The sequence below is a fragment of the Brevibacillus aydinogluensis genome, from assembly GCF_961514395.1.
Taxonomy (GTDB): domain Bacteria; phylum Bacillota; class Bacilli; order Brevibacillales; family Brevibacillaceae; genus Brevibacillus; species Brevibacillus aydinogluensis.
In genome coordinates, this window is sequence record NZ_OY569118.1 from 3700001 (window position 1) to 3813229 (window position 113229).

Here is a 113229-nt window from a genome sequence, read left to right on the forward strand (position 1 = left end):
AAAAATCGTTCCAGACGCCGATCAAATGGACGATGCCCACTGTTGCCAGCGGCGGCTTCATCAGCGGCAGAATGATCTTCCAGTACACCTGAAAACCATTGCAGCCGTCCAGCCGTGCCGACTGGTCCAATTCCGTCGGGAGCGTCTTGAAAAACCCGTAAAAGACAAACACGGCAAAGGGGATTCCGCCGGCCACGTACAGAATCACCAGGGACGTCAGCGTATCCAACAGCTTCAACTGCAGCATGATCATATACAGCGGCAGAATCGCCAGCTTCATCGGCAGCATCAAGCCCAGCATGAAGAAAAACAACACGTACGGATTCCAGCGAAACGGATAGCGGGACAGGTAGAAAGCGGCAAGTGACGAGAGAAACAGGATCAACAAGACAGACAGCCCGCTCACGTAGACGCTGTTCCACACATACGCGCCAAAGTTCACCTTCTCCCACACCAGCTTGTAGTTTTCCAATGACAGCGAAGCGGGCAGACCGAGCGGCGACGTGAGGATCTCCAGATTGGATTTAAACGACGACGCGATCATCAGAAAAACGGGATACAGCATCAAAACGGAAAAAACCAGCAGCACCAGATACTTTGCAAACTGTCCGAGCCTTGCTGTCATGGTCGAACCTCCTACAGTTCGTATTCCTTGCGTTTAAAGAAAAAGAGCAGCACCGCCGTCGCGCTGGAAATCATCAGGAACAGCACGACTGCCAACGCCGAGCCCAGCCCGATGGACTCGCCCCCCTCCACTGACCCGAAGGCCAACCGGTAGAAGTACGTGGCCAGTACATCCGTGGAATAGTAAGGGCCCCCTTGCGACCCCTGCATGGCAAAAATCAGTTCAAACGTTTCAAACGAGCCAATGAACGTCAAAATCGTCATCACCATGATCGACGGCATCGCCAGCGGCAGGGTTATGCGCAGCAGCATGGTCAGTCCGGAGGCCCCGTCAATCTTGGCGGCATCGTATATTTCCGCCGGGATGGCCTGCAGCCCGGCCAGGAAGATCAGCACGGCAAAGCCGAGGCCGTACCAACTGTTGACGAGGATGATTGCGTAGAGGGCCGTATCCGGGTCGCCCAGCCAGGGGCGGGCCCACTCTTCCAGTCCGACATGCTTCAGCAGGGTGTTCAGCGCCCCGTACGTCGGGTTCAAAATCAGGCTGAACAGGAAGCCGACGACGATCACTGACAGCAGCTTGGGCAGAAACAAGACCGTTTTAAAAAACTCCTTGCCGCGAATCCTGCTGTTGATGATCAGGGCGAGCAGGAACGCAACCACCAGCTTGGCGACGATCGTCCCCACGAAAAAGATGACGTTGTGACCGAACCCGCGGAAAAACATCTCTTTAAACGGCGATTCGGTAAACAGGCGCACGAAATTCTCCAGACCAATAAACGCGCCCCGCTTCAATCCGTTCCACTCGTAAAAGCTGTTCAAAAACGCACTAAAGATGGGATAGACCTGAAACCACACGTAAATGACCAAGGCCGGCAGCAGGAACAGGTGAACCAAATGCTTGCTCAGGTTCAGCCCCCGACGCGGAGCGGCCTGCCGCTTTACTTCGGTCGATTTTTCCAACACGGCCATGGGTGAACCCCTCCCGAAAAACAGGGTACAGCCAAGCGCCCCGGCCTGACTGTACCTCTGCTTGAATTTTTTCCGGCGCGCCGCTACTTGTTCGGCTTGAACCACTTGTCGGCGGACGCCTGGGTCGCTTCCGCCACCTGCTCGACGGTGAGCTTGTTGATGTACATGCCCTGCAACGAATCCTCAAACGTGGTTTTCGTGGTCGGCGTTCCCTCCCCAAAATGAACGAGCATCAGGTACGGGACCATGCTTGCTTCGCTCAGCTGCGTCATTTTTTGCACCAGCGGATGCTTGGGGGTCACGCCGGGAATGGGGCTGACGCGGTTTAGTTCGTCGCTGAACAGTTGGCCAAACTCCTTTGAGGCGAGGAACTCCATGAACAGCTTCGCCTCTTCCGGATGCTTGGACGCCTTCACTATACCGTAGGAGCCGTCCACCCAGTTGACGATCGGCGTGTCGCCGCCTTTCTCTTTGGCCAGCGACGGGATCACGTCAAGAGGCATGTCGGGGTTGTGCTTTTCAAACGTTTCCAGCCGGTAGCTGCCGTTGATGTACATGGCAGCCTTGCCGGTATAGAACAGCGCCTGCGCGTCATTGTCGTCGATTCCCACAAAATCGGGCGGGAAAAATGGTGCCAACTCCTGCATCTTTTTGATCGAATCGAGAAACGCCGGATCGTTGAAGGTGGCCTCGCCCTTCATCAATTTGTCCACGAAGTCGTTGCCGCCGTATGCACTGATGCCAATGACGCTGTGCGTGAGGGAGAGCAGATAGGCCGCTTTGCCGGACTGCGCGATGGGAATGATTCCCTTTTGCTGGAGTGCACGGCACACCTGGAGAAATTCGTCCCAGGTTTGCGGAGGCTGCAGGCCGTTGTCGGCAAACAGCTTTTTGTTGTAAAAGATCACGGCGGAGTTGATCGACAACGGGACGCCGTACACCTTGTGGTCACTGCCCCTGGCTGCGTCCAAATACGACTGCGGAATCTCCTGGAGCCCTTTGAGATCGTCCAGCGGCAGCAGATACCCGGCGTCGGCCATCGCACGGGTGCCCGCATACGGACGAAGCTGCACGATGTCCGGCCCGGTTCCGGAGGTGAGGGAGTTGGTCAGAATGGTGTTGTACTCAGTCGATTTGAACGGTTTGAACTTCACCTTGATCCCGGGATGCTGCCTTTCAAACTCGGCAATAAACACAGCGTACGCATCCTTGTCTTCCGGCCGCCAACTGTACATGACCAGTTCCACCGGCTCCCCTTTGGCCGGTTCACCCCCGCCCGGCTGATCACCCGCAGACGACGACGGACTGCTGCTGCAAGCAGCCAGGACGAACACCAGACATGCACATAACAGCCAGACCCCTGCTCGTTTCATTGTGAATCGCCTCCTTACCCTTTTTTCGCTTGGCTCGCTGTCAACATATCTCTGAAGTATTATTTTACATTTTATTTATAAAATACGAAACATTTTTTCGGTAAACATTTGTACTATTCAGAAAAATAACCAGAAAACGCAAGCACCTCAGGCTTGCCTTCCAAATACAAATAAAAAAAGAGAGACAGACTGCTGTCTGCCTCTCGTGTTGAATCGGTATCCCGATTCATTACATCATGCCCATGCCGCCCATGTCCGGCATGCCGTTGCCTGCTTTGGTCTCTTCCGGTTTGTCAGCCACAACGGCTTCCGTGGTCAGGAACATAGCTGCCACGGATGCAGCGTTGGACAGTGCGGAACGGGTAACTTTTGCAGCGTCTACGATACCTGCATCGATCATGTTTACCCATTCTTCGGTAGCAGCGTTGAAGCCGATGCCAACCGGTTCGTTTTTCAGGCGCTCCACGATGACGGAGCCTTCCAGACCTGCGTTCGCAGCGATTTGACGAACCGGCTCTTCCAGTGCGCGCAGCACGATTTGCACACCCACTGCTTCTTCGCCCTCGGCAACCACTTTCTCAACAGCTTTGATCGCGTTGACGAGCGTGGTACCACCGCCAGGCACGATACCCTCTTCCACTGCAGCGCGAGTGGAGTTGAGTGCGTCCTCGATGCGCAGTTTTTTCTCTTTCAGTTCGGTTTCGGTAGCTGCACCGACTTTGATCACTGCTACGCCGCCAGCCAGTTTTGCCAGGCGTTCTTGCAGTTTTTCACGGTCGAAGTCGGAGGTGGTGTCTTCGATTTGTTGACGGATTTGAGCAACGCGGCTTTCGATTGCAGCCTTGTCGCCTGCACCTTCCACGATCGTGGTGGTTTCTTTGGTAACAACAACTTTACCAGCGCGGCCCAGTTGTTGCAGTTTGGTGGATTTCAGTTCCAGACCCAGTTCTTCGGTGATCACTTCACCGCCGGTCAGGATTGCGATGTCTTGCAGCATAGCTTTGCGGCGGTCGCCGAAGCCAGGCGCCTTAACGGCTACTGCAGTGAAGGTACCGCGCAGTTTGTTTACTACCAGGGTAGCCAGCGCTTCGCCTTCTACATCTTCTGCGATGATCAGGAGCGGTTTGCCGCTTTGTACCACTTGCTCCAGCACCGGCAGGATCTCTTGGATGTTGGAGATCTTCTTGTCGGTGATCAGGATGTACGGATCTTTCAGAACCGCTTCCATTTTGTCGGTGTCGGTGATCATGTACGGGGAAGCGTAGCCGCGGTCAAATTGCATACCTTCTACAACTTCCAGCTCAGTCGTGAAGCCTTTGGACTCTTCAACGGTGATAACGCCGTCTTTGCCCACTTTTTCCATAGCTTCAGCGATCAGTTCGCCCACTTCAGTGCTGTCAGCGGAAATGGACGCAACTTGCGCGATAGCCTCTTTGCTTTCCACCGGTTTCGCGATGGACTTGATTTCTTCAACGGCAGCGCGTACCGCTTTTTCCATACCGCGACGAACAACCATCGGGTTGGCGCCGGCGGTTACGTTTTTCAGACCTTCGCGAATCATCGCATAAGCCAGAACAGTAGCGGTGGTCGTACCGTCACCAGCGATGTCGTTGGTTTTGGTCGCAACTTCTTTCACGAGCTGCGCACCCATATTTTCATAAGCGTCTTCCAGCTCGATCTCTTTCGCGATGGTCACACCGTCGTTGGTGATCAGCGGAGAGCCGAATTTTTTCTCCAGAACCACGTTGCGGCCTTTCGGACCGAGGGTTACTTTCACGGCGTTAGCCAGTGTTTCCACCCCGCGAAGCATCGCGCGGCGTGCGTCTTCAGAGAACTTGATTTGTTTTGCCATCTCAAACTCAACCTCCTGCGTTATGTGTTTTCCGTACGTTCCTTATGTGAAAAGCCTTAGCCGATGATCGCGAGGATATCGGATTCGCGGAGCACGAGGTATTCTTTGTTGTCCACTTTTACTTCGGTGCCGGCGTATTTGGAGAAGATTACCTTGTCGCCTTCTTTCACTTCCAGCGCGATGCGCTCGCCGTTGTCGGCAACGCGGCCGGAACCGACTGCGATTACGCGTCCTTCTTGCGGTTTCTCCTTCGCAGTGTCAGGCAGAACGATACCGCTTGCAGTCGTTTCTTCTTTGGAGATTGGTTCGATTACCACACGGTCACCCAATGGCTTCAGCACAAAAAACACCCTCCTTAAAGTCTAGGTTCATGAAGATGATTGTTGTTAGCACTCGATCGAGGGGAGTGCTAACACCCATTACCTATAATAATGAATCCCTATGTACTTTGCAAGTAGTTTCCCTCACTTTTTTCCATCCGGCCTGTTCTCGTTCCCTCTCATTTTGACAGTCTTTTCTTTGGCATTTGCTAGATTTTCGGTTCTACCAGACCAGCTTGTTCATATAGATAAACCATGAAATCAGACAAGCCATCCAAGGAGGGAACCTGCATGCGCAAATGGATCTGGATCGGCGTGTTCGCCCTCTTGGTCGCGGGCATCGGCCATTTCCTCATCGCGGGCAATTCGTCCGCCATCCTCGCCAACGTCCAGCCGACCACGCTGTATTGGGACGGCAAAGCCGTAACCGGCGTTGATTCGTCCGGGTATTTTCACGACGGTACCCGTTACCTTCCCGCCGCACTTGAATACAAGGGGGTCACGTATGTTCCCCTGTCTTTGATCGGCCGCCATCTGAACAAACCGACAGGCAGGGACGAGGCCAGCCATTCCGCCTGGCTGGGACAAGCACCGGGGGCGGCAAAACGCCCTTCGCCCCAGCAGACAGGCCCTGCCGCAGTCAAACTTCCGCCTGCTCAGTCAGCGACCGCGCCTACCGAGACCAAACGTCCCGCTCCGAACACTTCCGCCAGCCTGTTCGGCATTTCTCTCGGCATGCCGGCCGAGCAGGTGGTCAAAGTGCTCGGCAAGCCGGCTCGCCAGGAGCCGAGCGGTCTGGGGTACCAGTGGTGGATCTACAACTGCGATCCGGCCCGTTACCTCCAGGTGGGCATCAGTGACGGCAAGGTGGTGGACATCTACTCCAACGCGCCCCAAGCCAAGACCGGCAATGCCTCCATCGGTACCAGCCTGCCGGCTCTTGTCCGCCACTACGACATCGCCCATACCGTCTCGTTTTCCTACATGAACGCCCACGTGGAGATCACCAACCAAAAATACCAGCGGCCGCTGGTCATCGTCGACGGTATCCCCCACATCTTTTACCTGGACAAGCAGAACGGCGACAAGGTGACCGCCATCCGCCTGATTGACACGCTGATGCTCTTGCGCGGCAGCTTTTACGAAACGAAGTGGACGTATCAGGGCGAGGCTCCCAATTTCGATCCCCCTCCGCTGAGCGTAAAGGAGCGGGAGCAGGTGAACACCGCGATGGAACGTCAACTGCTCGACCTGGTCAACGTCGTCCGCTACCGCTACAAACTGCCCCTGCTTACCTGGAGCGACCAGGCCGCCCGCGTCGCCCGCCAGCACAGCCGGGACATGGAGTCCCACGGCTTTTTCGACCACGTCTCCGCCACCACCGGCTTAAATCCATTCCAGCGGCTGCAAAAAGCAGGGATCGCCTACAGCATGGCGGGAGAAAACATCGCCGCCGGCTACCCGGATGCCATCGAAGCCCACGAGAGCTGGATGAACAGCCCCGGTCACCGCAAAAACGTGCTGGAAAAAGGATTCGCCCAACTGGGGGCGGGCGTGGCGACCGACTACTACACCCAGACGTTTCTCACGCTCAAGCAATAAGGACGGGAGTTCTCCCGTCCCGTTTGCCCTTTTTTAAGCCCAGTCCTGCCGCTGCGGGTACGCCGCACCTTCAATCCTGCAGGCGGACGAGCTTTTTTAATCCGTCCACCTCGCCGGCAAACTCGACGACCAGGGTCTCGTACTGCTTGGTGTGCAAAATCATCCAGGGGCGACGGCTGCCCGCCTTGGGCATGACGACAAACATTTCGGCAATGGCGGCGTCGATCTTTGCTGGCCGGTGAACCAACTGCCTTGGCGGCACCAGCGGGATTTTGACGATCAGCGCATGTGAAAGCGGCGGATTCAGCTCCTGCACCCGCCCGCTGACACTGTTCAGGAGAACCTGGGCTTCCGTCTGAAATGCCTCTGTGTTGTCAAAGGTATTCACCACCCGCTCTTCGTCCGTGTCAAACAGTTCTACTTGTTCGGCCGCTTCTGCTTTGACCGCTCCCGTCTGCAGTGGAGAGGCCAGCAGTGCCAGACAGAGAATCAGCCACATGGATGTACACACCTCCTGTTTTCCCGTAGTAGTATGCCCGGCCGCCTGCAAAAGTAGAAAGGACGGCATATGCCGCCGACGTCATCTGCATTCCGCCTCACAACGGGCCGGCGTACCTCGTGCTTACGGTTGGTACCGCCGCTCCCTGGTCGGGACCTTTACCGACAGACTGCCCATGCCGGACGCACCAAAAAAAAGCCCCCGCCGCATTTGGTCAAGACCCCATTTTGTAGACACTTAAAAAACCCCCGGCCGTTAGGCCGCATGCTGACGCCTGTACTCGACTGGCGTCAGCTTATTTAATTTGATTTGCAAACGCTCTTCATTGTAAAAACGAATGTACTCCTCAATTCGTCTTTGCGCTTCATCCAGACTTCGAATATCATAAGGATAGAGAGCTTCTGCCTTTAAGTGCGAGAAGAAACTCTCCATAGGGGAATTGTCTAAACAATTGCCCCTTCGCGACATGCTGATTCGGGCGTCAACCTTTTGCAGCATGTCGTGGTATGCGTGGGACGTGTACTGGGAGCCTTGATCGCTGTGTACGATCAGTCCAGTCACGTCCTTATGCTTTTCAAATGCTTTCCGAAACGTCTCCAGGACAAGGGCATTGTCATTGTGTAAGCTCACATGGTGCGCCACGATTTCGTTGTGAAACAAGTCTTTAATCGCTGATAAGAAGATACGTTGATCTCCTACACGAAACTGGGTAACATCGGTGACCCACTTCTGGTTTGGTTTCTCGGCTGTGAAGTCACGCTTCAACAGATTTTCGGCAACACGACCATCAGATTCAGCCGCTCGATACGTGCTCCGATACGCTCGCTTGCCACGAATAATGGCTTTCAGCCCAAGAATTTGCATGAGTCGTAACACCTTCTTATGATTCACAACCTTGCCGTATTGACGAAAGAGTTCCGCTTGAATTCTTCGATACCCATATATTCCTTTTCGTTCATCATAGATGGTTTGAATCTGCTGTTTCAGTTCTCCGTCTCTATCCCACTCCTTCTGTGCAAGATACCGATAATACCCACTCCTCGATACACCAAGAAGTTTGGAGAGTTCGGTAATCGGGTACAACGCTGCGACATTCTCCATCACACGATACTTTTTTCTTACACCTCCCGCATCCAGATTTCCAAACACTTTTTTAGAATTTCGTTCTCCCGTTTCAATTTTTTCACATGTCGATCTTGATCGATGTACGCTGTACGTCGTCCACGCTGATCCAAAAGACCGAACTCCCCAAGTTGTTTGTATTTCCGCATCCACTTTTTTACTCGATCCTTATCCTGGATTTCTAAATGCTCAGTGATCTGTCTGTATGTCCACTTCTCCTCTACATGCAATCGTATTGCCTCCATTTTCAACGACAAAGGATAATGTTTGAACTTTTGACCTTTGATAGCCATAAAAAATTCACCCCTTAAAGTAACATCGGTTTTCCCAAGGGGTTTTTCCAATGTCTACTTTAAGGGGTGCACTCTAATTTCGGCAGGGGCCTTTGCACGCATCAGCGAACTGCTTCGTCCGCTTCCCATCCGTATTCTTTTTCCCAGGTCTCATCCTCTTTCAGCTGTTTGCGGTAGACGATCCGCGACAGCCAGACGCTCAACTCGTAGAGGAGCAGCAACGGGATAATCACCAGGATGTCGCTGACAATATCCGGCGGCGTCAGCGTAACTCCCACCACCGCCAGACCGAAGTAGGCAATGCGGCGAACCTTCGCCAGCCGCACCGGGTTGAGGATGCGCAGCCGGGTCAGAAACATGACGACAATGGGCAGTTCAAACAAAAACCCGAACGGAATCACCATGTTCATCAGAAACCCGAAGTACTCGGCGATCCCGTAGTTCGGCTTGATGTCCATCCCCAGCGAGATGCCGCTCACGAACTGCATCACCATCGGGAACACCACATAGTAGCCAAACAGGAGGCCGACGACGAACAGCACGCACGCAGCCGGGATGAACATCAGCGTCACGCGCCGCTCGTTGTCGCGAAGACCCGGCGAGACAAACAGCCAGGTCTGATACAGGGCAAACGGCAGCGTCACCACCACCCCGATCAAAAAGGCAAACTGCATGTACACCCTAAGCGCGTCAGACGGGTGCAGGGAGATGAGCGGAACTCCCTCGGTGATCGGCTTTTCCTTCAGATATTCGACAATTGGGCCGGCAGCAAAAAAACCAACAATCAATGCAGCAACAAATACAACCAGCACCCAGATAATCCGTCTGCGCAGCTCAGTCAGGTGCTCCACAACGGTCATTTCACGATCGTCCGACATGTCCACCACCCGGTTACGCCTTGGGCTGTCCGCTTTCGGCCTGCAGCCGCTCCTGTTCCAGCTTTTCCCGAATCTCCTTTTCCAGGCGTTCGCGTTCCAGCCGTTCGCGAATTTCCCGCTCCAGCTTCTCGCGGTCAAGCGCGTCCTTTTCGGTAATCACAGCCTTGGCGGGCTGTTCCTTCACCTTGGATTCGGCTTCGTCATCGTCGTCCTTGGTCAGGCCGCGGGTGGCGTTCTTAAACTCCTTCAACGTGTGACCCACCGCGCGCCCCAGTTCCGGCAGTTTCTTGGGGCCAAACAGCACCAGAGCAAGCACAAGAATCAAGATCAACCCTGGAATCCCAATCGTAGAACCCATTCACATTCACTCCTTTTCTCCATCAGCCAACAGTGTTGCCAGCTAGCATGTGCGCAATCCGCCGTATCCCAACCGGGTCATGTCCGACTCGACGATTCGCTCGCCGGCCAGGATCCGGGGCAAAAACACGTCAAACGAGGTAAACGGCTCGTGCATCACCGCTCCGGGCAGACCCAGTATCGGCACGTCGCCCTTGTAGGCTACCATCAGCATGGAACCGGGCAGCATCGGCGTGCCGTAACGGACCACTTCCGCTCCAACACCGGCAATCGCTCCCGGCGTGCGGTCGTCGGGGTCAACCGACATCCCGCCGGTCACCAGCACCAGATCGACGCCCTCCTCCAGAAAGCGGATAATCTCCCGTTCGATCGCTTCCTTGTCGTCGGGAGCAAAGCGCTGCTCCGTCACACGGGAACCGAGCGCCTCCACCTTGGCCCGGATCACGGGGCCGAACTTGTCGGCAATCCGGCCTGAATACACTTCACCGCCAGTGGTGACCACTCCCACTTTCTTTTCGTAAAACGGCTTCACCTGTACGATCGGACCGCTGAAGCCCCGCGCCAGCTCTTCCAGGCGGACGATTCGTGCTTCCTCCATGATCAACGGAATGATCCGCGCGGCGGCCACCGTCTGGCCGGGCTGCACCACCTGGTCGCTGTAGATGGTGGACAGGGCGATGCCTTCCAGCGCGTTGATCGCGTGGACGGCTTCTTCGTTAATCTTCGCCAGCCCCAGCCGGGTCGCCTTCATTGACACCTTTCCCTCGTAAGGCTCGGTCAGCGTCAGCCCGTCCCCGGACACCGCCCGGGCAATCCGCGTGCCCGCGTCATCCTCATGAATGTACCCCTCCGGCATCTCCAGCACGTAGATGTGCTCCTTGCCGATGGAGAGCAGCGGTTCGATGTCCGCTTCCGTGATGACATGCCCTTTTTTGAACAGGCGTCCTTTAAATTCGCCGGGCAAAATCTGTGTCATATCGTGGGGAAGCATCATGCCTACCGCTTCCCTCACAGGCACTTCCTTCAGCTTTGGTTTTTCTACCAACCCAATCCTCCCCAATCTTCATTGGCCTCTCCCGTTCCCTGCAAAATGTGCAAGGCATCGGACAGCATGTCTCCGATGGCGTTGAAGCAGATTTCCACGCCGCTGGGATTGCCGGGGAGGTTGATGATCAAGGCGTTACCGCGCGTACCTGCGACAGCGCGAGTCAGCATCGCGCGGCGGGACTGCTGCAATCCGGCCCGACGCATTTCCTCGGCCAGACCCGGAACGGGCCTGTCCATGACCCACGTTGTCACTTCCGGGGTGACGTCGCGCGGACTCAACCCGGTACCGCCGGTGACAATCAACAAATCGCACTTCTCCCGGTCCACCAGCTCGATCATGTTCTCTTTCAGTTCCTCCATGTCGTCCGAGACGGCGCGGTAAATGGCCACATCCACCTGCAGCCACTCACGGGTCAGCTTGCGGATGATCGGGATTCGATCGTCCACCCGGTCTCCTCTTGCAATGGAATCACTTGCCGAAATGACGCCAATTTTCCAGTTGCCCACAGTCCATTCCTCCAATTGTCCTTGCAGTTGTATTGTACACCGTTTTGATCCCGCTGTAGATAGTGCAGTTGGAAAATATGCAAACCTGACACAAAATTGCCGCAGACCGGCATCCACTCAGCGCGGATCGGCTGCCCTGGTCTCAAGCACGCCCGCTTCCGTCACGAGGTAATCGAGACGGACGTCATGCGGCTCTACCGGCACGGATGGCACCACCTGAAAATGGTAGCCGCAGCCGATCAGCATCGGCTTTTGGTCCAGCGAAGCGAGAAACCGGTCGTAGAATCCGCCGCCATAGCCCATCCGACCCCCCTGCCGGTCAAATGCCACACCCGGCACCAGCACCGCGTCCAGCGCAGCCAGATCGGCCTCCTCCGCTTTTTCCGGGTCCGGCTCCATGATCCCGTATGCCCCGGGCCGCAGCATGTCCGGTCCGGTATAGCGGTAGGGTATCAGCCGGCGCTCCGCCACGAGGGTCAGCGGAAGCCATACCTCCTGTCCCCTTTGACGAGCGCTGTCCAGAAACGGGACGATGTCCAGCTCCTCTCGTATCGGATGAAAGGCCATCACGGTCCGGCACGCTGCCAGTTTGGCAAAGGACAGCAAATGACGGCACGCCTCCCGGGAGCGATTGGCCCTTTCCCCGGCAGGCAGCGCTGCCCGCTCGGCCAGCATCTGCCTGCGCAACGCCTGCTTCAACTTGGCCCGTTCCATTCCCAACGATCCCCTCCCTGTTTTCGGTGCCTGCGACGGGAGGCGCAAGGGTTGTCCCCGGCGCGCTCTCTACGCTACACTTGTCTGATAGGATAAATTGCGACGGCGACCGCAAGCACAAAAAAGCGCCGCCCGCCCGCTTGCGGTGCAGGTATGTATTAAAGAGGTGACATGCAATGATATTGCTTCAGGCTGAACATATACACAAAACGTACGGGGTTGAGACTATTTTACAGGACATCTCCCTGCAAATACAAACCGGAGAACGGATCGGACTGGTCGGCGTAAACGGCGCCGGCAAGTCGACATTGATGAAAATCCTCGCCGGTCAGCTCAGCTATGACAGCGGAACCGTCCGGATTCCAAAGGATGTCACTGTCGGCTACCTGGCTCAGGACAGCGGATTGGAATCGGAGCGAACCATCTGGGACGAGATGCTCACCGTGTTCAGTGATCTGCAGGAGGAAGAGCGTGAGCTGCGAAAACTGGAAGCGCTGATGGGCAACCCTGACGTGCTGGCTGACGAGAAACGCTATCAGCAGATTCTCGAGGATTACGCCCGTCGTTCCGAGGCGTTCAAGGAGCGGGGCGGTTACGCCTACGAAGCGGCCATTCGCGGCGTCCTGCACGGGCTGCGGTTTGCCGACATGGACAGCCAGACCCCGATCAAGACGCTGAGCGGCGGGCAGAAAACCCGCCTGGCGCTGGCCAAGCTGCTGCTTCAGGCCCCCAGCGTCCTGCTTTTGGACGAGCCGACCAACTACCTGGATATCGAGACGCTCACCTGGCTGGAAACCTACCTGCAAAACTACCAGGGAGCCATCCTCGTCGTCTCCCACGACCGCTATTTTCTGGACAAGCTGGTGACCGTCGTCTACGAAATCGAGCGAACCCGCGCCACCCGGTACGTGGGCAACTACAGCCGTTTCCTGGAACAAAAGGCGGCGCGGCTGGAGCAGGAATTGAAACGCTACGAAAAGCAGCAGGAGGAGATTGCCCGGCTGGAGGACTTCATCGCCCGCAACATCGCCCGGGCGACCACGACCAAACGGGCCCAGAGCCGGCGCAAGATGCTGGAAAAGATGGAGCGGCTGGAGAAGCCCATCATGCAGAACAAATCGGTACATTTTTCTTTTGATATCGCCAAGATGAGCGGCAACATCGTGATCAAAGCGGCCGACCTGAGCATCGGCTATCCGAATGCCGCCCTCTCCCGCAACCTGACGTTTGAGATCGAGCGGGAAGAACGCGTCGCCCTGGTCGGCCCCAACGGCATCGGCAAATCGACGCTGCTGAAGACGATCGTGCAAAAACTCCCTGCGCTCTCTGGCAGCATCCAGTTGGGCAGCAACGTGACGATCGGCTACTACGACCAGGAGCATCGCGATCTCAACGAGCAAAATACCGTGTTGAACGAGATCTGGGACGAGTACCCGCAGATGCTGGAAAAGGATGTCCGCACCCTCCTGGGCAACTTTCTGTTCAGCGGTGACGACGTGCAGAAGCGCATCTGTGAGCTGTCCGGCGGCGAACGGGCGCGGGTTTCGCTGGCCAAGCTGATGCTGAAGCAGGCCAACTTCCTGATTTTCGACGAGCCGACCAACCACCTGGACATCTACAGCAAGGAAGTGCTGGAAAACGCGCTGTACGATTACCCGGGCACGATCCTGTTCGTCTCTCACGACCGCTACTTCCTGAACAAGATCGCCACCCGCGTGCTGGAGCTCACCCCTGATGGAGTGACCAGCTACCTCGGCAACTACGACTATTACGTGGAGAAAAAACAGGAGTTGGCCCAGCTGGCAGCCGAACAACAGGCACCCTTCGGCAAGAAGCAGGGAACAGCCTCATCCCCCCAGACGGAAAAATCCTCGTACGAGCTGGACAAAGAGGCAAAACGGCGCGAACGTCAGCGTCAGCGCCGGCTGGAGGAGATCGAGGCAATCATTCAGCAGCGGGAAGCCGATATCCGCAAATGGGAGGAAGAGCTGTGCCTGCCCGAGGTGTACAGCGACCACGTGCAAGCCAAAGAGCGAAACGACTTGATCGAGCAGGCGAAAGCGGAGCTGGAGCGGCTCTACGAGGAATGGAGCGAACTCTCCGAAGGGTGATGCCCCGCCGATGTTTCCCTTGGCAGACTTCCTTCGGGCGGTAAACAGGCGGCACCGGTGCAAGGCGACAGTAAATGGACTTTAAGCCCGTCTGTGCCGCCAGGGCCAACCGTCCGGCTGCGATGACGCCAGCAAGGTCACGACGTGGAGCAGCGATGCTCCTCCGTCTTTCCCAACGCTGCGTACAAGGCAGGCACAACAAGAAACACGATGCAGGTCGCAGCGGTGATGATCCCGGAATCGTTGAGCAAAAGACCGGCCAGTGCCCCGGCGATCACGCCTGAAAACCCCCTGACCAAAAACGGATAATCGCGGGCCAGATGGCGCAGGTAGCGATCGTTGCAGAGAGCCAGCAGGCCGAGGACGACCAGCGAGACGGCAAACACCTTGCTCCACACTGACACGCGGATCAGCCGCAGGTTCATCTCCAGTTTGCGCTGCACGATCTGAGCCACGTCCGTCCACTCCCCTGAGGCGATCTGCTGCGCCACCCGGCCAATGTGAGTGGGCGGCTGACCGGACAGCAGACTGGCCACCGTCAACGCGACCATCCCTGCCAGGACACCTCCTGCCAACAGCAGGAGGCCTTTTTTTCCCATTCGCCACCCCTGCATCCGCACAAACGCCACGGAGAACCCGACCAGACCGGCGAGAAACCCGCCGGCGTCAGCCCCCAGCCCGGGAGACGCCATGTAATACAGGATGAAGCCAAACAGACCGCTGCCGACGACCACGGACAGCGGATCGGTCCCTCCCTCCGCGTCCTCCCGCCTGTCCCGCCGCCACTGAGCGAGCGCTGCAGCAAACAGGATGGCGCTGCCGATCAGCACCCCTTCGTATTCGTTGCCCAACCCGTAAAAACGGGCGCCAATCACCGGATCGTACCCCAGATAGGAACGGCGCATCGCCGGATTGCCGAACATGCCGTCCGACAGCAGCGCCAGCGTGGTCAATCCCGCCACGGCAGACAATCCGGCCGGAAGCGAACGCGCCTGTTCCAGCAGCATGCCCCCCGCCAGCGCAGCTGTGATGACCACCGACAGGACAACCGCTGACGGCACCTTCCAGCCGACCAGCCCCTCCACCAGAAACAGCAGGGGAAACCAGAGCATCGACAGCAGCGCCAGACGGACAACGCGCCGCGCCAGGTTCAGCCTCCCGCCGTCTGTTCGCCTTCCCCACAGCCAGAGGAACGAAGCCGCTCCCAGGATCGCGATCTGCAGCATGACGTACGTGTACAACACGGAAGAACGGTTGGCGTAAATGTGGTGAATCCGCTCCACTTCACGCAGCAGATCGGACACGTTCATTTCCTTCGACAGACGCAGCAGGTGGCCGGTCAGCCGCTCCGGCGGCGGCACGCGCAGCCATGACAGGACGGTAGGCAGTACATCCAGACCGCTGACCACCCCCGTCTGTCTGGTCGTCGCCGAAGTGAGCACCCCCGCCGCTCCTCCCCGCCACAACAGGAGCGGCGTCAGCAGCGCTTTCTCCTTTTGGGCCTGAACATGCGGCGCAGGCGACAGCAGCATCACCAACTGGTCCGGCCTGCGTTCCCTCAGCACCCGGTCCAAAAATGCACCAAGGTCGGACAGTACCTGATCGTACTGACGGGCGAACCGGTCCGGGGCCATGTCGTCCGCCGCTTGATAGAGGCGAGCCAGGTCAGACAGCTGCACGGTAATCAACCCGGAAGTGCGGTCTTCGCGAATCCGGTCGGCAAGGTAGTCGTAGCGGGTCCGCACGCCGTACGGGTAGTCGTCCCGCCGCTCCAGGACAGCAGCGGAGAGATCTCCCCGGGGAACGCGCCCCTGCTCATCCATGGCAAAAAGTACGGCGTGCCGCTGTCGCACGTCGTCGTAATCACCGTTGCCGTAACTGGCAGCGGGAATGCCATGACGGGCAAGCGTTTCGCCCAGCAAACCGATCCGGGTGGAGTACGGCTTGGACCGGTTTTCCGCGTGCAGGCGATAGATGCCGGGAAACACGACCCGGAAACGAGCCGCGTCTGCCCCGTCGGCTGGACTTAGCTGCCGGGCACGCTCACCTGCCGTCACCCCGGAAGAGAGCAGCTCCTCCGGGTGATACGCCGTACCGCTGCGCTCCGTGTACACGGCCGGTCCGCCGCTGCCGAGCAGCAGGTAGCCATTGGCAGCCGTACGCGCCCCCGGTGTACGGATGGAGAGCGCGCCCGCTTCCGCCTGCTCCAGCCATGTATCCACATGTGGATAGCTGCGCAGGCGGTCCAGCTCCCGAAACGACATCCCTTCCACGAACAACGCCACCACCTGCCTGCCTGCCGAATGGTCTGCTCCGGTTGCATGCACCGGTTTTTCCGCTGTCACAGCAGCACCAACAGCGACTGCGGCAGCCGACGCTTCCGGATTTGCAACAGCCGCCAACAGCAGGCATAGAGCCAGTACCTGCAGCCCTTTTGTTCTCACCAGGCACCCTCCTCTGTTGATAACACCGATACTTTTATCCACAAATTCCACAAAAAAATCCACAGGAAAATGTCGATTTTCCCGGCAATTCTTCGTGTTATCACCAGTATTCACAGGAGCAGGTGAACGCATCCGCCGAAAATTATCCAGAGCCTGTGGATAAAGATGTGACGTGTCAGCTCGCTCTCTTCCGCTCAGCCGGCTGCCGAAAAAAATCGCGGCATTTTCAGCAATTTGTGCGAAAAAAAGAGACCCATACCTGGGTCACGATTGAGGAGATGGAGAGAGAATGGAGAGAAGAAGATGAATGTTATGTAATGAATTCTAACATGAAAATTCATGAAGTCAACCATTTTACGGAAAAATCCGCAAATAAATGTTAGAAAATATGACATAGGAGATGGTCCAAGCGAGCTCCTTTGACGACCGGCTCAGCGGAAAAACGAAGACGCGGGGACCAACAGGGGACACAAGTCTCACTTCATCGAAACACCCAGATGTTTGTCCCCTGCCCGCGTCTCGTTTTGGAGCGGACTTCATCTGCTTCTGTGCCGGGCGTCAAGCGAGCGAGCGGGCCCGATCTCCCATGCGCCGCGAACTTTGTCTACACGCTGATATAATTTTCTTCCCCACACCGAGATGAAGCCCCTATGAAAAAAAGAGTGCCTGCGGAGTCACTTCCGCAAGCCCTCTTTTATCACGATAGGGAAAGACCGGGCACGCCGTTCAAGTCAAGGTCGGCAAACTGGCCTTTCTGGTACTGGATGTACCCGGCGGCTGCGATCATCGCGGCATTGTCGGTACAGAGCGACAGCGGCGGGATGACCAGGGCAATGCCCTCCGCCTCACAGCGCCGCTGCAGCCGTTCACGCAGCCCGCGGTTTGCGGCCACGCCACCGGCCAGCAGCACCTGCCGGGCCTTGTATTCCTTCGCCGCCCGGATCGTTTTTTCCACCAGCACCTCGGTCACCGAATCCTGAAAACTGGCCGCCAGGTCGGCGGGATCGATCGTCTCTCCCCGCTGCGAAGCGTTGTGCAGCGTATTGAGCACCGCCGACTTCAGCCCGCTGAAGCTAAAATCATAGGAGTCGGGTTCCAGCCAGGCGCGCGGCAGCGGCACACGCGGCTCTCCTTCACGGGCCAGCCGGTCGATGTGCGGTCCGCCCGGATAAGGCAGTTTCAGCGCCCGGGCCACTTTGTCGTACGCTTCACCGGCGGCGTCGTCCCGGGTTTCTCCCAGAATCTCGTACTCGCCGTGCGCTCTCATCAGCACCAGCTCGGTGTGGCCGCCCGAGACAACCAGCGCCACCAGTGGAAACTGCATCTCTTCCACCAGCCGGTTGGCGTAGATGTGACCGGCGATGTGATGAACACCGATCAAGGGGATGCCGCGGGCAAAGGATATGGCCTTGGCCGCCGCCACACCCACCAGCAGCGCGCCTACCAGACCGGGGCCGTACGTGACCGCGATGGCATGGATGTCATCCAGTGACCGGCCTGCCTGGCTCAAGGCCTCCTCGATCGTCAGCGTGATGTTTTCCACATGACGACGGGAGGCCACCTCCGGGACCACCCCGCCGAAGCGTTTGTGTATGTCCGCCTGTGAGGCGATCACGTTGGACAGCACGATGCGGCCGTCCTGCACCACCGCAGCCGACGTCTCGTCGCAGCTCGTCTCGATCCCCAAAATGTACGTTGGTTCCCCCGAGTCCTTGTGCGCCTGGTATGCCTGCCGCACGCGTTCCTCGTAGCGGGAAGGTTCTCTTCTGTTCATTGCAGTGTCACCCACATTATGATCGCGTCTTCGTTATTGTCCGAATAGTAGTGTTTGCGCAGCCCCCGCTCCTCAAAGCCCAGTTTGGCGTACAAGCGTCGGGCCACGGTGTTGGACGGGCGCACTTCCAGCGTCATGCTCCTTGCTCCATACGCCACGGCCACTTCCATCATTTTACGCATCAGCCGCTCCCCGATCTTTTTCCCCCGCCAGGCGGGGTGCACGGCCACGTTGGTAATGTGCGCCTCGTCCAGCACAACCCACATCCCGCAGTAGGCAATTACCTTGTTTTCCCGGTTCACGACAACGACGTAGCGTGCGTTGGGGTTTCTTGTCAGTTCGTTGACAAACGCATCGGGCGGCCAGGGTGTGGTAAACGACAGCCGCTCCAGTTCCGCAACCGCTTGTACGTCGGCCAGTGTCATAAAGCGAAATCCTACCGGTTCTTGTTGCTCCATGCCTCTACTCCTTTTGGGAACCCTCCTGATTTTGGGCCAGCCACTTTGCTTCTGCTTCTGCCAGTTGCAGATACTCGGGCACCAGGGCATGCGCCGATCCGGCGTGCTCGATCTCGCCCAGTGCCAAAAGGCCGATATGGGCCGCCCGCGGATGGTTGTGCGAAGCCGGAGCAAACCGGGCTTGATCTCCCAGCGCCGCCGCAATCGTCTCCCGATGCAATCGGACGTCTTCGCCCAGGAACAGGATCGGTTCTCCTGCGGCTTCTTTGCACAGCAGCGGCAGCCAGTCGGAGAGCAGGATGATGCGTTCGGCCAACTGGACCTCGACCGCCTCCATTCCTGCTGTCCGGTACGCTCCGCTGTAAACTTGTCCCCGCCGCGCGTCGAACAAGGGAACGATCAGTCCCGGAAAGCCCAGCGCGTTTTGCGCCACCGCCTGCAGGCTGGAGACGCCGACGACGGGCAGGTTCAGCGCCCAAGCGATGCTTTTGGCCGTGGCGACGCCGATGCGGACACCTGTATACGATCCGGGTCCTTTTGCCACGCCGATGCCGGCAAGCTGTTCCGGCCGCGTGTCCGTCTCGTCCAACAGCCGGGAGACGCAGTCCATCAGGCGAACGGAGTGGTTTTTTTGCTGGTTGGTGGTCACTTCCGCCAGCACACGTCCCTCCTCCACCACGGCTACGCTCAATACCAGGTTGGACGTGTCAATCGCCAGTACGCGCATCACTATCAAACTCCTCGCACAAAGTCACATACCGCTCTCCCTGCGGCACGAATTCGATGCGGCGGGTGTCCGCCCCCTCGTTTCGCAAGATGATCGTCAGCCGCTCCTGCGGCAGCACATCCTCGATCAGGGAAGCCCATTCGACCACGCAGACTCCATCACCGAAAAAATACTCGTCCAGGCCGAGCGACTCCACATCGTCCCCCACCCGGTAGACGTCCATGTGATAAAGCGGCAGCCGTCCCTGATACTCTTTTATGATGGTAAACGTCGGACTGTTCACCACCTGCTTCACGCCCAGACCGCGGGCCAGTCCCTGGGTGAAAGTCGTCTTGCCGGCGCCCAGGTCACCCTCCAGCGCCAGAAAGTCGCCTGGCCGCAACCGTTCCGCCAGACGTTCGGCAAACTGCTGGGTCTCCGCGACTCCGGACAGCGTCCACCTGTATGTCATCCCTGTCATCCTCTCTTGTCAGTCGGCTTGTGCAAAATGATTGTAGCCCGCTTTTGCCATCGGACCGCATACGCCGTCGCGGCACAGCGTGACGGACGGTCCGCCCTTTTCCACGCGGCCGATAATGCGAAAGGATATGCCCGATTGGGCACATTGCCGCGCAAGCGTCTCCGCGCCCGCCGGGTCCACCGTGCCTGCCAACTGATAGTCTTCGCCTCCGTACAGCGCCCAGTCCAGCGGGTCCCTGCCCGCCTGTGCGGCGTACGCACGGGTCGCTTCGTGCATCGGCACCTGCGCGGCGTCCACCACCAGGCTCACGCCGCTCGCTTCTGCGATCTCCCACAGCTCGGAGGCAAGCCCGTCGCTGATGTCGTTCAGCGCCCCCGCCGCTCCGGACGCAAGCAGCAGGCGTCCTGCCTCAATCTGCGCCGCGGGCCGCTGGTGGCAGGCGACAAGCTCCGACCACTCAGACGGCACGCGCGCTCCCGCGTCTCTGGTCTGCAGCAGCAGATGAAGTCCTGCGGCCGATCCTCCCAGGTGACCGGTCACAAACACGAGTTGCCCCGGCCGTGCACCCGAGCGGCGAAGCGCCCGCCCCTTTTCCACTTCCCCCAATACAGTCACGGACAGGTGCAGGGCGTCGGGCGCCGCCACCGTATCCCCGCCGATCACCCGGACGCCATACGCAGCGCACGCCTCGTAAATCCCGTCGTAGATTTCCCGGCATTCCGCCGCTGTCCAGTGCGGGGGTACGGCGATGCTGACCAGGGCAAAGCGGGCGATCCCGCCCATTGCCGCCACGTCGCTGATGTTGCTGATAACCGCCTTGTAACCGATATCGCTCGGCTTCATCGTCTCCCGCAGAAAATGGACGGTTTCCGCCATGGCGTCACAGCAAGCGACTACCTCCATGCCCGGGGAGGGGGAAAAGACGGCGGCATCGTCGCCAATTCCCACGGAAAGCCCGTTTCCTTCCTGGCCGGCCGAACGGCTCGTCCACTGGCGGATGAGCGAAAATTCGTCGTGCGCCACCGCGAACGCTCCTTTTTCCACATAGTGCATTCATTATACCGTTGTCGTCCAAAAGCACGCAAGGAAGAGGGCTTTCCCTGACAAGCCCTGTTGTCTCCCGCGCGCTCCCCGCCGACAGTCAGCTGCCGTCCGCCCGCGCCAGCTCCCTGAGCGACAGCTTGCCCCGGCAGCGGCCGCAGCGGTACCGAGCCGGATTCATCTTTCGCTTGCGCTTGTAGCGCATGCCGCACTCCCGGCAGACCAGTTCGTACCGGTAGGGCAGCCGCGTCCGTCCGCCGCTTACCTGCTGGCAGTACCGGCTGCCGCCCACCTGTTTCAACAGCTCGCGAAACTCCCGGTCGCGGTGCCGATACCCCCGTTTTTCCAGGTGCAGGTGGTAGTGGCACAGCTCGTGTTTGATGATGCCGATCAGTTCCGCTTCTCCGTGCTCTTGCAGATGGCGGGGATTTAATTCGATATCGTGTGAATGAAGCAAGTACCGCCCGCCTGTCGTGCGCAACCGCCGGTTAAAGCGGGCGCGATGGCGAAACGACTTGCCAAAAAACGCCTCCGAGATGGTTTCCACCAGCGTCTGCAATTCCTGATCCGTCATGGGTTCCTCCCCGTCCTCCGCCTGTCCCCTCGACCTCTCCCGCACGTATTGAAAAGTAACGGATGAATGAGCTACACTTGTTGGGAAAGACACGTAGAATGGTGGAGGACTTATGCGTTATCTGATCTTGCAGGAACAGACCGGGCTGCGCTTTGTCGCCATGCCCGAATCCCATATGTACCAACTGGTCGCATTGCTCAAACGGCTGCACAAGGAGATCGGCAAGCTGACGATCGCCGACCGTCCGGAATTGCCCGTCATCATCGCCGAGTGCACCGGACTGGAACTGCTGAGCGACGCCTGCCCAATCGAAGAGGGCCTCGCTTACGTCAGCCGTCTGGAGCGCTGTTTTGCCGCGCTTCAGGAGAGCGAGTATCCGCTCATTTCCCTGCTCACGGAAATCCGCGCCCTGCAGGCGCAGCTTGAGTTTTTGAACGAAGAGGAATAAGCATCGCAAAGAAACAGGTACCTCCGGCGCGTCTTCGGCATACATTGCCTATAGATGATTGACGCCAGGAGGTACTCTCATGCCACAGTGGATGCGCAGGCAACTGCAGCGTGCCTTCTTCGGAAAGGACGTGCGGCAGATTCGCCTGTTGAACAGTTGCTGGTTTTTATATTTGGAAAAGCACGGCGGCCGCTTGGAGTAAGCAGAGGCCGCTTTTTTTTGCGTGCAGGCGGCCTCCCTCGGCCGAGACGGAAGGACGTCCGGGCACTTACTCCTCTGGGGCAATCATCGTCAAGCCGACGCGCTGCCGCTGTTCATCAATCTCCACCACCCAGACGTCGACGATGTCGCCCACCGTCACCACGTCCAGCGGGTGCTTGACAAAGCCTTTGCGCATCCGGGAGATGTGGACAAGACCGTCGTTTTTCAGCCCGATGTCCACAAACGCCCCGAAATCCACCACGTTGCGGACCGTGCCCTGCAGCTTCATTCCCACGGACAAGTCGGAGAGCTGGAGGACGTCGCTGCGCAGCAGGGGCTTGGGCAGTTCGTCCCGCGGGTCACGTCCGGGGCGCAGCAGGCTGTCGACAATATCGGCAAGCGTCGGTTCGCCAATCTCCAATTGCCGCGCCGTTTCCGCCAGATCCAGCGCCTGCAGCCGTTCGCGGCAGGTCTGGCTGCCGATCTCATCGGGAGTGATGCCGATGATCGCCAGCAGTTTGTGCACCGCCGCGTAGGATTCGGGGTGGATCGGCGTTTTGTCCAGCGGATTGACGCCGTCCATGATCCGCAAAAAGCCGATGCACTGTTCATACGTTTTGGCCCCGAGGCGAGGCACGTCTTTCAACTGCGAGCGATCGGTGAACTTTCCGATCTCCTCCCGCTTCTTCACGATGTTGCTCGCCACTTGGCGGGTAATGCCGGAAACGTACTGCAAGAGGGAGGGGGAAGCGGTATTGACGTCCACCCCGACGTGGTTGACCGCCGACTCCACGACGAACTGCAGGCTTTCCGCCAGGCGGGACTGGGAGACGTCGTGCTGGTATTGGCCGACGCCAATTGATTTGGGGTCGATCTTGACCAGCTCAGCCAGCGGGTCCTGCAAACGGCGGGCGATCGATACGGCGCTGCGCTCGGCCACGTCCAGATCGGGAAATTCCTCCTTGGCCAGTTCCGAAGCGGAGTAGACAGAGGCGCCCGCCTCGTTGACGATGATGTAAAACACGCTCTGCTTTAGCTCCTTCAAGACCCCGGCGATGAATTGTTCCGTCTCCCGCGAGGCCGTTCCGTTGCCGATGGCGACGACGTGCACGCCGTATGTTTCGATCAGCTCCACAACCTTGGCTTTCGCTTCCGCCACCTTGTTGGCAGGCGGCGTCGGGTAGATGACGGCCACCTCCAGCAGTTTGCCGGTCTCGTCCACGACGGCCAGCTTGCAGCCGGTCCGGTAGGCCGGGTCAACGCCCAGCACCACTTTGCCCTTCAGCGGAGGCTGCAGCAAGAGATTGCGGAGGTTTTCCGCGAAAATGTGAATCGCCCTCTCTTCTGCCTTCTCCGTCAGCTCTGACCGCACTTCCCGCTCGATCGACGGGGCGATCAGGCGCTTGTAGCTGTCTTCCACAGCCGCTTCCAGCCAGGGGCGGGCCACCGTCTCCCGGGTGATGACGCGTTTTTTCAGATAGGCGAGAATCTCCTCCACTGGCGCCTCGACCGCAACCTTGAGGATGCCTTCGTTCTCGCCCCGGTTGATCGCCAGCACGCGGTGGGGAACCACCTTTTTCAGCGGCTCGCTGAATGCGTAGTACATCTGGTAGACGTTTTTCCCGTCCGCTTCTTCCGCCTTTTGCTCCGACACCAGCACCCCTTTCTGGAACGTCCGCTGCCGGACCCACTGCCGAATCTCTGCATCGTCCGAGAGTTGTTCAGCCACGATGTCCATTGCTCCCTGCAGCGCCTGCTCCGCTGACTCCACGCCTTTTTCTGGGTTGAGGTACGCGGCCGCCTCAGCTGCCGGGTCACCCGCCGCAGGCAACCCCAACAGGTACATGGCCAATGGCTCCAAGCCCTTTTCCTTGGCCATCGTGGCCCGGGTCCGCCGCTTCTGCCGGTACGGCCGGTACAAATCCTCCACTTCCTGCAGCTTGACGGCGCGTTCGATGGCCGCCTTCAGCTCGTCGGTCAGTTTGCCCTGCTCCTCGATCAGCCGGATAACCTCTTCCTTGCGCACGGACAGGTTGCGCAAATAGCGAACGCGCTCGTCAATGGCGCGAATCTGTGTTTCGTCCAGCTGCCCGGTCATTTCCTTGCGGTACCGGGCGATGAAGGGCACCGTATTGCCTTCGTCCAGCAAGGCAGTCGTGCGCTCCACCTGATGCGGCTTGACGCCCGTCTCCTGCGCGATCGTCTGGATCATCAACGTTTGGTCCATTCCGTACCTCCTGCTCTCATCCTACGCGGTTATTGTATCACAACCGTCAAATCGCCCCCAGCGCGCATCGGACCAAAAAACGGAGGTGATCTCCACCTCCGCCGTCGTTTGCGTTATGATGTCGGGTTGTCAGCTTGCAGCGCCGCGCGCAGTTTGCCGAGAGCCCTGCGCTGCAGCCGCGAAACGTGCATCTGGGACATGCCCAGCAGATCCCCTGCCTGCTTTTGGCTCAAATTCCGAAAAAACGTAAGATGAATGATGGCCTGTTCCCGTTGGTCCAAAGCATGCAGGGCGCGGTCCAGCATCAATTGCCGGTCGATCCGGTCATACCCTTCCTCTTCTACCCCGACCATGTCCAGAAGCGAGACGGCGTTGCCGTCGCTGTCCGACTCCAGCTCGCTGTCGATCGACAGGGAATAGTAGCTCCGTCCCATCTCCAGCGTCTCCAGCACGTCCTCCTCACTGATGCCGAGCGCTTCCGCGATTTCCGCAATCTGCGGGGAGCGCTGCAGGCGGGCAGTCAGTTCGTCCGCGATACGCTTGATCTTCGGGCTCAGCTCCTTGATCCGCCGGGGGACGTGGACGCTCCAGGTCTTGTCGCGGATGTAGCGTTTGATCTCCCCGACAATGGTCGGCACGGCAAAACTCTCAAACGTGCGGCCCAGCGCAGGGTCAAACCGGCGTAAGGAGGCAAGCAGCCCGAGCATGCCCACCTGAAACACGTCCTCGTAGGAAATCCGGCCGCGCACGAATTTTCTCGCAAGCGTCTCGACGAGTGGGGTATAGGCGCGCACCAGTGTCTCCTGCAGACCGGGGTCCCCTGTCTCACGAAACGCGCCGACCAGCCGTATCAGTTCTTCGCGGCTAGGCTTCCGCTTCGGAATCCGCCCGGTCATCACAAGCCACCCCATCCCCCCGCAGGTACTTGGTCATGGTGACCGTCACTCCCTCGCTCACCTGAACGTCCACCTCGTCCATCAGCGCATGGATCAGGAACAGCCCCAGTCCTCCTTCGGCCACGTCATCGAGGTCGGCATCGGGGTGGATTGGCCGCAAATCTGCCGGCTCTCTGTCAAACCAAAACCCTTTCCCCTGATCGGCCACTTCGATGACCAGGCGATCCGGGAAGACACGGCAGGTGACGCTCAGCTCCATCTCCTCGGCGGCGCGGTCGTAAGCGTGATTCACCGCATTGGTACAGGCCTCGGCCACCGCCAGCTTGATGTCTTCGATCTCCTCGTAGGCAAATCCCATCCGGTTGGCAATGCCCGAAACAGTCAGGCGGACAACGCCCACATACTCCGCCTGGGCTGGCAGCGTCAGTCGGATCACATCGGCCTCAGGTCGTTGCGCCATTCGTCGCTCTCTCCTTTGCGGGGAACAATTCGTTCATACAATCCGGTGAGCCGAAACAGCCGCTCCACCCGCGGCGACAGGCGTTCCACAAGGAGCCGGCAGCCCGTCTGCCTGCACACTTTCATCGCCGCGACAAAAATCCCGATCCCCGTGCTGTCCATGTATTCAACGGCTGTCAGATCCACAGCGACGCTCCTTACGTCCGGCTGGTTGACCAGCGGCAGCAGGCGCTCCTTTAGCTGCGGCCCCGTATAGGCGTCAATTTCCCCTGCGAGTACCAGCACGTGTTCACCGCCGTTGCTCGTGTGCGTAATCGTCAGGTCCATCCGAACTCCCTCCCGTATGCTGTGCTCACGTCCGTCGAAGTACGATCATGGTGTAATCATCCGGCAGTTCAAACTGGGAGAGGAGCAGCAGCCTGTGGTAGAGACGGTTGGCCATCTCCTGGGCCGGCACTCCCACTTCCCCCTGCAGATAGGAAACCAGCTCCTCCCGTTGGAAGTACGCCCGTCCTACCTTGCGTTCCGTCACGCCGTCCGTCAACAGGATGAGGCAATCTCCCGGTTCGAGCTCGACTTCCCGCTCCTCGTACGTGCTTCCCGGCGCAATCCCCAGAGCTGCGCCCCTGCCTTCGAGATCGTAAAAGCGGTCCTCGGCCCGCCGGTACAAAAAGCCCGGTTCATGTCCCGCCGTCGCGTAGCAAAAGCGGTGAACATCCGCGTCGTAACGGCCGTACACCATCGTGACAAACATGCTCGGATCGAGGTTCCGCTCCACGACATTGTTCAAATGACGCAGGATGCCTGCCGGCCCCAGCTCCATCTCGCCCAGGCCGTCGATCGCATATTTGAGCATCGACATGCACATGGCGGCGGGGATACCCTTCCCCGTTATGTCGGCGATCGCGAGGCTGAACCTGTGACTGTCGTGGCAGACAAAATCGTAGTAATCGCCGCTCATCTGTTTGGCCGGCACACTGACCAGCCCTACATCCACACCGGGGCAGGAGGGCAGCCGCTGCGGCAGCAGTGCCTGCTGCATCGCGGAAGCTACGGCGATTTCCGACTCCAACTGCTGGTGCCGGCTCCGCCAACTGTGAATCGAGCGGTACGCGTTCCCATACTCGATCATGATTTCCGTCAAAATCTGAAACGACTCCCGGACGAACTCGGGAACCGGCCCCAAACGCTCCAGCGCCCGTCCGTGCAGGTCGGCGAGCTCTTCCGGGGAGACGTTGCGGGCCAAGAGCTGCTTGCCCAACTGCTGGGCGCCGTACAAAGGGGCTTCTCCTTTGCCCTCCCGGTAATCTCTCAACAACCGTGCATACTGTTCTTCCAGGTCGTCATACGTCAATCGGGGTCACCTCCCCCCGCTTCGTTCCGCCACTTGACAACGATGACACGCGTTCCTTTTCCGGGAACGCTCTCCAGAAAAAACTCGTCCATCATCCGCTTCACACCCGGCAGTCCGGCTCCCAAACCGCCTGAGGTGGAATACCCGTCCTCCATCGCCTTGCGCATATCGGCGATGCCCGGACCGGTGTCGGCAGCCGTGATCCGCAACCCGATACGGCTGTCCCGCTCCACCTGTTCGATGAAAATCGTGCCGCTGCCCGCGTACAGGTAGATGTTGCGGGCCAATTCGGAAATGGTGGTGGCGATGCGGGACTGCATGATGGTGCCAAAGCCCAATTGTCTCGCCATGTTGCGGCCGATCTGCCTGGCCGTGACAATGTCCGCCTCTGTAGCGATGTTGACTTGTTCTGAAAAAGGCTCTGTCACAACCGGAAACTCCTTCCATCTGCACTTGTCACCGATCCGATTTAGCAAAACGTGTCAATTTTTGTCTACGAAATCATTTCGCTGCCGCTGTTTTGAATCCCTGCCCCGACAGCAAAAAAACCACTTGCTGCACAAGTGGTTTTTGCTGTCTGAGCATCAGGCAAACGATTAAAAGTCAATGAGTCCCAGGCTGATCTGCAGGGATTCATTGACGCGATCCATCATCTCGTCGTCCAGATGCGTTATCTTATCGGTCAGCCGTTGTTTGTCAATGGTTCGAATCTGTTCCAGCAGAATTACGGAGTCACGGTCAAATCCGTACGTTTTTGCGTCAATCTCTACATGCGTCGGCAGTTTAGCCTTCTGAATCTGCGCCGTAATGGCGGCGACGATGACCGTTGGACTAAAGCGATTGCCAATATCGTTTTGAATCACTAAAACAGGCCGTACGCCTCCCTGTTCAGAGCCAACGACCGGTGACAGGTCAGCGAAAAACACATCGCCACGTTTGACAATCACAAGTCACACCCCGCTAACTAAGCGGATAAGAGTATGGTCAGCCTCTTCCTCTGCGCCAAATGCCTCCGATGCCATTTTCAGATTGATTTTCGCCATTTCCATGTAACCTTTTTGCATGGTTTCGCGAATGACACGCTTTTTGCGCTCTTTCAAGTAAAGGTGCATCGCCTGGCGAATAAACTCGCTGCGATTGGATTTTTCTTTCTGAATAACGCCATCCACTTCCTGAAGCAGGTGATGTGGCAAGCTGATCATGATGCGTTTCGTGTTAGACTTAGACAAGACAAATCCACCTCCAACCATGACCGTAACATCCCGCAGACTCGTTCCACCGCGATCCAGTAGGAACAATACCATTATGTCGAACCATTTTCAAAAATATACCTGTCCGATCGCTGTTAGGCAAAAAAAAGCCTGTTTTGCGCTCTAGTTGTATTCGCGTTCCATCCGCAAATTCCTGCCTGATGTCGAGTGCTAGTTATTTACACTTTGTGACAGGGCACGCTGACCCGTCAGTAAATGGTACACGTCCACCACTTTGCCGTCCCGCAGATAGACGCGCGGGATGCGGTGATCAAGCATGCACGCGACCTCGTAATTAATCGTCCCCAAACAATCGGCCACTTCATCCAGCGAGATTTCCTCGTCCCCCTGTCTGCCGTACAGCACCACCTCATCACCCACCCGTGCCGTTCCGTGATCGATCCTGACCATGATCTGGTCCATGCAGACCCTGCCGACCACCGGCGCCCGACAGCCATTTACCAAAACCGATCCGCGATTGGACAGCAGCCGCGAAAACCCGTCGGCATACCCGATCGGCAGCGAGGCAATCTGCTCGCCCGGCTGCGCAGTGTACGTCGCCCCATAGCTGATCGTATAGGGCGGTTCGGTCATGTGCTTGAGATGGGCAATCCGGGTCTTCAGGGAAAGCGCAGGGACCAGTTGCACGCGAGCCTGCTGCTTCATGTAGGCGGATGGGTATAGTCCGTATAAACCTATGCCTAAACGGATCGTATCATACCCCCATTCGGGAAAGGCGATGGAGGCAGCGGTATTGGCGCAGTGAACGCGCGGCAAACGCCTGCCCGTCTCCCGCAAGGCACGCAAATACGACTGGAACCGCTCGTGCTGCTCGCAGACAAGCGTGACATCCGGTTCGTCGGCAGTAGCAAAATGCGTAAAAATGCCCGCCCAGCGGAGCAGGGGACTGTTTTCGAGCGCTTCCACCACGGCAAACAGCTCGTCTTTGGAGCGCACGCCAAGCCTGCCCATGCCCGTATCCACCTTGATGTGAATACCGACAGGCTTGGCCGACGCCTCCTGCAGCAAGCGATTCGCCTCCGTCATCCAATCGGCATGGTAGGCGGTCAGCTCCACCTCCCAACGGCTGGCGGTCACCACTGAATCCGTCGGCGTATAGCCGAGCACCAGGATGGGCGCGGTGATCCCCGCCTTCCTCAGCACGATCGCTTCGTCCAGCATCGCTACGGCGAGCGAGTTCGCCCCGCTGTCCAGCGCTTCCCTGCCGACGTGAAAGGCGCCGTGTCCGTAGCCGTCCGCCTTGACCACGGCCATGATGCCGGTGGAAGCCGGTATGTGGCGGCGGAACGCCTGCACATTGGCCCGAATCGCATCCAGATCCACTTCAACCCAGGTATCGCGGCAGTACGGTTTCATGTCGTTCGTTATCTCCTCTTTTGCAGCTTTTGATAGACAAACAGCCGTTCGTTGAGGTGGTTGAGGAACTGCCGGGACACCATCAACGAATGCCGCTTGCCGCCCAACTTGTACAAATGGCGGCCTTCAAAAATCGGCTCCACTTCCGACAGCGGATATCTCGTCTCCCGACCGCCCATGGAAACGATTAGATGCGTCTTGGTCAGCTTGTACGACGGCCGCAGCGTATACTTGTACACAAATGGCGCAAGGCAGACGACCGCGATCGCGATGGCAAAGGCAAGCACTTTGAAAGCCGGTGATTGTGTGTTGAAAAATTGAGACAACAAGAGCATCCCGACCACAAAGAATAGCGTCTCCATAATGCGCATTTTCATGTTTTTTCGCAGCAGCAGGTCTTTGTAGCCGGACTCTTCCTGGTACAAAATCTCATCGGACGTTTTTTTCATGGATGATGCTTCACCTCATCGCGTAGTTACTTCGACTTTATCGCTTTCTGACGCTGTATGTCAATTCGCTTGTCGCGGGCAGTATGTACTTTTCGTCCACCCCGCTGCTATTCCCGGCAACCCGCTGAAATTCCCGGCACTGCAGTCGATGCGAAAGAGACAGCCCCATACACGACAAAAAAGGACGGCGAATGCCGTCCCGATTGATTATTTACCGCTCACGCCGTACGTGGATTGGGCCACCTTGACCATTTCCTCTTCCGGCAGGTCGCCGGTCAGCGTAAACTCCACGCCGTCCAGTTCCCAGCTCAGGTAGCGCTGATTGTCAGCATTTTGGATCAGCACCCCGATGGTGAAGCCCAGATCGACCGGAACCCCCTGCTCCGAGGACACCGATGTCGCCGTGGGGCGCGCTTCAATCAACTTGTAGTTGTACAAACCCTTGTACTCCAATACGACCGTCCGTTCACCGTCCCGGGTAACCGGCTCGATGTCGCCCTGCTTCACGCCTTCGGGGATGTAGGTGGGCACAATGACGCCGAACTGGCTGGATGGCGGTTTGCTTGTGTCGTTTGCCTGCGACAGCGTCGGCACCACCGGCAGCGAACTGGTGCTCATGTTGCGGTCTTTGTCAAACGCATCCTTGTCAAATTGCGGGTTGAACACAAAGTCGGTAAAGTTGATCGTAACCAGTGTATTCATATTGGAATCCATGATTTCCGCACGCGTCGGCTTCAGCTCCTCCGTCAGCCAGATCTTCTGCCTGGTCAGGGAGCGATTGCCGGAGTAATTGGCCTTGACTTCAAATACGTACTGCTTGTCGTCCATTTCCATCTTGCGTTCCGTGTCGTCAATGATGCTGCGGGCCAGCGTCTCGTACAGATAGAGCGGACCGTTGTTTTCCGGCCAGCCGCTCTGGAAGCGGAAGCTCTTGTTGAGATGCGGCGTCAGGACAAACACCCCTTCATTGTTGCGCAGGATGATCTGCGTAATGCCTCGCTGTTTGGACGTGAGCGCGACACGGTAGTTGGTCGGTTTTTCGTACCACACCGACACGTCGTACTCCATCGCCGTGGAGCCAGTCTGCATCGTCAGTACGGCCTGAGATTTGTAGCCGGCCATCTTGTCCAGCGTGCTGCTCAGGTCATCCACCACATCGTCCGGTGTTTTCTGACCGAAGCAGCCGCCGAGCAGCAGGGAAAAGACCAACAAGAAAACCAGTGGAAAAGCTGCCCGTTTCATTCAAAGAACTCCTCCTTGTCTGCTAATTTCGACAAAGAAGGGCACCCCTGTCTATTTCCTGGGAAATCTGTCAGTCTTTCGCCTCTTCCGCGCACATCGTGTCAATAATCCGTTCGGGTATCGGGGACGCGACATCGCCTTGATCGGCTGAAGACTTACCCTATCTGTTAGAGCAGGTAGTCCCTCCTGATCTACGCGATATAAATCTATGTCCATCCTCGTCCCGATATGCAGACAAGTTTTACAGTTCTTCCACTACAACCTGCGCCACGGCATAATCCCGGCTGTGGGAAATGCTGAGGTGAACCCGTACCCGCTCCGGTGTGAGTCCGACCCGCTCCAGCGCCTCCCTGCTGATGCGCAGGTCCGGCTTGCCTGTGTCCGAAGAGAAGATTTCCAGATCGTGAAAGCCTACCTGGCTGCCAATCCCGGTGCCGAGCGCCTTTGCCGCCGCTTCCTTGGCAGCAAACCGGCCGGCCAGATATTCCGCCCGCCGCGCCTTCTCCTTCCCGTCCAGCAGTGCTTTTTCCGCGTCCGTAAACAGGCGGTCAAGCGCTTTCGTACGCCGCTCGATCAGCGCCTGTACGCGTCCGATTTCCACAATGTCCGTGCCAATTCCCACGATCATACACAATCCCGCTCCCCATTCTTTGATTATGCAGTGACGATATCACCCCATTCTATTATTGGCAAGTGCTGCATCAAATCAAAAAACAAACCCCCGCAAAAAAGCGGGGGTGATTGTTCCTGTTATTCGGTAGGTTGCTGCGCTTGCTGAGCAGATTTCGCAGCGGATTGCTGGTTTTGACGGCGTACTTCCGATACGTTGGTTTCGCTTGCAAATTCGGTAGCGGTGTTTTGCGCAGCTTGTTGTTGCGCTTGGTTGGCACCTGCTTGTTTGTTTTGTTTCGGCATCGTCCATTCACCTCCTCCATGTCACTGAATATAATGTGCACCGCTAGCTATGTATCTATTCCACCTGATTTTTCCTCATCATGCAGCGAAACCACACGGGGACGGCTCAAGGGGCGGTGTCGGTTCGCTGTGGTTTTTGGGCATTCTAAGTGCCGATGGCGGCAGGAGTTCCCCTGTCCCGCCGCGAAGTATTCCCTTTCATTTGAGTACGAAAGGAGCAAACCCACATGGCTCGTACGGTCATTGTCTACACACAGCCTACCTGCGGCCCCTGCCAGGAGGAAAAATTATGGCTGACGCAGCAAAACATCCCGTTTGAGGACCGCGATATCCGCAAAAATGACGCCTATTTCCAGGAAGCGATCCAACTGGGAGCGAGCATGACGCCTGTTACCCTGATCGTAAACGAAGACGGCGAGCAAATCGTCGTTCACGGCTTTGACAAGGAGCAGTTAAAAAAAGCGTTGAATCTCTCTTGATTCAACGCTTCAGACTGAAGACAAACTGTACTTTTTCATTGAGGTTCCGCAAGGATACAATCTTTCCATCGTTGTCAGGCCGAAAGGCCTGCACATTGATCAACCGAAGGTGGAGATAAAGTACGGGCATGGAGTGATGGGCCAAGCGAGCTCCTTTGACGACCGACTTAGCGGAAAAACGAAGACGCGGGAATCAACAGGGGACACAAGTCTCACTTCCTCGAAATACCCAGATGTTTGTCCCCTGCCTGCGTCTCGTTTTGGAGCGGACATCATTCGCTTCTGTGCTGGGCGTCAAGCGAGCGAGCGGGCCCGATCTCCCATGCGCCGCAGACTTTGTCTACACGCTGAAGCGTTGAATCTCTCTTGATTCAACGCTTTTTTCCTGATTAAAGAAATTTTATGCGTAAACATTATAAAGCCGCTTCCAATGCAGAAGCGGCTTCGCCAAATACTCTGGCGCACAGTCGTTTATTATGCGAGCGATTGCACACTCGCTTGTTTTTTCTCCTTGATGAGAGGCGACAGGTCCGGCAAGTGCGAAAGAATCTGCTTTACGGCAGGTGGGCACTCCGTGTTCAGGGAGTAAAACACCCAGGGACCCATGCGCTTCTCCTTCACCAACCCGTGTGTTTTCAATTTGGCCAAGTGCTGGGAAACAGATGGTTGGGATGTTTGCAAAATCTCCACGAGATCGCGTACACAGAAAGACTGTACCTGCAGGAGAGCCATGATCGTCAAGCGTGTTTTGTCGCCGAGAAGCTTGTAGATCTCAGACAAATACAGCACCTGAGTCAAATCCACATCCATAATACCCCACCTTTGCCTTGCATATCTGTTTATCAGTATACAATACACACATAAGGCAGGGAAGATATGATGTCGACAGTTCCGTGAACACCAATCAGACGTCTCTTGTCTTCATTGCTTCCACCAGGCGGTCCGCTGTCCGGGCGGCCAGCGCCATCACCGTGTTGGTCGGATTGGCGCCGCCTGAGGTGACAAACGTGGAAGCACCCGCGATGAACAAGTTGGGAATGTCGTGGGTTTGCCCGAATTCATTGACTACCGACGTCGACGGGTCCTTGCCCATCCGGCAGCCGCCCATCAGGTGGGCCGTGTCGTCGACGACGTGCTGCGGTGTGCCGCCCATCGCTTCAATCAGCCGTTTCATCTGCTCGATGGCGTGCGCGATCAGCTTTTTGTCGTTTTCACCGTAGGAAAAGGTCACTTTAGGAATCGGCAGACCGTACTCGTCCTTCTCGTCGCTCAACGTGACGGCGTTGTCGGGATTGGGAAGCACCTCTCCGACGAGCGTGATCCGGGCGTAGTAGTTGTAATCCAGCATCGTCTCCCGCAAGGCTTTTCCCCACAATAAGGTGCCGTCCATCCGTTCCGCCGCAATCCCACCGGCCATCGCCACCGGTCTGGCTCCATGGGCGCTGAGCGTGTACCCCCGGGCAAATCCCCGGTTCCGGTCCGTCTCGTAAAAATGCTGGGTCAACGCAAGCACAGGCGTCCCTTTGTACAGGCGCACTTCTTCCGGAAGCAGTCCGTACACGTCCTGACTGGAGTGGGTCATGATCGCCTTGCCCACCCACCCGCTGGAATTGGCCAGTCCGTCGGGAAAATGGGGCGTGGCCGAATTGAGCAGCAGGCGCGGCGTCTCCACGACATAGCCGGCGAGAATCACCACCCGGGCTGTCTGCTTGTAGGTGTCGTTGCCGTGTTGAAAGAGAACGCCGGTAACGCGTGTCCCATCGGTGAGAATCTGCGTCACCATGCAGTCGGACAGCACTTCCGCTCCCGCCTGGATCGCTTTCGGGATGTGGTGAATCAAGCCGCTGTACTTGGCGTTGGGCATGCAGCCCTGGTTGCAAAATCCACGGTTGATGCAGGGAGGCCGGCCGTCAAACGGCGCGGACAAAATGGCCAGCGGCGCGACGACGCTGTCGAAGCCCAATTTTGCGCACGCTTCGCGAAACAACTGGGAGTTGGCGCTGATCGGCTCCCGCACCGGAAACGGATACGGCCCGTTGAACGGCCCCCAGGGGAAGTAATCGGGACCGGACACGGCAATTTCCCGCTCGATCTTGTCGTAGTAGGGAGCCAGGTCCTGATAGCGGATCGGCCAGTCTTCGCCTACACCATCCACTGTCTTGGTCATGAAGTCGCTCTCGTGAAACCGCAGGAAAACCCCGGTAAAATGAACCGTGCCGCCCCCTACGCCCCTTCCCGAGTTGTTGTGCCCCAGCCGCAGCGGATTGTTCCCGTCGACCAGGCGGGTCTCCTGCCAGCCGAGGTTTTTCATCGCCAATTCGTCACTGGCAAAATCGGTCTGCGGATTCCAGAAGGGGCCGGCTTCGATCACGACGACGCGCAGCCCGGCCTTGGCCAGTTCGTATGCCAGCACGCCGCCTGCCGCCCCCGCCCCGACGATACAGACATCCGCCCCGTCCGCGTACCGGCGCTGATCCAGCCGCTTGGAACGATGCCCTTCATAATGGTCGATGTGATGCGTAACCCGGTCCTTATTCTCCATCCGCTTTCGCCTCCCAGGGATCCACCAGTCCTTTTTCCACGCGCACATAGCCGCGCGGATACGCCGGTCCGCCGTAGCCGATGTCCGACCAGACCAGGGGGTGAGAGTAATACGCCTCCACCGTGTCGCGGAGCAGCTTGGTGAAAAAGTCGACGGGGTTCAGCTGCGCCCAGGCGGTCGTAGCGGGAACCTGCCCGGCAGCCACCGCTTCCAGCACAGCCTGCTGCTCTTCCCGCTTCAAGCCGGGAAATTCCTCGCCGTACATCTCGCGGCTGGCCTCGTTGACTCCGGCCAAGCCCAGAAGGTACAACTGCTGTTTGGGCGGCACCCCCACTTTCCGCTGCGATTCACCGATCGGACTGGCGGCCGTTTCGTCCAGATGCTGGACCACGTACGTCAGCACCTCCAGCCGGTGGTCATCCACCAGCACGCTGACGATGGACTGCAGCAGTATCGCTTCCGTTTTGGTAAAAAAACGACAGGCCACTTGCGGAGTGCGCCGCTTGGCCACGATGTTCCGGGTGTGAGGGTCCCAGGCCTCGTGTTCCTCCCACACGTCATACGATGGGTAACGGCTCGTTTTCGCCATGCCGCCTCACCCCCAGTACAGGGCCAGCAGCCCCAGGGCCGAGATCGCTGTCATCAGCAGCGGCAGCATAATGGGCGGGCCAACCAAAAAGTTTTGGCTCTGGGAATACCCGCCTACGCGCTGTCCCACTCCCGCAGTATGCAGATAGGCTCCGTACAGACTGCCAACCAAGCCAATCCACATAAACAGGGCAAACAGCACGCGCAGCCACCCCGCATTGTAAAAAGCCAGGACGATGGCGGTCACGGCAAACAAAGGCCCTTCGATCACCGGCACCCACATCTCCCAGCGGCGAAAGTTTTGCCGGGCGTGGAACAGTGTCACCTGAACAGACAGCATCGCAAACGCAAGTCCCACAAACAAGAGCAGCACCCGCTCAAGGGGCCAGCCTTGCCACATTGGTCATCTCCTCCTAGGAATCACATGTTCATCACCAGTGCTGTCCCTATTTTTTCCTCGATTTCCAGCGGCTATTCTCCCAATCGCGGCTCACTGCCCCAAAGACCCGAACCCAGCACAACAAAAAAAGGCCAGCCTGTCCACAGGCTGACCATGAGCGACCCGTTTATCCCGAAATAAGCAGCGTGAGATACAGGCCAGTCAACGTGAAAAACAATGTGGGCACGGTAAGGACGATCCCGGTGCGGAAATACTGGCCCCAGGTAATCGTCACACCCTTGCGCCCCAGTACGTGCAGCCAAAGCAGTGTCGCCAGCGAACCGATTGGCGTAATTTTGGGCCCCAGATCACAACCGATGACGTTGGCGTAGACGAGCGCTTCGCGAACCACCCCCGCAGTCGCCGTGCCCTGGACTGCCAACGCGTCAAACATCACCGTCGGCAAATTGTTCATCACCGAGGACAGCACTGCTGCAGTAAAGCCCGTCCCAACGGTCGCGGCAAACAGCCCGTGGACGGACAGCACATCCAGCCAGTCTCTCACCCAGTCGGTCAAGCGGGCGTTGTGCAGCCCCCAGACGACCACGTACATCCCGATGGAAAAAATCACGACCACCCACGGCGCCTCTTTCACAATCCGGCGCGGTTGAATCGCCGCGCTCTTTCTCGCTGCCAGGTAAAACGCTGCAGCCGCCCCGGCAATCAGCAGCGACACGGGAAGGTGCAGCCATTCACTAGCGAAAAAACCGGCCAAGAGAACGGCCAGAATCGGCCATGACAGGCGAAACAGCTCCTGATCCCGAATGGCCTCACGCGGCTCTTTCAGGTGGGTCAGGTCGCAGCTTCGGGGGATGCTGCGGCGAAAATACCAAAACAGCACCAGCAGGCTGGCCCCCACCGATACCAGCGTGGGCAGCAGCATCCTGCCCGCGTATGCGGCAAAGCCGATGCCGAAATAGTCGGCCGATACGATGTTGACCAGGTTGCTGACCACAAACGGCAAGGAGCTGGTGTCAGCGATAAAACCGCTGGCCATCACAAAAGCGAGCACCACCCGCCCGTCCAGCTGCAGGGCGCGCACCTGCGCGAGAACGATCGGCGTCAGGATCAGGGCCGTCCCGTCGTTGGTAAACAAGGCGGAAACGACCGTGCCCAACAGAATCACATAGACAAACATCTTCCGGCCGCTGCCTTTGGCCAATCGGACCATGTGCAGCGCCGCCCACTCAAAAAAGCCGATTTCATCCAGGATCAAGGATATGACGATGATGCCGACCAGGCTGATGGTGGCGTTCCACACGATGCCCGTCACTTCTCCGACGTCTGCCAGCGTGACCACCCCGCAGGCCAGTGCCAGCAGCGCGCCGCCGACAGCCGGATACCCGATCGACAGTCCGCGCGGCTGCCAGATGACTAGAGTCAAGGTAACTGCAAAAATGATGAATGCAAGCCAGACCACTGTTGTTTCTCCTCTCGCTCATCCCCCGCTGTGTCTGTTGTGTACGCGCGGCGGGACACATACATGAAAAAGAGCGAACCTCAAAAAGGCCGCTCTTCTTATATTACGATACTGTGGAGTTATCCGAAACGCCCCGTGATGTAATCTTCTGTCCGCTTGTCGTTCGGATGTTGGAAGATGACCGGAGTGGCGTCGTATTCCACCAGTTCTCCGTTGAGGAAAAACGCCGTCTTGTCGGAGATGCGGGCCGCCTGCTGCATGTTGTGGGTGACGATGACGATCGTGTAGGTACCCTTCAGCGTGAGCAGGAGCTCCTCGATCTTCGCCGTGGAGATCGGATCGAGCGCCGACGTCGGTTCGTCCATCAGCAAAATCTGCGGTTGGACCGCCAGCGCGCGGGCGATGCAGAGACGCTGCTGCTGACCGCCAGAGAGACCGTACGCCGGCTTTTTCAGCACGTCTTTTACCTCGTCCCAGAGCGCGGCTGCCCTCAGGCTGTTTTCCACGATCTCGTCCAGCGTGACGCGGTCCGTTATGCCGTGCAGACGCGGACCGTAGGCGATGTTGTCGTAAATGCTTTTCGGAAACGGGTTGGGCTGCTGAAACACCATCCCGATGTTTTTGCGCAGACGCTCCACGTCCACGTTGGGGCCATAGATGTCTTCGCCAAACACCTTGACCGTTCCCGTGATGCGCGTGTGCGGAACGTAGTCGTTCATGCGGTTCAGCGTCCGCAAAAACGTGGATTTTCCGCATCCCGACGGGCCGATCAGGGCCGTGATCGAGTGGGGTTCCACATCGAGATGGATATGATGAAGAGCTTGCTGTTTGCCGTAGTAGAGATTCAACTCACGAACCGAAATGACGCTCATGCGGTAATCGCTCCTTCGTTTCTCGTCTTCTCGATCGCGTCGCGGTGGACCACGAGGCCCTCCACCATGCAGTCAACCTGCGCGGCGAAGAGCTAGTCGCATTCAACATGCGGGCAATTCGACAGAGGGAGATTCAGCCGAAACGGCCGCTGATATAATCTTCCGTTTTCTTGTTTTGCGGCGCGGTGAAGATTTTCGACGTGTCGTTCATTTCCACCAGTTCTCCCATCAGGAAAAACGCCGTCTTGTCGGAGATGCGGGCAGCCTGGTGCAAATTGTGCGTCACGATCACAATAGTGTACTCTTCCTTCAAATCCAGCACCAGTTCTTCAATTTTCATCGTGGAAATCGGGTCCAGCGCGGAAGCCGGTTCGTCCAGCAGCAGAATCGTCGGCTGCATGGCGATCGCCCGGGCGATGCACAGCCGCTGCTGCTGGCCTCCGGACAGGGAGAGCGCAGACTCGTGCAGCCGGTCTTTCACTTCATCCCAGAGCGCTGCCTTGCGCAGGCTTTTCTCCACCAGCTCGTCCAGATCCCGCTTGTCATGCACGCCGTGAAAACGGGGAGCGAACGCAATGTTTTCGTAAATCGATTTGAAAAACGGATTGGCCCGCTGAAACACCATGCCGACCACCTGGCGCAGTCCTTCGATGGTGATCTTCTCGCTGTTCACCTCAATCCCGTCCACCACGATCGAACCGGTGACGCGGCAGCTGTCAACGAGGTCGTTCATCCTGTTCAGGCTGCGCAGGAGCGTTGATTTTCCGCAGCCTGATGGTCCGATAAACGCCGTGACCGCATTGCGTTCAATGTCCATGTTGATATTGGAAACGGCGCGTTTTTCGCCGTAGTACACAGAGACGTTGCGCATTTGAATGATCGTGTCAACCGCTGTGCCTGTTTGCATGGCGTTTATCCCTCCCCTAATTCGTTCCCGAAGTCATTTTCTTGTACAGCCAGCTGCCAAACCAACGGGCACCGAGATTGAACACGAGCACAGCCAGGACGAGAATGGCAGCCGCCCCGTCGGCGACGTCCCGGGCATCGGGGGTCAGCCCTTCGCTGTTTACTTTCCAAATGTGCACGGCAAGTGTTTCAGCCGGGCGGAACGGATTGAGCGGAGACGTCGGGCTGAACAGGGAAAAATCGGTGAAATTCAAGGTGGGAGACGACATTCCGGCGGTAAACAGCAGCGCCGCCGCTTCCCCGAAAACCCTGCCGGAAGCCAGAATCGCGCCGGTAATTATGCCCGGCAGCGCCGCCGGCAGAATGACGGAAACAATCGTCCGCCACTTGGTAATCCCCAGCGCCAGACTGGCCTCCTTTTGGCTGCGGGGGACGTTTCGCAGGGCATCCTCGGTAATCCGCACCAGCAGGGGGAGGTTAAACACGGGCAGGGCCAAGGCGCCGGACAGCAGGGAATATCCCCATCCAGTCATGTTGACGAACACCAGCAGCCCAAACAGGCCGACGACGATGGATGGAAGGGAAGACAGCACTTCGATGCTCAACCGGATAAACTGGGTAAACCGATTATCGGGAGCGTATTCAGCCATGTAGATGCCGGCCCCGATTCCCAGCGGCAGGGCAATCAGCATGGTCAGCACCAGCAGGTAGATGGAGTTGAACAACTGCGGCCCTACTCCCCCGCCTGCATTGACAATGTCGGGCGGAGAGGTGAGAAAGTCGAGCGTGAGCTTGTGCCATCCCTGCGAGAGGATGAAGCCAAGCAGCCCCACCAGTGTGCCGATGATCAACAGCGCAATCAGTGTAAGAACAACCGTGGCCGCGCGATCAATAACTTTTGCTCTCATTTGGTCACCATCTTCCTTCTGCCGAGAATGCGCAAGACCATGATGAAGACAAACGACATCAGCAGAAGCAGGAGCGCCATGGACCACAGGGCGTTGTTGTAGGGCGTCCCCTGGATCGTGTTACCCATATTCAGCGTAATCGCGCTGGTCAGGGTGCTGATCGGATCGAGCAGGCCGCCCGGCAGCCTGGTGGTGTTGCCAATCACCATCTGCACAGCCAGCGCCTCCCCGAACGCACGGGCCATCCCCAACACGACAGCGGTCAGGCACCCCGGCAGCGCAGAATGAAGCACCACATTCCAAATCGTCTGCCAACGGGTCGCTCCCAGCGCGAGCGAGGCGTTGCGCAAATCCTGCGGCACAGCCTCAATGGCGTCCATCGCCACACTGGTAATGGTCGGCAGAATCATCAGGGCCAACACGAGCCCCCCAGCCAGCAGGCTGAACCCCAAAACGTCAAACTGCTCGCGGATAAACGGCACCAGCAAGGTAAGACCAACGTAGCCGTACACGACCGACGGAATGCCCACCAGCAGTTCGATGACCGGCTTGAGCACTTTTTTTCCGAAACCCGGGAACATTTCCGTCATGAAAATGGCTGCGCCAATGCCCAACGGGGCCGCAATGAGAGCAGCCAGCAGGGTGACGAGAGACGAACCGAGAATAAACGGCAGCACGCCGTATACAGCCGGTTCACCTTCCGGGTCCCATTTTACCCCGATCAAAAACTCGCCCAGGCTCACCCCGTTGACCAGGAACGTCGACAGCCCTTTGGAGGCGATAAAATACGTGATGGACAGCACGACAACCACCAGCACACCGGCGCACGCCATGGCGATAAAACGGCCAGTAACGTTCTCTGTAAACTGACGCTTGTTGTACGTCAGCAGCTTGCGATCGATCGCGGACGTCCGTTCCCCGACTTCCGACGTGCGGTCTGCGCTGATGCGGTTGTTTACGATGATTGACCCTTCCGAACGATGGCTCATACTCTCCCTCCATATGAATCAACGAACATATAAATCAGCGAAACACGCAAAATGAGGGGCAAGTGCCCCCCCACCCCTCATTCTGCTGCCGATTGTCTGTCCATTATTTTTGGGTTACATTGCCTTGGGCGTCGCGCTCCACCTTCATGTCGGTGATGGGCAGGAAGCCCAGGTCCGTGACGGTTTTCTTCTGTACCTCATCGCTCAGAATGAAGTCGAGAAACGCTTTTGCCGTGCCGGTCGGTTCCCCTTTGGTGTACATGTGTTCATACGCCCATACCGGATACTTGTTCGCGGCGATGTTTTCCGCAGAGGCTTCCACGCCGTCCAGTTTCAGCGCTTTTACCGAATCGTCGATGTAGGAAAGCGCCAGGTAGCCGATTGCACCCGGAGTTTCGGCTACGATTTTGCGGACAGTGCCGGAGGAGTCCTCGGTGATGCCTTCTGCTTCGTCATGGCCGTCCAGCGCGAATTTGTGGAAGGTGGCGCGAGTGCCGGAGCTCTTCGGACGGTTGACCAGCGTTACTTTCAGATCTGGGCCGCCTACTTCCTTCCAGTTGGTGATTTTGCCGGTGAAAATGTCAATCAACTGCTGCTTGGTCAGATTGTCAACCGTGACTTTCGGGCTTACCACCGCTGCCATCCCGACTACCGCCACTTTATGGTCAACCAGTTCGTTGGCCGGAATGCCTTGTTTCTCCTCGGCGAAGATGTCGGAGTTGCCGATGGTGGCTGCCCCGCTGGCAACCTGGCTCAAACCGGTGCCACTGCCGCCGCCCTGCACCTGAATTTGCACGCCCGGATTCTTGGCCGTGAAGTCTTTGGCAGCTTGTTCGACGAGCGGCTGCAGCGCGGTGGAACCTACGGCGGTTACCGGCTCGCCGGATACGGAAGATCCGTTGTTTTGCGTATTGCCTTGTTGTTCCGGTTGTGCCGGAGCCGCGTTGTTGCTTCCGCATCCCGCCAGAAGCGCCCCTGCCACGGTCAGCACCATAAGCAATTTGCCGAGCTTTTTCATCTGATGAAAATCCTCCTTAATCATCGGTTTGGATTGTTTCTCTTTCCATGAACAAACTATATCGCTCGAATGTTGCTGAATTGTGGTGCCATTGTAAAGCTTTCATAAAGTTTGCCGATTCGCCCATGCCCCTTCCATAACAAAAAAACGACATGTCCGATATTGGACATGTCGTTTTTCATTATTGGCTGTCTCTTGTCAACGGTTCCGTGATGTCAACGTGCCCCATCAGGGACTCGGTCGGCTTGCCGTCTTCCAGAATCACGATTTGCTTCACTTCGTCGAACTGGAAGAGCGTCTGCTTCAACGCATCAATGGCCAAGGCTTCGCCGCTGGAACCGAGGTTGTACACATTCTTGCTGTCAGCGTCAATGGTCAGTGTGCCTTTGTCAAACGTGACAGAGTGATAACGGAAATCCTTCCACAGCGGGCTGTGTCCCGCCTGCTTCGGTTTTTCCAACAGGGCGATCGCTTTTTTGTACTTGTCGAGGTCATCGGCATACGCGATCTCCTGCTCTTCCTTTTTCAGGTCCGTCAGGTTGTCGTCCGTGTAGTATACGGCGATTGTCTGCTTGGTGAGCTGCGGCTGCTCCGGCTGTTCAGCCTGAGGTTGCCCCGGCTGTTCAGCCTGCTGTTGCTGCGCAGGTGCGCCCGTCTGCTGGCCGGATGGCTGCGGCTCGGGCTTCGCCCCCTGTCCGCATCCTGCCATAAGCAGCACGAGAGCAGCAGCGAGTCCGATCAAACTGCGTCGTTTCATCGGGAACCCCCCTTCTGGTCATGTCGCCTGACTTGCCGCTTACCGGTACGTGAGATAGTACTCGCGAATGGCGGCGGCAAGCGCTTTGGCTACTTTGTCCTGAAACGCCGGCGACGTGAGTTGGGCGTTTTCCGTCGGATTGGAGAGGAAGCCCGTCTCCGTCAGCACGGCCGGCATTTTCGTGTTTTTAATGACGTAAAACGCCGTTTGCTTCACGCCACGGTCGGCAAATTTCGTCGCCCCCTGCAGGTGGCGGTGCACAATCCGGGCAAGGGCCTCGCTGTTGGCGTTGTAGTAGAACGTCTCGGTTCCCCCTGCGGTCGGCTTCGTGAACGAGTTGGCGTGAATCGAGATGAACAAATCCGCATTGCGGCTGTTGGCGAACTCCACGCGCTCTGCCAGGGTCAGATAGACGTCTGTGGTGCGCGTCATCTCCACCTGAAACTCGGGGTACTGCTTCAACTCTGCCGCCAGTTTTTTTGACACGGCCAGGGTAAAGTCTTTTTCCACATTTCCGGCTGTGCCGCTGGCCCCATTGTCGTGGCCCCCGTGCCCCGCGTCGACGACAATCAAAAAGCCTGTCTTGCCGGGAGCAGTCGCAGCAGGCGCCAGTTTGACGGCAATCCCGTCGTTGGTATACTCCAAATTATACTGACTCTTCTGGTTCAGCTCAATGACGACCCGAACCGTCTTTGGCGAAGAACTGTACTGGCTGTAGCGGATATTGGCAATCAACGTGTCGTCTTCAGGCTTGTCCGACGGCGACATCTGATTCGCCTCTTCCGTTTGATCCGGCTGATTCTGCCCATCTGTCTCTTCGACCTCGTCGGCCTTCTGGCTGCCCAGTTTGGCCACCAGGTCGTCGTCCAGCTCGGTCTGCGGCAGATCCAGCACGATGCGGTGCGGTCCCTCCAGGACGAACGTTTCAGGGGTTACTGGCAGCGTGGTGTCGATCCAGACGCTGTCCCCTTCTGCAGCAACACCGGTAAAGCGGCTGAGCCGTTTAATCTCGACGCGGTTGTCCCGTTTGTCCCACGTCATGCGGCCGCCCAATTCCTCTTCCAACCGATCCAGGGGCACGACCTGCTGATCGTCGATGGTGATGGCCTCAGCCGGGTGCTTCCAGGCGAAATCCTTCCATCCCACTTGTTCGGCCACCGCCTGTGCGGAGACGTACAGCGAGTCGCCCATCCGGTAGAAGTCCAGCGACTTGGACGGACTTTTGCCGTTGATCAGCACGGCTGGCGTCTCGTTGGCGATTACCGTGCGGGTGGACGCGTTCCATCCCACCGTGACACCGAGCGATTCAGCGACAAACCGGATCGGCAAAAGCATCCGCTGCTGGCGCACGACCGGCGGAGTGTCCAGCTTCACCTGTTTCCCGTTGACCTTGGCTGCCGTGGAATCAAGCGTGAGCACTAGATTATGTACGCCGCGCTTGATGGTGGCTGTCCGCGCGGCCTCATCCCACTTCACATCGGCGCCCAAGCCTTCGGCGATCACACGGATCGGCACCAGCGTGCGGCCGTTTTGGATAAGCGGCGGCACGTCAGGCTTGACAGCTTGTCCATCGATCATCAGGTTCACCGGTTCTTCCTTGGCGCTGCCAGCTGCCGCAGCCCACCCGGGGATGAGCAGCAGGACCAGCAGAACAAAAAATAGTAACGATCGTCTCTTCATCCTGACCTCCTCCGTTGGTATTTCTTGTTTTGGCATAAACTACCGAGCGGGATGCGCCATAGTATTAGACGCAACAAAGGCGGCAAAGTTTGTAGGAGTTTTGGACCAAATTCAGTCGAAAAAAGATAAAATACGTCGAATTATGTCACGTATTTTCCAGTAATTATTAGTTGACAAAAAAGAGGCGCTTCCTTGGAAGAGAACGCCTCAACGTTTGCCCCAGCCCAGAAAACGTCTTTCCTTCCGGCTGGCCTGGGTGACGGATTTGCCTGTCAAACCTGAGTTTGCCAGGAACTGCTGAATCATGGCGATCACGGCCGGGTTGGAAAGCACCTTGATCGACTCCGCCACCTTGGGATTTTTCAATTGGGGAAACGCACTGCTCAAATGAGGAAGCAAGGGCAGCAGGTCTTCCAAGGAGAGCTTGGGTTTCTCCGGCTCCACTTGGACCGGAGCCCTCCGCCGCCGGCCAAAAATCGACCCCCGCCTGCGAGGGACCGGCTGTACCTTCAAGCGGTTGAGCGTCTCCTTCATCTCCTGCAGTTCACTCCGCACCTGGTCCATTTCGCTGATGATCTGTTCTTTGCTGGTGTATTGAGCATCGGCCAACTGGTTCATTTTCTCAAGCAATTGCGCGAGGGAGACGGTGGTTTTTTTCTTGCCTTTCGTCTTCTGAGCGATAGTCTCACCTCCCCCGCTATTTCATTCGCTTCTTGATGTTGTTTAAATCGCCCAGCTTTACACCCTTTTGGGCCAGCTTGTTCATCAGGCTGTTGACGTCCTCCGTTCGAGCCATCCGCCGAAACTGTGCCACGTACTGATCCAATTCCTGCTCGGTAAACGACTTCCCGAACTTTCTGCCCAGATCGCGCATCACTTCCTTCAGCCCTGCGTCTGTCTTCAGCTTATCTTTCGGTATGGACCTGACCAGGTTCAGCAGCTTTCCAAGATCCACGGCTTCTCCCCCTTGGTACGGTTTATTCCTTGTTACTCTATGACCAAAGAGGCTCGGGGGATTGGTCGATTGTCCCTGTCGGATGAAAAAAAGAAGAGAAGCACACGCATGTGCTTCTCGGTTTTGCCCTTATTCAAAGGAAGCCCATTTCCAGTCGACGTTGCCAAGATCGCTGATGACAACCCCTTTGAGGTTCTCCTTTTGCACCCAGGAGTGGGTGTAGTAGTAGATCGGGATGACGGGCATTTCGTCCATGAAGATGGACTCGGCCTCGGCCAGAATCTGCTTGCGCTTCTCCGTATCATTTTCCATGCTGGCCTGATCCAGCAGCTCCTTGAACTTGGGATGTTCCCAACGGGTGTCGTTGTTGCCGCCCATTTTTTCCTTAAACAACTCCAGGAAGTTGATCGGGTCGTTGAAATCACCCAGCCAGCCCTGGCGGCCGATTTGGAATTTGCCTTGGTGCAGGTCTTCGATGTACACCTTCCACTCCTTGTTTTCCAACCTTACATCGACGCCCAACGCTTTTTTCCATTGATCCTGGATCGCCTGGGCGATTTTTTGGTGCCCTTCTGTCGTGTTGTAGGAGAGGGTGACCGTCGGCAGCTTGGTGATGCCCAGCTCCTTCATGCCTTCTGCCAGCAGCTTCTTGGCAGTCTCCACGTCGTTGTCCTTGAAGTAGCCGTCCTTGTTCAGCGCCATGGTCGGCGGTACAGCCCCCATCGCCGGAAGTTGACCGGCCTGCAATACGTTGTCGATCAGGGATTGACGGTCAATCGCGTAAGCAAATGCTTTACGGATTTTTGCATTATTAAACGGAGGTTGCTCTGTATTGAACTTATACCAGTAGACACCTGCGATGGTCTTGTTGTGCATCTTCCCGGATTCTTTCAACATCGGGATGGCGTCCGTCGGCAGTGCACTTATCGGCGCGCCGGCCCAGTCGAGCTCGTCGCGTTCAAACATGGACAGTTCGGTGTTCTCGTCATCTACCATGGAGAACTCGATTTTGTCCATTTTTACCACGTCTTTATCCCAGTAATTTTCATTTTTCACGAGCACCAGCTTGTTCTTGTGCTCCCATTCCGCCATCTTGAACGGACCGTTCCCCACGTGGGTGCTCGCCTGCATCGCCCAGTTCGGGTTGGATTCAACCAGCTTCTTGTTGACCGGGAAATAGGTCGGGAACGCCGTCAGTTCCTTGAAGAAAGGCGTCGGCCTTTCCAGCTTTACTTCCAGCGTCTTTTCGTCCAGCGCCTTGACGCCGACGTCCTCCGCTTTCGCCTTGTTCTTGTTGTACGCCTCTCCGTTCTTGATGTAGTACAGCTGATACGCGTAGGCTGCTCCGGTCTTCGGGTCGAGCGCGCGCTTCCAGGCAAACTCGAAGTCGTGCGCGGTCACCGGGTCGCCGTTGCTCCACTTGGAGTCGCGCAGATGGAAGGTGTACGTGAGGCCGTCAGCCGATACGTCGATTTTTTCCGCCACGGACTCGTGCGGCTGACCGTCCGCGCCGATCCGGGTAAGCCCGTCAAATGTTGCCCGAATAATGGCCGAAGAGGTTGTATCTTCGGAAAGACCCGGGTCAGCCGTAGGCGGTTCGGAGTGCAGGTTCAACCTCAGCACCTGCGAGCCGGTTTTCTTCGCTTCCTCTGCCTGGGACCCCTGGCTTGGGTTGTCGGAATTGCCTCCACACCCTGCGAGAGCGGCACCGAGCACGAGGAGTGAACTCATCGCAATAAAAATATTCTTTTTCATGCCACTTATCCCCCTTGTCTAAATCTTTCCTCAAATATACCTCTATATATGTTGTTTTTAAACAAGTTTTACGTTGATTTAATAAAATTTTATTTATTTATAAAAAAAATCGTCGGAATGATAAACATTCATGCAAAAGTGGACGGCAAACATAAAAAACGCCCGAATCAGCCGATTCGGGCGTCAGAGGAGGGACGGCCTTAGAATGCCGGCACAACCGCTCCTTTATACGTATCCTCGATGAACTTTTTCACATCCGGCGAGTTCAGCTCTTTCGCCAGCTTTTGGATGGCCTCGGAGTCCTTGTTATCCGGACGTGCTACCAGATAGTTGGCGTACGGAGAGTCCTTGTCTTCAATGATCAGTGCGTCTTCGGTCGGCACCAGTTTGGCTTCCAGCGCGTAGTTGGTATTGATCATCGCCAGATCCACTTCTTCCAGAACGCGCGGCAGCATGGCTGCTTCTACTTCTTTGAACTGCAGGTTTTTCTTGTTTTCGACGATATCTTTTACGGTGCCTTTGATGCCAACGCCGTCTTTCAGCTTGATCAGGCCGTTTTTCTCCAGCAGGGCCAGCGCACGGCCGTTGTTGGTCGGGTCGTTCGGCAGAGCGATGGTTGCACCGTCGGCCAGTTCGTCAATCTTTTTGATTTTCTTGGAGTAAGCACCAAACGGCTCGATGTGCACTGCCACCACCGGCACCAGGTTCATGTTTTGGTCTTTATTGAACTGCTCCAGGTACGGAATGTGCTGGTAGAAGTTGGCGTCCAACTGTTGTTCGTTCAACTGCACGTTTGGCTGTACATAGTCGGTAAATTCCTTAACTTCCAGGTTAATGCCCTGTTCTTTCAGTTTCGGCTGGATGAATTTCAGAATTTCAGCATGAGGTACAGGCGTAGCGCCCACTTTCAGGGTGATTTCTTTTTGTTCGCCCCCGTCCGAACCGCCAGACGCATTCGGAGCGGTTTCGGTTTTCGTGCCGCATGCCGCCAGAGACAGTGCCAGTACAGTCGACAGAATGGAAACAGCCCATTTTTTCACAGATGATTACCCCTTTCTCTTTCATATTGTTGTCTTTATGGTAAAGATCTTACTTGCGGCTGAAACGGATTACCAATTTGTCTCCCAGCGTTTGCAAGATCTGAACCAACACCAGCAAAATCACGACAGTAACAATCATCACATCGGTCTGGAACCGCTGGTAACCGTAGCGGATGGCCAGGTCGCCCAGTCCGCCGCCGCCGATCACGCCAGACATCGCCGTGTAGGAAACAAGCGCCACGGTGGTAATCGTAATGCCGGCAATCAACCCCGGACGGGATTCAGGCAGCAGCACGTTCCAAATAATCTGCCACTTGGACGCTCCCATCGACTGGGCCGCTTCGATCACACCGCGGTCCACTTCCCGAAGCGACGTCTCCACCAGTCTGGCGAAAAACGGAGCCGCCCCGATCACCAACGGCGGAATCGCTCCCTTGACCCCCAGCGAGGTGCCGACCAGGATTTTCGTCAGCGGAATCAACATGATCATCAGGATGATAAACGGCACCGAACGCAGCACGTTTACGACAAAGGAAGCAATCGTGTAAAAGACGCGGTTTTCCAAAAGCTGTCCCTTGGAGGTGAGAAACAGCAGGACGCCCAGCGGCAGTCCGATCAGGACGGTAAACAGCGTCGAAAAGCCCAGCATCGTCAGTGTATCCAATGTGGCCTTGCCGATTTCCGCCACATCGACGTTTTCAAACGTCAGTCCCATGTTACATCACCTCCACTTCAAGACCGCGCTGGCGCAGGGTTTCGATCGCGCGGCTGTTCTGCTCCGGATTGCCGCTCAATTCGACGACCAGCTGGCCGTAAGGTGTATCTTTCATCCGCGAAATCGTACCCTGCAGGATGCTGAACATCGTGCCGGTCTCCTGCATGGTCTGGAACAGGATCGGCTGGTACGTCTTTTCGCCCAGGAACGTGATGCGCACAATCGTCTGGTCGCCGGCCGCCTTTTCGTGAGCCACCACTTCCCGCAGCTCGGCGGAATCGGCCACCTGCTCCACGAACTCCCGCGTCGTCGGATGCTGCGGTTTGAGGAACACGTCCAGCACCTTGCCTTCCTCGACGATGACACCTCCGTCGATAACGCCGACACGGTCGCAGATGGAGCGGATGACGTGCATCTCGTGCGTAATCAGGACGATGGTCAGGCCCAGCTTGCGATTGATGTCGAGCAGCAGGGCGAGGATCGAATTGGTCGTCTGCGGGTCGAGCGCGGACGTCGCCTCGTCACACAGCAATACTTTCGGATCGCTGGCCAACGCGCGGGCGATCCCGACACGCTGCTTCTGCCCGCCGGAGAGCTGGCTCGGATACTTGTCGCGGTGTGCTTCCAGGCCGACCAGTGTGAGCAGTTCGTTTACCTTTTTGTCAATCTCCGCCTTGGGCCGCTTGGCCAGCTTCAGCGGAAAGGCCACGTTCTCCGCCACCGTGGCCGAAGAGAGCAGATTGAAGTGCTGAAAGATCATGCCGATTTGGCGCCGCTGCTCCTGCAGCTTGCGGTCATCCAGTGTAGTCAGGTCGACGCCGTCTACGATTACGTGACCGGATGTCGGACGCTCCAGCATGTTGATGCAGCGAATCAGTGTACTTTTCCCGGCACCGGAATGTCCGATGATGCCGAAGATTTCTCCTTTTTCTATGGTCAGGTCAATCCCCATTAGTGCGGGGACCGTCTTGCCCTGTACCGTGTAGTTTTTGCGCAAGTTTTGCAAGCGAATCATCCGGTTCACCTCCCTATACGGAACAAACCCCTTTTTCAGCATGAAAAAGGGGTTTGCATCGATATCCGATCACATCCACCCTTCTCATCTCTCAAGATTCTCCGATCTTGTAGGAATTGGCACCGCGACACCCATCTGTGCGATGAGCCGGTTGCCGGGCTTCATTGGGCCTGTCCCTCCGCCTCTCTTGATAAGAAGAATTTCTCCGTATATGCTGTTTGTTTGTATTTTCGTTGATACAAATCGGATTATATTCCATTTAAAAAAACGATGTCAATGGAAAATTAAAGGAAAAGTGCAGGGCGATCTGCCCGCTTGAAGAGAGCCTCAGCTCTGCTTCCCGTCCGTTTCCCCCGCGGAATTGGCTTCCGGTTGGGCTTGCAGTTTTTCCTGAACAAAAGCCTGAACACGTTCCACATCAGGAATAAGGACAGCACCGGCGCGATTGGATTCGCTGAACATCCCCATTGGCGGAAGCTGATACTGACCGGGCTGTTCGGTGTTCAGCGTCAATCCGAGCGAGGCCAGCTTCAACATGTCCAGAGAGCTGATGTTGGTCTGCACGTACGGGGTAATTTCTTTCAAAATGGACGGCAGTTGGATCAGCGTGGTGCCGCTCTTCATCTGGTCGGCCAGCGCGGCCATCAGCTTCCGCTGCCGCTCCGTCCGCGTGTAGTCGGACGTCGCGTCGTGACGGAAGCGGACGTATTGCAGCGCCTTGGAGCCGTCAAGCCGCTGCAGCCCTTTTTTCAGATCAATATCGTACATGCCCTTGTCCGTAGGGTCGCGGTACCGCATGTTTTTCTCCACGTACAGCTCCACGCCGCCGACAGCGTCAATCAGATGCTTGAAGCCCTCGAAGTCGGTGATCACATACCGGTTCACCGGCAGCCCGGTAAACTGGCTCACGGTTTCCATCGCCAATTCCGGCCCGCCTTCGACAATTGCCGCATTGATTCGCGCATGTCCGTGGTCGGGAATCTCTACGTAGGTATCGCGCAAAATCGAAAACAAGTCATATCGTTTCGCAACCGGATCAATGCTGAGCAGCATCATCGAATCGGAACGGGGCAGCGCGTTGCTGCGCATGCCGCGCCGGTCAACGCCCATCAACAGGATGTTGACGCGCTCCTTGCCGTCCCACGTGGGAATCTCCGCCGCCTTGGTCGCGCCGCCGGCGGGATGGTCGATTACGTTTGGCTGTTGAATGTCCTCGGCAAATTGATACAGCGAATATCCGTAGTACCCCCCTGCCGCAGCGACTGCCACGATCAGGAGGAGCAGCATTCGTTTCAAAAAGCGCATATGGAAAACGCCACCTTTGTCTCTTTCAGATAATATACTCCCCACTTTGTCTAGTATACTCGAATCCGGTCGAAGGCGGGCACCCTATATTTGGCTGGAATCTTGTTATGTAGGTGCGCATGTGACCTGGCGATGCTTGAATAAAAAATGACACCTCCCTGCTACACGCGGATGAGGTGTCATCACAAACATTGGGCTATGCTATTGTTAAACAGATTGACTGGGCCATCCTGTCACACAGGGACAGCCTCCAGCATTGAGACGGCTGCAGACGTCGGAATGATCCGCTGCAGTTCAAAGCCCGCTTTCCGGAAAAGCGTCCGGAACTCCGCCTCGGTCCGTTCCTTTCCCGTAGCCATGATCATCATTTCCAGATCAATCAACATGGACGGATGCGGTTGATTATTGGCCGGAACGACCATCTCGATCACCAGGAGCTTTCCGTCTTCCCGGATGGCCCGTCGGCAGTTGCGGAAAATGGCAACGGCTTCCTCGTCGTTCCAGTCGTGGATAATGTTCTTCATCATGTACAGATCGCCGCCTGCCGGAACCGATTCAAAAAAGCTGCCGCCGATACACGCGCACCGATCCGCAAGCCCGGCCTCGGCAATGTGCCGCCGGGTGCCCTCAATTACGGCGGGAACGTCATAGATCGCCCCTTTCAGCCCCGGATAAGCATTCAGGATGGCGGTCATTAATCGGCCGTGACCGCCTCCCACGTCGATCACCTTGTCATATGGGGAAAAGTCGTACGCCCGCACCAGCGCCGACGCCATCCGGTTGGACATGTCCGACATGGCCTGGTTGAACTGCTCACCCGCATCGGGATGACGCTCCAGGTACGCAAAAACGCCCATGCCGTGCACGTCCTGAAATGCCGATTTGCCCGTTTTCACCGTATACATGATGTTGCTCCACGCGTCCCGATGCCATTTTTCCCCCATCATGATCGCCATGCCGCGCAGGCTGTTCGCTCCTGACTGCAGATACGAACCGAGCGGCCCCAGTGCAAACCGCTGCTCACCTTCCTCCCGAAACAGCCCGATGCCGCACAGCGCCCTCAAAATGCGATGGAGCGACGGGGCATGCGTCTCGGTCGCCTCGGCAAGCTCGCCGACGTTCTTCGGCCCATCCGCCAGCAGATCAGCAATTCCCAGCTTGGCGGCAACATAGATGGCCTGCTGCACCCATCCCCCGGTGATCCATTCCATGACCCGATCGGCTAACGCCTGTTGTAACTGTGACTTCTTCTCGTTTTGCATCCTGTCTCCCCCGCTCTATGGATTTTGTCTCACTGCCAAGGGTATTCAGGCACGTACAATAAAATTCCAGTTCATTCAAATAATAACGCTCTTTTCCATTTTGGAAAAGAGCGTTTGTCTCCGCGGTTATCTCCACAGTTAAAACTTCAGCTCCGGCAGCTGGTACCACTCGCCGGACATCCATTCGCTTGCCTTCCAGCGCAGCACGTCGGGACGGACGAGCGAAATGATCTCCTGGAAAAAGGCGACCCGCTCGATGTCGGTCATTGGGACAAAGCGGTTTGCCGCCTCCACATCCGCCTCCAGTTCGCTCATCTTGCTGACCCCGAGGATCGCGGTGGACACGGGCAGACTCCAGGTGTAGCGCAGAGCCTGTTCCGTCCACGGCGCCAGTTGGCCCAGCGCCATCACCTTCATCCCGATGACAGCCACGCCTTTTTCCACCGCCAGCGGAACGAATTCGTGGGCAAAGCTGTAGATAAAGTGATCCAGCGCCGACAGGGCGACCAGTGCGCTGTCAAACGGGAAGCGGCGAATGGCTTCCGCCAGCAAACGGGGATCGGTATGGCCGCTGATGCTCAGCTTGCGCACCAGCCCCTGTTCCCGAGCCTCGACGAGTGCTTCCAGGGCGCCGCCCTTGGCAAAAATGGCTTCAAAGTCGTGCGGCTGCATGACGTTGTGCACCCGCCACTCGTCGACGTAATCGGTCTGGAGCCGCTTCAAGCTGGCTTCCAGATCGCGCCAGGCCAAATCACGCGTCCGACCGCCGGTTTTGGTGGCGATCCACACCTTGTCGCGCAGCCCTTTCAGTCCCTTGCCCAGCCGCGTCTCCGACTGGCCGTCGCTGTAACTGGGCGCCGTATCAAAGTAGTTGACGCCTAATTCCACGGCGCGGCGGACAATGGCAATCGCATTTTCCTCGCTGCAGCCGTGTTCATCCACAATGCGCTGGGCGCCAAAGCCCAGCAGGGAGACCTGATGAGGGTCTCGTCCAAATGAACGGGTAATCATGCTTGGTCATCCTTTCGCAACATGCGCCCGGGCGTTCCCCCGCGAACCGCATCCCACCGCAGCGGCTTGCAAGCAGCCTGGCGGCGGGTCCATGGGGGTGCCGGGCTGTGGCAATTCGTTTTTACAACCACGCAGAACAAGACGCCCGCAGCGGAGCGTCTTGCCTCATGTTCGATGTTAGTCGCAATATTTATCGTACGCGTCGGTCAACAGCTTGGAAATGGTCACCAGGTCGTTGTTTTCGATCTGATGGCGCTCGATCATCGTCACCAGTTTGCCGTCCTTCATCAGGGCAAACGACGGCGACGACGGCGGATAGCCTTCAAAGTACTCACGCGCCTTGGCGGTCGCCTCTTTGTCCTGACCGGCGAAGACGGTGTAGAGGTGATCCGGCTTTTTCGGATGGTTGAGCGAGTGAGCCACGGCCGGACGGGCCAGACCGGCCGCGCAGCCGCAGACGGAGTTGACCACAATCAGTGCGGTGCCTTTCAGGTTCGGCAGCGTTTTTTCCACTTCCTCCGCCGTGCGCAGTTCGGTAAAGCCGACGCGGGTCAGCTCGTCGCGCATCGGTTGAATCACTTGATTCATGTATGCCTCGTAGGACATCATGGGGCATTCTCTCCTTTTTTCCGGTACATTTGCTCGTTATCAATTATATCCCGTGAAAGCCCATTGGAGAATGGGTTCCGACACTTTCACCGGTTTGGCCGCGCCTACACTTCCATCAGGATGGTCAAAATCATCGGATTGCGGCCGGTTTTTTCATAAATGAACGGCTTGATCACTTCGTTGATCTGCGACTTCAGCTCGGACCATTCCTTGATCTTCTTGTCCAGCGCCTCCTGCAGCTTCTGGCGGACGAGCACGGTGGCCTCCTGGATCAGCGATTCCGATCCGCGCACGTAGACAAAGCCGCGGCTGACGATGTCCGGGCCGGTCAGGATCTTGAAGTTTTTCATGTCCAGGCTTACCACGACCACCATCAGGCCGTCTTCCGCCAGGTGCTTGCGGTCGCGCAGCACGATGTTGCCGACGTCGCCCACGCCGCTGCCGTCGATCAGGACAATTCCAGCGGGCACTTTGCTCAGCCATGCTTTTTCCCGCGTGCAGTTGAGCACATCGCCGTTGTCCATGATGAAGATGTTGCTCTCCTCGATGCCCACCTGCTGCGCCAGTCTGGCGTGCATTTTCAGCATGCGGTACTCGCCGTGGATCGGCACAAAGTAGCGGGGGCGGATAAAGTTAAGCATCAGCTTCAGTTCCTCGCTGCTGCCGTGGCCGGACGCGTGGATGTCAAATACGTGGCTCAGCACCACGTTGGCTCCCGCCCGGTACAGCTTGTCAATCGTCCGGCTGACGTTTACCGTGTTGCCCGGGATCGGCGAAGCGGAGATGATCACCGTGTCCTCCGGATAAATCTGCACCGAGCGGTGGGACCCGGAGGCGATGCGGGTCAGTGCTGCCATCGGCTCGCCCTGGCTGCCCGTGCAGATGATCAACACCTGGTTGTCCGCGTAGTTGTCGATGTGCTTGACGTCAATCAGCATGCCCTCCGGCATCTGGATGTAACCCAGTTCTTGTCCGATCTGAAACACTTTTTCCATGCTGCGGCCGATGACCGCCACTTTCCGGTCGCACTCCATGGCCGCGTCCACCACCTGCTGCAGGCGGTGCACGTTTGACGCGAATGTGGCCAGGATAATCCGACCGCGCGCCTTTTTCACCACGTCGAGAATGCCTTCGCCCACCGTGCGCTCCGACATGGTAAATCCGTACCGTTCGCTGTTGGTGCTGTCCGACAGCAGTGCCAGCACGTCGCCGCTGCTGCCGATCCGTGCGATTTTGCCGAACTCCGTAGTGGGGCCGACGGGCGTCAGGTCAAACTTGAAGTCGCCCGTGTGAATAACCATGCCCTCCGGCGTGTGGATAACGATACCGAACGAATCGGGAATGCTGTGGTTGGTGCGGAAAAAGGTGGCTTTCAGCTTTTTGAACGGAATCTCCGTGTCCTCCGAAATCGGGATCAGCTTTACCTCGTTCTGCATCCGGTGTTCTTCCAGCTTGGCCTTGACCAGGCCCAGGGTGAGGCGGCCGCCGTAAATCGGCACCTTGATCTGCTTCAACACATACGGAATGGCACCGATATGGTCCTCGTGTCCGTGCGTCAACAGCAGCGCCTTGATCTTATGCTGATTCTCGATCAGATAGGTGATGTCCGGGATGACCAGGTCAATGCCGAACATCTCGTTCTCGGGAAATTTGACCCCGCAGTCGATGATGATGATCTCGTCTTCGTACTCGACACAGTACATGTTTTTGCCGATTTCGCCGAGACCGCCCATCGCGAAAATCTTTACGTCGCTCAATACTCGTTCCTCCCAATAGATTTCGTGCATGTGTTATTGGAAACCCGACCAATGCATGCCACCTTTTATTGTATCACATCGGATCGCCTTCGTTTCATCCAGTCTTGCCATTTTCCCGCATTCTGCTACCGGATCATGAAAAGAATCCGGCAGCAAAAAAAGAGCCCTCATGAACCGCCATCTGCCGAAGGGCGCAGGGTCTATCTATTATCTTTGGTGGTCCTGGCTGCAGCGAGTATGATGCCGGTAATCGGGCACACTACCGCTCAAGCGATATTTTCTGCGGACATTTACTACGGAGAGGCAGGTGCGCCCTGATGCGTGACCGATTGCACCGACGGGGCTGGATAGCTGCATACGCGGCGGTGCTGCTGCTCCTCCACGCCCTGCCGGCCTCTGCGCAGCCTCCCTACGCCAAATGGGGGCGGCTCGCGATCGAACACACGATGAAAACGTACCCGCAAGCGGAAATTGTCGACTACCTGCATGTCGGGCGGACGAGCAAAACGCCTGCTACGTGGGAAGAGACGTTCAAGCTGCTGCTCCGGGAGGGCAGACGCATGTGGGCCGTTATCGTGCGGATCGAGTTTGACAAGCAGACGGAGAAGGTCATCGCCATCCGTTTGGAAGAGACCGGCTGAACAGCCAATGTGACGAAGAGACCCGTGATGTTTGAATGGAACCGTCCATGAAACAGTTGAACCCGCCCCGGGACTGAACACGTCAGGTCCGGCTTGGGCGGGTTTTGTCGAATATTGATTTCCGGCAGAAGCACTCCCGAATGGCTGACTAATCAGCCAACAGCTCAATGTCTTTCAACATGCTGTCCATATCCATTTTGGACGCCATCCCGTACACGCGGCGCATGTTGCCGTCCTTGTCGACGAGGAACATGACGGCGGTGTGCGCAAACGAACCGTCTGGCTGTTTCAGCACGGCGATGCCAAAGTCCTTGGTCACTTTTTCCACGGTGGCTTGATCGCCGCGCAGGAAGTACCAGCCGCTCAGATCGGCACCAAACTTGTCGGCGTACTCCTTGAGCACGTCCGGCGTATCCCGCTCCGGGTCAAAGGTGATCGTCACAAACGCCACCTTGTCTTTGAACAGCCCTTTGGCCTTCAGCTGTTCCTGCATCTTGGCCATGTTAAACGTCGTGGCCGGGCAGATATCCGGACAGTGGGTAAAGATGAACTCCACCAGCCGAACCTTGCCGTTGGTTCCGGACAGGGTAAATGTGGACCCGTCGATGTTATCCAGCGCAAAGTCGTTTATCTGCTTCATGACGGGGATCTGACTTTTTTGCCAGTACTGGTAGCCGAATACACCGACGACGAGCATTCCCAGCACGGCGGCCAGCACGGCAAACCAGTAGCGCTGCCAGAACGACACTTTGCCTTCGCTCATATCACGTGCCTCCTCTTCCTGATCGCGCTGTTGCCAAACGGCGATCACGCGCGTTTATCTCTGCACCGATACGTTACGCTTCCGTTTCCCCCGGCCAAGCGAGCATGCCGCCCACCATGTTGGCCGCATCGAAGCCCAATTCCTGCAAATACTGGGTGGCCATGTGACTGCGGGCGCCGCTGCGGCAGACCAGCACGACCGGTGTCTCCTTGTCCAGCTCATCGACGCGATGCGGCAAAAAGCCAAGCGGAATCAGTTTGGCTTGCTTGATGTGGCCCGCATTCCACTCCTCCAACTCGCGCACATCGATAACCTGCACCTTCTCTCCCGCAGCCAGCTTCTCCAACAGCTCCCGCGGCGTGATTTCCTTTACCCCTTGTTCCGCCATATGTACAAGCCTCCTGTATCTTCATAAATATGGATTCCATACCGTCACCCATCATACCATACCGGCGGCTGTGTTCGTACATGACATTCCTGTGAAGTTAAGTCCCCCCTCTGAGTCGTAAGAACAGTGACAGGCAACAGTAACAGAACAGATGCATTTCATGATGAACCGGATAACCCAACGATAACGAAATTCAGAGAGATTTAAATTACTTTAAGACAGGAGACAGCTACAGAGTTGAAGGAGACGTCCTGTGCATTTAATAAAGTCGACAAAAAAGCTTCAGCCCAGTTAGTTTGCCTTACATGCTATTGCAAATTCTTATTGAAAAATCTAGCGCAGCGGCAAGGGTGTTAACTACTCTTAATTATTAAATTAATAATTGGAGACCTTCGTATACCGAAGGTCTCCAGTTCATCAATGATCAATGATTGTAAATAGCAACTTTTCCATCAGATGGGATGTATCCATAGACCCTAATTCTATAGGTTCCTGTGTCTACAGCAACATTGGGACTTGTATAGCCAGTTTGGCCTTTCCCAACAGAAACCCGTCCCAGATTAATACTTTTCCTTACGTTTCCATATGAATCTAGCTGATCAAGATAAACCGAAACATCACAACTACTATTCGTAGCCCACACACCTGCATTTGCACTTCCAGATTTTAGTGTGAATGTTTCGTTAATCACATAAGTACCATATTGCGAAACGAAGAATCGGCTCCAATCTTTCGCAATTTCTTGAATACCTATAGACTCTTGAATTTTATTTGTTTTCTGGCTAAGACTTTCTGATGCAACAACAGGATTAACAAGGGATGAAAGTGCAAGGCCTAGGGACGCAACGGTAAAAAGCATTTTCTTCATTCTCCCAACTCCTCATACATTATTTGGAATTTAATCCAGGTACATTGTACCCTATCTTTTACATTTTTTGAATGCGGTTCAATATATTGTCAATAACAGAAAGTTTTGGTGGTATTCTATTGAAGATTTAGGAGGATTTTTCATTCAAGTAGAGAATTGTTAGTTTTTGCAAATACTTTCAGCTTTCATCCAGCGAGTGTTTATGATACGGAGGATTATATGAAAAAAATCTCGTTTCTCGATGGATTACGTGGGACAGCTGCAGTGGTCGTGGTCATCTCTCATTTTGTGCAGGTATTTTACCCTTCTCTTTTCACCTTGCGTCCTGAAATGATGCATAACCAGTTTGAAGCATGGTTAAGCAAAACACCATTCAATCTCTTCTATAACGGAAACTTTTCCGTTTGTATTTTTTTTGTATTAAGTGGATTCGTATTAAGCTATAAATATTGGGAAACGAGAAGGGTAGATGTCGTCATAGAAAGCACGGTGAAACGATACTTTCGGCTTGTACTGCCTGTGTTTTTCTCTATTTTATTGGTATACATCATCCTTCTTCTAAACGGATTTTCTCTTGAAACAGTCTCGCCCATCACGTATACAGATATGACAACACATTACCATGCGCTTAGCCATGATTTTGTCACCATGGTTCGCACTGCATTTTTCGACACGTTCTTTCTCGGCAACGCTGACTATAATCCTGTTTTATGGACCATGAATTACGAACTGATCGGGTCGTATCTCATTTTTGCAATGTTGATTGTGTGCAGAGATACTCCTTACCGCTACGTAGCCTATCTCTTGCTGATCTACATGTTGCGTCATTCCTACTATCTTGCATTTGTGTTAGGCCTGCTTCTCTGCGATGTATATCACAATCACCAGCGTACGCTGCACGTGTTTCAAAAACCTTATATACCTTTACTAACAGGGATTTTGGGGTTGTATATGGGATCTTATCCTTACATCGATACATCCAATACCATATACGCATTACTCGACGTCTCTTTTATGGGATATGATCCGATGAAGTTTAACCATGTTTGGGGTGCTTTTTTCCTCATGATCGCAATCTTGGCTTCTACTGGTATTCAAAAGATCTTATCCTCCCCCATCTGCGTGTTTTTGGGAAACATCTCATTTTCGCTGTACCTGTTGCATTTTACGATCTTATGTTCTGTGTCTGGTTATATTTTTTCTCTGTTGAACGGCAGTTTCTCCTATAATGTCAGTGTATGTATCAGCTTTCTCCTGTCCTTCCCGCTTATGATGGTTGGTTCATATCTTATGTACAGATATATAGACACAACGTCGATATTCTGGGCGAAAAAGTTTTATCTAACTCTTTTCCGGAAGCAAGTAAAGCCGCCCCGTGTAAAAAAAGCATATGTTCAGGATAATTCCCTCTTATAGGTATGTGGTCTGCAAACGCCCGAAAGAAAGCATTCGGGCGTTTTTCATTACAGCCGCCGTGATTCAGGACAAAAAGCAATCACAACAAATCCCCTTGACTTACCCGGAAATTCTTATTGACCAAACCCGGCGGCCCCCCTATAATACCAAGTAAGCACAATTTGCAAAATCTTTCGATTTCATCAAGAGCGGCGGAGGGACAGGCCCAATGAAGCCCGGCAACCGGCAAGCATCCTGCTTGCATGGTGCCAATTCCTGCAGAATCCCGGATTCTGAGAGATGAAACGGCCGCTTGATTCGGAATGACCGAAGCCTTCTTTCTCTCCGGAAGAAGGCTTCGCTTTTTATCCATTCATTTTCATGCAGGAAAAAGGAGAGATGACCATGTCGGATCAACGTCAGTGGAAGCCGGAAACCATTGCGCTGCACGGTGGACAGTCGCCTGACCCGGTGACGGGCTCGCGCGCGGTGCCGATTTATCAGACGACTTCGTACGTGTTTCGCGATACGGAGCACGCCGCCAACCTGTTCGGGTTGAAAGAGGCGGGCAACATCTACACGCGTATCATGAACCCGACCCAGGACGTGTTTGAACAGCGGGTCGCCCTGCTGGAAGGCGGTGTCGGGGCGCTGGCCACTTCCTCCGGGCAGGCGGCGATTACCTTTGCCATCCTCAACATCGCCCAGGCCGGAGACGAAATCGTCGCCTCCACCAGCCTGTACGGCGGCACCTACAACCTGTTCTACCACACGCTGCCGCGGTTCGGCGTCACCGTTCACTTCGTGGACCAGTCCAATCCGGACAATTTCCGATCCAAAATCAACGAAAAGACAAAAGCGCTGTTCGTCGAAACGATCGGCAACCCGCGCATAGACGTAGCCGACATCGAGGCGATTGCCGCGGTCGCTCACGAATACGGAATTCCGCTGATCGTAGACAACACCTTTGCCACCCCGATCCTCTGCCGTCCGTTTGACCACGGGGCCGATATCGTCGTGCACTCCACCACCAAGTTCATTGGCGGACACGGCACGGCCATCGGCGGCATCATCGTTGACTCCGGCAAGTTCGACTGGAGCAGCGGCAAGTTTCCCGGCCTGACCACGCCCGACCCGAGCTACCACGGCATCGTCTACACGGAAGCGTTCGGCCCGCTGGCGTACATCGTCAAGGCCCGGGTTCAACTGCAGCGGGATATCGGGGCAGCTGTCGCGCCGTTCAACGCCTTTTTGTTCCTGCAGGGGCTGGAAACGCTGCATCTGCGCATGGAGCGGCACAGTGAAAACGCTCTGGCCGTCGCCCGTTATCTGCAGGCACATCCCGCCGTGGAGTGGGTCAGCTATCCGGGATTGGAGAGCGATCCGCACTACCGCCTGGCGCAAAAGTACCTGCCAAAAGGTGCCGGAGCCATCCTCACGTTTGGCGTGCGCGGCGGCGTCGCCGAAGGGAAAAAGCTGATCGAGTCGGTCAAGCTGTTCTCCCATCTGGCCAACGTCGGCGATTCCAAGTCGCTCATCATCCATCCGGCCAGCACCACCCACCAGCAGTTGACGGAAGCGGAACAGCTCGCTGCCGGCGTCACCCCGGGCCTAATTCGCCTTTCCATCGGGACGGAGGCGATCGACGACATCATCGCCGATCTGGAGCAGGCGCTGAAGCAGGCGGTACCCCAGCAGGTTGGCTAAGGTACGAGACAGGTCAACGCACGGGCGCCCGTCGCGCGCAAAGCGTCCAAGGATGGCGAGCGTCCGCGTTCGTTTGCATCAAACAGCGAAGGGAGTTCCCCTTCGCTGTTTTTCTATTGCAGGACGCCGGATTTTCCACATTCGGGCGCAAGATTACATCATGGTGATATCGGGATTCTCCTTCTCTCTATTGCCTTCGCCAGTCATACACGTCATTGTTTAAAAGATTTAACGAATGACCGTTAATAACAACAGTGTGATCGTCCTTCCATTCAATAGATGCTGTATCAACGCGATACTCCCAATAGATATTGCGTTTTTCCCCTGTACTTGTTACCAGTTCACCCCTGATCGCTGTAGAAACAGTAGCGCCGCCGTCAACAAGGTATAGTTTGATGACGTATTCATTTGAAGGCGAAGCCGATTCCTTGATGAATGTCCCTTCTGGAAGATTGGACATCGAGAAAAAGAAATGGTACACGACGATGCCAACAAGAGCAGCAATCAAAATCAAGACGACCAAAGCCACGAAAAGCACTTTCTTTATCCGCAAAGCACCAGCCCCTTTACCTATTATTTATTGAATTACGTTTTGTCGGGATTTTCGGCTCGCTCGTTTCCCTGCGATTTTATCAAACCCCAAAAATTTTATGAAGATTTGGCAAAATAAGGTGTCGCGCTGTATAATACCTTCCATACTGGAACTACCGGTGCCCTATTTTCCGATAAAGGAGACGTCCGCATGATCCATCGTCCTTTGGACACATTGCTGGAAAGCATCAACCGCGTCATTGTCGGCAAGGCGCCGCAAATCCGGCTGCTTGTGACGGCTCTATTGGCCCGCGGCCACGTGCTCCTGGAGGACCTGCCCGGCATGGGCAAGACCGTGTTGGCCAAAACGCTCGCCCAGGCGATCGGCGGTACCTACAACCGGGTGCAGTTTACCGCTGACCTGCTGCCTTCAGACGTGGTCGGGCTGCACGTGTTCAACCAGCGGACCGGCGAGTTCGAGCTGCGTCGGGGACCGGTATTCGCCGACGTGCTTCTGGCTGACGAGATCAACCGGGCCACGCCGCGAACGCAATCCGGCCTGTTGGAATGCATGGAAGAACGGCAGGTAACCATCGAAGGGGTGACACTCCCCCTGCCGCCGACGCTGTTGGTGATCGCCACGCAAAACCCGATCGAATCAGAGGGAACCTATCCGCTTCCGGAAGCGCAGCTGGACCGCTTCTTGTTCCGCCTGTCGCTTGGCTACGGCAGCAGGGAAGACGCCCGGGAGATCCTGCGGCGGTTCCGGACAGGCTCACCGCTGGAGCAGGTGAAGCCGGTGATCACCGTCGACGAGATCGCTGCCATGCAGCGGGACGTGACAGCGGTGCACGTCAGCCCCGCCGTGGAGGAGTACATCATCGATCTGACGGCAGCCACCCGTCACCACCGCTCCGTGGAAACGGGTCTCAGCCCCCGCGCCATGATCGCTCTGCTGCGCTCGGCGCAGGCGTCCGCTTACCTGGACGGGCGCACCTACGTCCTGCCTGACGATGTCAAAGCCGTGTTTCCCGCTTTGGCCGTCCACCGCATCCGCCTGTCAATGGAAGCGGAACTGCACGTGACGGAGCAGGAAGTGATCGACGACATCCTCAAAAGCGTGGCGGCTCCGGTCGAAGAAGGCGTGTGATCCACACATGAGCACGAGACAGGTGTATCACGTCTTGGGGTTTCTCTGCCTGCTGTTTGCCCTGTTTTCGGGCAGCCGCTTTCTCTGGCTGTTTGGCGGCTTCTACTTTTTCATGACGCTGGTTCACCGCTGGTGGCGGGCCAATCTGCCGCGCTGGGTTCGGCTGGAGTGGAATGCTGACCTGCGCCGGGTGATGCAGGGGATGCCCGTCACCATCCGTTTCACGCTGCACAACCGCTCCTGGCTGCCGCTGCCCGGCACGGTGATCTCTCTGTCCTTTCCCAAACACGTGACAGTCGAGGGAGCGGATGAGGTGACAGCAAACAGACAGCGCTGTACAGCTCGCTTCCGCTTGGACCTGCCGCTGAGGACAAGCGCGGAACGCACGTTTACGATCACCCCGCACAAGCGCGGCCTGGTGTGGCTGACGGAAGCCCAGGCGGACACGCTCTCTGTGTTTGGCGAGGAACAGGACCCGATTTCGCTCCCGCTGTCGTTTTCCCTCCTGGTCTATCCGCTGCCCTTGGCGCTGCCTCCGCTGTTGGCGGCGGCAATCGAGCCTGACGGCGGCAAGCTCACGCGCAGACGCCGGGAGGAGGATGTCACGTTTTTTCGCGGCGTGCGCGGTTATGTGCCGGGAGACCGGTTAAAGCACATCCACTGGAAAGCCAGCGCGAAAACCGGCGCGCTGCAGACGCGGCTGTTTGAGCCGACCGCCCGCCCCAGCTGGAAGGTGGTGGGACACATTCTGCCGTCCTACGAACCGCTGCTGCAGCGGAACAATGAACCGGCGAACGAGCGGGTCATCTCCGCTCTTGCCGCGCTCTCGGTTCTCTGCCGCCGCCAATCGCTGTCCTGCGACATGTTCCTGACCGTGAAACAGCGCGGCCGGGAGCAGTTCCACCTCCCTCCCGGCAGCGGCAAGGCGCACCACATCCAGGTCATGACCCAACTCGCCCGCCTGCATCAGTACCTGCCGACTTCGCTGGCGGCCGCATTGCGGCGGTTGGAACACGGCGTCACCCGTGACACGATCCTGATCGTCACCCCGCGTCTGGACGAGCCAGCAGTAGAAGCAGTCAAACGGCTGGTGCGGCGCGGTCACAACGTCATGGTGCTGGACGTGTCGCAGGAGCAGCCGGTCCTGCGCCGGCACGAGTCCGCCCGCGCCCAGGCGAGGAAGGAGGTCTTTTCATGACGTGGTCCATGTTGGGACGCAGGATGCTGGTGTTCTGGATGGAAGCGCTGCTGACGGCCTCCGTGCTGATGCTGTTCCAGTGGCTGCCGGCCCAGCCGGAAAGCATGATCGGCTTTGTCCTGTTCGCCGTGCTCCTGCTCTCTCTGGGAAGCTGGCTGCACCAGGGAGGAGGACGCCATCTCCTGCTCCACCTGCTGCTGTATCCGCTGGTGGCTTCCGTCGGCGGTTTGTGTTTTGCCGCGTTCGGCTCCTGGCTGCTCGCCCTGCTTTTGGCCGCCCTCTTTTACTCGCGCATCCATACAGCAGCATCAAATCCGTGTACGCCTGTCCACCTGCGCAACCACTTTGTGCTGGCGCTGATCATCTGCTTGTTCCAGCTGGTAGTGGCCGGTCTGTTCGGCGCTCTGACCGCCCCGCAGACGTATGACGTTCGGGCGTATTACGCAATCCTGGCCTTCGTGCTCGCCAGCTACCTCTTCACCTGCTGGGGAGAGCACCTGACCCGTGAACAGCCAGGCGGCAGTGCCGCGCCAATCTCCCTGGCGGCCGCCATAGGCGGTCAACTGCTGGCAACTCGGCTGCTGCTGGTGGCGGGATACATCCTCGCAGGCAGCGGCCTGCTCTGGCTCCTGGCATGGCTCTGGGGGCTGGTCAAAGGACCGCTGGGAGACGGTCTGTACCAGTTGACCAGTCCGCTCCTGCAGGGAACGGCTTCGCTGTTTGGCAAGCTGGCGGACGTCCTGAATGGAAACGGCCGCGTCAACGAGCCGTTCAACAACGAAATGGATGTCCCCGAACTGCCTCAGGAGGAGTTTGCTCCGACCGGTGACGAGACGCTGTTTTCGCAGGTGGCGCCTTACCTGATTGCATTCGGCTCGGCGCTGGCCCTCGCCAAGCTGGCACAGTACATCTGGGAACGGCGCTACCGGCACGTCGGCGGCACGGCTGTCTCCCCTGCTTCGGCTGATACCATCTTGCGTCCGGTCGACGAAGACGCATCAAGCGACGACGATCCCCTCTGGGAGCAGGATGCGTTGGTGCGCAGCCCGGCCGGTCCCATCGACGATCCGGTGCGGTACGCGTACTACCGGTTTCTTCAGCACATGGCCAAAGCGGGGCTGCGGATCGAACGGCACGAGACCAGCCACGAATACTTGCGGCGCATCCGCTCGCAGTGGGCCAACGCCGACGCAGTAGAACTGGCCGAACAGATCACCAGTTACTACGAACGGTACCGCTACCGCCAACTGCCTCTTTCGCCGGAAGAACGGAACCATCTGGAGCAGTGCGTGCGCAAGCTGCGGGACGCAACCAAGCGCAAATGCAAATGATGGATTGGCACAACCGCGCCCTTCCCCGGCGTGCTGCTTGTACCGTGAGCACCTCCGTCTTTTTTGTGGAAACGGCATATGATCAGACGGGCAGCATGGTGTTGAAATAGAGGAAAGCTGCCGTTCATTCGAGCGTTTTCCCGGAAAAACAGCGGGATTGAAACTCCCCGCTAGCGGCCGTCCGGCAAATCCGGCATTAAATACCCGTACAAGGAGGGATTCCATGGAAAGCCTGATGCATCTTGAGCAAGCGTTTACCCGACTGTTTCGCATGGACGAGTGGGAATCCGATCCCGGCTTCAGCCGTTTCATTCCCATGGTGTACGATCCGATCGGGTTTGACTGGCGGCGGTTTTTCGAGGCGGAGTTCGTCCGCCGCTTCAACGGCCTGATGCTCAAAGGACGCGAACAGGTACACACCGTCTTTTTGGCCGTCTTCCCGACCGAAGAGGTGCTGAAGCGCTTCCTGGACGAGTCAGCGCCGGGCGACCTGTTGTTCATGCACCACCCGCTGCTGATGGAATGCGGCGACCCGCGCGGCCGCTGGGGCAGGGGGTTCGTGCCGATCGGGCAGGACTTGCTGCTGGCGCTAAAGGAGAAAGAGCTCTCCGTCTTCACCTGTCACCTCCCGATGGACACCAGTTGGCCGCTCGGCACTGGCGGCGCCATCATGGAAGCGCTGCAGGCCGAACCGATCAAGCCGTTTTGTCCGGCAGGAAACGGACATGTCGGCATGATTTGCCGGGTAACGGCGACGGATACCCGCTCCTTAATCGATCGTTTAATCACCTTGTTTGACATTCCCTACGTCGATTTTGAGGGGAAGGAACGGGCGCGCATCGAACGGATCGCCATCCTCCCCGGCTGCGGTGACGTGGCCGCGATGATGCGAGAGGCGGAAGCCAGCGGAGCCGACGCGTACGTGACGGGAGAGATCCACTGCCACATCGACAACGAATACGGGCGCACCAATTACGCCGCAGTCATGGCGTACGCCGCCGAAACGTCCATGTCGCTGATTGGCGTTTCACACGCCGCCTCGGAATACCTCGTGATGAAAACCCAGGTGAAACCCTGGCTGGAAGAGCGCTTTTCCGTAAATGTGACGCTGCTCCCGCAGTCGCGGTGGTGGTGGTAGGCGATCACGATCATGTACCTTCCTGCCATACCGTTTCGCTTTCTGCACGGCATTTTGCCGTGCCAGCGTGTAGACAAAGTCCGCGGCGCATGGGAGAGCGGGCCCGCTCGCTCGCTTGACGCCCAGCACAGAAGCGAATGATGTCCGCTCCAAAACGAGACGCGGGCAGGGGACAAACATCTGGGTATTTCGAGGAAGTGAGACTTGTGTCCCCTGTTGATTCCCGCGTCTAGCGTTTTTCCGCTGAGTCGGTCGTCAAAGGAGCTCGCTTGGCCCATCCCTCCATGCGATGCCCATTGTCTTCCGCTTCGGTTGATGAATGGGCAGGCCTTTCGGCCTGGAAATCATTTTTTGTGGACGCTAACTCAATGAACCATTTGTCTTCAGTCTGGCACGGCATTTTGCCGTGCTTTTCTATTTTTCCTGAAACATTTTGGTTGTTTTTAGCCAAAACAAGCGAAAAAGGTTGGGTGTGCGCCTATTTTTCTGTAACCAACGCCAATCCCTTTGCGGTATATCTGTATGTTTTTCTTGCAGAATCAATCCCTGACTGTTCTTGAACGTGAAAGAATGGACGAGTATACAAGACACTCCATGCCTTTGTCAGCTTGTTTACATCTGCACTGACAATCCGATTGTCCCTCCATGTGTAAATCCGGGTATGAAACACATCAGGGCTCCCGTAGGATGTTACAATTTCCTCCACGCCATCCTCATCCAGATCTGCTATATCTGCAACAGGTTCAGATAAAACCAGAAAAATGGACGGCTTCTCTTCCTCGATGGTTATATAATAGCGGAACGGACAGTTTGCTCCGCATAACCCTTCCACTTTAATTACAGATTTATGGAACAGGGACGATGTCTGAATATCCAGCCTGTCAACATAATGTAATGCACCTACATCTCCAAATTCATACAAGTCATCTCCAATTTGAATGCCTCCAATCAAACGGAGTGGATCATCCTCATCAACCTTCAAGAACGAAAACAGTTTGACGGTATCAAGCTGTTCCTCCTTTACGATCTGCTTGATTTTCCCCCTATCCAGTAACGTCACCTGTTGTTCCACCTTTACTTCTTCAAATGAAAGGGGGATGGTCGTTTCTTGTTCTGCGTTTGTGGATGCGGCAGAGGTATCGTCTCCGTACGTCTGGGCAGGGGAACAACCTGCAGCTAACAGGCACATGAAGAGAAAAAGCAGCACCATGTGCTTCAATCTTGTCACCTCAGGTGTTTGGTCGACTTGAACAAAATGAATAAATTTCCAAAACATTATAAATCGGAGTGAGCCCCCTGTCAAAACAGCGCAAATCCTCTATGTACACCAAGAAAATGAAAAAAGACACGGGTTTCTGTCCCGTGCCCCATGAAGATTCGCTCACCCATGCGTCATCCTGACGTCTAACTGCCCCGCCCTGCCTGCCTCGTGCTGGATTTGAGGGCGGCTGCGCGTTCCAGGGGAAAACGCGTCTTTTCGGTTCGTTCGATTTGCGTAATTTGCGACTCGTGCACGACGATGTGCAGGGTACCGTACTCCAGACCTTCCAGTGCGCGCAGGATCATCTCGATGCGAAAATCGGCAAGCTCTTCGCGATTCCGGTTCGCCATGTGATTCACTCCTGTCCAGCCGTTTTTCCTTCCCGGTCCGTTCAACCGCCGCCTGTCACTCCAGCGATGCAGGGCACGGTTGATTTGCCGGAAGCGGGAGTGGTTTGAAGAAAGCATAATTCTTATTAATCTTATGTGTCAAGTCGGAATTAGGTGAACATAAAGGTTACAGCCGCTTTCCGATGGACGAACACGAGCGTTTGCAAAACAGGATGGGGACGTTTTTCGCCTTTGCCTGATGTTTTACGTGCCACGACAGATTGTGATTCACAAAGTCGGTAAACACGACAATCAGTCTGGTGTCGACGGGAATATGTACCTTGTATTGGGAGTGTTTTCGCCCCGTTACGTGATAAATCTGCCGGTATCCCCTGCCGTGAAGCAGCTCGGTAATATTCCCCAAGCGGTCTCCTCCGATGACCAGCACTGCAGACATTGTTTTCCTCCCTTCTACTGATGCTAACCGGTATAAGCCCGGCTGAAAAAAAGAGATTTCTCCCCTTGGGGAAAAACCTCTAGTGGTCTAGTCGGTTTTACCGCGGCCGTTAAATTCCGATTAAACATATCGGTTTTTGATAATTATACGGTGCCAACTTCTCGGTTGTCAACCGCTTCCATCTTATCACGGCCGCGAAACCGCGCTTGTCATCTGTCCATTACCATTTCCCGCCCGGCAGAACTGCCCGTTTAAAAAGCACGTTCGTACTGCTTGGGCGGAACAACCTCGCCGGAGACGGTGCGGATCGCGTGCAGCGCCCAGTACGGGTCGCGCAGCATACCCCGGCCCACCGCCACCAGGTCGGCGTCGCCGTTGCCCAGTGTCGCCTCGGCCAAAAGAGGATTGTCCAGATTGCCCACGGCGATCACCGGCACATCCAGCGCTTGCTTGATCGCCCGAGCCATCGGCACCTGATAACCGGGGTGGATGCCAGGCCGTCCCCCTGAACCGATCGGACCTTCGCCTCCGCTGGAGATGTGGAAGATGTCAACGCCCGCTTCCTTGTAGCGGCGGCACAATTCCGTGCTGTACTCCAGGCCGTAGCCGCCTTCCACGTATTCCACCGCAGAGATCCGCATGATCAGCGGCATATCCTCCGGCATTACGCTCTTGACCGCTTTGATCACCTCCACGCCAAACAGCGCGAGGTCCTTGCCGTATTGGTCGTCACGCTTGTTGGTGAGCGGCGAGTGGAACTGGTGAATCAAATAGCCGTGGGCGCCGTGGATTTCGATGGTGTCCATACCGGCTTCGACCGCCCGTCTGGCCGCTTCCCGGAACTTGACGACCATCGCCTGCACTTCTTCCGTGGTGAGAGCGCGGGGCGTCTTGTATTTTTCGCTGAAGGCGATCGCAGACGGCGCGACCGGCACCTCGGCATCCTCCGCCTTGCGACCGGCATGCGCGATCTGCACACCGATTTTCGCTCCGTACTCGTGCACCTTCGACACGATCCGAGCAAACGCCGGGATCTGTTCATCCGACCACAATCCCAGGTCGTAGTCGGAGATGCGGCCGTCCGGTTCGACGTCGGTCATCTCCATGATGATCAAGCCAGCTCCACCGACAGCACGCGAGACGTAGTGGACGAAGTGCCAGTCGTTTGGTTTCCCATCCTTGGCCTCAACCGAGTATTGACACATGGGCGGCATAACCACCCGGTTTTTCAATGCGAGCCCTTTCCATTGAAAAGGGGCAGACAAGAGAGCCATGATTACCACTCCTTCCCTTTTTTTCATCTTCGCAAAAGACCGCCTCATTTTGCAACGTCTGGCTGCACTTTGCTACACTTTGCCCCCCTGGACGCCAAACGAGCACCTTTTGCCCAACAACATCCCCAAAAAAGCAAGGAACTCTCCCTATACGGGAGAGTTCCAGTTTGCTGGTCGTCACGAGCGCGAGCGGACACTATCACCCATGCGCCACGGACCTTGTCTGCACGCTGAGCAAGACAGTCGTACAGTCTGTTTATTTTTCCTGAAGCGTTATATATTTGACCGGATTGGTATCAAAAACGACTTTTAGCAAATGGTCATTTCCTGCATACTCCAGAATGAATGTGTCATCACCCGAATCATTCAGCACCTCACGAGAAGGGGTTCCCAGCTTTTCCTTAATATCAAAAGGTTTGCCGGTAAGATTCACGATTTTGGGGTCAGCAAATATAACGATAACTTTGCTATTCTCGCTGAGCTCATCAATGGAATTGGCATAATCCTCAAATCCCAGACTAAAACCATCGTAATACATGGCAAACCCAAATTCATCATTTCCAGTACGAGCCGGTTTTCCCAACTTCTCGATTACTTCCTTTTTCGTTGCTCCGAGTCCAATTGACACACCATGTAATTGTCCATTTTTCGCCTTCTCTAACACGTCAGATGTAACAGGATTCGTTGAATGGCCCGCCACTGTTTCAGAATCCAGCTTCTTTACAGTGTCAGATTTTTCAGAATGAACGAGGCTGCCGTCTGCTGTTTCAGAACTTGTCGAACACCCGATTAACACCATTGAACAAAGAAGCCCCACACAAAAAAGCGTGCGATACATTCTACGCAATGACATCACCTTCTCCTCTCAATGAGATATATCCATCTGGTGGGATATTCCCAATTATATTAATGAAATGGATTATTTTTCAACATCTTTGCATGCCTGGGGGGAACCAATTTTCCAGGCATGGTACAGACTGCCATAAGCCAACTGACTATGTCACATTCGACTGTTTGGAAAGCCTCCAAGATGAACAAACTTTCAGCGCTTTATACTTCCTCGCGATCTGCCAACGTAGCTGATTTTTAAACGAGATACACCGATGTCCTTCACTGTTTGACATTCGGAGCTGAATGCTTTTTGATAAGCCTCCAGCAGTTCCAGAACAGTCCCAAAAGTACTGTGCCCCTCTACATACGAGCTGTTAGGTTTCTACCCAGCAGAGCGCTGATTCTCCTTTACACCGGCGCTTGCTTCAGTCACACATTTTTCATTTTATTCATAGATACCCTCTAAATTCCGGTAATAAATGAGATAACTATTGATCGGCTCTTTTAAAAACATATTTTCCTACCTAATTTTTTGCCATTTATCAATAAAATTTTCTTAAGTGCTTTAAAACTAGTAAATCACCTGATTTTGCGCAATGTTTAAATATCGAAAGGTGAAAGAATTGTCACTTGTGGGAAGGAGATAGTAATGACTACATTCGCAGCCCCTGTGTTTACGCTTATTGTTTAATGGTCCTTCTCTACCCATACACAATACTTTCGTCATGATTTTCATTTGTTCCCCTGGAGCCGGGTATCCCAACAGATACCCTGGGAATTCCTAATACCTATACACACTAACTGTTATCCCCTTCCGCAGTCAGGAAATATTTTGATTATTTGTAGTTGTACGCCATAGCTATTACTGAAACTACGAACTTCTAAGTCTAACTGCTTCACCCTCCCCTCAACTGCAGCATGATATTATATAAGAAAATTCTAGAAATTCCAAATTGTAATTTTTGTAACAAAATGGTAGAATGAGGGTACAAATTATAATTTTTGGAAGAGGGGTTGACAAGAAGTGAAACGAGTTACATTAGGATTGTTTGCTGTTTTATTATCATTTGGTGCTTCTAATGCTGCATTCTCTAAGAGTGCGGATGTAGTCCCTATGTATGATCCAGATAATCCATATGCACCGCTGGGGTGGAGATGGCCAACTACTAGTTACACAATTACCGGAGAATACGGTGAAAACCGCTCCGATGGGAGACACAAGGGAATTGATATTGGAGTGAAACTTAAACCAGTTTATGCGGTTGCTGACGGTCAAGTTGTCGGGGTTGGAATATATACATCTCCTCGAGCTAAGTATGTAACAATCAAACATAATGATAAGGATCCAAATGGAAATAACCTCATTACGCGATATCTTCATCTAAACGACTACTATGTTGGCAAATATGATTATGTAAGTAGGGGAGAAGAAATTGCTGAATCAGGTAATACAGGGGCACCAGGAGAGGAGGATGGAAGAGGTTATCACTTGCACTTTGATGTAAACAATGGGAATGATACAACCCCAGATTACTCAGATACAATAAATCCAAAATATTTCTGGCCAAATCAATTTAGATCATTAATGGCCGATGAAAGCGAACATAGCGATCACATCGAAATTGATTTTAAGTATGATAACCCTGAATATTTTATTGATCAAATTTTGATAGACTACGTTGGGGAAGATAAGTTTAACCAGTGGATGGACGAGAATAATCCAGAAGATAGGACATTGACTAACTTTAAGAAGCACTTTAATGTAACGGACAAAGATATTGAAAAACTAAACAAAGAAGCAAAAGAGAAAGCAGAGAAGAAGAACAAAATGAAAAAATCGAATAACAAGTGATATATAATCCAAGCAGCGTACTATCTGGCTCAGCGTGTAGACTAAGTACCCAAAGTACAAGATCTACACGCTTTTCTGTAAAAATTACGATTTTATTCGATTTTTCAATTTAGTGAAGAGATAGAGGCTGCGTTGGCCCGGTGCGAGTCTATAAACTATTTTGTGTAAACTCCTAACCTTCAAAATAGAGTACAATGAATTCTAAGAAAGGTTGGGAGAGCCCATGAGCCTGATGACCAAAGAGCAACTCAAGCAGTGGATCAAGGAAAAGAACATGCAATCGGTGGAAGACGTCCAATCGGCCCTGAAGGAGTTGTTTGCCGACACCCTTCAAGAGATGCTGGAAGCCGAACTGGAGACATCTCTTGGCTACGCCAAGCACGACACGAAAAACAAGAAAACCACCAACAGCCGGAACGGCTACAGCAAGAAAAAGGTGCGTTCCGAGTACGGCGATGTGGACATTCAGGTTCCGCGTGACCGGGCCGGTGAGTTTGAGCCGACCATCGTCAAAAAGAACCAAACGAACGTGACGGGTATCGAAGACCAAATCATTGCCATGTATGCCAAGGGTGTTTCTACCCGCGACATTCAGGATCACCTGCAGCAGCTCTACGGCATCGAGGTTTCTCCTACCCTCATCTCCAACGTGACCAACAAGATCGTCCCGCTGATCAAAGAATGGCAAAACCGTCCTTTGCAGGCGGTATATGCGGTCGTGTTCCTGGATGCCATTCACTTCAAGGTGAAACAAGACGGTGCCATCGTCAACAAAGCCGCCTACATGGCCATTGGCATTGACTTGGAAGGCCACAAAGATGTACTTGGCATCTGGATCGGGGAAAATGAATCGGCAAAGTTCTGGCTTCATGTCGTAAACGAGTTGAAAAACCGGGGCGTGCAAGACATCCTCATTACCTGTGTGGACAATCTTCGCGGCTTCTCCGAGGCCATTTCCGCTTGCTATCCCATCACGGAAATCCAGAAGTGCATCATCCACCAGATTCGCAACTCGATCAAATACGTTTCCTACAAAGACATCAAGAAGATCACGTCGGCCCTGCAGCCGATTTATAAAGCGGCCACGGAAGAGGCCGCCTTGGAAGAACTGAATCAATTCGAGCAGACGTGGGGACAAAAGTACCCCCTTATTGTCCGTTCCTGGCGTACGAACTGGGCGGAAATCTCCACCTTCTTCAAGTACTCACCCGAAATTCGCAAACTGATCTACACAACCAATGTCATTGAGAGCTACCATCGCCAACTGAGAAAAGTCACCAAAGGAAAAGCCATTTTCCCTACAGACGAAGCCCTGCTCAAAATGCTCTACCTGGCAACCATGGATGTGTTACGAAAGTGGACGGGGAGAGTTCAGAACTGGGGCCAAATTCTGTTACAACTGTCCGTTCAGTTTCCGGAGCGAGTTCAACCATATCTCCGCTGAGCCTAACGGCTATTGGAGTTTACACAAAATCATTGACAGACCCCCCGGTGCCAACAACTGTCTGTGGAGAAACGAGGAGAAAAGAGCTTCGCGCTGCTACGGGCCGCTTCTTTTACTGCGCATATATGCGCAAATACGTCAAAACTCCCTCTCTGCGCTTGCAGAAGAGGGAGTTTTTAGGCGGTCTGAGGAACCCTCCCCATCCGGAGAGTCCCATGTGCGTTTTCTATTCGTGCACCATTTCGAGGATTTTGCCCAGTTCCTCCATGGCCGCCTGTTCCTGTTCGCCGCTTACTTCCAGCGTGATTTCGTCGCCTTTGGCCAAGCCCAGGGTCATCACGCCCATAATGCTTTTGCCGTTCACTTTTTTCGTGCCTTTGATGAGGTTGATCTCGCAGTTAAACGACGTCGCCTTTTGCACAAACAGCGAAGCGGGACGTGCGTGCATCCCTGTCGGGTTTTGAATGACGAATGTTTTGGTCAGCATGTTTCATCCACTCCTTGTTTTTTCTGTGTTTACTCTGTTCCTTCTTTTGCTGCTCGCTTGAGCAGATTGATCATCAGTGCCGTCACGACCGTACCGGCCAGAATCGAAACCAGGTACAGGACAGCGTTGCCCACGACCGGCAGAACAAACACCCCTCCGTGCGGCGCAGGCAGCGTACAACCAAAGAGCATCGACAGACCGCCCGCAACTGCGGAGCCCACCATGATCGAAGGAATGACGCGCGTCGGATCAGCCGCGGCAAACGGAATGGCCCCTTCGGTAATAAATGACGCACCCAGCACCCAGGCGGTTTTGCCTGCCTGCCGTTCCTCATCCGTAAACTTCTTCTTGAACAGCAGCGTTGCCAGCGCCAGGCCCAACGGCGGGGTCATCCCTGCCGCCATGATCGCCGCGTGAGGAGCGTAGTTTCCTTCGGCAATCATCGCGATCCCGAACGTAAAGGCCGCTTTGTTCACCGGACCGCCCATATCGAACGCCATCATGGCCCCAAGCACCATGCCCAGGAGTACGGCGTTGCCCTGGTTCATGTTTTTCAGCCAGTCACCCAGCGCCGCGTTGGCGGCCGCTACCGGCTCTGACACCACGTACATCATAACAAATCCGGTAATCATAATCCCGAACAGCGGGTAGAGCAGCATCGGCTTGATGCCTTCCAGGGACTGCGGCAGTCCGGCAAACAGCTTTTTCAATCCGGCTACCGTGTAGCCAGCCAGAAACCCGGCAATGAGCCCGCCCAGGAATCCGGCGCCGGACGAAGCCGCCAGCATCCCGCCGACCATGCCGGGCGCAAAAGCCGGGCGGTCGGCAATGCTCTTGGCAATAAACCCGGCCAGCACGGGGATCATCAGGCCAAAGGCTGTGCCACCGCCGATATCCATCAGCGCCTTGGCCAGCGGGTGGAAAGACGGGTCATTTGGATCGGACGCCTTAATCCCGAACATGAAGCTAAGCGCGATGATAATGCCGCCGCCCACGACAAACGGCAGCATGTTGGATACCCCGTTCATCAGATGCTTGTACACAGCGGGCTGCTTCTGTTTGTTTTCGGCCTTCGCCTGATCAATCTTTTCCTTGTAACCAACCTTCGCTTCGCCGCTGTAAACGTCCCCGTCCCGGTTCACCGCGCGTTTCAACAGCGTTTCCGCATTGCGAATGCCTTCCGCCACCGGCACCTCGATCACCACTTTGCCGGCAAAGCGCTCCATGTCCACCTGTTTGTCAGCGGCCACAATGACGGCTGCCGCTTCGGCGATGTCTTCCTCCGTCAGCCTGTTTTTCACGCCGCCGGAGCCGTTTGTCTCCACCTTGAGGGAAATGCCCAGCTCGTCGGCTTTCTTCTTCAACGCATCGGCGGCCATGTAGGTGTGGGCGATTCCGGTTGGGCACGCGGTTACGGCGACAATTTTCACTCCGACGCCGGATTGTGCGTCGGAAACGCTTTCACTTTCACCGTGAATGTCCTGCTCTTTCCGGCAGATGATGTCCACGACCTGCTGTTTGGTTTCCGCCTGCATCAACTGCTGCCGGAACGATTCGTCCATCAGCATCTGGGAGAGCAGCGCCAGCGTCTCCAAATGCGCCTGGTTGGCATCCTCCGTCGCCGCGATCATGAAGAACAGATGCGCTTTTTGCTTGTCGAGCGAGTCAAAATCGATTCCTTCTTTGGACAATCCAAAAGCGATGCTGGGCGTTTTGACCGCTGCCGTTTTGGCGTGCGGGATGGCGATCCCGTCCCCGATCCCGGTCGAACCCAGTGCCTCGCGGGCCAGAATCGCCTGTTTCATCTCTTCCCGACTGTGCAGACGACCGGCTTCATCCAGCGTGGCGATCAGTTCGTCCAGCACTTCCTCTTTTGTCTTCGCTGCCAGGTGAAGCACAATCGTGTCGGCCTTCAGCAAATCGGCAATGCGAATGTGATGCTGCATGGTATTGCCCCCTTTTTTATTGCCCTGTGTTTATTCCACTGTGATCACGCTGATCTCGGGTAAATACGTGCGGATTGTTTCATGCGTACAAAACCCTTCCGACAGTGCGGTCGTGGTCCCCGCCGCAACAGCGAAGCGAAACGCCTCTTCCGCCCGCCACCCTTTTGTATGCGCATACAGGAAACCGGCAACCATGGAGTCTCCCGCCCCGATCGAATTGACCGGTTTTCGCTTGGGAATCCGCGCGGCGAATGCCACTTCACGGTTGACGAATACGGCACCCTGCTCGGCCATGGAGACAATCACGTTTTGCGCACCCAGTTCCAGCGCCTTTCGCCCGCAGGCGATCGCCTCGTTGTGCGTGGTGATCTCCACCCCGAACAGTTCCCCCAACTCGTGATGGTTGGGCTTGATCAAAAACGGTTGTTCCGACAATCCGCTTTTCAGCGCTTCTCCCTTCGCGTCCAAAAACACGCGGACACCTTTGCCCTGAAGCCGTTTCATGATCGTCGGATAGATGTCGAGCGGCAAGCTCTTCGGCACGCTTCCCGCCAGCACCAGGTAGTCGTCCGGCCCCAACAGGTCGATCTGCGCAAACAGCTGCTGAAGCGCTTCCGCCGGGATTTCCGGGGAGACGCCGCTGATGTCAGTCTCGGTGTCGGCCTTGATCTTGATGTTGATTCGAGAATCCTGTTCGATGGAAAGAAACTGATGCGCAATGCCGGCCCGCTCGACTTGCTGCCGGATAAACGCGCCCGTAAATCCGCCGACAAATCCCAGGGCCGTGCTGTCCACTCCCAACAGCCGCAGGACTTTGGAGACGTTGATGCCTTTTCCCCCCGCATCCTTCCACTCTTTGTGCGCTTCGTGTATGGTCCCTTTGTCCAAGGCAGGAACCCATACATGGTAGTCAATAGAAGGATTCAAGGTTACTGTGTAAATCATGCTTTCACCACTTTGAGATTTGTTAATCGACTGTACGCCTGCTGCTCTTCTTGCGACAAGCCGTCGTCGGTAATCACCGTCACCTCGCGCAAGTCGGCCACTTTGGCAAACGTGACGCGGGAGAACTTGTCGGAGTCGCACAGCACGAACCGCTCGTCGGAAAATTGCAGGGCCAACTGCTTCACGTACGCTTCGTCAGGGTCCGGCGTGGTCAAGCCGTGGTGCTTGTCGACCCCGTTCATGCCCAGGAAGCATTTGTCGAAGCGGTACTGGCTGATGGTTTTGAGGGCATCGCGCCCCACCAGCGACAATGTTGCCGCTTTCAATTCACCGCCAATTAAAATTGTCTTGATGTTCCGCTTGCTGAGCTGCAGGGCCATGTCGGGACTATTGGTCACCACGACGATGTTGTCGTAGGGAAGGAACGGCAGCATCTGGTACGTGGTCGTGCCGGCATCGATGAAAATCGAGTCCCGTTCCTGCACCAGACTGGCAGCATACCGAGCGATTGCCGTTTTCTCCTTCTCGCGTTTGACCGCTTTTTCCAAAACCGTAGGCTCTTCAATCTTGTTCTGCAAGGAAGACGCCCCGCCGTGAACGCGCTTGAGCAGCCGCTGTTCTTCCAATTCGCTCAGGTCGCGCCGGATGGTCGACTCGGATGCCCCTGTTGCTTCCACCAGCTCGTGGATGCGGACAACATCCTTTTCTTTGAGCAGGGACAAGATGATGTGATGACGTTCAGGCGTTAGCAATTGCACCCTCCTTTCCGGAACGGGAAAAATACATGTTGAATCGTACCGTCATTATACCCCACTTTTCCGTCATAAACAACCACAAACGATCATTAACAATCATTTTTCGTTCAAAAACGATCAATCGAAACATTGAGCGGCTGCCCAAAATGAAAGGAGCAGCCCCCCACAGGGCTGCTCCCGTCAAAAGCGCAAACTGTATCAACAGCCGGGCCCGATGTTATTTCGGCATCGGACCGGTGTAATTCGACTGCGGACGAATGATTCGATTGTTTTTGGCCTGCTCCAGGATATGAGCGCTCCAGCCGACGACACGGCTGACGGCAAAGGTCGGCGTGAACAGGGTATCGTCCAGGCCCACTGCCCGCATGACTGCAGCGGCGAAAAACTCCACGTTGGTGTTCAACTTGCGGCCCGGCTTGTATTCCTCCAGCAGCTTCAATCCTACCTGTTCCACGTGCGTCGCCAGGTCAAACCACGGATCGTCTCCAGAGAGCTGCGACGCCACGACGCGCAGCGCAGTCGCGCGCGGATCGACGGTCTTGTACACGCGGTGGCCGAAGCCCATCAGGCGTTCTCCCTTTTCCAGCTTGGCGCGCATCCACGGTTCGGCGTTTTCCTTGGTGCCGATCGCTTCGATCATCTCGGTCACTTCGGACGGTGCGCCGCCGTGCAGCGGTCCTTTCAGCGCGCCGATGGCGGCCGTGATCGACGAAATCAGGTCGGACTGGGTGGAGCTGACAACGCGTCCCGAGAACGTGGAGGCGTTCATGCCGTGCTCCTGCGTCAGAATCAGGTAGGCGTCCAGCGCGCGCACATGAGCCGGGTTGGGCTCCTGTCCTTTCAGCATGTACAGGTAGTTGGCCGTGTGATCCAGAGCGGGATTGGGTTCTTGCGGCTCGCGGCCGTTGAGGCGGGCGTAGCGGTACGCCACGATTGTCGGCATCTTCGCCGTCAGGGAAATGACCTGGTCCAGCGTCGGCGGCCAGCTGTAATCGGCGCTGCCCAGTGCGGATACGCCGGTGCGCAGCACGCTCATCATGTCCACCTCGGCCGGGATCAGGTCGAGAATGCGCTTGACGTGGTCCGGCAGTTCCCGGTTTTCATTCAGTTTGCCCTTCAGCTCGGCCAACTCCTGTTCGTTGGGCAGATGGCCGTACCACAGCAGATGGGCCACTTCCTCAAACGTATGGTTGATCGCCAGGTCGCGCGCCCAATGGCCGCGGTAGACGAGCAGGCCATTAAGGCCGTCCACCAGGCTGAGGTCGGTTTCGGCGACCGCAATGCCTTCCAACCCAATGGCTAATGTATGCTGTTGACTCATCCACACCACTCCTTCTTCTCCAGTCTGTTCGTGTCCATTCTCTTTGTAATCAGTATATCGATACAAAAACGATAAGGGAAATAGAATAATCCAGGTATATCAATTAAAAACCGTAATCAATTTCAACCCCCGGCAGGTCGTTGATTTGTCCCTTCACGCCCGGCCCGCCCCGTGCACCTCTGGCAGCGGTGGGTACAAGGCGGCCAGGATGTCGACAAATCGCTGGACCGGTTCGCTTCCTTTTCCTTTTCTCTTCGGCAGCACCAGGTAGGTCGCCACCTTCGGAATGGTCAGGCCTGGCGTGGGTAGTTCCATAAAACGGTTTTCAAACAACTCCCTGCTGATGGCCGAGCGGGGCAGAAAGGAGACGCCCAACCCTTCCTCAATAAACGCCTTGGTAATGTCCACCTGGGAAACAGCCATCGTCCTCAGCGACAGTCCGCGCTGCCTCAGCAACAGCAGCAGATCGTCCCAGTAGCCGGGGTGATTGTGCGTCAGCAGCCGTTTGGTTTGCAGTTCCTGCTCCCAGTCGGGCAGCGGGGCCTCCATATCTCCGCCGCTGTGGGGAACGGCAAACACGACCGGATCTTCGTACAGCCTGTATGTATGCAGCGTAAGTTCGCCCGGGACCATTCGCGTCAGCCCGAGATCGGCCTGCCCGCTCTGCACCATGGGACCGATCTCCACGGAGTCAGCGATTTTGATGGAGAGGTCCACGTCCGGATACAGCTTGGTATAGCGGTGAATCAAATGGGACAACCGCGTGCGGGCAATAATCGGAGAGACCGCAATCTGCAGCTTCTCCCGGTACCCCTGCCGCCACGCCAGAAGGTCCTCCAGGCCGTGGTGCCATTGTTCCAGGAGCGCTTTGGCATGCGGCAGAAACCGCTTCCCGGCCGGTGTCAGCCGGACGCGTTTGCCCACCCGTTCAAACAGATTGATTCCCAATTCCCGCTCCAACGTCCGGATGTGCTGACTGACTGTCGGCTGGGCGATATACAACGCTTCAGCCGCCTGGTGAAAATTCTCCGTGGCAGCCGCCATGACAAATGTTTGCAGCACCCGAATATCCACGGCGCTCCCTCCTTCATGATAACCATGCGTTATATCATTCTGCCCAATCGGCAGTACGTCCTGTTTTCCCGCTGCAGGTACGCCAGCTGCCCAATCCGAAACATGGTTGTTCCTCCTCATATTCCCTGTATGATTTTCCTTTTATTAATAAATTTTTTCAAAAATATGGGCATCATTTCCACTTGCTTGTGGTACAATACGGTGTCGGGGGAAAAATCCTATCCACAGCGCCCCATATAGTGAAGAGAAACCATACAAGGAGGAACATTATGGAAACCACTACAAACGTGATTCCGCCGCGCAAACGCTTCAAGAAGACTCTGCTCGTGATCGGGGCGGCCGGGATCGCGGTGCTGGGCGGACTGGGCACAGCGTACGCCAAGCTGGATTTGTTCAAAAGCGCCAAAACGGTCTATCTGGAGGCGGAGGCAAACAACTTTGCCCAGTTGTCCGACGATATTTCCCAATCTTTTAACGAATACGAAGAGTACATCAAGCCGTACCTGGAAAAACCGGTTCACTCCACGACCGAACTGAGTCAAATCACCGTCGACGGCACTCCTCCCAACCCGCAGGCCGAAAAAATCCTGGACCTCTTGAAAAGCGCCAAACTGGTAATCCAGTCCAACGTGGACGAGTCCAAGCGGCAGCAGTCCGGCGGTGTGGAGGTGCATCTGAAAGACCGCAAGCTCCTTACGCTGGACTATTTCATCGATGACACCAAAATAGGCTTCCGGCTCCCGGACTTTTACCCCAAATACGGTTACGTGGACCTGAAAGACCGCGACACGATCAAGGAGCGATTTGGCGAAGAGCTGCCCAAGCGCCTGATCACGCCCCGCGACCTGTACGAGGCAGTGAAAGTCCCCCGCGATGAAGTGGCCGACGTGATCAAGCCGTATGCGCTCCTGTACGCGGAAAGCCTGAAAGACAGCCAGGTGACGATGAACAAGAACGCCTCCTTCTCCGAGGAAGGCTACCAGACGAGCGTCCGCGAGGTGACTGTCACCTTCACCGACGAGGAAGCAAAAGCACTTATGACGAAAATAGCGGAAAAGGCCAAATCCGACGACAAGCTGTTCGACCTGGTCTATGGCCGCTACCACAACGTCGCCTCGCTGCTGAAAGACAGCGGGTATCAGGACGTGGAGGAACTGTCCAAAGAGGAGTTCAAGAAAGAATACGTCAAGGTGTATGACGACATGTTGGCCGATTTGAAAAGGACCACTGGCACGAACGACCAGCTCAAAATGGTGATGCTCATCAACAGCGACGATGAAATCCTCTCCCGCAAGCTGATGATCACCAGCGAGCAGGGCAAGGAAGAGCAAAACCTCTGGCAAAGCGTCGCCTTTGCTAACGGAGCCGACAAGTACCGCCGCTACTCCCTGTATGTAGACGACCACGGCGAAAAAGGCGAGATGACGTTCCGCTACAAAGGCACCACGCACAGCGACAAAACGACCGGCACCATCGGCGTCCTGGTAAACGTCGAACGGGAAGCGAAACTGGATCTGTCCACCACGTTCGAAATCAGCAAGCAGGACAAAAAAGAGACGGGCACTTACGACTTCACGCTGAACCTGAAGAGCGAGGATCATCCGGAAGACATTGCCCTCTCCGGCCGCTTCTCGACGACAAAAACCGACAGCGAACGCGATTCCGAAGGCACGATCAAGCTGAATTTCGACAAGGCAGCGCCCGACATTCCGAAGGGCATCAGCCTGAACGTAAAAGTGAAGGAAGAGTTTGGAAAGCCGCTCAACATTCCGGCCATGACCCCGGAAAATGCCGTCAACATCGCAACAGTGACCGACGAAGAAATCATGTCCATCCAGCAGGAAGCGGGCACGGCCGCGCAGTCCCTCATGATGAAGCACCAGGATTTGTTCCAGGAATTGATGCCGGCCATGCTGATGCCATGACGCTTGGATGCGAGTCCCCTTTCCCCGCGGAAGGGGGATGTTTTTTTGTCTCTGTCCCCCTGTAAAAGGGAAATTTTTATCGAAATATGGCGAAAAAAAAGAATTTTTTTAACAAGGAAATCTCTTCCACAATACCGAAAACCAATAGCGACTTTATGAATTTTTATTTTTTGGTAGGAGGAGAAAGTGTGAAAAAAACGAGCAAAACCGTTGCCTCGCTCTCTCTCGCAGCTGTCCTGCTGCTCACGTCCCTGCCGTACAACGTGTACGCCTCAGAGAAGCTGAGCAGACAGGAACTGTCCAAGCTGAACAGCATCACCAACGCAGTCGTCACCGAAGGGACCCGGACAGCCAAAATCTCTCCCCGTCTCAACACGAAATCCGACAAAAAGGTGAGCGTCATCGTCCAGTTCAAATCGGAACCGGCGGCCGTATCGCAGGAATACCGCCGCGGCTCCCGCTCGACCAGTTCACAGGAGAGCCGGGTCGCACGGGAACACTCTTCTTTCCTGAAAGAAGCGCGGAAAAAGAACATCGACCTTGACGTAGAGCGCCAGTTTTCCCTCGTATTCAACGGCATGGAGCTGACCCTGCCGGCCAACGAGATTCCCAAACTGGCAGAACTGCCCCAGGTCCAGGCTGTCTATGAAAACACCACCTACTCCGTCCCCGATGTGGAAACGGCCGATAGCGGTTCGTACAAATACGACATCGCTCCGCTGAAGCAGATCGGTGTCCTCGACATGTGGAAAGAGGGGCTGGACGGCAGAGGATTGAAGGTCGGGGTGATCGACACCGGTGTCGACTACCTGCATCCAGACCTGAAGGATGCCTACAAAGGCGGCTATGATTCGTTCGACAACGACAAGGACCCCTACGAGGAAGCGCCCATCTCCCCGGATGACGACCGCAGGGGAACGGGGTACGAAGGCTCATCCCACGGCACGCACGTCGCCGGCACCATCGTCGGCCGGGCCAAAAACAAGGATTCCGACGTACAGGTAAAAGGGGTTGCCTACGCAGCCGACCTCTACGTGTACCGCGTATTGGGCCGTGACGGCGGCAGTTCCGCGCAGGTAATCGACGGCATCGAAAAAGCAGTGAGAGACGGCATGGACGTCATCAACCTGTCGCTCGGTGCCGCCATGGAAAAGAACGCCGACTCCCCCGATTCGATCGCGGTGAACAACGCCATGCGGGCAGGCGTGATCACCGTCATCGCCAACGGCAACTCGGCACAAGACGAGCCGGGCCGCTACTACTATACGGCTGGTTCGCCGGCCGGAGCCAAACTGCCCATCACGGTAGGCGCAGTGACACCGCCAAGCGTGCTGTACGACGCCTCTGCCACGTCGTCTTTTGGCGACACCTACAACTTCCACGTGATGGCATGGCAGATTAATCAAAACAACTTCCGTGATCTGATCGGCACCGATCCGCTGCCGGTCGTGTACGCCAACCTGGGTTCCGCTCAGGACTTTGCCAATGTAGACGTAAAGGGCAAGGTAGCGCTTGTCTCCCGCGGCACGCTTGCATTTACGGACAAGATTCTCAACGCCAAGAAAGCCGGCGCAGCCGCCATCGTCATCTTCAACGGCAACGACAAGGACGGCGACGGACTGGCCGACCTGGATCTCCCGCCCCAGGAACGCGGGGATTACATCGACACCATCCTGGGCGATCAAATGGAGGGGATTCCCACCTTTGACATGAGAGGGGTGGAAGGCCGAGCGCTGGCCAAGGAACTGCTGAGCGATCCGGAAAAGGCCCAGACCCTGACGTTTACCTTCTCCGGCGACTACCCGACCACCAACGATCCCGGCGACAAGGTGGCCGGATTCAGTTCGCGCGGTCCGGTCATGGGCGACAACTACGCCATCAAGCCGGACGTCACCGCTCCTGGCGTCTCCATCCTCTCCAGCGTACCCGCCTGGGGCAAGCTGATTGAAGGCGCCCAGTACGACAAGGCGTACGCCCGCTTCAACGGCACCAGCATGGCGACGCCGCACGTGGCCGGCCTGGCGCTGCTGTTGAAGCAGGCCCATCCGGAGTGGACCCCGTTTGAGGTCAAAGCAGCGCTCGTCAATACGGCGGAACGCCTCTACGACGAGGAGGGCACCCTGTATGATGTTTACTCCCAGGGAGCCGGGCGCGTTAACGGTCTGGCCGCAATGAAGACCCCGGCCGTGCTGCAAGTCGTGGAGCCGGTGACCATCCTCAACGAAGACTATGAGCCGGAGACGATCAACAATTACACCGCCAATACCAGCTTTGGCCTGATGAAACCGGGCAGCGCACCGGTCACCAAGACCCTGCAGCTGAAAAACACGTCAAGAGTGGACGTCACCTACGATGCCGAAGTGATCATGCACACCGCCGTTACCACCGACCCGTGGCATCCGAAAGAGACTCCTGACGTCCGCGACATCAAGGTGAAGCTGTCCAGCGATACGATTTCCGCCAAAGCGAAGAAACGGACCAAGTTTACGCTCAGCCTCGCACCCGACAAAGACGCCGAAGAAGGCGTGTACGAAGGGGAAGTGGTGCTGAGGAGCAGGGACGAGAGGTACCCGGACCTGCATGTGCCGTTCGTCGTCCACGTCGGCGAAAAACCGGAGGACACCCACTTCGGTCTGGCCGACATGAAACTCTCCAGCTCCACCCTCTCTCCCGACGGGGATGGCAAGGATGACACCATTACCGTAGAGGCAGAGCTCCAGGCGACCGGAGTCAACCTGATCGAACTGGAGGCGTGGAGCCTGGACGACACGTACATCGGTACGATGGCTGTCCGCTTCAACGACTTCGAACCATTTGAACCGGGGCCGTTTACCATCTCCAACATTGACGGCACGTACGTCACCGGTTCGCTGGTGCCGAGGATGCTGCCGCCTGGCAAGTACAAGCTGCGCCTCGTCGCCTACGTCATCGATCCGGAAACGGGGCAAGTGCTGGACATCTATGAGCTGTGGAAAGCCCTGCGGGTAAAAGAGCCGGTGTTCGACGAGTCAGCCGCGTCAGAGGCTCGCAGCAGCCTGAAAGAGACCGCAGCTGCGTTCCAGGCGGACATCGTCAACACGGAGACGATCGGGGAAGCAGTCCTGGCGCTGCCGACTGAATCCGAGGACGTCACCTACGCAGTCACCAAAAGCTCCAAGCCAGAGCTGATTGATAACGATGGCATTCTTGTGGCCCTTCCGGAAACGGACAGCGAAACGGTCACGCTCTACGTCACCATTTCCTCCAAAGAAAATCCGGACGAGCAGGAAACGGTGAAGGTCAAAGTCACATTGAAGGGGCAGGAGTAATCCCCTGCCTTCCACGTCCATAAGCAAACAGGGACAGCCCTTTCTCCCACGGGAGAAGAGGCGGTCCCTGTTTTCATTTTCACATGCCGCGCATGATTGTATTCCCATGACAGGGCAAACCCGGTACAATAGGAACGTATGTTTCGCTGAATCCATCAACAAGGAGAGGTCGTTCATGTTTCTGCTGCCGCAAGACACTACATCCATGATCCTGCTGTTGATCGCACTCGGCTTGATCGTCTTCTCCGTCCGCGCCATGCTGCGCGCCATGTACAAAAAGGCGAAACGGGCGCTCTCAAAACGGTATTTCGCCGGCCTGATCAGCGGAAAAGCGCTGCTGATCGGGACGCTCTTGCTCGGGGGCGGAGATGACGTGCAGACCCTGCTGCGTCACACCCCGTCTCCCTTCCAGCAATTCATGCTCGCTTCCGATTTTGACCTGGACGTAAAGGATAACCGCATTCTCTTTTCCAAAGACAAGGCGATCTCGGGGTATGTTCAGTTTGAAGAGCAGCGCGCCACCGTGTTTTTGACCGCCGAGATCAGCTATCCCCAAAGCGTGCAGACCGTCTGCGAGGCCGTGAATGCATTCGCCCCGTCCGCCCAAGCGGTCTCGGCCATCCAGGAGCTGATCCGGCAAAAGGTAAACCGCCGGATTCCCCTCCCGAACGGATACGTGGAAGTGAACGGAAGCAACGTGAAAGTGCAGCTGGATCGCCCTCTCGCGACACCCCTCTGATCCGGGCCGCAGTGCTCCCATTCCCTCCAGCGTTCCGCCCAACACCAGCAGGTTTATTCCGGTTCCCCCTCCGTTACAGCCGTTCGATGACCTTGTCGATCAGGCCGTACGCCTTGGCCTCTTCGGCAGACAGGAAAAAGTCGCGGTCTGCGTCGCGCTCGATCTTTTCCAGCGGCTGTCCGGTGCGTTCGGAAATGATGCGGTACAGCATGCGGCGCTGCTGCAAAATGCGCTCCGCCTGGATCTTGATGTCGCTCGCCTGCCCCTGGCTGCCGCCCCACGGCTGGTGAATCATCATCTCCGCGTTGGGCAGGGCGTAGCGTTTGCCCGGGGCACCGGCCACCAGCAGCACAGCGCCCATGGACGCGGCCAGACCGACGCAGATGGTGGAAACGTCCGGCTTGATGAACTGCATCGTGTCGAAGATGGCCATCCCGGCCGTGACCGAACCGCCCGGAGAGTTGATGTAGAGGTGGATGTCCTTGTCCGGGTCCTCCGCTGCGAGAAACAGCAACTGGGCGACGACGGTGTTCGCCACTTGATCGTCAATGGCGCTGCCGAGAAAAACAATCCGGTCTTTCAACAGGCGGGAGTAAATGTCATACGATCTCTCTCCGTAATTCGTCTGTTCCACGACAACCGGTACGAGATTCATCAGAATGCCCCCTTTACGGACTTGAATGGATGGCGATGGGCTGCGGCGACAGACGGCAGATGCACTTTCCCCAGCCGGCCCGGGCAAGCCTCCGCTATGCCGCCAAACGCATGAGCACAGCTTGCGGCGCGGCTGCTTTTTCCTCGCCAAAGCCGGATGAGACAACGGTCACGGTGGCCGGCCGTTCTTCCGGCCCCACCGTCCATCTGGTGACCGTGGCCTCCTGTGTCCTGCCTGTCTCCCCGACTTTGTGCGCGGGCAGGGAAACGACACTGCCGTTCCGTTCGGCGCCCGTTTCCCACACGACGACAGATTGCGGTTTTGCCTGCGGTCTCATCATTCTTCTCCTCCTTGTGAAAGCTGCGGGTAGACGGCCAGCACCACCTTATAGCTGTCCTCCCCGTCTGCTGACTGGTACTTCTCCACCAGTCGGTTGACCAGTTCCACGTATTCACGGACAAAGGCGCTTCGCTGTTCCGGGCCGGCCAGCCGGATACTGGTGTCCAGCGTAGCGCTGGGAATCTCTACATCCCGGTCGGACCGCTCCATCAAGAGCAGCGAGTCCCGCTTGATCCGCTCCGCCATGGTGACCAGGTGCGACAAGGAGCCTTGGTCTTTGATGCGCTGAACGGTTTCCTTCGGCCAGTTCAGCGTCTCCGACAGGACGTACGTCCGCGCGATCGCCTGGTACAGCACTTCGACCAGATTGCGGACATTCCGGGTGCCGACCCGGCGCACCAGGCCCACTTTTTCCAGCGCCTTGAGATGGTAGTTGACCCGCTGCGGGATTTCGTTGATGCCGCGGGCCACCTCGGCGGCGGAGGCAGGCTCGACAAGCCGGCTCAGGATTTCTGCGCGAAGCGGGTTGAGCAGGGCCATCGCCTGCTCCGGCGTCTCGACCACGTATGTTTCCAACACTTCCTGTTCCACATTGAACACCTCAGAAAAGGATTCATTCACGTAAAAACATTTTATTACGTAAGCGCCCCATTGTCAAATGGTGGAATTGCACCCAAACAAAAAGGCCCGTTGTCGGGCGCTGCAGCGTGCGGCATCAGCTGTATCGGAACTCGGAAGACATCGGCTGCTGAACAAAAAACCCCGGCACAGACTTATACTGTGCCGGGGAGTCCTGCCTGTTGACCCATGTTGTGCAGGCTTTTTTTCGCATCAGATCAGGCAGCTGATTTTCTTTGCTTATTGATCACCAGCCTGGACGGTCGGGAATCCGAAGCCGGAAGCAATGTCATCGCCTGTCCCCGCGCTGATGCCTCCCTTGATGTCATTTGCTTTCGCGCGTTTTTGCAGCTCCGCACGGACATCGTTATTGCTCCATGTCGGATTCGACGCCCAGATTTTGGCTGCCAATCCGGAGATATGCGGCGTTGCCATGGACGTACCGCTGATGGTGTTGTATCCGCCATTGGGCCACGTCGATTCGACCGACCGTCCCGGCGCGGATACTTCCACATCCCGCTCCTGAATTACGTAATCGCCGGCCGTTGACGGATTACCCCGGGAAGAGAAGTCAGCCACACGATACGTGCCGTTTTGCTGTACATTTTCCAGAGCGGCTACTGCTACGGCATCCTTCAACCCTCCCGGATAGCCGATCGTATTGGCGGAAGGACCGGAATTACCGGCTGCCGCTACCACCAGCGCTCCTCGCTGCTGGGCATAGGTCACGGCATTGGCAATCAACGAATCCTTCGCGGAGGAGCCAAGCGACATGGAAATCACCACTTTTACCCCTTTGCTGACGCCTTGATCAGCGGCGTAGCGGATCGCGTAGGCGATATCATCCGCATACCCGCTGCCCCCGTCACTCAGCACTTTATACGCCCACAGCTTGGCCTCCGGAGCGACGCCGTAAATGCCGCTGCCTCCTCCTCCGTTGGCGAGGATGGTACCCGCAACGTGGGTCCCATGTCCGTTGCCATCTGCGCAACCATTCACGACAGGCGAACTCGTAGTGAAGTTGTAGCACTGCTCCACATTGGCCGACAGGTCAGGATGCGCGGTATAGGCGCCGGTATCCAGGACGGCTACGCGAATCCCTTTGCCGCCGCTGGTGGATTGGATCGACGAATTCCGATAAATTGCTTCGATCCCCCAAGGCGTTCGGTCGGAAGGAGTCGCCATTGCCTCGACGCGCCCCTCCTCCTGGAACTCGGCAATCGACAGCGTGTTGACCAGCGTAACTTTCAAGGACTTGTCCGACGTCAATTTCTTCAGTTCTTCTTCCGTCACTTCGGTGGTAAAGCCCAGGTCGTCAAAGTCGTGCCGCTCTCCAAGCTGTCTCTTCAGGCTTGCCTTCAGCGACCTCACGCTTTTATCCGGCTGAATCAGCACCCGAAGCTTGTCCGAACTTGAACTTGTGTTTGTGCTTTCATCAACAGCCCCTGCACCTCCTGAAAACGCGGACAGTACCAATGCTGCTGACAACACCATGCCTCCCAACAGCTTTTTCCTTTGCCTCCTCATACAATCGCCCTCCTAAATTTGGTTATAATTGGTATCTGTGGCTCAATTATACATAATTCCGAAATTTATATCAATTACCAATTTTAGTTATTTTTGCAATTTCTTCTAAATTTTCTCCCCCTCGAAAAACCGTCATCCAAAAACAAAAACACTCCCCTCTTCAAGGGAGTGTTTTGTCAAACCGCATCACTTCGCCGTCTTCCGGCACCAGCACCCGGCCGTCCAGCTCTCGCTCCCGCAGGTGAGCGCGCAGTTCGGAGCGGCTCAGCAGACAGTGATTCCACGCTTCCATATGGGCGACGACGATCCGAGCGGACGGGCAGGCGCCGGCCAGGCAAACGACGTCCTCAGCGGTCATCGTGATGGGACCGCCGGTTACGAATTGGGCAGCTCCGGCAAAGACCACCGCCACTTCCGGCCGATGGTCGGCGGCGGCCCGCTCCACCTCTTCACACCAGATCGTGTCGCCGGCCAGGTAGAGGCACGGTTCCCCCTCCGCACGCAGCACAAATCCGGAGACAGGCCCCATCTTCTCACCGATGTCCCCGGTGCCGTGCCGGCCGCCCGTCCGCCCGAGGCGGATTCCTTCCCAGACGATCTCATCCGCCACCGGCGTAACATTTAAAAATCCGCACTCCGTCAGCCGCTCCCGATCCTGCGGCTGGCAAAAAACCGGAATCTCCTTGGGCAGCAAGTCGGCAGCCGCTTGGTCAAAATGATCGCGATGGATGTGTGTCACCAGGACGGCATCAATCCCGGCAATCACGCTTTCCGCCGGTACGGGCAGCTCTACAAGCGGATTGGGCCGCTGGTTGGGCGTGTTGGGAGTGGCCGCGAGTTCGCCCGCCCGGCTCAGCATCGGATCGACAAGCAGCGTCCGGTTGGCGTATGTCACGCGCAGCGTGGCGTGTCGGACAAGCTGGATTTCCATACAGGTTCGCTCCTTTGCCATTATAATGGATACAGGTGAGTCCATTATAATCGGGTTATCGTTAACGCTGTGAAAAGATTCATCCTTCTGCGCTTTCAGGTTGAAAGGAGACTGCCTCATGCTCGATCAAACCGACTTGCACATCCTCGCCCTGCTGCGCGAAAACGCCCGCTTGTCGTGGAAAGAAATCGGCGAACAGGTGCATCTGACCGGCCAAGCCGTGGGCAACCGCATTCGGCGGATGGAGGACATGGGCGTCATCCGCGGATATACGGCCGTTGTCGATCCTGCCAAACTGGGCCCCTCCCTCACCGCGATCGTCACGATCCTGATGAAAACGACGGATCACGGACAGTTCGAACGCTTCGTCAGGGGCCGCCCCGAGATCGTCGAAGCTCATCGCGTCAGCGGGGAAGGCTGTTATTCGCTGCTCGTCCGCGTCCCCGATCAGACGGCCCTCAACGCGCTGTTGGACGACATCCTGGCGTACGGCAACTACCGGCTGAGTCTGTCGATCGGCCGGCTGAAATAGGCACGTCCCGCCCATCATCCGACCATTTCTGAACTGACCGATCATCCTTATGGCGATGGCGCCATCGATCGGGTTCGGCCTGAGCCTCTCCTCCAGCTTTGTACCGGAATTGCACTTCGAGAATTTTTTCCGGTTGCCCGCTTCCGCCCAACGGGTTTACAATGAGGGATGCCAGGAACCCAGGTTCTTGCAGACGTCAAGAAAGGGGGGAAATCGCCGATGGAAGAAGCGCTTTTGCTGCTTTCGCTGGATGATTTCTTCGCCTTGCTTGCCCTGTTTGCGGGCTGCTTCCCGTCCGTAATGTACATACGGCGGTTGCAGCGCTCGCAGAGCGTGACCATTGGCTGGCGTAAAAACGACAGCTACGAACCTTCCATTAATCTTTGCTTGGTCGAGACGTATCCGATGGCGGTAAGGCAGACGCAGCGCATCCGGCTGCATCGGCGCGTACGGTGCGAAGACGGCGACTCGGATGCATCCGCACTCCGCTTTTCGCTCTGATCAGAAGAATCAGAATCGAAAAAGGAGCGTGACGGTGCATGATCGCCAAGTACATCGGAGAAGCTCTGTTGGTTTGCTTCAGTCTGCCGCTGTTAGCCTATCAGACCGCGGAGAGCCTCCACGCGCTGGCGGACGCGTTTGCGCAGATGTCCGAGTACCTGCCGTGGAAATGACAACCGCAGCATGTATGACAAAACCCTGGCCGAACGGCAAACGGCCAGGGTTTTTCTAACTGTCGCGACAGCCGGGCGCAGGTCTCCCGTGCGCTGGCGGCGCGTGTGATCAATGCCGGCCGGTTCCCTTGTTCCCCCTCGCCGTCAATCCGCCGGCACGCGATCTCCCCGCGACGTCGGCTGGGAGATGACGAGAAATTCCGTCTCCGCCCCGCTTTCATTTTTCATCTGGTGCGGCACGCCCGGCGGCACTTCCATGCCTTCGTGGGGATGCAGCTCCCACGAGACGCCGTCCACTTCCAGCACCGCTGTCCCGGACAGCACAAAGAAAAACTGCCGCGACCGCTCATGGTAATGACGGACTTCCGCCGTTCCCGCCGGCATCCGCTCGTGGATCACACTCAGGTCGCTCCCCTTGACCAGATGCCAGCCGTCACAGCGCTCCCCCCAGACGTAGTGCTCCGCACTCCCCTTGGATATTTTTTTCAGCGGCATACCGCCTGACTGCCCGGATTGGCGAGGGGTCGACTTCGCACGGGGCTGGGGTTGAAACCCTTTGAACCGCGTGCCCTGATACGTGAGAATGCCTTCTTCGTTATCGGCTATCAGCCCGTACTCCGGCCCGTTTACACGAAACTCCAGCCGTTCCCCGCTGTCCAGCTCAAACGCCACGTAATACGACGTATGAACGCTTGAATCGCCGGCCCCTCCCCAGGTTTTTGTCCGCTTCCCCAACACCCTGGCAGGAACGCTGCGGACCGGCGCGGTGTTGTTGGACATCCACGTGACCACGCCTCTGACCAGAGCCGTCCCGATCAGCACGATGATTACCCCAAAGATCAAACCGGGCGCCAGCGTAAACCACAAGGGTTCTCCCGGCATGGAAAAACTCGCATCGAAAAACACGCTCCACCCTCCTGTCCATCACGCTACCCTGTTATACGCCAGGAGGAAAAAAATGTTTCGATCTTTCCCGCGATTCAGAAGGGAATCCGCCTGTTCTCCATGCAGTCATACCCGTTTCGGACGGCCCACTCAATGACCCCGTCCCAGAAGCTTTCGCAGGTGCTCAGGATCGCGTCGGGCTTCGATAAATCCCCGGCCATCACCAACCGGCACAGCGCGTCGAAACCGGCAGGGCGGTCAGACATCCCCAGCGCTTCGGTCAGGACGAGCGCCCTGGTGGAAAAGCACCGGCGATGATGCAGGCCGACAAGCATGGCGCCGTACGTGGCCGTTTCGATTGCCAGCGTCGGCAAAAACGTGCAGGGCCCCTGGACCCTGACATTTCTCCACTTGCCGGCCAATTCGTACAGTTCGCCTGTGATCACGCCGCAAACCGCACGGCGAAAATCATCCCTGTCAGGCGATTCCGCCACGCTGCGCAGTTCGGCGAAAAACGCTTCCGGATCATAAAGGCTCCGCACAGCGAAATACTTTCCGTGCGTGAGCGGCCACAGGCCATCGACGGACGCCGCATCCCGCAGCATCACGTCCTCGCTCAGAAAGTTCACCTCCGCTTTCCACGCCCCGACGGCCCATTCGCAGTCATCGTCCTGACCCGAAGAGCGCAGAACGCAGAACATCTCCAGATCGGAAAACGGGCCGTCCGTTTCCCGTGCCGCTGAGCCGTAGATGCCGATCGCCTTGATGTTCTCTCCGTGGACGGACAGCGCCCGTTCGGCGATCTCGTGCGCCAGGCGCGCACGCTCTTTTCTCGTCATTGGCATTGGTCCATTCATGTGGGTTCACTCCTTTTGTTTGGTACGAAGCGTTTCGAAAAAGCCGTACACAAACAGACAGGAGGGCCGCGGCATCAACGGGGGACTGTTTTGGCGTGCATGCCACCAACCTCCCGGACTGTGTGATCATTTCCGCCATTTTCCCAAAAAGGAAAAACCATTCCGAATCCATTATCCGGAAAATCCCGGAAAAAGACAAACCTCTCAAACGCCCCCCGGTTCTTCCCCTGCGGCACAGGCTGCCCGTCCGGCTGCCGAGTCAGAACAGGCCGGAGTCATTCTTTATTGACTTTTCAGGAATTAACGGTTATGATGGATATGCGTAAACGTGAATATGCGATTTGAATGGAGGAGCCTGTCACCTGGGTTTCCTATTGCCTTTTTTACGAAAAAGGCGGGGAAATCGAGGTGGCAGGCTCTTTTTTCATTCGCATCCGTTGCAACACATCAAAGGGGGAGTGTCCATGATTGTCTTTGAACTGGCGATGATTCTGCTTGCTTCCAAGATTGCGGGGGACATTAGCGTCCGCTTGGGGCAGCCCTCCGTACTGGGCAAGCTGCTGATTGGCATCGTGCTCGGGCCTACGGTGCTCGGGGTGGTCAACGACACGGAAATTCTCAAGGAAATCAGCCAGATTGGTGTCATTCTGCTGATGTTCATCGCGGGGCTGGAAACCGATCTCGACGAGTTCAAGCGGACGGGAAAAGCCTCCACATTCGTCGGCGTGGCCGGCATCCTGGCGCCGTTGACAATGGGGTATCTGGCGGGCACCGCCGTCGGCATGTCTCCGCTGGAAGCGGTCTTCCTCGGCCTGTTGCTTTCCGCCACCAGCGTCAGCATTTCCGTGCAGGCGCTTAAAGAGCTGGGCAGGCTGCAGTCAAGAGAAGGAGCAACCATCCTGGGTGCCGCAGTCATTGACGACGTACTGGTCATTCTCGCCCTGGCGTTTGTGATGAGCTTTACCGGCGGCGATGTCAATCTCGGCATGGTGGTTGTGAAAAAAGCGGTGTTTTTTGCCGTCGCCCTGCTGCTCTCCTGGAAAGTGGTGCCTTGGGTGCTGAAGCGGTTTGCTCCGCTGCAGGTAACCGAGTCTGTCGTATCCGCCGGACTGATCATTTGCTTCACGTTCGCCTTCCTGGCCGACTATGCGGGAGTCGCCGCCATCATCGGCTCCTATATCGCCGGCGTGGCCATCAGCATGACCCCGTACAAGCAGAAGATGTGTGAAAAAGTGGAAACGCTCAGCTATTCGGTGTTTGTCCCGGTGTTCTTCACCTCCATCGGGGTCACGGCGTCATTTGCGGGCATTGGCGAACATCTCGGCCTGATTGCCGGCCTCAGCATCCTTGCAATCCTGACCAAACTGGTCGGCGGCGCGCTCGGCGCGAAGCTGTCTGGTTTTACCTGGGGCAGCTCCCTGGGCATCGGCGCGGCGATGGTGTCCCGCGGGGAAGTGGCGCTGATCATCGCCTCCATCGGACTGGAAACCGGGTTGCTGGCCGAAGACATGTTTGCCGCCGTCATCGTCGTCGTTCTCGTGACGACATTGGTGACGCCGCCGCTGATGAAGCTGTTTTTCACCCAACAAAAGCTGGCGGCGGAACGCCCCGTGTTGAGACGAGAAGCGTAATCCGCCGCCGAAAGCCGGGACAGCAGTCCCGGCCAATTTTTTTGGTCAATGACGCGATTCGTTCTACTTCGTTTCCCGATGCACCGTCCGCCGCTTCAGCCGCGGCGAATACTTCATCAGCTCCAGCCGCTCCGGGGTGTTTCGCTTGTTTTTCGTCGTGATGTAGTTGCGGTCTCCCGTCTCCGTGCACTGCAGTGTCACTGTTACGCGCATGGTTTGTTCCTCCCTCTTGTGTTTTTCGGCCTGCCTTGATCAGCCATGTCTTGCAACTCCTTACGCACCTGTAAATCGTAACGAATACGATTTATCCAGTATTCTACCCCAATGGCAAACTGTTCGTCAAAACAAAACGTAATCTTTCCGATCTAAAACGTGTGGGAATCCTTACCCGATACAATGAATAGACCCATACTCTATGTCCAGCGGAAGGAGCCCGCGGAAGATGAAATTGACTCAATCCCTCGCCGACCGGATTGTCAAACGCACAATGGAAGTGACCAACCTGAACATCAATGTCATGGATAAGGACGGCGTCATCATCAGTTCCAGCGATCCATCGCGCATCCAAACCTTTCACCAGGCAGCCCGCCAGGTGATTGCCACCGGGGAGGAAATGCTCCTCGGCGAAGAAGATTGCCAAAAATGGACGGGAACAAAGCCCGGCATCAACATGCCCATTCGCTTTCAGCAGGAGATTGTCGGCGTGATCGGCATATCCGGCGCCCCGCAGGAAGTGGTTCCGTTTGGCAAAGCGGTCAAGATGATGACGGAAATGATGCTGCAGCAGGCGTATCTGACGGAACAGATGGAAATGGCGGAGCGCTCCGTCAATTTTCTGGTGCAGGAGATGATTTCCGGGACGCTGGACCCTGCGCGCGAAGTGGTAATGTCCCGCGGTGCCCTGCTCGGTCTGGATTTGTCCCGTCCCCGCTCGGTCGTGATCATCCAGGCAACCGGCTTGAAGGACGGAGATGAATGGCATGCTGACCGCAGCTTCCCCCGCAAGGTTGCCGCCTGCTTCCGCAATTCCGATCAGGTCTGCGTCTCCGTGACAAAGCGGAACTGCTGGATCGTCGTCACTGACTTGAGCGGTCTCCGCAGCAAAGAGCAGATCAGGCAGTATTTGCACGAGGCCGCCCACAAACTGCTGGAAGCAGCCCCCGCCTCCCTGCGCAGCCGCCTGCTGATCGCAATGGGGCGCGGCTATGAGGACGTCTATGAGCTGGAACTGTCGTTCAAGGAGGCCATGCAGGCCCTGCAGGTGCTGGAACGCTTCCCCGCCAAGGGGGCAATCGGCCATATTGACGACATGACGCTGGAACTGCTGCTGCTCGAAACACCCCCCGCCACCCGGCAGGTGGTGGTCCGTGACGTTCTCAAGGATCTCGTCAAACACGACGAACTGTTGGAAACGCTGCACGCTCTGTTTTCCGCCGATCTCAACCTGACGGCAGCGGCTCAAGCGCTCAACATCCATCGCAACACGCTCCTGTACAGGTTGGACCGGATTGAGGAGATGCTGGGACGCAATCCGCGCCGCTTTGCCGAAGCGGCCAAAATCAAGCTGGCGCTGGAACTGCACCGCCTCTCCCAAACTGGATAATTCTCACAGAAATCTGACAGCATTCGACACGCTTTTTTGGTGGTTTTGCAAAATGTAATCGCCTTCCCAATTCTTGTATAGTAAATGGTAACATCAGACAAACATGAGAGGAATGACTATGAATACTGATTCGTTTTTGCAGGATGGTTTTTTCGACGAAATTGTACAAATTTTGCACGAGGAGACCGGTCAGCACATCAACATCATGGGTGAGGGAGGTGTGATTCTTTCCTCCACGCGCCCGGAACGCATTGGCACCGTGCACGAGGCCGCCAAAAAGATCATGCTCGGCTTGATTGACGAAGCCCTGGTGACGGAAGAGCAGGCACGCCAACTGGAGGGCGTGCGTCCAGGCTCCAACCTGCCGATCGTGTACAACGGCAAGCGAATCGGCGTGATCGGCATGTCCGGCAATCCGGACGAGATGCTGCCGATCGTCCGCGTCGCCGCCCGGACCGTCGTACTGTGGCTGAAAAACCGCGAACAGATCACGGAACAGCAGAAGGCCTCCCAGCAGGTGTACGAACACCTGCACAACATGGCGGCCACGATTCAACAGATTTCCGCCAGTTCCGAAGACTTTGCCGCAGCCAGCCGAAACGCCCTGCAGGTGGTGACCAATGGCGAAGAACAGATCAAACAGATCACGGACGCGCTAAAGATGATCAAGGAAATCGCCGACCACAGCAACCTGATCGGCTTAAACGCCGCCATCGAAGCCGCGCGGGCCGGAGAAGCGGGCAGAGGCTTTCAGGTCGTCGCCACCGAAGTCCGCAAACTGGCATCTGTCTGCCAAAACACTGTCAAGCAGATTCAGGAGATTCTTCGCCAGGTGCACGTCACATTCGGCAGCATCAGCGAACAGGCCAAAGCAAACGACGACAAGGCACAGGAACAATCCATCGCGCTGCAGGCGCTGGTCAAATACGTGGACGACATTGAACAGATGATGGAAACCCTGGCCAAGGGAGGAACAGCATGAAGATTGTCATCGCACCTGATTCGTTTAAAGGAAGCCTTACCGCCAAACAGGTGGGAGATGCCATCGCGGCAGGCGTGCGCAAAGCGCTGCCGGACAGCGACATCGTCATCAAGCCGATGGCCGACGGCGGTGAAGGCACCCTTCAGTGCTTGGTGGACGCCACCGGCGGCAAGATTTTGCAGGCCACGGTCAAAAATCCCCTCGGTCGACAGATCACGGCGGAGTTCGGGATTCTCGGAGACGGGAAAACGTGCGTCATCGAGATGGCAGCCGCTTCGGGTCTCTACCTGATCGACGCGTCCGAGCGCAATCCGCTCGTGACCACCACCTACGGGTTCGGCCAATTGATCAAAGCCGGGTTGGACCTGGGCTGCCGCCGCTTTATTCTGGGGATCGGCGGCAGCGCTACCAACGACGGCGGGGCCGGCATGCTGCAGGCGCTCGGGTTCGCCCTGCTGGACGGGGACGGCCAGCCGCTCGCGTTTGGAGGAGGTGAACTTCATAAACTGGAGCGAATCGATTCGAGCAGTGCCGATCCGCGGCTGTCAGAATGCGTGTTTACCATCGCCTGTGACGTGGACAACCCGTTTGTCGGTCCAAACGGCGCTTCCCATGTATTTGGCCCGCAAAAGGGAGCCACGCCCGAGATGGTCAAACTCCTGGACGACAACCTGCGCCATTTTGCGGATGTAATTGAACAAACTCGCGGCATCGCCATCCACGACCTGCCGGGGACCGGTGCGGCTGGCGGCGTGGCAGGCGCCCTCCTCGCCTTTCTGAACGGCGAGCTGAAGTCCGGCATCCAGATTGTCAGTGAAACCACCCGGCTGGCCGAAGCGATGGAAGGCGCCGATCTGGTGTTTACCGGCGAAGGGCAGGTCGACCATCAGACGGCACAGGGCAAAACACCCTGTGGGGTGGCAAAGTTGGCGCAGCAGCGCGGGATTCCCGTCATCGTCCTGGCGGGTTCCATCGGCACTGGGATCGAGGCGCTGTACAAGCATGGCGTCACCGCAGTAGCCAGCATCATCAACAAGCCAATGACGCTGGAACAGGCAATGGCGCAAACCGCCGGACTGCTGGAACAGGCAGCCGAACAACTCACGCGCATATTCGCAACCAAGGGAGGATTGTCATGAGTCCTGAAGTTATTCAGTTGGGACCAATCATTTTGCTTCTTCTGCTGCTGGCGATTGTCTTCATCGTCTACGCGACCGCCAAGTGGAAGCTCCATCCGTTCTTATCCATCATTTCCAGCACATATCTTTTCGCATTGGCGACCAACTTTGTCGGCTCCCTCAGCGGTGTCGAGGAACCGATTATCGCCGACATCGGCAAAGAGATTGCCGGCGGATTCGGCAGCATCATCACCAGCATCGGTCTGGTCATCATCTTCGGAACAATGATCGGCAAAATCCTGGAAAACTCCGGTGCCGCCGTCAAAATGGCGGAAGTGGTGCTGCGCCTTCTGGGCGACCGCCATCCGGCGTTGGCCATGTCGATCATCGGTTGGATCGTCTCCATCCCGGTCTTTTGCGATTCCGGATACGTCATTTTGTCATCCCTGAAAAAATCGCTGGCGAAAAAGACAGGCGTTAGCGTCGTTACCCTGGCAGTCGCTCTGTCCACCGGCCTGTACGCCACCCATACACTGGTGCCGCCGACACCGGGTCCCATCGCCGCCGCGACCAACGTCGGCATTGGACCGGACGGCCTGTTCTGGGTAATCGTCATCGGTCTTTTCGTCTCCATCCCGGTCGCGCTCGCCGGACACATCTGGGCCCGCAAAGTGGCGGCCAAGCTCCCGGTGGAACTGGATGAGGCTGTGGAAAGCTTTGAAGAGTTCAAAGCCCGTTTCGGCCAACTGCCATCTGCCTTCGCCTCGTTTGCGCCAATCGTGGTTCCGATTGTCCTGCTGGCCCTCGGTTCGTTTGCCAACTTCCCGGTGGGAGTCGATGCCCAAGGCAACAATGAAGTGCTGATCACCGGCTTTGCCAACACACTTCTCACCTTCCTGGGCGCCCCCGTGAACGCGCTGTTTATCGGTTTGCTCTTCGCTATTTTTGGACTATTGCCACAACGCAATGAGGAAACGCTGACCAAGTGGATGGGCGAGGGCCTGCTGGACGCTGCTGTCATCATCATGATTACCGGTGCGGGCGGATCGCTCGGCGCGGTCATCAAGGCTACTCCCATCGCCGATTACGTGAAGACGCTGATCGACGGCAATGTCGCCTTTGTCGGCGTGGGCGCGCTGATCATCACCTTCCTGATCGCCGCCGTCCTCAAAACGGCTCAGGGCAGCTCCACCGCCTCATTGGTCATCACCTCAACAATCATGCTGCCGCTCCTGCCATCCCTGGGCCTGGATGCGATGATGGGCACTGTTCCCATCGGGCAGATGCTGACGGTCATGGCCATCGGCTGTGGTGCCATGGTGGTCAGCCACGTGAACGACTCCTATTTCTGGGTGGTCACCCAGTTCTCCAAAATGAGCCTGTCCACCGCCTACCGTGCCCAAACGATGGCCACGCTGGTTCAAGGCTTGGTCGGCATCGTGGTGGTATCCATTTTGGGAATCATTTTCCTGTAATCTTTGCCACAAAAAACATCCCTCTCTTCTCCCGCAGGAAAGAGAGGGATGTTCGTTTGCAGACACAGCCTCAGGGTGCGCCTGCTGTCATTTCTGTTTCTTCGGCGTCACCTTGTGGAGGCCGATCGCTTCTCCGTAACGACCGATGACAGGCTGGTAGACGGCCGGATTGTTCACCGTCCGCTGGTCGATCAGCGCCGCCGGGCGGTTGTCTTTCCACGTCATCACGCTGTAGACCTTTCCCGTTTCCGTAGGCATGGTGATCAAAATGTCGTTCACGCTGTCCTGATTATAGCGGCCGATGTGCAGTTTCGGCAGATACGCCCGATCCCATTGGCCTACGGATGCATACGTCTGCTGGTTGGTTTTCCCCTCGCGGACGACGAGACGCAGATTGTCGGCCAGCAGGTTCATGGACGCGCCCATTTTGTGCCCCACCAGCAGCACGTGGTCGCGCACTCCATCCCCCGTCACATCTGCGTACCTGGTGTCCAGCACAAAGGTGCTGTCATTGTCCATGCTAAATCCTGTGTTGACGTCCACTTCGGGGGACGGCAAGTTGTCCCAATCGCCTTTGTCGATGGTGAGTCCGACGAGCTGCGGTTTCTGGTTGACCAGTGTCCAGACGCTGGTGGCCACGGCGATCCGGTCGTACCCGTCCACGCCATACAGGACCTGGCGGCCGAGATAGCGGATACTCCCGTCCGCCTCGTAGTACGGGACCAATTGAACCAGCTTTTCGGCAAAGCCTTTGATCGGTTTGCGCAGCTTGCCGTTGGCCTGGTAGACACCGTACCTCACATATCCGTCCTTGTTGGGACTCACGTCAACGGTGGTGACGCCTTTGAGATGGCTGCTTGTCACCTGTGCCCGAAATCCATCTACAAATGTTATCCCAAACGTAATCGAGTGCTCAGGCTGAATGCGCACCACGGTGGCAAACGCTTGCGGATTCACCGCCTTCGCATGAACCGGCTCCACATTCGGTCCCGGCGCCAAGAGAATCGCACCGCCGCAAAGCACGGCCGATACGGTCTTGCACCACGCTTTCATCACTTCTTCCTCCCTTTGTCATCCCTGCTTTTTGGCATCCTGCCGTCTGTAAAAACAGATTGCAGAACAGTCAGTTTCTCTAATCCGTCAATGAGCTGACTCTGTTTTCATAAACGGTGGCAGTTGCCAAATTGTTGCAATTCGGCATGTACCTTTTTCACCCTCGGCAGTGGATCAATGTCACCGGTTTGCAACTCTTTTTCCTTCCAATCCGGCTACAATAAGGGCAGATTTGCCAACACTGCATAGAAAGGAACGAAACCACCATGAAAAAATCGTGGCTGTTGCCAACCGCTCTCGCTGTTTTCACTAGTGCCTGCGGCCTGAACGACACGCCAAATGCATTGATGCGGGCGCCGTTGGCAGATGCCAACCAACAATCGATCAACCAAACGGTTATGCAGTTTTTGCCGCCCGGCTCACAGCTGACGGTGCCGCTTCACCCTGAAGAGGCCAGCGCGGTCAACCTGCAGGACCTGACCGGTGACGGCAATCCCGATTTGATCGCGTTTTACAAAACGGAAAAAACGGATTACGAAATTGGCGTGCTTGTCCTCAGTCAAAAAGAGGGAAAATGGAAAAAGACAGCGTCCTTGACCGGAATCGGCAGCGAATTGGACTACGTCCAGTTTGTCGACGTTACGGGCGACAACGTCCCCGAGATGCTGATCGGCTGGGGCGGCGGTGAAGGGCTGAACAAGGAACTGTCCATCTACTCCTGGCAGCAGGAACAGATGCGTGAGCTGTTGAAGCAATCGTACGCAGCCATGGCCGTCGGCGATCTCACCGGTGACAAGAAAGCGGAGCTGGCACTGATCTCGCACGACCACGACAAGCTGACGTCCAAAGCAGAGGTGTACGGTATCAAGGACGGACAGTTGGACAAGCTGGCCGAACTGCCCCTGGAGGGAGGGGTAAACGGCTATGAACAGGCGACGATCGGGAAGGCGACACCGACCCAGTCGGCGATCTTTGTCGACGCGGGCATCGGAGCACACTCTGGCATGACCGAGTTGTTGGTCTGGCAAGACGGCAAGCTGGTGCGTCCGCTGACCAAGGCGGACGGTGACATCTCTATGACCTTTAAACCCTATGTATTGCCCAGTGAAGACATCAACAACGACGGCATTGTTGAAATCGGCATTCACACCCAGCCGCCGGGCACCGACGATCTTGCCATGGTGGAAATTCCGTGGATCGCTTCCTATTACCAGTGGGACGGAGCGGCCGGCCTGCGCCACGTCGAGGACCACTATCAGTCGTACGGCATCGGCACGGATTTCCTCATTCCCGCCAGATGGAAGGACAAGTACACCATTGAAGTAGACCGCGACTCTGCCAATCCTCCCGTGCGCCTGCTCTATTACGGCCAGGGAGGCAAGGAAAAGGCGACGCTGCTCACCCTGCAGGCTGTCCCGCAGAAGGATTGGACAAAGGTCGAAGCGTCCCTGAAGGAAAAGCAAACGCCGTATATCGTGCTGACGGAGCAGGGACAACAGGTGGTAGTGGCGATTCAGCCGCAGGAAGCCAGCGGGTTGAGCGGTGCCGCCCTGCGTGAGTACAATGCCATGCTGCTGACAGCAGACGAAATCCGTCAGTTGTTCCGTCCGCTGAAAATGCCGATGTAACCGATTATCTTACCCGCAGGAGCAAGGAGTAGAGACGATGAAAGTGTTGTTGCTGGAAGACGAGAAGTCGATTCGCGACTTTGTCCGCATTAACCTGAAACGGGCAGGCTGTGAAGTGGTGGAAGCGGCCAGCGGGGAAGAAGCGCTGGAAATCGCCGAAAACCAGCCGGACATCGAGATCGCGATTCTCGACGTGATGCTGCCGGGGATCGACGGCTTTACGGTATGCGGGCACCTGCGCCAGAAGTTCCCCCGGCTCGGCATTATCATGCTGACGGCCAAGAGCCAGGAACGAGACAAGGTGATGGGCCTGGAGTTTGGGGCGGACGATTACGTGGTAAAACCTTTCAGTCCGGCGGAGTTGCTGGCGCGCGTCAAGGCGCTGCACCGCCGGCTCTACTCCCTCCCCGCTCCTGACGAGGCAAAACACCTCATCGACATCCATCCGTTCACGCTGCTTCTGGACGAGCGAAAGCTCTTGAAAGGCAGTCAGGAGATTGTGCTGACCCCGAAAGAATTTGCCATCATCAAGCTGCTTGCGGAAAACGCGAACAAGGCGATCAGCCGCGACGAGATTCTCACCAAGGTCTGGGGTCAGTTTTTCGTCGGCGACCTGAAAGTGGTCGACGTGAACATTCGCCGCATCCGCCAAAAAATCGAAGAAGACCCCGCCCACCCCAAATTCGTGGAAACGGTTTGGGGCTATGGTTACTTATGGCGAAAGGAAACGAACAATGAGAGGGATTAGGGCCAGACTGATCATCCACTTCGGGTTCATCCTGTTGTTGATCGTGCTGGTGTTGGAAGGGTTGTTCTACTGGGCGGTGCATACCTATTACTTCGGCACCGCCACCGAAACGCTGGTCACGCGGGCCACTACGTTCACCACCTTTATCAACAAGTATGCAGGCACGTACGGGCTGAAAGAAAAGGCCCGCTATATTTTGGAGAATGTTTCAAACGGGGAAACTGCCAAGGTGGAAGTGCTGGACACCGGGGGAAAAGTGCTGCTCAACTCCTACGGATTTCAAACCGCCGAGGTGATTGACACGCCCGACCTGAAGGAAGCCCTGACAAACACGACGGGCATCTACGTCGGCAAGTCACCGCAGACACCGGAGCGGGTCATCGCCGTCTCCAACCGGCTTACCTACCTGGGGGAAACGGTCGGTGTCTTGCGCTACACCATTTCCGCTGAACCGCTATACGCAGCCGTCTACAAGATTGCGATGTACGGCGCAGGCGTCGGGGCCGTCGTCGTACTGTTTGCCTTTGGCCTGAGCCTGGTGACAGCCAAGCGCATGGTCGACCCGATACTGGAGCTGACCCGAGCGGCTACGCAAATGGCGACGGGCAATTTTTCCGTCCGGGCGGCCAAGCGCTACGACGACGAGGTGGGCACGCTGGCGGAGACGTTTAACTACATGGCCGAAGAGATCGGCAAGAACGAAAAACTGAAAAACGACTTCATCTCCTCCGTCTCCCACGAACTGCGAACGCCGCTCACCTCGATCAAGGGCTGGGGAGAGACGCTCCTTTCCGGCGGGCTGAACGATCCGGAAGAAACAAGGCTTGGCCTGGAAGTGATCGCCAAGGAAACAGATCGACTGATCGGCTTGGTGGAAGAATTGCTGGATTTCTCAAAGTTTCAGTCGGGCGAGCTGAAACTGTCGCGGGAGCGGCTGGACCTGCGCGACGTGCTGGAAGACGTCCGGGTGCAGTTCGCTGTCCGCTCGCACGACAAGGGTGTAGGGCTGCAGGTTGTCGTGCCGGATGCCCCCCTGCCGGTTACAGGTGACGTCAACCGGCTGAAGCAGGTCTTTGTGAACTTGCTGGACAATGCCTTCAAGTTTACCCCCAGTGGCGGGACGATCACCGTAACGGCGGAGGAGACCGGGAGATGGGCGGTCATCGCCGTAACGGACACGGGCGAAGGCATCGACCCGGAAGACCTGCCCCACATCACGGAGAAGTTTTTCAAGGGGCGGTCCAAACAGGCCGGCAGCGGCCTGGGCCTCTCCATCTGCCAGGAGATCGTCCAACTCCACGGCGGCCATTTCCACGTCGACAGCCGGCTCGGCAGCGGAACCACGGTAACTGTCGAACTGCCGCTGACAACGAAATGACGCCCAGCTCCCTCAGGATGACCACTGCAAAAACAGACCACGAACGGCAAATAGCCGGCAGCCCTCTCCACGTGGACGGGCTGCCGGCTTGTTCGTTTTTCGCCTGATGGGATGAGAAGCTGATTAGAAGCTGTTTTCGATCACCAGTTGATCCAGGCCAAAGCGCGCGGTCGGACGAGCGGGCACACTGGCCTTGCCCACCGTAATCATCATCACTGGAATGTAGCGCGGCGGGATGTTGAGCGCCTGGATAAGCGCGTTACTATCAAAGCCGAGCATCGGGCACGTGTCGTATCCTTTTGCTTTGGCGGCCAGCATCAACTGCATGGCTGCGAGCGAAGCATTGCGGATCGCCTCGTCGCGCCCAATTTGCGGATTGTTGCGATACGTCTCTTCGATTTGGTTGATCAACGTTTCCCGCACTTGTTCGGTGACGTACCCCTTGGCCAGCGCATCGTCATAGACCGGACGTGCCGATTTGTCCGCCTCCAAATCGCCGAGTACAATAATAGTGGCGTAGGCGTCTACCACCTGCTGCTGCCCGTAGGCGATCGGCAGAAGCTGCTCTTTTTTGGCCCTGTCCGTCACCACGATAAAACGCCAGTGCTGCAGGTTCCAAGAAGACGGGGCAGTCGCGGCCAAACGCAGGATTTCGTTTAATTCCTCGCGGGGAATCTCTGCGTTGGGATCGTATTTGCGCACGCTGTGGCGTGCTTCCATGACTTGTTCAGCCGTCAGTTTTACGTCTGCTTGCATACGGGAAGCCTCCTCTGTCACTCATATGGTAACACTCTTACTTTATATTAGTCGCTTACGTATTGCAACAATACAATATGCCGGAACACCAGTCTTGCTCCTTTACCAGTGTTCCACACCCGTTTCATTCGAGGGGCCGGCCCATTTTCGTTGACAGGAGGAATTAATCATGTCGTTTGCAAACAAAATTGTCGTTGTCACCGGAGCCGGGCGGGGAATTGACTTTGCTGTCGCCTCCCTGTACGCCGCCCGCGGCGCCCACGTGGTAGTCGCCGAACAAAACCGAGAGTCGGGAGAAGCCGCAGTTTCAGCCATCACCGCGGCAGGCGGAACCGCGGTTTTCCATCCGGTCGACGTCAGCGTCCCGGCCGAAATCGAGGCACTTATGCGCATGGTTTCGTCCCGCTGGAACAGGTTGGACATTCTCGTAAACAACGCCGGCATCTCACAGTGGGCCTCACCGTACGAGCTTTCGGTCGAGGAGTGGGACCGCATTCTGAACACAAATCTGCGCAGCGTCTTCCTCTGCTCCCGGGAAGCGGCCAAGCTGATGCGCCAATCCGGAGGCGGCGCGATTATCAACATCGCTTCCACGCGGGCACACATGTCCGAACCGCACTCGGAGGCATACGCCGCCTCCAAAGGGGGCATTCTCGCCTTGACGCACGCCCTGGCCGTTTCTTTAGGACCGGACAACATCCGCGTCAATGCCATCTCGCCCGGCTGGATCGAGACGGGCGATTACTATGCACTGCGGCCGGAGGACCACCACCAGCACCCGGCCGGACGCGTCGGCAAACCGGAAGACATCGCCCGCGCCTGCCTGTTTTTGACCGATGAAGGCAACGATTTCGTCACCGGCGCGGAGCTGGTGATCGACGGCGGCATGACGCGGAAGATGATTTACGTGCCGTAAGCCGCGCCGCCGACTGCGAACTGCGCATCGAAAACATAAAAGGGACGGTTCCGAGCAGATCACGCTGCGTGGAACCGTCCCTGTTTCATGTGCCAATCCTTCGTTGCTACCAGGTGCGGATTGGCGGCGAACCCGGCGGATGGTGGTTAAGCTGTTCCAGGATCGGGTAGCCGTACGCCATCACGATCAGGAAGACCAGCACGCCCACCCAGACCGGCCAGCGCTCCAGAATGCGCGGTGTATGTTGTACTGTCTCCGTTTCCGCAATCGGATACTCGGTTTTTCCTTTGGGTGCAAAGAACGTCAGATAACCGAGGATCAACAGCAGCAGAATCGCCGCCGTAAACAGCAGGCCTCCGCCAAAGGCCATGACGCGCTGATAATCCATCCATTCGAGCGCGACCGGGTGATCCATGTAGGTCGTGTAGCTGGTTCGCCGAGGCGATCCCTGCAAGCCCATGTAGTGCATCGCAAACGACATCAGGAACATGCCGACTGCCCAAAAGACCGTCTGCACCATGCCCATGCGGTTGGCTGTACGGGTGAGCGTCCGTCCCGTCAGCGCCGGAATCAGCCAGTAGCTGACACCGAAGAAGGTGAGTGCGACTGCCGCTCCTATGGTAATGTGGAAGTGGCCGGTTACAAAAACTGTGTTGTGGACAACGGCGTTCATCTGGTTGCTGGCGTTGATAATCCCCCCGGCCCCGGCCGGAATGAAGAACAGCATGCCGACAAATGGTGCGAAGAAGCGCACATCCGACCACGGCATTTTTTTCAGCCAGCCAAACAGGCCGACTCCGCCTTTTTTCCGTCCGGTCGTTTCAAATGTGGCAAACATGGAGAACGCGGTCATCAGCGACGGAATCACGACAATCAGCGTCAGGATGACGTGGATCATCTTCCATCCCGGCGAGATGCCCGGTTCCATCAGTTGGTGGTGGAAGCCGACAGGGATGGAGAACAGCAGCAGGCAGATAAATGCCAGCCGGGCCAGCGAGTCGCTGAACACGTGGCCGCCGATGACCCGCGGCACGCATACGTACCAGGCAATGTACGCCGGCATCAGCCAGAAGTAGACCAGCGGATGGCCGAAGAACCAGAACAACGTCCGGCTGAGCATGATGTTGATCGTCGAGGTCCAGCCAAACGACCAGGGAATCAGCTGGAACAGCACCTCCACTGCCACGGGCAGCGTGGCGATGATCCACAGCAGGAAGGTCGTGACCGACATGAACACGAACAGGGGTGACATTTTCCCGCTATTTTCCCGTTTCCATTTGCGATAGCTGCTGAAGATCGCGAATCCGCCCAGCCAGCTCCCGACGACCAGCAGGGCCGCCCCGATGTAAAAGTACGGCGATGCCTTCAGCGGCGCGTAAAAGGTGTAGAGAACGGACGCGTCGTTGGTGATGATCGTCACGAGCGCCATGGCCGTACCGACTGTCATCAGCACCCAGCCGGCCCAGCCCCATCTCAAGGCAGCGGCGTGCAGGGCACCGCCGGTAGTACGCGCTACCCCGGAAAGCAGAAAGCCGATGATGAAGTACGTGGTAAAGATAAGTGCCATCAACACGCCGTGCGCGGTCAAAATCTGATAGTAGTTGGTCCAGCTCGGCAGTTCGATGAGGCCGCCGCGCACCATCCCCTGCAGCATTCCAGCCAGCGCCGCAAGTCCAAACGCGACATACGCCACCCAGATGTACGAAAGACTGAGACGAGCCGTCGAGCGGTCTACAGGCGTCTGACTAAATACAGCGATTTTCATGTTCCGTCACCTCCTTATTTCACCGTGATTGTGGTCGCCATGACCTGATGGCCGGCGCCGCAGTATTCGTTGCACAGAATCAGGTATTCGCCCGGCTTGTCAAAGGTGTATGACGCGGAGTTGATGTGTCCCGGCATCACCATGAAGTTGACGTTGGTTCCGGGAATCTGGAACCCGTGCACTACGTCCGGGCTGGTGACGTGGAAGTTGACCGTGGCTCCCAGCGGCACCTCCATTTTCCCCGGCGCAAATCCGAAGGCAAACGCCGTCATGTACGCGTCGTATTCATTCTCTCCCACCTTTTTCAGCCCCGGGTTGTCAAACGGAGGCGTTTGGGTCACCTGGGCCGGGTCAATCATCTCCATGTTGCTTGGCGGAGCCATTCCCATGGCAAACGCGTTGACGCACAAGAGTGCGATAAACAGCGCCAGCCCTCCCGCTCCCAGCGCAAGCCAGATTTTCTCGTAACGGTGCAAATGCATCGTGTCATCTCCCTTCTGCCTTTCACCTTGCTACGCCCGATTCAAAAACAGGGCAAATACGCCAAACCAACTGAGGAGAATGAACGCCCCTACCAACAGCACGGCGGCAAACGTGCCCTTCAGGTTCTCCTGCTCGGGCTGCGTCGGCTTGGCCTGGTGCTGCGATTCCGTACGCGTCTCCACGGCTCGCTCCTCCTTTCCATGCCGTACCGGCTGCGTTTTACGCTTTCATTCTATCCCCCGGCATGAGGGAAGTAAGTCAGGGAAAACCCCTAAAATGATCCAGGAACCTCCCGATTTTTCCCGATTTCTGTCACATTTTGGCCAAAAAGAAAAGACGGCGGTATGCGCCGTCTGCCTTCTCTATTCAAAATCAAGCCATCCTTTTTTGATCGCGTAGCGGACCAGATCCGGCCGGGTGCGCAGATGAAGCTTTTCCATGATGTGCGCCTTGTGCGACTCGACCGTCTTGACCGAAACGGTCAGCTGCTCCGCAATCTCCCTGTTGCTGAATCCCTTGGCGATCAGGATGAGCACTTCCTTTTCCCGATCCGTCAGTATCTCGTATTTGTTCTGCTCTTCGCCGTTTTTCACCATCTGCAGGAATTCCTCGATCAAGGACTTGGTCGCGGACGGGTATAGGTAGGCCATGCCCTGGTGAACGGTCCGGATGGCAGCAATCAGGTCCAGGTCGGGTGCACTTTTCAAAATGTAGCCGGACGCCCCCGCCTGCAGCACGCGAAACAGGTATTCCTCGTCGTCGTGCATCGTCAAGACCAGCACCTGGATGTCAGGCGCTGCTTCTTTTAACCGGGCGGTGGCTGACAGGCCGTTCTCCCCCGGGGGCATGCTCAGGTCCATCAGCACGACGTCAGGCCGTATCTCCAGCGCTTTGTCAACCGCTTCCTTTCCGTCGGCGGCGTAGCCGACCACTTCGATGTCCGGATGGGCGTTGAGCAGCATGCCCAGCCCTGAGCGGACGATGGCATGGTCATCGGCGATCAGGACGCGAATGGCCATCTTCTGTTTCCTCCTTTGCGAGCGGTATGCGCACGATCACCGTCGTCCCCTCGCCGGGGGCCGAGCGGATGTCGACTGTGCCTCCCAGCAGTTGGGCCCGCTCCTTCATACCAAACAGTCCCAGGCCGGTGCCCTTCTTCTGCGCCCGTTCCACATCAAATCCGATCCCGTCATCCACAACCGTCACCACCAGTTCTTTGTCCCGATCCTCAAACACAATGCCCAACTTGTCCGCCTGGGCGTATTTGGCGGCATTGGTCATCGCCTCCTGCACAATCCGGTAGAGGGCGGTCTCCACCACGGCGGGATAGCGCCGGCGGTCCCCCTGCACGTGCAGGTCGATCAAGAGGCCAAAGCTCTTTTCAAACCGCTTGATCAGCGAGCGGAGGGCGGGCAGCAGTCCCAAATCGTCCAGGGCGGAGGGGCGGAGCTCCAGCGCCATGCGCTTTACTTCCTCCATCGCCTTTGCCGTCATCTGTTGAATGTCGGCCACGTGCTGCCGAAGCGGTTCGCTCAGCTTGCTCTGGCCGACCACGTTGAGCCCGACGAGGATGCTGTACAGCGCCTGTCCCACGCCGTCGTGCAGCTCGCGGGAAATGCGCTTGCGCTCCTCCTCTTGGGCCTGAATGACGTAGTTCGTCAGCTTGTGCTGATACCGCTCCTTTTCAGCCCGCTGCTGATCCGACATGTCCCTCAGGATCAGCACCATTTTGCCGCCGTCTATCTCCGGCAGCTGGGCCGAGCTGGCAGCCACAGGGTAATCCCGTCCGTCCTTTGTCTTCAGCCGCATCTCAAATGACGGCATCTGTTCCTGCTTGAAAAAGCAGTCGGCACAGGTCGCTTCCTCCCGGCAGGTTGCCATGCCCAGGCACAGCTCACATATGTGCCGCTTCCCGATCAGTTCTTCAGTGGCCCAGCCGGACATCTTCTCCAGCGCGGGGTTGGCCGTCACGATCATTCCCTCTTTGTCCACCACCAGAATCGCGTCGCTGACGTTGGCAAAGACGGACGAAAGCAGGGTGAAGGCTTCCTCCGACGAGCCCAGTTTTTTCATCCACGCGTCCATGCGCTCCTCCTCAAGACAAACATCCTTACCGTTATTGTAGAACGCGGACGGGGGAAAGTGTATCGGGGAATTCCCCTACCTCCCTGCTCTTCTCCCTCAAAGGAGCCCGTTTCCCGCAGGGCGATTGTCCTGGGTGTGGCCGGTGTCCTGCCTGTACACCGTGGAAGCCTTTTATTTGGCCTGCAGCTGGGTGACGTAGAACACGTAATCGCCGCCTTTGTACTTTTTCCCCGTTCCAATCGTGAGAAAAGCCTCGGCGGAGATTGGCAGCAGCAGATGCTGTTCCCGCTGCTCAGTGCTGTTGGGCAGCACCTTTTCCCATACCGTTACGCCGTCTTCACCCAGTCTGGCAGCGTATCCGTCCGAACTGGCGTCGTTCATGTTGAACTCTTCGTATTTCACGCAGCCGCTGACCAAAAGATCGCCGTCGTCCGTCACCTGGATGTCGTTGAGTGCGCTGGTCTGGGTCTTCTCCGCAAACCTCTTTTCCCACACGTTTTTTCCGTCTTTGTCCACCTTGAGCAGATACCCCAGACCGTATCCAGCCCGGTAGTCGCTGATCGTCCGGTCCGTCCCGGCGATGACCAGACTGCCGTCCGGCGTTTCCGCAAAAGCACGGGGAACGGTGTCCAGGCCGGTCTCGTGCCGGCGTTCCCAAACAGTCTTTCCGGACTTGTCCACTTTTGCGAGGAAGAGATCCCGGTTAAGGCGGTACGAGTCATCTTCCTGACCAACCGCCCCGAGCAGCACGATGCCGCCGTCAACGGTCTGGCGTACCGCGGTGACCGCATCGTATGCCGCTCCTTCAAACGTCGTCTCCCAATTTGGCTTCCCGTCCTGTTCCAGTTTGGCGAGCAACAGTTCGGTGCTGCGGTCCTGCTGTTCAAGCACCGCTGCCAGCACATAGCCGCCGTCGTCCGTCTGCAGGAGGCGAATGTCCATG

Annotated in this window: 116 protein-coding genes, 1 pseudogene and 2 riboswitches (2 of these 119 only partly in view); of the genes and pseudogenes, 29 read left to right on the forward strand and 88 right to left on the reverse strand. The window is 56.6% G+C overall.

Annotated features, from left to right (window positions below; translation table 11 throughout):
- The 5 genes from Q7F15_RS18305 to groES form a co-directional block, all read right to left on the reverse strand.
- Positions 1-625, reverse strand: partial view of a carbohydrate ABC transporter permease gene (locus Q7F15_RS18305; RefSeq protein WP_171566210.1) — the 5' portion only. It extends 197 nt beyond the left edge of the window; 625 of the gene's 822 nt are visible here — the first part of the coding sequence; it begins with the start codon at positions 623-625; its stop codon lies off the left edge, out of view.
- Positions 626-636: 11 nt separating this feature from the next.
- A complete protein-coding gene (locus Q7F15_RS18310; protein ID WP_171566209.1) occupies positions 637-1596 on the reverse strand; it encodes a carbohydrate ABC transporter permease in 960 nt (319 codons plus the stop codon).
- Positions 1597-1679: 83 nt separating this feature from the next.
- Positions 1680-2969, reverse strand: a complete 1290-nt coding sequence (locus tag Q7F15_RS18315; RefSeq protein WP_304414769.1) for an ABC transporter substrate-binding protein — start codon at positions 2967-2969, stop codon at positions 1680-1682.
- Positions 2970-3198: 229 nt separating this feature from the next.
- A complete protein-coding gene (gene groL, locus Q7F15_RS18320; protein WP_304414770.1) occupies positions 3199-4821 on the reverse strand; it encodes a chaperonin GroEL in 1623 nt (540 codons plus the stop codon).
- Positions 4822-4877: 56 nt separating this feature from the next.
- Positions 4878-5162 carry a co-chaperone GroES gene (groES, locus tag Q7F15_RS18325; protein ID WP_171566206.1) on the reverse strand — a complete coding sequence of 95 codons (285 nt, stop codon included), beginning with the start codon at positions 5160-5162 and terminating at the stop codon, positions 4878-4880.
- Positions 5163-5432: 270 nt separating this feature from the next.
- Here groES and Q7F15_RS18330 point away from each other — a divergent pair, with 270 nt between their 5' ends.
- On the forward strand, positions 5433-6743 hold the full coding sequence (locus tag Q7F15_RS18330; RefSeq protein WP_304414771.1) for a CAP domain-containing protein: 1311 nt from the start codon (positions 5433-5435) through the stop codon (positions 6741-6743).
- 70 nt (positions 6744-6813) lie between these two features.
- Here the strand turns inward: Q7F15_RS18330 and Q7F15_RS18335 are convergent, their stop codons facing one another.
- The 8 genes from Q7F15_RS18335 to Q7F15_RS18370 form a co-directional block, all read right to left on the reverse strand.
- Positions 6814-7242, reverse strand: a complete 429-nt coding sequence (locus tag Q7F15_RS18335; protein WP_171566204.1) for a hypothetical protein — start codon at positions 7240-7242, stop codon at positions 6814-6816.
- A gap of 255 nt (positions 7243-7497) precedes the next feature.
- Complete coding sequence (locus Q7F15_RS18340; RefSeq protein ID WP_230076700.1) at positions 7498-8343, reverse strand: IS3 family transposase; 846 nt, start codon at positions 8341-8343, stop codon at positions 7498-7500.
- 17 nt (positions 8344-8360) lie between these two features.
- Positions 8361-8657 carry a helix-turn-helix domain-containing protein gene (locus Q7F15_RS18345; RefSeq protein ID WP_230076701.1) on the reverse strand — a complete coding sequence of 99 codons (297 nt, stop codon included), beginning with the start codon at positions 8655-8657 and terminating at the stop codon, positions 8361-8363.
- A 101-nt stretch (positions 8658-8758) separates the two neighbouring features.
- On the reverse strand, positions 8759-9535 hold the full coding sequence (gene tatC / locus Q7F15_RS18350) for a twin-arginine translocase subunit TatC (RefSeq protein WP_171566203.1): 777 nt from the start codon (positions 9533-9535) through the stop codon (positions 8759-8761).
- A gap of 13 nt (positions 9536-9548) precedes the next feature.
- On the reverse strand, positions 9549-9893 hold the full coding sequence (gene tatA, locus Q7F15_RS18355) for a twin-arginine translocase TatA/TatE family subunit (RefSeq protein WP_171566202.1): 345 nt from the start codon (positions 9891-9893) through the stop codon (positions 9549-9551).
- A gap of 42 nt (positions 9894-9935) precedes the next feature.
- Positions 9936-10937 carry a molybdopterin-binding protein gene (locus Q7F15_RS18360; RefSeq protein ID WP_304414772.1) on the reverse strand — a complete coding sequence of 334 codons (1002 nt, stop codon included), beginning with the start codon at positions 10935-10937 and terminating at the stop codon, positions 9936-9938.
- Positions 10931-11446: a MogA/MoaB family molybdenum cofactor biosynthesis protein gene (locus Q7F15_RS18365; RefSeq protein ID WP_171566200.1), complete on the reverse strand. Its 516-nt coding sequence runs from the start codon at positions 11444-11446 to the stop codon at positions 10931-10933. Before Q7F15_RS18365 ends, Q7F15_RS18360 begins: the two co-directional genes overlap by 7 nt.
- A 117-nt stretch (positions 11447-11563) precedes the next feature.
- Positions 11564-12160 carry a 5-formyltetrahydrofolate cyclo-ligase gene (locus Q7F15_RS18370; protein WP_304414773.1) on the reverse strand — a complete coding sequence of 199 codons (597 nt, stop codon included), beginning with the start codon at positions 12158-12160 and terminating at the stop codon, positions 11564-11566.
- A 176-nt stretch (positions 12161-12336) separates the two neighbouring features.
- Between Q7F15_RS18370 and abc-f the strand changes: the two genes are divergently transcribed.
- Positions 12337-14271 (forward strand): ribosomal protection-like ABC-F family protein, encoded by a 1935-nt coding sequence (abc-f, locus tag Q7F15_RS18375; protein WP_171566199.1) that lies wholly within the window; start codon positions 12337-12339, stop codon positions 14269-14271.
- A gap of 137 nt (positions 14272-14408) precedes the next feature.
- Here the strand turns inward: abc-f and Q7F15_RS18380 are convergent, their stop codons facing one another.
- From Q7F15_RS18380 to Q7F15_RS18410, 7 genes are all read right to left on the reverse strand, one after another.
- On the reverse strand, positions 14409-16715 hold the full coding sequence (locus tag Q7F15_RS18380; RefSeq protein ID WP_304414774.1) for a hypothetical protein: 2307 nt from the start codon (positions 16713-16715) through the stop codon (positions 14409-14411).
- A gap of 697 nt (positions 16716-17412) precedes the next feature.
- The gene (gene tsaD / locus Q7F15_RS18385) at positions 17413-18489 is read right to left on the reverse strand and encodes a tRNA (adenosine(37)-N6)-threonylcarbamoyltransferase complex transferase subunit TsaD (protein ID WP_304414775.1); all 1077 of its coding nucleotides are present in this window, start codon (positions 18487-18489) and stop codon (positions 17413-17415) included.
- Entirely contained in the window at positions 18486-18947 is a 462-nt protein-coding gene (rimI, locus tag Q7F15_RS18390; protein WP_171566195.1) for a ribosomal protein S18-alanine N-acetyltransferase, read from the reverse strand. The genes tsaD and rimI overlap by 4 nt, the downstream gene beginning before the upstream one ends.
- 4 nt (positions 18948-18951) lie before the next feature.
- Positions 18952-19674 (reverse strand): tRNA (adenosine(37)-N6)-threonylcarbamoyltransferase complex dimerization subunit type 1 TsaB, encoded by a 723-nt coding sequence (gene tsaB, locus Q7F15_RS18395; RefSeq protein WP_171566193.1) that lies wholly within the window; start codon positions 19672-19674, stop codon positions 18952-18954.
- Complete coding sequence (tsaE, locus tag Q7F15_RS18400) at positions 19655-20125, reverse strand: tRNA (adenosine(37)-N6)-threonylcarbamoyltransferase complex ATPase subunit type 1 TsaE (protein ID WP_171566192.1); 471 nt, start codon at positions 20123-20125, stop codon at positions 19655-19657. The genes tsaB and tsaE overlap by 20 nt, the downstream gene beginning before the upstream one ends.
- Before the next feature lie 18 nt (positions 20126-20143).
- Complete coding sequence (thiL, locus tag Q7F15_RS18405; RefSeq protein WP_212133475.1) at positions 20144-21157, reverse strand: thiamine-phosphate kinase; 1014 nt, start codon at positions 21155-21157, stop codon at positions 20144-20146.
- Positions 21158-21275: 118 nt separating this feature from the next.
- A complete protein-coding gene (locus Q7F15_RS18410; protein WP_171566190.1) occupies positions 21276-21749 on the reverse strand; it encodes a SprT family protein in 474 nt (157 codons plus the stop codon).
- Positions 21750-21861: 112 nt separating this feature from the next.
- Here Q7F15_RS18410 and Q7F15_RS18415 point away from each other — a divergent pair, with 112 nt between their 5' ends.
- Positions 21862-22197 carry a hydrolase/acyltransferase gene (locus tag Q7F15_RS18415; RefSeq protein ID WP_171566189.1) on the forward strand — a complete coding sequence of 112 codons (336 nt, stop codon included), beginning with the start codon at positions 21862-21864 and terminating at the stop codon, positions 22195-22197.
- 79 nt (positions 22198-22276) lie between these two features.
- The gene (gene cmpA / locus Q7F15_RS18420) at positions 22277-22399 is read left to right on the forward strand and encodes a cortex morphogenetic protein CmpA (RefSeq protein WP_171566187.1); all 123 of its coding nucleotides are present in this window, start codon (positions 22277-22279) and stop codon (positions 22397-22399) included.
- Positions 22400-22465: 66 nt separating this feature from the next.
- Here the strand turns inward: cmpA and Q7F15_RS18425 are convergent, their stop codons facing one another.
- The 13 genes from Q7F15_RS18425 to Q7F15_RS18485 form a co-directional block, all read right to left on the reverse strand.
- Positions 22466-24625 (reverse strand): Tex family protein, encoded by a 2160-nt coding sequence (locus tag Q7F15_RS18425; protein ID WP_304414776.1) that lies wholly within the window; start codon positions 24623-24625, stop codon positions 22466-22468.
- 113 nt (positions 24626-24738) lie between these two features.
- A complete protein-coding gene (gene sigB / locus Q7F15_RS18430) occupies positions 24739-25521 on the reverse strand; it encodes an RNA polymerase sigma factor SigB (protein WP_171566184.1) in 783 nt (260 codons plus the stop codon).
- A complete protein-coding gene (gene rsbW, locus Q7F15_RS18435; protein ID WP_171566182.1) occupies positions 25490-25981 on the reverse strand; it encodes an anti-sigma B factor RsbW in 492 nt (163 codons plus the stop codon). Before rsbW ends, sigB begins: the two co-directional genes overlap by 32 nt.
- Positions 25954-26307, reverse strand: a complete 354-nt coding sequence (locus tag Q7F15_RS18440) for an anti-sigma factor antagonist (RefSeq protein ID WP_171566180.1) — start codon at positions 26305-26307, stop codon at positions 25954-25956. The genes rsbW and Q7F15_RS18440 overlap by 28 nt, the downstream gene beginning before the upstream one ends.
- A 25-nt stretch (positions 26308-26332) precedes the next feature.
- The gene (locus Q7F15_RS18445; RefSeq protein WP_171566178.1) at positions 26333-27334 is read right to left on the reverse strand and encodes a PP2C family protein-serine/threonine phosphatase; all 1002 of its coding nucleotides are present in this window, start codon (positions 27332-27334) and stop codon (positions 26333-26335) included.
- On the reverse strand, positions 27331-27762 hold the full coding sequence (locus tag Q7F15_RS18450) for an anti-sigma regulatory factor (RefSeq protein ID WP_230077681.1): 432 nt from the start codon (positions 27760-27762) through the stop codon (positions 27331-27333). The genes Q7F15_RS18445 and Q7F15_RS18450 overlap by 4 nt, the downstream gene beginning before the upstream one ends.
- A gap of 168 nt (positions 27763-27930) precedes the next feature.
- A complete protein-coding gene (locus Q7F15_RS18455; protein WP_005830205.1) occupies positions 27931-28281 on the reverse strand; it encodes a type II toxin-antitoxin system PemK/MazF family toxin in 351 nt (116 codons plus the stop codon).
- Between the two features lie 3 nt (positions 28282-28284).
- The gene (locus tag Q7F15_RS18460) at positions 28285-28584 is read right to left on the reverse strand and encodes a CopG family ribbon-helix-helix protein (RefSeq protein WP_171566177.1); all 300 of its coding nucleotides are present in this window, start codon (positions 28582-28584) and stop codon (positions 28285-28287) included.
- A 171-nt stretch (positions 28585-28755) separates the two neighbouring features.
- Entirely contained in the window at positions 28756-29961 is a 1206-nt protein-coding gene (gene alr / locus Q7F15_RS18465) for an alanine racemase (RefSeq protein ID WP_171566176.1), read from the reverse strand.
- Positions 29962-29969: 8 nt separating this feature from the next.
- Positions 29970-30410 (reverse strand): hypothetical protein, encoded by a 441-nt coding sequence (locus Q7F15_RS18470; RefSeq protein WP_171566174.1) that lies wholly within the window; start codon positions 30408-30410, stop codon positions 29970-29972.
- 207 nt (positions 30411-30617) lie between these two features.
- Positions 30618-31652, reverse strand: coding sequence for a DUF4367 domain-containing protein (locus Q7F15_RS18475; RefSeq protein ID WP_171566173.1), 1035 nt, complete (start codon positions 31650-31652; stop codon positions 30618-30620).
- 241 nt (positions 31653-31893) lie between these two features.
- Complete coding sequence (gene acpS / locus Q7F15_RS18480; protein ID WP_171566171.1) at positions 31894-32280, reverse strand: holo-ACP synthase; 387 nt, start codon at positions 32278-32280, stop codon at positions 31894-31896.
- Between the two features lie 122 nt (positions 32281-32402).
- The gene (locus Q7F15_RS18485) at positions 32403-32567 is read right to left on the reverse strand and encodes a gamma-type small acid-soluble spore protein (RefSeq protein ID WP_171566170.1); all 165 of its coding nucleotides are present in this window, start codon (positions 32565-32567) and stop codon (positions 32403-32405) included.
- Positions 32568-32794: 227 nt separating this feature from the next.
- Here Q7F15_RS18485 and Q7F15_RS18490 point away from each other — a divergent pair, with 227 nt between their 5' ends.
- A complete protein-coding gene (locus Q7F15_RS18490; RefSeq protein ID WP_171566169.1) occupies positions 32795-33046 on the forward strand; it encodes a glutaredoxin family protein in 252 nt (83 codons plus the stop codon).
- Positions 33047-33520: 474 nt separating this feature from the next.
- Here the strand turns inward: Q7F15_RS18490 and Q7F15_RS18495 are convergent, their stop codons facing one another.
- The 23 genes from Q7F15_RS18495 to rnjA form a co-directional block, all read right to left on the reverse strand.
- The gene (locus tag Q7F15_RS18495) at positions 33521-33856 is read right to left on the reverse strand and encodes an ArsR/SmtB family transcription factor (RefSeq protein WP_171566167.1); all 336 of its coding nucleotides are present in this window, start codon (positions 33854-33856) and stop codon (positions 33521-33523) included.
- Positions 33857-33950: 94 nt separating this feature from the next.
- Entirely contained in the window at positions 33951-35588 is a 1638-nt protein-coding gene (locus Q7F15_RS18500) for a GMC family oxidoreductase (RefSeq protein ID WP_212133478.1), read from the reverse strand.
- Entirely contained in the window at positions 35578-36177 is a 600-nt protein-coding gene (locus Q7F15_RS18505) for a gluconate 2-dehydrogenase subunit 3 family protein (protein ID WP_171566164.1), read from the reverse strand. Before Q7F15_RS18505 ends, Q7F15_RS18500 begins: the two co-directional genes overlap by 11 nt.
- A gap of 6 nt (positions 36178-36183) precedes the next feature.
- A complete protein-coding gene (locus Q7F15_RS18510; RefSeq protein ID WP_171566163.1) occupies positions 36184-36576 on the reverse strand; it encodes a hypothetical protein in 393 nt (130 codons plus the stop codon).
- Positions 36577-36742: 166 nt separating this feature from the next.
- Positions 36743-38035, reverse strand: a complete 1293-nt coding sequence (locus tag Q7F15_RS18515; RefSeq protein WP_212133480.1) for an arsenic transporter — start codon at positions 38033-38035, stop codon at positions 36743-36745.
- A gap of 119 nt (positions 38036-38154) precedes the next feature.
- Positions 38155-38907: a phosphate ABC transporter ATP-binding protein PstB gene (gene pstB, locus Q7F15_RS18520; RefSeq protein ID WP_171566160.1), complete on the reverse strand. Its 753-nt coding sequence runs from the start codon at positions 38905-38907 to the stop codon at positions 38155-38157.
- 133 nt (positions 38908-39040) lie between these two features.
- Positions 39041-39814, reverse strand: a complete 774-nt coding sequence (pstB, locus tag Q7F15_RS18525) for a phosphate ABC transporter ATP-binding protein PstB (protein WP_171566159.1) — start codon at positions 39812-39814, stop codon at positions 39041-39043.
- Between the two features lie 16 nt (positions 39815-39830).
- Complete coding sequence (gene pstA / locus Q7F15_RS18530) at positions 39831-40721, reverse strand: phosphate ABC transporter permease PstA (RefSeq protein ID WP_304414777.1); 891 nt, start codon at positions 40719-40721, stop codon at positions 39831-39833.
- Complete coding sequence (gene pstC / locus Q7F15_RS18535; RefSeq protein ID WP_249179188.1) at positions 40718-41710, reverse strand: phosphate ABC transporter permease subunit PstC; 993 nt, start codon at positions 41708-41710, stop codon at positions 40718-40720. The genes pstA and pstC overlap by 4 nt, the downstream gene beginning before the upstream one ends.
- Before the next feature lie 103 nt (positions 41711-41813).
- On the reverse strand, positions 41814-42728 hold the full coding sequence (locus tag Q7F15_RS18540) for a phosphate ABC transporter substrate-binding protein (RefSeq protein WP_230077678.1): 915 nt from the start codon (positions 42726-42728) through the stop codon (positions 41814-41816).
- Between the two features lie 181 nt (positions 42729-42909).
- Positions 42910-43485 carry a GerMN domain-containing protein gene (locus tag Q7F15_RS18545; protein ID WP_171566155.1) on the reverse strand — a complete coding sequence of 192 codons (576 nt, stop codon included), beginning with the start codon at positions 43483-43485 and terminating at the stop codon, positions 42910-42912.
- Positions 43486-43524: 39 nt separating this feature from the next.
- Positions 43525-45165 (reverse strand): N-acetylmuramoyl-L-alanine amidase family protein, encoded by a 1641-nt coding sequence (locus Q7F15_RS18550; protein ID WP_171566153.1) that lies wholly within the window; start codon positions 45163-45165, stop codon positions 43525-43527.
- A 207-nt stretch (positions 45166-45372) separates the two neighbouring features.
- Positions 45373-45783, reverse strand: a complete 411-nt coding sequence (locus Q7F15_RS18555; protein ID WP_171566152.1) for a hypothetical protein — start codon at positions 45781-45783, stop codon at positions 45373-45375.
- A 79-nt stretch (positions 45784-45862) separates the two neighbouring features.
- Positions 45863-46120 (reverse strand): hypothetical protein, encoded by a 258-nt coding sequence (locus tag Q7F15_RS18560; RefSeq protein WP_171566151.1) that lies wholly within the window; start codon positions 46118-46120, stop codon positions 45863-45865.
- A 129-nt stretch (positions 46121-46249) separates the two neighbouring features.
- The gene (locus tag Q7F15_RS18565) at positions 46250-47875 is read right to left on the reverse strand and encodes a peptide ABC transporter substrate-binding protein (RefSeq protein WP_171566150.1); all 1626 of its coding nucleotides are present in this window, start codon (positions 47873-47875) and stop codon (positions 46250-46252) included.
- Positions 47876-48075: 200 nt separating this feature from the next.
- Positions 48076-48915 carry a MetQ/NlpA family ABC transporter substrate-binding protein gene (locus tag Q7F15_RS18570; RefSeq protein ID WP_212133616.1) on the reverse strand — a complete coding sequence of 280 codons (840 nt, stop codon included), beginning with the start codon at positions 48913-48915 and terminating at the stop codon, positions 48076-48078.
- Positions 48916-48964: 49 nt separating this feature from the next.
- Positions 48965-49630 (reverse strand): methionine ABC transporter permease, encoded by a 666-nt coding sequence (locus tag Q7F15_RS18575; RefSeq protein WP_171566148.1) that lies wholly within the window; start codon positions 49628-49630, stop codon positions 48965-48967.
- 1 nt (position 49631) lies between these two features.
- The gene (locus tag Q7F15_RS18580) at positions 49632-50645 is read right to left on the reverse strand and encodes a methionine ABC transporter ATP-binding protein (protein WP_212133617.1); all 1014 of its coding nucleotides are present in this window, start codon (positions 50643-50645) and stop codon (positions 49632-49634) included.
- An 81-nt stretch (positions 50646-50726) separates the two neighbouring features.
- A riboswitch (SAM riboswitch) is annotated at positions 50727-50842 on the reverse strand.
- A 130-nt stretch (positions 50843-50972) separates the two neighbouring features.
- Positions 50973-51950, reverse strand: a complete 978-nt coding sequence (locus tag Q7F15_RS18585) for an LCP family protein (protein ID WP_171566146.1) — start codon at positions 51948-51950, stop codon at positions 50973-50975.
- A 233-nt stretch (positions 51951-52183) separates the two neighbouring features.
- The gene (locus tag Q7F15_RS18590; protein ID WP_171566145.1) at positions 52184-53212 is read right to left on the reverse strand and encodes a methyltransferase; all 1029 of its coding nucleotides are present in this window, start codon (positions 53210-53212) and stop codon (positions 52184-52186) included.
- Between the two features lie 138 nt (positions 53213-53350).
- Positions 53351-54223, reverse strand: coding sequence for an aldo/keto reductase (locus Q7F15_RS18595; protein WP_171566144.1), 873 nt, complete (start codon positions 54221-54223; stop codon positions 53351-53353).
- A 177-nt stretch (positions 54224-54400) separates the two neighbouring features.
- The gene (locus tag Q7F15_RS18600) at positions 54401-54832 is read right to left on the reverse strand and encodes a BrxA/BrxB family bacilliredoxin (RefSeq protein ID WP_171566143.1); all 432 of its coding nucleotides are present in this window, start codon (positions 54830-54832) and stop codon (positions 54401-54403) included.
- 104 nt (positions 54833-54936) lie between these two features.
- Positions 54937-56619, reverse strand: coding sequence for a ribonuclease J1 (gene rnjA, locus Q7F15_RS18605; protein WP_171566141.1), 1683 nt, complete (start codon positions 56617-56619; stop codon positions 54937-54939).
- A 287-nt stretch (positions 56620-56906) separates the two neighbouring features.
- Here rnjA and Q7F15_RS18610 point away from each other — a divergent pair, with 287 nt between their 5' ends.
- Positions 56907-57230: a DUF3889 domain-containing protein gene (locus tag Q7F15_RS18610; protein ID WP_304414778.1), complete on the forward strand. Its 324-nt coding sequence runs from the start codon at positions 56907-56909 to the stop codon at positions 57228-57230.
- 148 nt (positions 57231-57378) lie between these two features.
- On the opposite strand, the gene Q7F15_RS18615 is transcribed toward Q7F15_RS18610, so the two are convergent.
- The 3 genes from Q7F15_RS18615 to Q7F15_RS18625 form a co-directional block, all read right to left on the reverse strand.
- Positions 57379-57993 carry an SCO family protein gene (locus tag Q7F15_RS18615; RefSeq protein WP_171566139.1) on the reverse strand — a complete coding sequence of 205 codons (615 nt, stop codon included), beginning with the start codon at positions 57991-57993 and terminating at the stop codon, positions 57379-57381.
- A 73-nt stretch (positions 57994-58066) separates the two neighbouring features.
- Positions 58067-58381 (reverse strand): rhodanese-like domain-containing protein, encoded by a 315-nt coding sequence (locus tag Q7F15_RS18620; RefSeq protein WP_304414779.1) that lies wholly within the window; start codon positions 58379-58381, stop codon positions 58067-58069.
- A gap of 424 nt (positions 58382-58805) precedes the next feature.
- Positions 58806-59249: a hypothetical protein gene (locus Q7F15_RS18625; protein ID WP_304414780.1), complete on the reverse strand. Its 444-nt coding sequence runs from the start codon at positions 59247-59249 to the stop codon at positions 58806-58808.
- A gap of 219 nt (positions 59250-59468) precedes the next feature.
- Between Q7F15_RS18625 and Q7F15_RS18630 the strand changes: the two genes are divergently transcribed.
- A complete protein-coding gene (locus Q7F15_RS18630) occupies positions 59469-60665 on the forward strand; it encodes an acyltransferase family protein (RefSeq protein WP_304414781.1) in 1197 nt (398 codons plus the stop codon).
- A gap of 176 nt (positions 60666-60841) precedes the next feature.
- Positions 60842-60951: riboswitch (SAM riboswitch) on the forward strand.
- Positions 60952-61049: 98 nt separating this feature from the next.
- Positions 61050-62351: a homocysteine synthase gene (locus tag Q7F15_RS18635; RefSeq protein ID WP_171566137.1), complete on the forward strand. Its 1302-nt coding sequence runs from the start codon at positions 61050-61052 to the stop codon at positions 62349-62351.
- A 187-nt stretch (positions 62352-62538) separates the two neighbouring features.
- On the opposite strand, the gene Q7F15_RS18640 is transcribed toward Q7F15_RS18635, so the two are convergent.
- Entirely contained in the window at positions 62539-62880 is a 342-nt protein-coding gene (locus Q7F15_RS18640; RefSeq protein ID WP_230077676.1) for a DUF5412 domain-containing protein, read from the reverse strand.
- Between the two features lie 213 nt (positions 62881-63093).
- On the opposite strand from Q7F15_RS18640, the gene Q7F15_RS18645 reads away from it, so the two are divergent.
- The 4 genes from Q7F15_RS18645 (at position 63094) to Q7F15_RS18660 (ending at position 67699) form a co-directional block, all read left to right on the forward strand.
- The gene (locus Q7F15_RS18645; RefSeq protein ID WP_212133619.1) at positions 63094-64032 is read left to right on the forward strand and encodes an AAA family ATPase; all 939 of its coding nucleotides are present in this window, start codon (positions 63094-63096) and stop codon (positions 64030-64032) included.
- A 7-nt stretch (positions 64033-64039) separates the two neighbouring features.
- Positions 64040-65230: a DUF58 domain-containing protein gene (locus Q7F15_RS18650; RefSeq protein ID WP_212133620.1), complete on the forward strand. Its 1191-nt coding sequence runs from the start codon at positions 64040-64042 to the stop codon at positions 65228-65230.
- Positions 65227-66561 (forward strand): DUF4129 domain-containing protein, encoded by a 1335-nt coding sequence (locus Q7F15_RS18655; RefSeq protein WP_304414782.1) that lies wholly within the window; start codon positions 65227-65229, stop codon positions 66559-66561. The genes Q7F15_RS18650 and Q7F15_RS18655 overlap by 4 nt, the downstream gene beginning before the upstream one ends.
- Before the next feature lie 223 nt (positions 66562-66784).
- The gene (locus Q7F15_RS18660) at positions 66785-67699 is read left to right on the forward strand and encodes a Nif3-like dinuclear metal center hexameric protein (protein ID WP_212133622.1); all 915 of its coding nucleotides are present in this window, start codon (positions 66785-66787) and stop codon (positions 67697-67699) included.
- A gap of 478 nt (positions 67700-68177) precedes the next feature.
- Here Q7F15_RS18660 and Q7F15_RS18665 read toward each other — a convergent pair whose 3' ends face one another.
- The 5 genes from Q7F15_RS18665 to Q7F15_RS18685 form a co-directional block, all read right to left on the reverse strand.
- Positions 68178-68918, reverse strand: a complete 741-nt coding sequence (locus Q7F15_RS18665) for a hypothetical protein (RefSeq protein WP_171566134.1) — start codon at positions 68916-68918, stop codon at positions 68178-68180.
- A 185-nt stretch (positions 68919-69103) separates the two neighbouring features.
- On the reverse strand, positions 69104-69310 hold the full coding sequence (locus Q7F15_RS18670; RefSeq protein ID WP_171566133.1) for a YezD family protein: 207 nt from the start codon (positions 69308-69310) through the stop codon (positions 69104-69106).
- A 166-nt stretch (positions 69311-69476) separates the two neighbouring features.
- Positions 69477-69746, reverse strand: coding sequence for a DUF2325 domain-containing protein (locus Q7F15_RS18675; RefSeq protein ID WP_304414783.1), 270 nt, complete (start codon positions 69744-69746; stop codon positions 69477-69479).
- Between the two features lie 251 nt (positions 69747-69997).
- A complete protein-coding gene (locus Q7F15_RS18680) occupies positions 69998-71020 on the reverse strand; it encodes an NADH:flavin oxidoreductase/NADH oxidase (RefSeq protein WP_304414784.1) in 1023 nt (340 codons plus the stop codon).
- Positions 71021-71276: 256 nt separating this feature from the next.
- Positions 71277-71873 carry a DUF4309 domain-containing protein gene (locus Q7F15_RS18685; protein WP_212133631.1) on the reverse strand — a complete coding sequence of 199 codons (597 nt, stop codon included), beginning with the start codon at positions 71871-71873 and terminating at the stop codon, positions 71277-71279.
- Between the two features lie 1002 nt (positions 71874-72875).
- Here Q7F15_RS18685 and Q7F15_RS18690 point away from each other — a divergent pair.
- Both Q7F15_RS18690 and Q7F15_RS18695 read left to right on the forward strand, forming a co-directional pair.
- Positions 72876-73703: a M23 family metallopeptidase gene (locus Q7F15_RS18690; RefSeq protein ID WP_230077675.1), complete on the forward strand. Its 828-nt coding sequence runs from the start codon at positions 72876-72878 to the stop codon at positions 73701-73703.
- Positions 73704-73926: 223 nt separating this feature from the next.
- Positions 73927-75147 (forward strand): IS256 family transposase, encoded by a 1221-nt coding sequence (locus tag Q7F15_RS18695; RefSeq protein WP_230076618.1) that lies wholly within the window; start codon positions 73927-73929, stop codon positions 75145-75147.
- 226 nt (positions 75148-75373) lie between these two features.
- Here Q7F15_RS18695 and Q7F15_RS18700 read toward each other — a convergent pair whose 3' ends face one another.
- The 6 genes from Q7F15_RS18700 to Q7F15_RS18725 form a co-directional block, all read right to left on the reverse strand.
- The gene (locus tag Q7F15_RS18700; RefSeq protein ID WP_230077674.1) at positions 75374-75634 is read right to left on the reverse strand and encodes an HPr family phosphocarrier protein; all 261 of its coding nucleotides are present in this window, start codon (positions 75632-75634) and stop codon (positions 75374-75376) included.
- Between the two features lie 29 nt (positions 75635-75663).
- Positions 75664-77580, reverse strand: coding sequence for a PTS fructose transporter subunit IIABC (locus tag Q7F15_RS18705; RefSeq protein WP_304414785.1), 1917 nt, complete (start codon positions 77578-77580; stop codon positions 75664-75666).
- Between the two features lie 30 nt (positions 77581-77610).
- Positions 77611-78525: a 1-phosphofructokinase gene (gene pfkB, locus Q7F15_RS18710; protein WP_304414786.1), complete on the reverse strand. Its 915-nt coding sequence runs from the start codon at positions 78523-78525 to the stop codon at positions 77611-77613.
- Entirely contained in the window at positions 78522-79277 is a 756-nt protein-coding gene (locus tag Q7F15_RS18715; protein WP_171566125.1) for a DeoR/GlpR family DNA-binding transcription regulator, read from the reverse strand. The genes pfkB and Q7F15_RS18715 overlap by 4 nt, the downstream gene beginning before the upstream one ends.
- 220 nt (positions 79278-79497) lie before the next feature.
- Entirely contained in the window at positions 79498-80601 is a 1104-nt protein-coding gene (locus Q7F15_RS18720; protein WP_304414787.1) for a citrate synthase/methylcitrate synthase, read from the reverse strand.
- A gap of 153 nt (positions 80602-80754) precedes the next feature.
- The gene (locus Q7F15_RS18725) at positions 80755-81675 is read right to left on the reverse strand and encodes a LysR family transcriptional regulator (RefSeq protein ID WP_230077670.1); all 921 of its coding nucleotides are present in this window, start codon (positions 81673-81675) and stop codon (positions 80755-80757) included.
- Positions 81676-81944: 269 nt separating this feature from the next.
- On the opposite strand from Q7F15_RS18725, the gene Q7F15_RS18730 reads away from it, so the two are divergent.
- The 3 genes from Q7F15_RS18730 (at position 81945) to Q7F15_RS18740 (ending at position 87647) form a co-directional block, all read left to right on the forward strand.
- Positions 81945-83600 (forward strand): DUF6583 family protein, encoded by a 1656-nt coding sequence (locus Q7F15_RS18730; RefSeq protein ID WP_304414788.1) that lies wholly within the window; start codon positions 81945-81947, stop codon positions 83598-83600.
- Positions 83601-83788: 188 nt separating this feature from the next.
- On the forward strand, positions 83789-86908 hold the full coding sequence (locus tag Q7F15_RS18735; RefSeq protein WP_304414789.1) for a S8 family serine peptidase: 3120 nt from the start codon (positions 83789-83791) through the stop codon (positions 86906-86908).
- A 175-nt stretch (positions 86909-87083) separates the two neighbouring features.
- Positions 87084-87647 (forward strand): hypothetical protein, encoded by a 564-nt coding sequence (locus tag Q7F15_RS18740; RefSeq protein WP_171566118.1) that lies wholly within the window; start codon positions 87084-87086, stop codon positions 87645-87647.
- 73 nt (positions 87648-87720) lie between these two features.
- Here Q7F15_RS18740 and clpP read toward each other — a convergent pair whose 3' ends face one another.
- The 5 genes from clpP to Q7F15_RS18765 form a co-directional block, all read right to left on the reverse strand.
- Positions 87721-88302: an ATP-dependent Clp endopeptidase proteolytic subunit ClpP gene (gene clpP, locus Q7F15_RS18745; protein WP_171566116.1), complete on the reverse strand. Its 582-nt coding sequence runs from the start codon at positions 88300-88302 to the stop codon at positions 87721-87723.
- Between the two features lie 94 nt (positions 88303-88396).
- A complete protein-coding gene (locus Q7F15_RS18750; protein WP_230077667.1) occupies positions 88397-88642 on the reverse strand; it encodes a hypothetical protein in 246 nt (81 codons plus the stop codon).
- Positions 88639-89232 carry a winged helix-turn-helix domain-containing protein gene (locus Q7F15_RS18755; protein WP_304414790.1) on the reverse strand — a complete coding sequence of 198 codons (594 nt, stop codon included), beginning with the start codon at positions 89230-89232 and terminating at the stop codon, positions 88639-88641. The genes Q7F15_RS18750 and Q7F15_RS18755 overlap by 4 nt, the downstream gene beginning before the upstream one ends.
- A 267-nt stretch (positions 89233-89499) precedes the next feature.
- Positions 89500-90786, reverse strand: coding sequence for a S8 family peptidase (locus tag Q7F15_RS18760; protein WP_171566113.1), 1287 nt, complete (start codon positions 90784-90786; stop codon positions 89500-89502).
- A gap of 160 nt (positions 90787-90946) precedes the next feature.
- Positions 90947-91717, reverse strand: a complete 771-nt coding sequence (locus tag Q7F15_RS18765; protein WP_171566112.1) for an MBL fold metallo-hydrolase — start codon at positions 91715-91717, stop codon at positions 90947-90949.
- Positions 91718-91835: 118 nt separating this feature from the next.
- Here Q7F15_RS18765 and Q7F15_RS18770 point away from each other — a divergent pair, with 118 nt between their 5' ends.
- From Q7F15_RS18770 to Q7F15_RS18780, 3 genes are all read left to right on the forward strand, one after another.
- Positions 91836-92249: an Lrp/AsnC family transcriptional regulator gene (locus Q7F15_RS18770; RefSeq protein ID WP_171566111.1), complete on the forward strand. Its 414-nt coding sequence runs from the start codon at positions 91836-91838 to the stop codon at positions 92247-92249.
- 219 nt (positions 92250-92468) lie between these two features.
- Positions 92469-92750: a hypothetical protein gene (locus Q7F15_RS18775; RefSeq protein ID WP_212133036.1), complete on the forward strand. Its 282-nt coding sequence runs from the start codon at positions 92469-92471 to the stop codon at positions 92748-92750.
- 38 nt (positions 92751-92788) lie between these two features.
- Positions 92789-92923 (forward strand): hypothetical protein, encoded by a 135-nt coding sequence (locus Q7F15_RS18780; RefSeq protein ID WP_256379888.1) that lies wholly within the window; start codon positions 92789-92791, stop codon positions 92921-92923.
- 144 nt (positions 92924-93067) lie between these two features.
- On the opposite strand, the gene Q7F15_RS18785 is transcribed toward Q7F15_RS18780, so the two are convergent.
- The 3 genes and pseudogenes from Q7F15_RS18785 to Q7F15_RS18795 form a co-directional block, all read right to left on the reverse strand.
- Positions 93068-93418 carry a cupin domain-containing protein gene (locus Q7F15_RS18785; protein ID WP_212133054.1) on the reverse strand — a complete coding sequence of 117 codons (351 nt, stop codon included), beginning with the start codon at positions 93416-93418 and terminating at the stop codon, positions 93068-93070.
- 63 nt (positions 93419-93481) lie between these two features.
- A pseudogene (locus Q7F15_RS18790) lies at positions 93482-93805 on the reverse strand (DUF2500 domain-containing protein); the annotation flags it as partial.
- A gap of 98 nt (positions 93806-93903) precedes the next feature.
- A complete protein-coding gene (locus Q7F15_RS18795) occupies positions 93904-94665 on the reverse strand; it encodes an ANT(4')-I family aminoglycoside nucleotidyltransferase (RefSeq protein WP_212133035.1) in 762 nt (253 codons plus the stop codon).
- Between the two features lie 464 nt (positions 94666-95129).
- Between Q7F15_RS18795 and Q7F15_RS18800 the strand changes: the two genes are divergently transcribed.
- Entirely contained in the window at positions 95130-96296 is a 1167-nt protein-coding gene (locus Q7F15_RS18800; RefSeq protein ID WP_230077665.1) for a cation:proton antiporter, read from the forward strand.
- Positions 96297-96359: 63 nt separating this feature from the next.
- Here Q7F15_RS18800 and rpmG read toward each other — a convergent pair whose 3' ends face one another.
- Positions 96360-96509 (reverse strand): 50S ribosomal protein L33, encoded by a 150-nt coding sequence (rpmG, locus tag Q7F15_RS18805; protein ID WP_171566106.1) that lies wholly within the window; start codon positions 96507-96509, stop codon positions 96360-96362.
- A gap of 229 nt (positions 96510-96738) precedes the next feature.
- Here rpmG and Q7F15_RS18810 point away from each other — a divergent pair, with 229 nt between their 5' ends.
- The 4 genes from Q7F15_RS18810 to Q7F15_RS18825 all read left to right on the forward strand — a co-directional run bounded on the left by Q7F15_RS18810 (position 96739) and on the right by Q7F15_RS18825 (position 101474).
- Entirely contained in the window at positions 96739-97899 is a 1161-nt protein-coding gene (locus tag Q7F15_RS18810) for a CdaR family transcriptional regulator (RefSeq protein ID WP_171566105.1), read from the forward strand.
- A gap of 118 nt (positions 97900-98017) precedes the next feature.
- On the forward strand, positions 98018-98881 hold the full coding sequence (locus Q7F15_RS18815) for a sugar diacid recognition domain-containing protein (RefSeq protein ID WP_304414791.1): 864 nt from the start codon (positions 98018-98020) through the stop codon (positions 98879-98881).
- Positions 98878-100020 carry a glycerate kinase gene (locus Q7F15_RS18820; RefSeq protein WP_212133033.1) on the forward strand — a complete coding sequence of 381 codons (1143 nt, stop codon included), beginning with the start codon at positions 98878-98880 and terminating at the stop codon, positions 100018-100020. Before Q7F15_RS18815 ends, Q7F15_RS18820 begins: the two co-directional genes overlap by 4 nt.
- 26 nt (positions 100021-100046) lie before the next feature.
- The gene (locus tag Q7F15_RS18825; protein ID WP_212133053.1) at positions 100047-101474 is read left to right on the forward strand and encodes a GntP family permease; all 1428 of its coding nucleotides are present in this window, start codon (positions 100047-100049) and stop codon (positions 101472-101474) included.
- Between the two features lie 87 nt (positions 101475-101561).
- On the opposite strand, the gene Q7F15_RS18830 is transcribed toward Q7F15_RS18825, so the two are convergent.
- Positions 101562-102527: a YybI family spore inner coat protein gene (locus Q7F15_RS18830; RefSeq protein ID WP_171566101.1), complete on the reverse strand. Its 966-nt coding sequence runs from the start codon at positions 102525-102527 to the stop codon at positions 101562-101564.
- 266 nt (positions 102528-102793) lie between these two features.
- On the opposite strand from Q7F15_RS18830, the gene Q7F15_RS18835 reads away from it, so the two are divergent.
- Genes Q7F15_RS18835 through Q7F15_RS18845 form a run of 3 tightly spaced genes read left to right on the forward strand, consistent with a single transcriptional unit; the run spans position 102794 to position 106281 of the window.
- A complete protein-coding gene (locus Q7F15_RS18835) occupies positions 102794-104155 on the forward strand; it encodes a VCBS repeat-containing protein (protein WP_171566100.1) in 1362 nt (453 codons plus the stop codon).
- 37 nt (positions 104156-104192) lie between these two features.
- On the forward strand, positions 104193-104903 hold the full coding sequence (locus tag Q7F15_RS18840; protein WP_171566099.1) for a response regulator transcription factor: 711 nt from the start codon (positions 104193-104195) through the stop codon (positions 104901-104903).
- Entirely contained in the window at positions 104890-106281 is a 1392-nt protein-coding gene (locus tag Q7F15_RS18845) for a sensor histidine kinase (RefSeq protein WP_304414792.1), read from the forward strand. The genes Q7F15_RS18840 and Q7F15_RS18845 overlap by 14 nt, the downstream gene beginning before the upstream one ends.
- Positions 106282-106404: 123 nt before the next feature.
- Here the strand turns inward: Q7F15_RS18845 and Q7F15_RS18850 are convergent, their stop codons facing one another.
- Complete coding sequence (locus Q7F15_RS18850; RefSeq protein WP_171566097.1) at positions 106405-107037, reverse strand: nitroreductase family protein; 633 nt, start codon at positions 107035-107037, stop codon at positions 106405-106407.
- Between the two features lie 169 nt (positions 107038-107206).
- Between Q7F15_RS18850 and Q7F15_RS18855 the strand changes: the two genes are divergently transcribed.
- Positions 107207-107953, forward strand: a complete 747-nt coding sequence (locus tag Q7F15_RS18855; RefSeq protein ID WP_304414793.1) for an SDR family NAD(P)-dependent oxidoreductase — start codon at positions 107207-107209, stop codon at positions 107951-107953.
- Positions 107954-108059: 106 nt separating this feature from the next.
- Here the strand turns inward: Q7F15_RS18855 and Q7F15_RS18860 are convergent, their stop codons facing one another.
- From Q7F15_RS18860 to Q7F15_RS18885, 6 genes are all read right to left on the reverse strand, one after another.
- Complete coding sequence (locus Q7F15_RS18860; protein ID WP_171566094.1) at positions 108060-109718, reverse strand: b(o/a)3-type cytochrome-c oxidase subunit 1; 1659 nt, start codon at positions 109716-109718, stop codon at positions 108060-108062.
- Between the two features lie 14 nt (positions 109719-109732).
- Positions 109733-110200 (reverse strand): cytochrome c oxidase subunit II, encoded by a 468-nt coding sequence (locus Q7F15_RS18865; protein WP_171566093.1) that lies wholly within the window; start codon positions 110198-110200, stop codon positions 109733-109735.
- A 30-nt stretch (positions 110201-110230) separates the two neighbouring features.
- Positions 110231-110383 (reverse strand): cytochrome c oxidase subunit 2A, encoded by a 153-nt coding sequence (locus Q7F15_RS18870; protein WP_171566091.1) that lies wholly within the window; start codon positions 110381-110383, stop codon positions 110231-110233.
- Between the two features lie 180 nt (positions 110384-110563).
- A complete protein-coding gene (locus tag Q7F15_RS18875) occupies positions 110564-111220 on the reverse strand; it encodes a response regulator (RefSeq protein ID WP_171566090.1) in 657 nt (218 codons plus the stop codon).
- Positions 111192-112286, reverse strand: a complete 1095-nt coding sequence (locus Q7F15_RS18880) for a PAS domain-containing sensor histidine kinase (RefSeq protein ID WP_171566089.1) — start codon at positions 112284-112286, stop codon at positions 111192-111194. The genes Q7F15_RS18875 and Q7F15_RS18880 overlap by 29 nt, the downstream gene beginning before the upstream one ends.
- Before the next feature lie 171 nt (positions 112287-112457).
- On the reverse strand, positions 112458-113229 hold the 3' portion of the coding sequence (locus Q7F15_RS18885; RefSeq protein WP_304414794.1) for an outer membrane protein assembly factor BamB family protein. The gene runs 470 nt beyond the window's last position; the window shows 772 of its 1242 coding nt (coding positions 471-1242); its start codon lies beyond the right edge, outside the window — the gene reads right to left on this strand; it ends in the stop codon at positions 112458-112460.

Bases quoted from the DNA above. Each gene is read 5' to 3' on its own strand.
- Q7F15_RS18310 (WP_171566209.1), bottom strand. From the start codon at position 1,596: ATGGCCGTGTTGGAAAAATCGACCGAAGTAAAGCGGCAGGCCGCTCCG.
- Q7F15_RS18315 (WP_304414769.1), bottom strand. From the start codon at position 2,969: ATGAAACGAGCAGGGGTCTGGCTGTTATGTGCATGTCTGGTGTTCGTC.
- groL (WP_304414770.1), bottom strand. From the start codon at position 4,821: ATGGCAAAACAAATCAAGTTCTCTGAAGACGCACGCCGCGCGATGCTT.
- Q7F15_RS18330 (WP_304414771.1), top strand. From the start codon at position 5,433: ATGCGCAAATGGATCTGGATCGGCGTGTTCGCCCTCTTGGTCGCGGGC.
- Q7F15_RS18335 (WP_171566204.1), bottom strand. From the start codon at position 7,242: ATGTGGCTGATTCTCTGTCTGGCACTGCTGGCCTCTCCACTGCAGACG.
- Q7F15_RS18340 (WP_230076700.1), bottom strand. From the start codon at position 8,343: ATGGAGAATGTCGCAGCGTTGTACCCGATTACCGAACTCTCCAAACTT.
- Q7F15_RS18345 (WP_230076701.1), bottom strand. From the start codon at position 8,657: ATGGCTATCAAAGGTCAAAAGTTCAAACATTATCCTTTGTCGTTGAAA.
- tatC (WP_171566203.1), bottom strand. From the start codon at position 9,535: ATGTCGGACGATCGTGAAATGACCGTTGTGGAGCACCTGACTGAGCTG.
- tatA (WP_171566202.1), bottom strand. From the start codon at position 9,893: ATGGGTTCTACGATTGGGATTCCAGGGTTGATCTTGATTCTTGTGCTT.
- Q7F15_RS18370 (WP_304414773.1), bottom strand. From the start codon at position 12,160: ATGGAACGGGCCAAGTTGAAGCAGGCGTTGCGCAGGCAGATGCTGGCC.
- abc-f (WP_171566199.1), top strand. From the start codon at position 12,337: ATGATATTGCTTCAGGCTGAACATATACACAAAACGTACGGGGTTGAG.
- tsaD (WP_304414775.1), bottom strand. From the start codon at position 18,489: ATGAACAGAAGAGAACCTTCCCGCTACGAGGAACGCGTGCGGCAGGCA.
- rimI (WP_171566195.1), bottom strand. From the start codon at position 18,947: ATGGAGCAACAAGAACCGGTAGGATTTCGCTTTATGACACTGGCCGAC.
- tsaB (WP_171566193.1), bottom strand. From the start codon at position 19,674: ATGCGCGTACTGGCGATTGACACGTCCAACCTGGTATTGAGCGTAGCC.
- tsaE (WP_171566192.1), bottom strand. From the start codon at position 20,125: ATGACATACAGGTGGACGCTGTCCGGAGTCGCGGAGACCCAGCAGTTT.
- Q7F15_RS18410 (WP_171566190.1), bottom strand. From the start codon at position 21,749: ATGACGGATCAGGAATTGCAGACGCTGGTGGAAACCATCTCGGAGGCG.
- Q7F15_RS18415 (WP_171566189.1), top strand. From the start codon at position 21,862: ATGCGTTATCTGATCTTGCAGGAACAGACCGGGCTGCGCTTTGTCGCC.
- cmpA (WP_171566187.1), top strand. From the start codon at position 22,277: ATGCCACAGTGGATGCGCAGGCAACTGCAGCGTGCCTTCTTCGGAAAG.
- Q7F15_RS18425 (WP_304414776.1), bottom strand. From the start codon at position 24,625: ATGGACCAAACGTTGATGATCCAGACGATCGCGCAGGAGACGGGCGTC.
- sigB (WP_171566184.1), bottom strand. From the start codon at position 25,521: ATGACCGGGCGGATTCCGAAGCGGAAGCCTAGCCGCGAAGAACTGATA.
- rsbW (WP_171566182.1), bottom strand. From the start codon at position 25,981: ATGGCGCAACGACCTGAGGCCGATGTGATCCGACTGACGCTGCCAGCC.
- Q7F15_RS18440 (WP_171566180.1), bottom strand. From the start codon at position 26,307: ATGGACCTGACGATTACGCACACGAGCAACGGCGGTGAACACGTGCTG.
- Q7F15_RS18460 (WP_171566177.1), bottom strand. From the start codon at position 28,584: ATGGTTGGAGGTGGATTTGTCTTGTCTAAGTCTAACACGAAACGCATC.
- alr (WP_171566176.1), bottom strand. From the start codon at position 29,961: ATGAAACCGTACTGCCGCGATACCTGGGTTGAAGTGGATCTGGATGCG.
- Q7F15_RS18470 (WP_171566174.1), bottom strand. From the start codon at position 30,410: ATGAAAAAAACGTCCGATGAGATTTTGTACCAGGAAGAGTCCGGCTAC.
- Q7F15_RS18475 (WP_171566173.1), bottom strand. From the start codon at position 31,652: ATGAAACGGGCAGCTTTTCCACTGGTTTTCTTGTTGGTCTTTTCCCTG.
- acpS (WP_171566171.1), bottom strand. From the start codon at position 32,280: ATGATCGTGGGAATTGGCACGGACATTGTGGAAATCGGACGCGTACAG.
- Q7F15_RS18485 (WP_171566170.1), bottom strand. From the start codon at position 32,567: ATGCCGAAACAAAACAAACAAGCAGGTGCCAACCAAGCGCAACAACAA.
- Q7F15_RS18490 (WP_171566169.1), top strand. From the start codon at position 32,795: ATGGCTCGTACGGTCATTGTCTACACACAGCCTACCTGCGGCCCCTGC.
- Q7F15_RS18495 (WP_171566167.1), bottom strand. From the start codon at position 33,856: ATGGATGTGGATTTGACTCAGGTGCTGTATTTGTCTGAGATCTACAAG.
- Q7F15_RS18500 (WP_212133478.1), bottom strand. From the start codon at position 35,588: ATGGAGAATAAGGACCGGGTTACGCATCACATCGACCATTATGAAGGG.
- Q7F15_RS18505 (WP_171566164.1), bottom strand. From the start codon at position 36,177: ATGGCGAAAACGAGCCGTTACCCATCGTATGACGTGTGGGAGGAACAC.
- Q7F15_RS18510 (WP_171566163.1), bottom strand. From the start codon at position 36,576: ATGTGGCAAGGCTGGCCCCTTGAGCGGGTGCTGCTCTTGTTTGTGGGA.
- pstB (WP_171566160.1), bottom strand. From the start codon at position 38,907: ATGAGCGTCATTTCGGTTCGTGAGTTGAATCTCTACTACGGCAAACAG.
- pstB (WP_171566159.1), bottom strand. From the start codon at position 39,814: ATGCAAACAGGCACAGCGGTTGACACGATCATTCAAATGCGCAACGTC.
- pstA (WP_304414777.1), bottom strand. From the start codon at position 40,721: ATGAGAGCAAAAGTTATTGATCGCGCGGCCACGGTTGTTCTTACACTG.
- pstC (WP_249179188.1), bottom strand. From the start codon at position 41,710: ATGAGCCATCGTTCGGAAGGGTCAATCATCGTAAACAACCGCATCAGC.
- Q7F15_RS18540 (WP_230077678.1), bottom strand. From the start codon at position 42,728: ATGAAAAAGCTCGGCAAATTGCTTATGGTGCTGACCGTGGCAGGGGCG.
- Q7F15_RS18545 (WP_171566155.1), bottom strand. From the start codon at position 43,485: ATGAAACGACGCAGTTTGATCGGACTCGCTGCTGCTCTCGTGCTGCTT.
- Q7F15_RS18550 (WP_171566153.1), bottom strand. From the start codon at position 45,165: ATGAAGAGACGATCGTTACTATTTTTTGTTCTGCTGGTCCTGCTGCTC.
- Q7F15_RS18555 (WP_171566152.1), bottom strand. From the start codon at position 45,783: ATGAACCAGTTGGCCGATGCTCAATACACCAGCAAAGAACAGATCATC.
- Q7F15_RS18565 (WP_171566150.1), bottom strand. From the start codon at position 47,875: ATGAAAAAGAATATTTTTATTGCGATGAGTTCACTCCTCGTGCTCGGT.
- Q7F15_RS18575 (WP_171566148.1), bottom strand. From the start codon at position 49,630: ATGGGACTGACGTTTGAAAACGTCGATGTGGCGGAAATCGGCAAGGCC.
- Q7F15_RS18580 (WP_212133617.1), bottom strand. From the start codon at position 50,645: ATGATTCGCTTGCAAAACTTGCGCAAAAACTACACGGTACAGGGCAAG.
- Q7F15_RS18585 (WP_171566146.1), bottom strand. From the start codon at position 51,950: ATGCGCTTTTTGAAACGAATGCTGCTCCTCCTGATCGTGGCAGTCGCT.
- Q7F15_RS18590 (WP_171566145.1), bottom strand. From the start codon at position 53,212: ATGCAAAACGAGAAGAAGTCACAGTTACAACAGGCGTTAGCCGATCGG.
- Q7F15_RS18595 (WP_171566144.1), bottom strand. From the start codon at position 54,223: ATGATTACCCGTTCATTTGGACGAGACCCTCATCAGGTCTCCCTGCTG.
- Q7F15_RS18600 (WP_171566143.1), bottom strand. From the start codon at position 54,832: ATGATGTCCTACGAGGCATACATGAATCAAGTGATTCAACCGATGCGC.
- rnjA (WP_171566141.1), bottom strand. From the start codon at position 56,619: ATGCACGAAATCTATTGGGAGGAACGAGTATTGAGCGACGTAAAGATT.
- Q7F15_RS18610 (WP_304414778.1), top strand. From the start codon at position 56,907: ATGCGTGACCGATTGCACCGACGGGGCTGGATAGCTGCATACGCGGCG.
- Q7F15_RS18615 (WP_171566139.1), bottom strand. From the start codon at position 57,993: ATGAGCGAAGGCAAAGTGTCGTTCTGGCAGCGCTACTGGTTTGCCGTG.
- Q7F15_RS18620 (WP_304414779.1), bottom strand. From the start codon at position 58,381: ATGGCGGAACAAGGGGTAAAGGAAATCACGCCGCGGGAGCTGTTGGAG.
- Q7F15_RS18625 (WP_304414780.1), bottom strand. From the start codon at position 59,249: ATGAAGAAAATGCTTTTTACCGTTGCGTCCCTAGGCCTTGCACTTTCA.
- Q7F15_RS18630 (WP_304414781.1), top strand. From the start codon at position 59,469: ATGAAAAAAATCTCGTTTCTCGATGGATTACGTGGGACAGCTGCAGTG.
- Q7F15_RS18635 (WP_171566137.1), top strand. From the start codon at position 61,050: ATGTCGGATCAACGTCAGTGGAAGCCGGAAACCATTGCGCTGCACGGT.
- Q7F15_RS18645 (WP_212133619.1), top strand. From the start codon at position 63,094: ATGATCCATCGTCCTTTGGACACATTGCTGGAAAGCATCAACCGCGTC.
- Q7F15_RS18650 (WP_212133620.1), top strand. From the start codon at position 64,040: ATGAGCACGAGACAGGTGTATCACGTCTTGGGGTTTCTCTGCCTGCTG.
- Q7F15_RS18655 (WP_304414782.1), top strand. From the start codon at position 65,227: ATGACGTGGTCCATGTTGGGACGCAGGATGCTGGTGTTCTGGATGGAA.
- Q7F15_RS18660 (WP_212133622.1), top strand. From the start codon at position 66,785: ATGGAAAGCCTGATGCATCTTGAGCAAGCGTTTACCCGACTGTTTCGC.
- Q7F15_RS18670 (WP_171566133.1), bottom strand. From the start codon at position 69,310: ATGGCGAACCGGAATCGCGAAGAGCTTGCCGATTTTCGCATCGAGATG.
- Q7F15_RS18675 (WP_304414783.1), bottom strand. From the start codon at position 69,746: ATGTCTGCAGTGCTGGTCATCGGAGGAGACCGCTTGGGGAATATTACC.
- Q7F15_RS18680 (WP_304414784.1), bottom strand. From the start codon at position 71,020: ATGGCTCTCTTGTCTGCCCCTTTTCAATGGAAAGGGCTCGCATTGAAA.
- Q7F15_RS18685 (WP_212133631.1), bottom strand. From the start codon at position 71,873: ATGTCATTGCGTAGAATGTATCGCACGCTTTTTTGTGTGGGGCTTCTT.
- Q7F15_RS18695 (WP_230076618.1), top strand. From the start codon at position 73,927: ATGAGCCTGATGACCAAAGAGCAACTCAAGCAGTGGATCAAGGAAAAG.
- Q7F15_RS18700 (WP_230077674.1), bottom strand. From the start codon at position 75,634: ATGCTGACCAAAACATTCGTCATTCAAAACCCGACAGGGATGCACGCA.
- Q7F15_RS18705 (WP_304414785.1), bottom strand. From the start codon at position 77,580: ATGCAGCATCACATTCGCATTGCCGATTTGCTGAAGGCCGACACGATT.
- pfkB (WP_304414786.1), bottom strand. From the start codon at position 78,525: ATGATTTACACAGTAACCTTGAATCCTTCTATTGACTACCATGTATGG.
- Q7F15_RS18720 (WP_304414787.1), bottom strand. From the start codon at position 80,601: ATGAGTCAACAGCATACATTAGCCATTGGGTTGGAAGGCATTGCGGTC.
- Q7F15_RS18730 (WP_304414788.1), top strand. From the start codon at position 81,945: ATGGAAACCACTACAAACGTGATTCCGCCGCGCAAACGCTTCAAGAAG.
- Q7F15_RS18740 (WP_171566118.1), top strand. From the start codon at position 87,084: ATGTTTCTGCTGCCGCAAGACACTACATCCATGATCCTGCTGTTGATC.
- clpP (WP_171566116.1), bottom strand. From the start codon at position 88,302: ATGAATCTCGTACCGGTTGTCGTGGAACAGACGAATTACGGAGAGAGA.
- Q7F15_RS18750 (WP_230077667.1), bottom strand. From the start codon at position 88,642: ATGATGAGACCGCAGGCAAAACCGCAATCTGTCGTCGTGTGGGAAACG.
- Q7F15_RS18760 (WP_171566113.1), bottom strand. From the start codon at position 90,786: ATGAGGAGGCAAAGGAAAAAGCTGTTGGGAGGCATGGTGTTGTCAGCA.
- Q7F15_RS18765 (WP_171566112.1), bottom strand. From the start codon at position 91,717: ATGGAAATCCAGCTTGTCCGACACGCCACGCTGCGCGTGACATACGCC.
- Q7F15_RS18770 (WP_171566111.1), top strand. From the start codon at position 91,836: ATGCTCGATCAAACCGACTTGCACATCCTCGCCCTGCTGCGCGAAAAC.
- Q7F15_RS18775 (WP_212133036.1), top strand. From the start codon at position 92,469: ATGGAAGAAGCGCTTTTGCTGCTTTCGCTGGATGATTTCTTCGCCTTG.
- Q7F15_RS18780 (WP_256379888.1), top strand. From the start codon at position 92,789: ATGATCGCCAAGTACATCGGAGAAGCTCTGTTGGTTTGCTTCAGTCTG.
- Q7F15_RS18785 (WP_212133054.1), bottom strand. From the start codon at position 93,418: ATGCCGCTGAAAAAAATATCCAAGGGGAGTGCGGAGCACTACGTCTGG.
- Q7F15_RS18795 (WP_212133035.1), bottom strand. From the start codon at position 94,665: ATGAATGGACCAATGCCAATGACGAGAAAAGAGCGTGCGCGCCTGGCG.
- Q7F15_RS18800 (WP_230077665.1), top strand. From the start codon at position 95,130: ATGATTGTCTTTGAACTGGCGATGATTCTGCTTGCTTCCAAGATTGCG.
- rpmG (WP_171566106.1), bottom strand. From the start codon at position 96,509: ATGCGCGTAACAGTGACACTGCAGTGCACGGAGACGGGAGACCGCAAC.
- Q7F15_RS18810 (WP_171566105.1), top strand. From the start codon at position 96,739: ATGAAATTGACTCAATCCCTCGCCGACCGGATTGTCAAACGCACAATG.
- Q7F15_RS18815 (WP_304414791.1), top strand. From the start codon at position 98,018: ATGAATACTGATTCGTTTTTGCAGGATGGTTTTTTCGACGAAATTGTA.
- Q7F15_RS18820 (WP_212133033.1), top strand. From the start codon at position 98,878: ATGAAGATTGTCATCGCACCTGATTCGTTTAAAGGAAGCCTTACCGCC.
- Q7F15_RS18830 (WP_171566101.1), bottom strand. From the start codon at position 102,527: ATGAAAGCGTGGTGCAAGACCGTATCGGCCGTGCTTTGCGGCGGTGCG.
- Q7F15_RS18835 (WP_171566100.1), top strand. From the start codon at position 102,794: ATGAAAAAATCGTGGCTGTTGCCAACCGCTCTCGCTGTTTTCACTAGT.
- Q7F15_RS18840 (WP_171566099.1), top strand. From the start codon at position 104,193: ATGAAAGTGTTGTTGCTGGAAGACGAGAAGTCGATTCGCGACTTTGTC.
- Q7F15_RS18845 (WP_304414792.1), top strand. From the start codon at position 104,890: ATGAGAGGGATTAGGGCCAGACTGATCATCCACTTCGGGTTCATCCTG.
- Q7F15_RS18850 (WP_171566097.1), bottom strand. From the start codon at position 107,037: ATGCAAGCAGACGTAAAACTGACGGCTGAACAAGTCATGGAAGCACGC.
- Q7F15_RS18855 (WP_304414793.1), top strand. From the start codon at position 107,207: ATGTCGTTTGCAAACAAAATTGTCGTTGTCACCGGAGCCGGGCGGGGA.
- Q7F15_RS18860 (WP_171566094.1), bottom strand. From the start codon at position 109,718: ATGAAAATCGCTGTATTTAGTCAGACGCCTGTAGACCGCTCGACGGCT.
- Q7F15_RS18865 (WP_171566093.1), bottom strand. From the start codon at position 110,200: ATGCATTTGCACCGTTACGAGAAAATCTGGCTTGCGCTGGGAGCGGGA.
- Q7F15_RS18875 (WP_171566090.1), bottom strand. From the start codon at position 111,220: ATGGCCATTCGCGTCCTGATCGCCGATGACCATGCCATCGTCCGCTCA.
- Q7F15_RS18880 (WP_171566089.1), bottom strand. From the start codon at position 112,286: ATGGACGCGTGGATGAAAAAACTGGGCTCGTCGGAGGAAGCCTTCACC.